This window comes from Streptomyces griseoloalbus, assembly GCA_014650015.1.
GTDB classification, from domain to species: Bacteria; Actinomycetota; Actinomycetes; order Streptomycetales; family Streptomycetaceae; genus Streptomyces; species Streptomyces griseoloalbus.
In genome coordinates this window covers 166,197-281,539 of record BMUD01000001.1, presented here as the reverse complement: position 1 = coordinate 281,539, position 115,343 = coordinate 166,197, and the positions used below count along the sequence as shown (strand labels likewise).

General features: G+C 72.4%; 94 protein-coding genes, 4 tRNA genes and 3 pseudogenes. 63 read left to right on the top strand and 38 right to left on the bottom strand.

The genetic code is table 11. From position 1 onward, the window contains the following. Positions 1-126: 126 nt before the first annotated feature. From IE178_RS01270 to IE178_RS01245, 6 genes are all read left to right on the top strand, one after another. On the top strand, positions 127-816 hold the full coding sequence (locus IE178_RS01270; protein ID WP_318279770.1) for an immunity 49 family protein: 690 nt from the start codon (positions 127-129) through the stop codon (positions 814-816). A gap of 9 nt (positions 817-825) precedes the next feature. Beyond that, positions 826-1,092: a hypothetical protein gene (locus IE178_RS01265; protein WP_193510973.1), complete on the top strand. Its 267-nt coding sequence runs from the start codon at positions 826-828 to the stop codon at positions 1,090-1,092. Between the two features lie 16 nt (positions 1,093-1,108). Further along, positions 1,109-2,494 carry a type VII secretion integral membrane protein EccD gene (eccD, locus tag IE178_RS01260; RefSeq protein WP_193510972.1) on the top strand — a complete coding sequence of 462 codons (1,386 nt, stop codon included), beginning with the start codon at positions 1,109-1,111 and terminating at the stop codon, positions 2,492-2,494. A 13-nt stretch (positions 2,495-2,507) separates the two neighbouring features. Then, positions 2,508-3,824, top strand: coding sequence for a hypothetical protein (locus IE178_RS01255; protein WP_193510971.1), 1,317 nt, complete (start codon positions 2,508-2,510; stop codon positions 3,822-3,824). Between the two features lie 97 nt (positions 3,825-3,921). Next, positions 3,922-7,935 (top strand): type VII secretion protein EccCa, encoded by a 4,014-nt coding sequence (gene eccCa, locus IE178_RS01250; RefSeq protein WP_193510970.1) that lies wholly within the window; start codon positions 3,922-3,924, stop codon positions 7,933-7,935. Continuing rightward, on the top strand, positions 7,932-9,341 hold the full coding sequence (locus IE178_RS01245; protein WP_193510969.1) for a DUF6177 family protein: 1,410 nt from the start codon (positions 7,932-7,934) through the stop codon (positions 9,339-9,341). Before eccCa ends, IE178_RS01245 begins: the two co-directional genes overlap by 4 nt. Positions 9,342-9,425: 84 nt before the next feature. Here IE178_RS01245 and IE178_RS01240 read toward each other — a convergent pair whose 3' ends face one another. The 3 genes from IE178_RS01240 to IE178_RS01230 are packed head-to-tail and all read right to left on the bottom strand — an operon-like array spanning position 9,426 to position 12,552. Further along, complete coding sequence (locus IE178_RS01240; RefSeq protein ID WP_193510968.1) at positions 9,426-10,256, bottom strand: sugar phosphate isomerase/epimerase family protein; 831 nt, start codon at positions 10,254-10,256, stop codon at positions 9,426-9,428. Beyond that, positions 10,253-11,404 carry a dihydrodipicolinate synthase family protein gene (locus IE178_RS01235; protein WP_193510967.1) on the bottom strand — a complete coding sequence of 384 codons (1,152 nt, stop codon included), beginning with the start codon at positions 11,402-11,404 and terminating at the stop codon, positions 10,253-10,255. The genes IE178_RS01240 and IE178_RS01235 overlap by 4 nt, the downstream gene beginning before the upstream one ends. Then, entirely contained in the window at positions 11,401-12,552 is a 1,152-nt protein-coding gene (locus tag IE178_RS01230; protein WP_184760503.1) for a Gfo/Idh/MocA family protein, read from the bottom strand. Before IE178_RS01230 ends, IE178_RS01235 begins: the two co-directional genes overlap by 4 nt. Positions 12,553-12,832: 280 nt before the next feature. Here IE178_RS01230 and IE178_RS01225 point away from each other — a divergent pair, with 280 nt between their 5' ends. The 3 genes and pseudogenes from IE178_RS01225 to IE178_RS01215 all read left to right on the top strand — a co-directional run bounded on the left by IE178_RS01225 (position 12,833) and on the right by IE178_RS01215 (position 15,434). Next, on the top strand, positions 12,833-13,879 hold the full coding sequence (locus tag IE178_RS01225; protein WP_193510966.1) for a LacI family DNA-binding transcriptional regulator: 1,047 nt from the start codon (positions 12,833-12,835) through the stop codon (positions 13,877-13,879). 140 nt (positions 13,880-14,019) lie between these two features. Beyond that, positions 14,020-14,622: pseudogene (locus IE178_RS01220) on the top strand (GNAT family N-acetyltransferase); the annotation flags it as partial. 11 nt (positions 14,623-14,633) lie between these two features. After that, positions 14,634-15,434 carry a sugar phosphate isomerase/epimerase family protein gene (locus IE178_RS01215; RefSeq protein ID WP_193510965.1) on the top strand — a complete coding sequence of 267 codons (801 nt, stop codon included), beginning with the start codon at positions 14,634-14,636 and terminating at the stop codon, positions 15,432-15,434. Between the two features lie 183 nt (positions 15,435-15,617). Here IE178_RS01215 and IE178_RS01210 read toward each other — a convergent pair whose 3' ends face one another. After that, complete coding sequence (locus tag IE178_RS01210; RefSeq protein ID WP_193510964.1) at positions 15,618-16,535, bottom strand: EamA family transporter; 918 nt, start codon at positions 16,533-16,535, stop codon at positions 15,618-15,620. 89 nt (positions 16,536-16,624) lie between these two features. Between IE178_RS01210 and IE178_RS01205 the strand changes: the two genes are divergently transcribed. The 3 genes from IE178_RS01205 to IE178_RS01195 all read left to right on the top strand — a co-directional run bounded on the left by IE178_RS01205 (position 16,625) and on the right by IE178_RS01195 (position 20,707). Beyond that, positions 16,625-17,542: a LysR family transcriptional regulator gene (locus IE178_RS01205; RefSeq protein WP_184760499.1), complete on the top strand. Its 918-nt coding sequence runs from the start codon at positions 16,625-16,627 to the stop codon at positions 17,540-17,542. 339 nt (positions 17,543-17,881) lie between these two features. Then, positions 17,882-19,726, top strand: a complete 1,845-nt coding sequence (locus tag IE178_RS01200) for a glycoside hydrolase family 3 protein (protein ID WP_193510963.1) — start codon at positions 17,882-17,884, stop codon at positions 19,724-19,726. Between the two features lie 330 nt (positions 19,727-20,056). Then, positions 20,057-20,707 carry a hypothetical protein gene (locus IE178_RS01195; protein WP_193511170.1) on the top strand — a complete coding sequence of 217 codons (651 nt, stop codon included), beginning with the start codon at positions 20,057-20,059 and terminating at the stop codon, positions 20,705-20,707. A 19-nt stretch (positions 20,708-20,726) separates the two neighbouring features. Here IE178_RS01195 and IE178_RS01190 read toward each other — a convergent pair whose 3' ends face one another. The 4 genes from IE178_RS01190 to IE178_RS01175 all read right to left on the bottom strand — a co-directional run bounded on the left by IE178_RS01190 (position 20,727) and on the right by IE178_RS01175 (position 27,593). Next, entirely contained in the window at positions 20,727-22,160 is a 1,434-nt protein-coding gene (locus tag IE178_RS01190; RefSeq protein ID WP_193510962.1) for a S28 family serine protease, read from the bottom strand. A gap of 96 nt (positions 22,161-22,256) precedes the next feature. Further along, the gene (locus IE178_RS01185) at positions 22,257-22,643 is read right to left on the bottom strand and encodes a hypothetical protein (protein ID WP_184760495.1); all 387 of its coding nucleotides are present in this window, start codon (positions 22,641-22,643) and stop codon (positions 22,257-22,259) included. A gap of 103 nt (positions 22,644-22,746) precedes the next feature. Further along, a complete protein-coding gene (locus IE178_RS01180; protein WP_193510961.1) occupies positions 22,747-26,454 on the bottom strand; it encodes an ABC transporter ATP-binding protein in 3,708 nt (1,235 codons plus the stop codon). Positions 26,455-26,531: 77 nt separating this feature from the next. Next, the gene (locus tag IE178_RS01175) at positions 26,532-27,593 is read right to left on the bottom strand and encodes an esterase-like activity of phytase family protein (protein ID WP_193510960.1); all 1,062 of its coding nucleotides are present in this window, start codon (positions 27,591-27,593) and stop codon (positions 26,532-26,534) included. Between the two features lie 141 nt (positions 27,594-27,734). Here IE178_RS01175 and IE178_RS01170 point away from each other — a divergent pair, with 141 nt between their 5' ends. Next, positions 27,735-28,577: an endonuclease I family protein gene (locus tag IE178_RS01170; RefSeq protein ID WP_193510959.1), complete on the top strand. Its 843-nt coding sequence runs from the start codon at positions 27,735-27,737 to the stop codon at positions 28,575-28,577. Here IE178_RS01170 and IE178_RS01165 read toward each other — a convergent pair. After that, positions 28,540-28,863 (bottom strand): hypothetical protein, encoded by a 324-nt coding sequence (locus IE178_RS01165; RefSeq protein WP_193510958.1) that lies wholly within the window; start codon positions 28,861-28,863, stop codon positions 28,540-28,542. The two genes, IE178_RS01170 and IE178_RS01165, sit on opposite strands and share 38 nt — an antisense overlap. After that, positions 28,860-29,069: a hypothetical protein gene (locus IE178_RS01160; protein ID WP_193510957.1), complete on the bottom strand. Its 210-nt coding sequence runs from the start codon at positions 29,067-29,069 to the stop codon at positions 28,860-28,862. Before IE178_RS01160 ends, IE178_RS01165 begins: the two co-directional genes overlap by 4 nt. A gap of 666 nt (positions 29,070-29,735) precedes the next feature. Between IE178_RS01160 and IE178_RS01155 the strand changes: the two genes are divergently transcribed. The 3 genes from IE178_RS01155 (at position 29,736) to IE178_RS01145 (ending at position 31,455) form a co-directional block, all read left to right on the top strand. Next, positions 29,736-30,530, top strand: a complete 795-nt coding sequence (locus IE178_RS01155; protein WP_193510956.1) for a helix-turn-helix domain-containing protein — start codon at positions 29,736-29,738, stop codon at positions 30,528-30,530. Then, on the top strand, positions 30,523-30,726 hold the full coding sequence (locus IE178_RS01150; RefSeq protein WP_184760490.1) for a DUF397 domain-containing protein: 204 nt from the start codon (positions 30,523-30,525) through the stop codon (positions 30,724-30,726). Before IE178_RS01155 ends, IE178_RS01150 begins: the two co-directional genes overlap by 8 nt. 117 nt (positions 30,727-30,843) lie before the next feature. Next, the gene (locus IE178_RS01145; RefSeq protein ID WP_184760489.1) at positions 30,844-31,455 is read left to right on the top strand and encodes a TetR/AcrR family transcriptional regulator; all 612 of its coding nucleotides are present in this window, start codon (positions 30,844-30,846) and stop codon (positions 31,453-31,455) included. On the opposite strand, the gene IE178_RS01140 is transcribed toward IE178_RS01145, so the two are convergent. Then, positions 31,427-31,936 (bottom strand): GNAT family N-acetyltransferase, encoded by a 510-nt coding sequence (locus IE178_RS01140; protein ID WP_193510955.1) that lies wholly within the window; start codon positions 31,934-31,936, stop codon positions 31,427-31,429. The two genes, IE178_RS01145 and IE178_RS01140, sit on opposite strands and share 29 nt — an antisense overlap. Before the next feature lie 294 nt (positions 31,937-32,230). Between IE178_RS01140 and IE178_RS01135 the strand changes: the two genes are divergently transcribed. Then, complete coding sequence (locus tag IE178_RS01135) at positions 32,231-32,587, top strand: peptidase inhibitor family I36 protein (RefSeq protein ID WP_184760487.1); 357 nt, start codon at positions 32,231-32,233, stop codon at positions 32,585-32,587. 280 nt (positions 32,588-32,867) lie between these two features. Here IE178_RS01135 and IE178_RS01130 read toward each other — a convergent pair whose 3' ends face one another. Genes IE178_RS01130 through IE178_RS01120 form a run of 3 tightly spaced genes read right to left on the bottom strand, consistent with a single transcriptional unit; the run spans position 32,868 to position 37,054 of the window. Further along, positions 32,868-34,553, bottom strand: coding sequence for a thiamine pyrophosphate-binding protein (locus IE178_RS01130; RefSeq protein ID WP_193510954.1), 1,686 nt, complete (start codon positions 34,551-34,553; stop codon positions 32,868-32,870). Then, positions 34,550-35,518 carry an agmatinase gene (speB, locus tag IE178_RS01125; protein WP_193510953.1) on the bottom strand — a complete coding sequence of 323 codons (969 nt, stop codon included), beginning with the start codon at positions 35,516-35,518 and terminating at the stop codon, positions 34,550-34,552. The genes IE178_RS01130 and speB overlap by 4 nt, the downstream gene beginning before the upstream one ends. A gap of 57 nt (positions 35,519-35,575) precedes the next feature. Then, a complete protein-coding gene (locus IE178_RS01120; RefSeq protein WP_193510952.1) occupies positions 35,576-37,054 on the bottom strand; it encodes a sodium:solute symporter family protein in 1,479 nt (492 codons plus the stop codon). 188 nt (positions 37,055-37,242) lie between these two features. Between IE178_RS01120 and IE178_RS01115 the strand changes: the two genes are divergently transcribed. Both IE178_RS01115 and IE178_RS01110 read left to right on the top strand, forming a co-directional pair. Continuing rightward, positions 37,243-38,715 carry a PucR family transcriptional regulator gene (locus tag IE178_RS01115; RefSeq protein ID WP_193510951.1) on the top strand — a complete coding sequence of 491 codons (1,473 nt, stop codon included), beginning with the start codon at positions 37,243-37,245 and terminating at the stop codon, positions 38,713-38,715. A 100-nt stretch (positions 38,716-38,815) separates the two neighbouring features. Further along, complete coding sequence (locus IE178_RS01110) at positions 38,816-39,604, top strand: phosphatase (RefSeq protein ID WP_193510950.1); 789 nt, start codon at positions 38,816-38,818, stop codon at positions 39,602-39,604. 65 nt (positions 39,605-39,669) lie between these two features. On the opposite strand, the gene IE178_RS01105 is transcribed toward IE178_RS01110, so the two are convergent. The 3 genes from IE178_RS01105 to IE178_RS01095 all read right to left on the bottom strand — a co-directional run bounded on the left by IE178_RS01105 (position 39,670) and on the right by IE178_RS01095 (position 42,494). Beyond that, positions 39,670-40,542: an acyl-CoA thioesterase gene (locus IE178_RS01105; RefSeq protein ID WP_193510949.1), complete on the bottom strand. Its 873-nt coding sequence runs from the start codon at positions 40,540-40,542 to the stop codon at positions 39,670-39,672. Positions 40,543-40,577: 35 nt separating this feature from the next. Continuing rightward, on the bottom strand, positions 40,578-41,735 hold the full coding sequence (locus tag IE178_RS01100) for an acyl-CoA dehydrogenase family protein (protein WP_184760480.1): 1,158 nt from the start codon (positions 41,733-41,735) through the stop codon (positions 40,578-40,580). A gap of 162 nt (positions 41,736-41,897) precedes the next feature. After that, a complete protein-coding gene (locus tag IE178_RS01095) occupies positions 41,898-42,494 on the bottom strand; it encodes an SACE_7040 family transcriptional regulator (protein ID WP_193510948.1) in 597 nt (198 codons plus the stop codon). 87 nt (positions 42,495-42,581) lie between these two features. On the opposite strand from IE178_RS01095, the gene IE178_RS01090 reads away from it, so the two are divergent. The 10 genes from IE178_RS01090 to IE178_RS01045 all read left to right on the top strand — a co-directional run bounded on the left by IE178_RS01090 (position 42,582) and on the right by IE178_RS01045 (position 55,782). Continuing rightward, a complete protein-coding gene (locus IE178_RS01090) occupies positions 42,582-44,198 on the top strand; it encodes a carboxyl transferase domain-containing protein (RefSeq protein WP_193510947.1) in 1,617 nt (538 codons plus the stop codon). Between the two features lie 14 nt (positions 44,199-44,212). Next, positions 44,213-46,249 (top strand): acetyl/propionyl/methylcrotonyl-CoA carboxylase subunit alpha, encoded by a 2,037-nt coding sequence (locus IE178_RS01085; RefSeq protein WP_193510946.1) that lies wholly within the window; start codon positions 44,213-44,215, stop codon positions 46,247-46,249. Continuing rightward, positions 46,246-47,193, top strand: coding sequence for a hydroxymethylglutaryl-CoA lyase (locus tag IE178_RS01080; RefSeq protein ID WP_193510945.1), 948 nt, complete (start codon positions 46,246-46,248; stop codon positions 47,191-47,193). The genes IE178_RS01085 and IE178_RS01080 overlap by 4 nt, the downstream gene beginning before the upstream one ends. Before the next feature lie 6 nt (positions 47,194-47,199). After that, entirely contained in the window at positions 47,200-48,360 is a 1,161-nt protein-coding gene (locus IE178_RS01075) for an acyl-CoA dehydrogenase family protein (protein WP_184760475.1), read from the top strand. A gap of 226 nt (positions 48,361-48,586) precedes the next feature. After that, complete coding sequence (locus tag IE178_RS01070; RefSeq protein WP_193510944.1) at positions 48,587-49,636, top strand: ABC transporter substrate-binding protein; 1,050 nt, start codon at positions 48,587-48,589, stop codon at positions 49,634-49,636. 30 nt (positions 49,637-49,666) lie between these two features. Next, entirely contained in the window at positions 49,667-50,584 is a 918-nt protein-coding gene (locus IE178_RS01065) for a siderophore-interacting protein (protein ID WP_193510943.1), read from the top strand. A 159-nt stretch (positions 50,585-50,743) separates the two neighbouring features. Next, positions 50,744-52,186, top strand: coding sequence for a lysine decarboxylase DesA (desA, locus tag IE178_RS01060; RefSeq protein WP_193510942.1), 1,443 nt, complete (start codon positions 50,744-50,746; stop codon positions 52,184-52,186). Beyond that, positions 52,170-53,462 carry a lysine N(6)-hydroxylase/L-ornithine N(5)-oxygenase family protein gene (locus tag IE178_RS01055; RefSeq protein WP_193510941.1) on the top strand — a complete coding sequence of 431 codons (1,293 nt, stop codon included), beginning with the start codon at positions 52,170-52,172 and terminating at the stop codon, positions 53,460-53,462. Before desA ends, IE178_RS01055 begins: the two co-directional genes overlap by 17 nt. After that, positions 53,459-54,013: a GNAT family N-acetyltransferase gene (locus IE178_RS01050; protein WP_193510940.1), complete on the top strand. Its 555-nt coding sequence runs from the start codon at positions 53,459-53,461 to the stop codon at positions 54,011-54,013. The genes IE178_RS01055 and IE178_RS01050 overlap by 4 nt, the downstream gene beginning before the upstream one ends. Further along, on the top strand, positions 54,010-55,782 hold the full coding sequence (locus IE178_RS01045; protein WP_184760469.1) for an IucA/IucC family protein: 1,773 nt from the start codon (positions 54,010-54,012) through the stop codon (positions 55,780-55,782). Before IE178_RS01050 ends, IE178_RS01045 begins: the two co-directional genes overlap by 4 nt. Positions 55,783-55,918: 136 nt before the next feature. Here the strand turns inward: IE178_RS01045 and IE178_RS01040 are convergent, their stop codons facing one another. After that, the gene (locus tag IE178_RS01040) at positions 55,919-57,526 is read right to left on the bottom strand and encodes a beta-N-acetylhexosaminidase (protein WP_193510939.1); all 1,608 of its coding nucleotides are present in this window, start codon (positions 57,524-57,526) and stop codon (positions 55,919-55,921) included. A gap of 97 nt (positions 57,527-57,623) precedes the next feature. Between IE178_RS01040 and IE178_RS01035 the strand changes: the two genes are divergently transcribed. The 3 genes from IE178_RS01035 (at position 57,624) to glmS (ending at position 60,721) form a co-directional block, all read left to right on the top strand. Next, positions 57,624-58,520 carry a DUF4429 domain-containing protein gene (locus IE178_RS01035; RefSeq protein WP_193510938.1) on the top strand — a complete coding sequence of 299 codons (897 nt, stop codon included), beginning with the start codon at positions 57,624-57,626 and terminating at the stop codon, positions 58,518-58,520. Positions 58,521-58,605: 85 nt separating this feature from the next. Next, on the top strand, positions 58,606-58,863 hold the full coding sequence (locus tag IE178_RS01030) for a hypothetical protein (RefSeq protein WP_030869322.1): 258 nt from the start codon (positions 58,606-58,608) through the stop codon (positions 58,861-58,863). Between the two features lie 40 nt (positions 58,864-58,903). Then, entirely contained in the window at positions 58,904-60,721 is a 1,818-nt protein-coding gene (gene glmS, locus IE178_RS01025) for a glutamine--fructose-6-phosphate transaminase (isomerizing) (protein WP_193510937.1), read from the top strand. Positions 60,722-60,835: 114 nt separating this feature from the next. Here glmS and IE178_RS01020 read toward each other — a convergent pair whose 3' ends face one another. Further along, positions 60,836-61,363 carry a universal stress protein gene (locus tag IE178_RS01020; RefSeq protein WP_184760466.1) on the bottom strand — a complete coding sequence of 176 codons (528 nt, stop codon included), beginning with the start codon at positions 61,361-61,363 and terminating at the stop codon, positions 60,836-60,838. Positions 61,364-62,323: 960 nt separating this feature from the next. On the opposite strand from IE178_RS01020, the gene IE178_RS01015 reads away from it, so the two are divergent. The 3 genes from IE178_RS01015 to IE178_RS01005 all read left to right on the top strand — a co-directional run bounded on the left by IE178_RS01015 (position 62,324) and on the right by IE178_RS01005 (position 64,627). Beyond that, positions 62,324-63,556 (top strand): helix-turn-helix domain-containing protein, encoded by a 1,233-nt coding sequence (locus IE178_RS01015; RefSeq protein ID WP_184760465.1) that lies wholly within the window; start codon positions 62,324-62,326, stop codon positions 63,554-63,556. A gap of 275 nt (positions 63,557-63,831) precedes the next feature. After that, a complete protein-coding gene (gene orn / locus IE178_RS01010; protein ID WP_184760464.1) occupies positions 63,832-64,434 on the top strand; it encodes an oligoribonuclease in 603 nt (200 codons plus the stop codon). A 120-nt stretch (positions 64,435-64,554) separates the two neighbouring features. Beyond that, positions 64,555-64,627: transfer RNA gene (locus IE178_RS01005), tRNA-His, on the top strand. A 111-nt stretch (positions 64,628-64,738) separates the two neighbouring features. Here IE178_RS01005 and IE178_RS01000 read toward each other — a convergent pair. Further along, positions 64,739-65,794, bottom strand: coding sequence for a LacI family DNA-binding transcriptional regulator (locus IE178_RS01000; RefSeq protein WP_193510936.1), 1,056 nt, complete (start codon positions 65,792-65,794; stop codon positions 64,739-64,741). Positions 65,795-66,137: 343 nt separating this feature from the next. Between IE178_RS01000 and IE178_RS00995 the strand changes: the two genes are divergently transcribed. The 4 genes from IE178_RS00995 (at position 66,138) to IE178_RS00980 (ending at position 71,003) form a co-directional block, all read left to right on the top strand. Beyond that, the gene (locus IE178_RS00995) at positions 66,138-67,496 is read left to right on the top strand and encodes an ABC transporter substrate-binding protein (protein WP_193510935.1); all 1,359 of its coding nucleotides are present in this window, start codon (positions 66,138-66,140) and stop codon (positions 67,494-67,496) included. Positions 67,497-67,501: 5 nt separating this feature from the next. Further along, positions 67,502-68,515, top strand: a complete 1,014-nt coding sequence (locus IE178_RS00990; protein ID WP_184760794.1) for a carbohydrate ABC transporter permease — start codon at positions 67,502-67,504, stop codon at positions 68,513-68,515. Positions 68,516-68,527: 12 nt separating this feature from the next. Beyond that, positions 68,528-69,433 carry a carbohydrate ABC transporter permease gene (locus IE178_RS00985; RefSeq protein ID WP_184760461.1) on the top strand — a complete coding sequence of 302 codons (906 nt, stop codon included), beginning with the start codon at positions 68,528-68,530 and terminating at the stop codon, positions 69,431-69,433. A gap of 130 nt (positions 69,434-69,563) precedes the next feature. Further along, on the top strand, positions 69,564-71,003 hold the full coding sequence (locus IE178_RS00980) for a GH1 family beta-glucosidase (RefSeq protein ID WP_184760460.1): 1,440 nt from the start codon (positions 69,564-69,566) through the stop codon (positions 71,001-71,003). A 408-nt stretch (positions 71,004-71,411) separates the two neighbouring features. On the opposite strand, the gene IE178_RS00975 is transcribed toward IE178_RS00980, so the two are convergent. Together IE178_RS00975 and IE178_RS00970 are read right to left on the bottom strand one after the other, a co-directional pair. Next, a complete protein-coding gene (locus tag IE178_RS00975) occupies positions 71,412-72,821 on the bottom strand; it encodes a sensor histidine kinase (RefSeq protein ID WP_193510934.1) in 1,410 nt (469 codons plus the stop codon). Next, positions 72,818-73,534, bottom strand: coding sequence for a response regulator transcription factor (locus IE178_RS00970; protein WP_193510933.1), 717 nt, complete (start codon positions 73,532-73,534; stop codon positions 72,818-72,820). Before IE178_RS00970 ends, IE178_RS00975 begins: the two co-directional genes overlap by 4 nt. Before the next feature lie 110 nt (positions 73,535-73,644). Here IE178_RS00970 and IE178_RS00965 point away from each other — a divergent pair, with 110 nt between their 5' ends. Beyond that, the gene (locus tag IE178_RS00965; RefSeq protein ID WP_193510932.1) at positions 73,645-74,208 is read left to right on the top strand and encodes a hypothetical protein; all 564 of its coding nucleotides are present in this window, start codon (positions 73,645-73,647) and stop codon (positions 74,206-74,208) included. Between the two features lie 90 nt (positions 74,209-74,298). Here the strand turns inward: IE178_RS00965 and IE178_RS00960 are convergent, their stop codons facing one another. Together IE178_RS00960 and IE178_RS00955 are read right to left on the bottom strand one after the other, a co-directional pair. Further along, the gene (locus IE178_RS00960) at positions 74,299-75,168 is read right to left on the bottom strand and encodes a spermidine synthase (RefSeq protein WP_193510931.1); all 870 of its coding nucleotides are present in this window, start codon (positions 75,166-75,168) and stop codon (positions 74,299-74,301) included. A gap of 370 nt (positions 75,169-75,538) precedes the next feature. Next, positions 75,539-75,940 carry a hypothetical protein gene (locus IE178_RS00955; RefSeq protein WP_184760455.1) on the bottom strand — a complete coding sequence of 134 codons (402 nt, stop codon included), beginning with the start codon at positions 75,938-75,940 and terminating at the stop codon, positions 75,539-75,541. A 269-nt stretch (positions 75,941-76,209) separates the two neighbouring features. Between IE178_RS00955 and IE178_RS00950 the strand changes: the two genes are divergently transcribed. Further along, positions 76,210-77,661 carry an NsdA family TPR-like regulatory protein gene (locus tag IE178_RS00950; protein ID WP_184760454.1) on the top strand — a complete coding sequence of 484 codons (1,452 nt, stop codon included), beginning with the start codon at positions 76,210-76,212 and terminating at the stop codon, positions 77,659-77,661. Positions 77,662-77,719: 58 nt separating this feature from the next. On the opposite strand, the gene IE178_RS00945 is transcribed toward IE178_RS00950, so the two are convergent. Continuing rightward, positions 77,720-78,316: a histidine phosphatase family protein gene (locus tag IE178_RS00945; RefSeq protein WP_193510930.1), complete on the bottom strand. Its 597-nt coding sequence runs from the start codon at positions 78,314-78,316 to the stop codon at positions 77,720-77,722. Between the two features lie 191 nt (positions 78,317-78,507). On the opposite strand from IE178_RS00945, the gene IE178_RS00940 reads away from it, so the two are divergent. From IE178_RS00940 to IE178_RS00910, 7 genes are all read left to right on the top strand, one after another. Next, positions 78,508-79,458 carry a phosphatase PAP2 family protein gene (locus IE178_RS00940; RefSeq protein WP_184760452.1) on the top strand — a complete coding sequence of 317 codons (951 nt, stop codon included), beginning with the start codon at positions 78,508-78,510 and terminating at the stop codon, positions 79,456-79,458. Then, a complete protein-coding gene (locus tag IE178_RS00935; protein ID WP_184760451.1) occupies positions 79,409-80,581 on the top strand; it encodes a hypothetical protein in 1,173 nt (390 codons plus the stop codon). Before IE178_RS00940 ends, IE178_RS00935 begins: the two co-directional genes overlap by 50 nt. Continuing rightward, on the top strand, positions 80,572-82,185 hold the full coding sequence (locus IE178_RS00930; protein WP_193510929.1) for an amino acid adenylation domain-containing protein: 1,614 nt from the start codon (positions 80,572-80,574) through the stop codon (positions 82,183-82,185). Before IE178_RS00935 ends, IE178_RS00930 begins: the two co-directional genes overlap by 10 nt. Beyond that, on the top strand, positions 82,182-83,537 hold the full coding sequence (locus tag IE178_RS00925) for an AAA domain-containing protein (RefSeq protein ID WP_193510928.1): 1,356 nt from the start codon (positions 82,182-82,184) through the stop codon (positions 83,535-83,537). The genes IE178_RS00930 and IE178_RS00925 overlap by 4 nt, the downstream gene beginning before the upstream one ends. A 266-nt stretch (positions 83,538-83,803) precedes the next feature. Continuing rightward, positions 83,804-84,169, top strand: coding sequence for a DUF8844 domain-containing protein (locus IE178_RS00920; protein WP_184760448.1), 366 nt, complete (start codon positions 83,804-83,806; stop codon positions 84,167-84,169). A 133-nt stretch (positions 84,170-84,302) separates the two neighbouring features. Continuing rightward, positions 84,303-84,920: a bifunctional DNA primase/polymerase gene (locus tag IE178_RS00915; RefSeq protein ID WP_184760447.1), complete on the top strand. Its 618-nt coding sequence runs from the start codon at positions 84,303-84,305 to the stop codon at positions 84,918-84,920. Further along, positions 84,911-84,984: transfer RNA gene (locus IE178_RS00910), tRNA-Lys, on the top strand. Before IE178_RS00915 ends, IE178_RS00910 begins: the two co-directional genes overlap by 10 nt. 62 nt (positions 84,985-85,046) lie before the next feature. On the opposite strand, the gene IE178_RS00905 is transcribed toward IE178_RS00910, so the two are convergent. Next, on the bottom strand, positions 85,047-86,264 hold the full coding sequence (locus tag IE178_RS00905; RefSeq protein WP_318279768.1) for a M6 family metalloprotease domain-containing protein: 1,218 nt from the start codon (positions 86,262-86,264) through the stop codon (positions 85,047-85,049). A 421-nt stretch (positions 86,265-86,685) separates the two neighbouring features. Between IE178_RS00905 and IE178_RS00900 the strand changes: the two genes are divergently transcribed. After that, positions 86,686-88,548, top strand: coding sequence for a putative bifunctional diguanylate cyclase/phosphodiesterase (locus IE178_RS00900; protein WP_193510926.1), 1,863 nt, complete (start codon positions 86,686-86,688; stop codon positions 88,546-88,548). Here IE178_RS00900 and IE178_RS00895 read toward each other — a convergent pair. From IE178_RS00895 to IE178_RS00885, 3 genes and pseudogenes are all read right to left on the bottom strand, one after another. Then, the gene (locus IE178_RS00895) at positions 88,524-89,630 is read right to left on the bottom strand and encodes an LLM class flavin-dependent oxidoreductase (RefSeq protein WP_184760444.1); all 1,107 of its coding nucleotides are present in this window, start codon (positions 89,628-89,630) and stop codon (positions 88,524-88,526) included. The genes IE178_RS00900 and IE178_RS00895 overlap by 25 nt on opposite strands. A gap of 458 nt (positions 89,631-90,088) precedes the next feature. After that, positions 90,089-90,820 (bottom strand): maleate cis-trans isomerase family protein, encoded by a 732-nt coding sequence (locus IE178_RS00890; protein ID WP_193510925.1) that lies wholly within the window; start codon positions 90,818-90,820, stop codon positions 90,089-90,091. After that, positions 90,817-91,196 (bottom strand): annotated as a pseudogene (locus IE178_RS00885) (aspartate racemase/maleate isomerase family protein); the annotation flags it as partial. The pseudogene IE178_RS00885 and the gene IE178_RS00890, both read right to left, overlap by 4 nt. A 173-nt stretch (positions 91,197-91,369) precedes the next feature. Between IE178_RS00885 and IE178_RS00880 the strand changes: the two are divergent. Continuing rightward, on the top strand, positions 91,370-92,317 hold the full coding sequence (locus tag IE178_RS00880) for a D-2-hydroxyacid dehydrogenase (RefSeq protein WP_193510924.1): 948 nt from the start codon (positions 91,370-91,372) through the stop codon (positions 92,315-92,317). A gap of 17 nt (positions 92,318-92,334) precedes the next feature. After that, the gene (locus tag IE178_RS00875) at positions 92,335-93,738 is read left to right on the top strand and encodes an amidase (protein WP_193510923.1); all 1,404 of its coding nucleotides are present in this window, start codon (positions 92,335-92,337) and stop codon (positions 93,736-93,738) included. Here the strand turns inward: IE178_RS00875 and IE178_RS00870 are convergent. Further along, a pseudogene (locus tag IE178_RS00870) lies at positions 93,719-94,213 on the bottom strand (DUF3830 family protein). The gene IE178_RS00875 and the pseudogene IE178_RS00870 sit on opposite strands and share 20 nt — an antisense overlap. Before the next feature lie 97 nt (positions 94,214-94,310). Between IE178_RS00870 and ehuB the strand changes: the two are divergent. From ehuB to IE178_RS00840, 6 genes are all read left to right on the top strand, one after another. Continuing rightward, positions 94,311-95,225 (top strand): ectoine/hydroxyectoine ABC transporter substrate-binding protein EhuB, encoded by a 915-nt coding sequence (ehuB, locus tag IE178_RS00865; RefSeq protein WP_184760440.1) that lies wholly within the window; start codon positions 94,311-94,313, stop codon positions 95,223-95,225. Next, positions 95,222-95,920: an ectoine/hydroxyectoine ABC transporter permease subunit EhuC gene (gene ehuC / locus IE178_RS00860; RefSeq protein ID WP_184760439.1), complete on the top strand. Its 699-nt coding sequence runs from the start codon at positions 95,222-95,224 to the stop codon at positions 95,918-95,920. The genes ehuB and ehuC overlap by 4 nt, the downstream gene beginning before the upstream one ends. Beyond that, positions 95,917-96,567, top strand: a complete 651-nt coding sequence (ehuD, locus tag IE178_RS00855; protein WP_193510922.1) for an ectoine/hydroxyectoine ABC transporter permease subunit EhuD — start codon at positions 95,917-95,919, stop codon at positions 96,565-96,567. The genes ehuC and ehuD overlap by 4 nt, the downstream gene beginning before the upstream one ends. Further along, positions 96,557-97,348: an ectoine/hydroxyectoine ABC transporter ATP-binding protein EhuA gene (ehuA, locus tag IE178_RS00850; RefSeq protein WP_318279767.1), complete on the top strand. Its 792-nt coding sequence runs from the start codon at positions 96,557-96,559 to the stop codon at positions 97,346-97,348. The genes ehuD and ehuA overlap by 11 nt, the downstream gene beginning before the upstream one ends. 195 nt (positions 97,349-97,543) lie before the next feature. Next, positions 97,544-98,302, top strand: a complete 759-nt coding sequence (locus IE178_RS00845) for an IclR family transcriptional regulator (RefSeq protein WP_193510921.1) — start codon at positions 97,544-97,546, stop codon at positions 98,300-98,302. 106 nt (positions 98,303-98,408) lie between these two features. Further along, a tRNA-Lys gene (locus tag IE178_RS00840) sits at positions 98,409-98,482 on the top strand. 71 nt (positions 98,483-98,553) lie between these two features. On the opposite strand, the gene IE178_RS00835 is transcribed toward IE178_RS00840, so the two are convergent. The 3 genes from IE178_RS00835 to IE178_RS00825 form a co-directional block, all read right to left on the bottom strand. Further along, positions 98,554-99,159 carry a lytic polysaccharide monooxygenase auxiliary activity family 9 protein gene (locus IE178_RS00835; RefSeq protein WP_193510920.1) on the bottom strand — a complete coding sequence of 202 codons (606 nt, stop codon included), beginning with the start codon at positions 99,157-99,159 and terminating at the stop codon, positions 98,554-98,556. Between the two features lie 149 nt (positions 99,160-99,308). Then, entirely contained in the window at positions 99,309-100,460 is a 1,152-nt protein-coding gene (locus IE178_RS00830; RefSeq protein ID WP_184760435.1) for an SPFH domain-containing protein, read from the bottom strand. 133 nt (positions 100,461-100,593) lie between these two features. Next, positions 100,594-101,994 carry a peptidoglycan-binding protein gene (locus IE178_RS00825; RefSeq protein ID WP_193510919.1) on the bottom strand — a complete coding sequence of 467 codons (1,401 nt, stop codon included), beginning with the start codon at positions 101,992-101,994 and terminating at the stop codon, positions 100,594-100,596. Between the two features lie 194 nt (positions 101,995-102,188). On the opposite strand from IE178_RS00825, the gene IE178_RS00820 reads away from it, so the two are divergent. From IE178_RS00820 to glxA, 3 genes are all read left to right on the top strand, one after another. Continuing rightward, a tRNA-Lys gene (locus IE178_RS00820) sits at positions 102,189-102,262 on the top strand. Between the two features lie 463 nt (positions 102,263-102,725). Further along, positions 102,726-104,738: a glycosyltransferase family 2 protein gene (locus IE178_RS00815; RefSeq protein ID WP_193510918.1), complete on the top strand. Its 2,013-nt coding sequence runs from the start codon at positions 102,726-102,728 to the stop codon at positions 104,736-104,738. Beyond that, complete coding sequence (gene glxA / locus IE178_RS00810) at positions 104,735-106,675, top strand: radical copper oxidase GlxA (protein ID WP_193510917.1); 1,941 nt, start codon at positions 104,735-104,737, stop codon at positions 106,673-106,675. Before IE178_RS00815 ends, glxA begins: the two co-directional genes overlap by 4 nt. 132 nt (positions 106,676-106,807) lie before the next feature. Here glxA and IE178_RS00805 read toward each other — a convergent pair whose 3' ends face one another. The 5 genes from IE178_RS00805 to IE178_RS00785 form a co-directional block, all read right to left on the bottom strand. Then, positions 106,808-107,848, bottom strand: coding sequence for a glycoside hydrolase family 6 protein (locus tag IE178_RS00805; RefSeq protein ID WP_193510916.1), 1,041 nt, complete (start codon positions 107,846-107,848; stop codon positions 106,808-106,810). 621 nt (positions 107,849-108,469) lie between these two features. Continuing rightward, a complete protein-coding gene (locus IE178_RS00800; protein ID WP_193510915.1) occupies positions 108,470-109,198 on the bottom strand; it encodes a sortase domain-containing protein in 729 nt (242 codons plus the stop codon). 129 nt (positions 109,199-109,327) lie between these two features. Then, complete coding sequence (locus IE178_RS00795; RefSeq protein ID WP_184760429.1) at positions 109,328-110,107, bottom strand: HAD-IIA family hydrolase; 780 nt, start codon at positions 110,105-110,107, stop codon at positions 109,328-109,330. Between the two features lie 100 nt (positions 110,108-110,207). Beyond that, positions 110,208-111,104: a hypothetical protein gene (locus tag IE178_RS00790; protein WP_438874337.1), complete on the bottom strand. Its 897-nt coding sequence runs from the start codon at positions 111,102-111,104 to the stop codon at positions 110,208-110,210. A gap of 274 nt (positions 111,105-111,378) precedes the next feature. After that, entirely contained in the window at positions 111,379-112,512 is a 1,134-nt protein-coding gene (locus tag IE178_RS00785; protein WP_318279766.1) for an ROK family transcriptional regulator, read from the bottom strand. A 55-nt stretch (positions 112,513-112,567) separates the two neighbouring features. Between IE178_RS00785 and IE178_RS00780 the strand changes: the two genes are divergently transcribed. The 3 genes from IE178_RS00780 to IE178_RS00770 all read left to right on the top strand — a co-directional run bounded on the left by IE178_RS00780 (position 112,568) and on the right by IE178_RS00770 (position 115,122). Then, positions 112,568-113,644: a Gfo/Idh/MocA family protein gene (locus tag IE178_RS00780; RefSeq protein WP_193510912.1), complete on the top strand. Its 1,077-nt coding sequence runs from the start codon at positions 112,568-112,570 to the stop codon at positions 113,642-113,644. Then, positions 113,641-114,138, top strand: a complete 498-nt coding sequence (locus tag IE178_RS00775) for a heme-degrading domain-containing protein (protein WP_193510911.1) — start codon at positions 113,641-113,643, stop codon at positions 114,136-114,138. Before IE178_RS00780 ends, IE178_RS00775 begins: the two co-directional genes overlap by 4 nt. A 108-nt stretch (positions 114,139-114,246) precedes the next feature. Beyond that, complete coding sequence (locus IE178_RS00770; protein ID WP_193510910.1) at positions 114,247-115,122, top strand: LLM class F420-dependent oxidoreductase; 876 nt, start codon at positions 114,247-114,249, stop codon at positions 115,120-115,122. Positions 115,123-115,343: the final 221 nt, after the last annotated feature.

Here is a 115,343-nt window from a genome sequence, read left to right as displayed (position 1 = left end):
CCTCCGCTGGAAGGTAGTCACCCCGATCCGGACACGCTCCGGGAAGAATGGAACGAGGACACGCTCAAGGACGTGGAACAGCTCCAGGAGTGGCCTCAGGGTTTTGGCATAACCTTCAGCAGCGCCTTGCCCACCGCCAAGCTCCAGTGCTCCCTCGACCCCACCGCCGACAAGCTGGAGACGTGGGAAGCCTGGGTCATGGCGATGCAGGTCGGGTCCGCCCTGTTCGCCTCGGCGACCGCTCCCGAGGGCTCCACCGTCGAGTGCGTGATCGGCCACGAGGTGCGGACGATCCCCGCCGTGGGGATCACGCATTTCGTGGATGCGGGTACCTGGCTGGAGGCCTTCTGGCTGGCGGTCGTCTGCCGGGACCAGGCGCGGATGACCCAGTTGTGCGAGGTGCCGGTCGAGACGCTGCGGGCCTCCGGCGCCGTCTTCGAGGAGTACATCTACCACTGGGTCGACGCCCTCCAGACGTACTGGCTGGAGCGGCCGGGACTCGGGGACAAGCTCGTCGCCGCGTTCGAGGGGACCGACCCGGACCGGCTGCGTTTCCTCGACCGCGAGACCATGCTCAAGGTCCTGTATCCGCCGATCAATCTGTGCTACCGCTTCCTCGGCCGGGACCCGGACCAGTTCAACGAGGCCCTGGTACAGGCGCTCGAGCTGCACAAGGAGTACTGGACGGCGAACGAGGAGCGCCAGGAGACGAGCGACGGAGACATCCCCCTCGCCGTCCTCGCCCTCACCTGCCTCGCCCACGACGCCGGACGGCCCGTCGAGGTCGAGTCGGAGTCCCCACGTGACACGAGGTGAGCGAGCGGCATGACCGCCCAGGACTACGACAGCCAGCTCCTGGAGTCCGTTTCCGTGCGGCGACGGCGGTTGCGGGACGCCCTGTTGTTCGGGGCGCGGCGGCAACGGCGTGCCGCGGACGAGCGGATGGGCAAGGTACTCGCCGGCATGGTGATCGCGGCCGTGCTGTGCGCGGGGTGTGTGGGGTGGTCGTTCGTGTCCCACCGGCTGATCGGGCAGAGCAGCCCGTACTCTCCCGGCGTTTCTACGCCTTCCGGTAGTCCTACAAGCCGGTGATAGGTTCGCGAACGTGATGTCTACGGGGGCCTTGAGCAGGGAAACGGCCGGGGGGCCGAAGGTGTTGAGCCGGGTCACGCTCGTCGGTGAGCGGCGCCGCGTCGACCTCGTGCTTCCGGCGCGGGAGCCGGTCGGGCTGCTGCTGCCCGAGATCATGCGGTTGCTGGACGACCGCGCGGAGGGGCGGCCCGCCTCGCGTCAGCTCGTCACGGTGGACGGCTCCGCGCTCGATCACGACAGCACACTGGAAACGGCGGGCGTCCGCGACGGCGCCGTGCTGCGTCTCGTCCGCGCGGAGGACGCCCCGCCCGCCCCCGTCGTGCACGACGTCACCGACGTGGTGGCGGAGGACCTCGGTCATCGGGCAGGGGTGTGGGGGCCGGCCGCCCGGCGGGTCACGTCGGGTGTCGCGAGCGTGGGTTGGGTGATCGTCGCCGCCCTGTTCGCGCGTGCGCGGTACGACGACTCGGTGGTCGCCGGCGCGCTGCTCAGCGCCGCCGGTGCGGCCGCGGTCGCCGGCGCGGTCCTGGGGCGGGTGCGCAGGCACGGGCTCGCCGCGACCCTGCTGTGTGCCGCCGGCGGGCTCGGTGTGCCGGGCGTGTGGAGCCTGGTCGACGTCGTCGGCGGGTCCTCGGCGGGCGCTCTGCGGCTCGCCGGGGTGGCCGCCGTCGGCGTGCTGGTCCTCGCGCTGCTCGGGCTGTTCACGCCGCTGGGGCGGGGCGGGGTCGTGGGCGCCGGTGCCGTGGCCGTGACCGCCGTCGGCTGGGAGGCCCTCGTCGCCCTGCAGTCCGGCGCCGGGACGGCGGAGCAGCAGGCGCGGGTCGGGGCCGTTCTCGGCGTCGTCTGCGTGGTGGTGCTCGGGGTGCTGCCCCGGCTCGCGCTGATGGCGTCCGGGCTCTCGGGGCTCGACGACCGCCGGGCCGGGGGTGTCTCCGTCAGTCGCCACCAGGTGTCGGCCGCCCTTGCCGCCGCCCATCGCGGTCTGGTGCTCGCCACGGTCACCGTGGCCGGGTCGGCCGCCGTGGCCGCCGTACTGGCGCTGCGGGACCCTTCCGTGTGGACGGTGCCGCTGGCCGCGCTCGTCGCGGTGGTGCTGGCCCTGCGGGCCCGGGCGTTCCCGCTGGTCGCCGAGGTGGTCGTCCTGCTGGCCGCCGCGGCGGGCGTCGTCGTGCGGTTGCTGACGGTGTGGGCGGAGCGGTCGTCGGCCGCGGCACCGCTGGCCGTCTTCGCCGTGCTCGCGGTCCTGCCGCTCGTCGTGCTCGCCGTGCAGCCGGCCGAACATGTACGGGTTCGGCTGCGGCGGGCCGGTGACCTGCTCGAATCGGTGGGGGTCATCGCGCTGCTGCCCCTGCTCGTCGGCGTGTTCGGTGTGTACGGGCGACTGCTCGACACCTTCGCTTAGGAGGCACGGCCGCATGACGCAGGGGGAGCAGAGGCGCGAGCAGCCGCCGGCGGGCGGCGGGGACTGGCAGCGGGACGTGCTGCGGGAGCTGGGCGGCGGCGCCGGGGGAAACGGCCGTGCGCGGACCGGTACCGGTGACGGCAGCGGGGCGCCCCCGGTGCGGCCCGGCGAGCCCACGCTGCGGCTCGTGCACCCCGCGCCCTCACGGCCCCCGGTCACGACGGCGACAGCGGCAGAGACAGCGGGCGGGGACGGTGACGCGTCCGGCCCGCAGGGCCGGCACCACCGCGACGAGCGCGGTCCCGCGGCCCCGGAGCCCGTGTCCGGTACCCGGGCCGCCGACGAGCCGGCCCCCGAGCGGCCCGCGACACCCGCCGTCCCCGCCCGTGACCCCCGCCTCCCCGCGTCCCCCGCCCCCGAGTCCTCCCCCACCCTCGACCCCCGTCTCCTCCTCGCCCTGGGACGCCCCCTGCACGGCGACTCCGTGACCCGGCGCACGGGCAGGGCCCTGCGTAAGCTCACCTCGTCCGTGACCCAGGACGTCGCCGAACGGACGCGGATCGCCCGCGAGTTGCAGCAGCCCGTGACCACGGGCCGGGTGGTGGCGGTCACCTCCATCCGTGGCGGCGTCGGCAAGTCCACCGTCTCCGCGTTGCTCGGGCGCACCCTCAACCACTACCGGCACGACCCGGTGCTGACCCTGGAGGCGGACACCGCGCTGGGCACCCTGCCGGTGCGCATGGGTGCGGAGGCGGTGCGCTGGACGTGCGCCGATCTCGCTCCGATCCTCCACCCGTCCATGCAACTGACCGACGTCACCGGCTATTTGGTGCCGGTGTCGGACGGCGGCTGGCTGCTGCCCGCGAGCCGGGGGCAGGTCGGTCCCCCGCTCGACATGACGTCGTACCGGAAGGTGACGCTGGCGCTGCGCCGCTACTTCGCCGTGACCGTGGCCGACTGCGAGACGCTGCCCGGCGAGGTGGCCCGTACGGCCATGGACACCGCGCACGCCCGGGTGGTGGTCGCGCCGACCACCGCGGAGGGCGTCGGCGCCACCCGTCAGGTGCTGGACTGGCTGGCACGGCTGCCGCATTCCGCGCTGGCCACGACGGTCGTGGCGCTGGTGTCGAACACCCCCGACACGCTCCTCGACGACAAGACGGCCGCGGGGCATCTCAAGGAGGCCGGTGTCACCGTCGTCACCGTGCCGTACGACCGTCATCTGGCCGGCGGCGGCCCCATCCGCACCGATCTCCTGGCGCATGCCACGCAGCAGGCCGTCCTGCGGCTGGCCGCCGAGGTGATGGGGCGCGCGGTGAGGGTGCGATGAGCATCCGGCCGGTGCGCCCCGGCCCGTGCCCGCCCCTCCTCCGCCATCCCCCGTCCCGCCCCTCCTCCGTCACGACCCGCTCCGGAGTAGCCCGCCCGTGACCCTGAGAATCGTCCACCGGCCCGCCCGCAGCACCCGCCCCCTGGAACCCGCCCGGCCCCGTACGGTCGAGGCGCCGCCCAACCTGCCCGAGGGGAAGACCGGCAACGCGGCCACCGCCCTGCTGCCGATGGCCGGCGTCATGGGGTCCGTGGTCATGATGACCGTGATCCGCAACAGCCGGTTCGCGGTGGTGGGCGCGATCGTGCTGGTCTTCGCGCTGCTGGGCGCGGTGGCGCTGTTCCTGTCGCAGCGCGGCAAGGCGCAGCGCACCCGGCGCACCCAGCGTGAGCGCTACCTGGAGTACCTGGAGGAACTGCGGGAGGAACTCGGCGCCGCGGAGCGGCGGCTGCGGGACGCGGAGCGTGAGCTGAACCCGCCGCCGGAGGCGCTGTACGACCTGGTGCGGGACCCCGCCCGGCTGTGGGAGCGGCGCCGCCGGGACGCCGACTTCCTGCGGGTGCGGGCCGGTCTCGGTGACGTGCCGGTGCAGGAGCCGGCGATCCAGCAGAGCGGCGCCGGCGGGGTGCTGACGCCGCCGGACCCGTTCATGCTCAACGAGGCGCGCGCCCTGCAGCGCCGGTTCGCCACGGCCGCGGACGTGCCCTTGACCGTGCCGCTGGACCGCGCCGGGAACGTCAGCGTCGTCGGCGCCCGGGAGGACGTCCTGCGGGTCGCCCGCGCCCTGCTGGTGCAGACGGCGGTGACGCACGCTCCCGACGACGTCGCGCTCGCCCTGGCCGTGCCCGGCGAGCGGCTGGCCGAGTGGGAGTGGGCGAAGTGGCTGCCCCACGTGCTGGATCCGCAGGCGCACGACGGTCCCGTGGCCGCCCGTCGCATCGCGCCCGATCTCCGGCAGCTGGCCGGACTGCTCCGGCACGAGCTGGGCCGGCAGTCCGCGTACGCGGCGGAGGTGCGGCGCGGGCTCGCCGACCGGAACGCACTGCGGCTGGCGGGCCGGCTGCTGGTGGTCGTCGACGCCCACGGCGAGCCGGCCGCGGAACTCCCGCGCCCGGACTCGGCGGTCGGCCTGCCGGACATGGGGGTCACCGTGCTGCACCTCCTCCAGGAGCAGGTCCACGAGCCGGACGAGGTGAGCGTGCGCATCACCGTCCACGGCGAACGGATGGTCGTCGAGGACCTGCGGCGTACCGGCGCCGAGGGCACCACCGCACCGGTCACCGCCGCCGAGGGCACCGTCGACCCGGTCACCGCGGCCGGGGCGGAGGGCATCGCCCGGCTGCTGGCCCCGCTGCGGCTGTCGCCGGAGTCCGCCGCCGAGGGAAGCCCCGTCACCGGGCCGGTCGACTTCCCCGCGCTCCTCGGCATCGCCGATCCCGCCGACCCGGACCTGTCCACCCTGTGGAAGCCCCGCGGCGAACGCGACTTCCTCCGCGTGCCCATCGGCGTCACGGACCGTCATGAACCGGTCCTGCTGGACCTGAAGGAGTCCTCCCAGCTCGGCATGGGCCCGCACGGACTGTGCGTGGGCGCGACCGGTTCGGGCAAGAGCGAACTGCTGCGCACCCTCGTCCTCGCCCTGGCCGCCACCCATTCCCCCGAGCAGCTGGCGCTCGTCCTGGTCGACTACAAGGGCGGCGCCACGTTCGCCCCCTTCGCCGGACTCCCGCACACCGCCGGAATGATCACCAACCTGGAGAACCAGGCCGGTCTCGTCGAACGCGTCCACACCAGCCTCGCCGGCGAGGTCACACGCCGCCAGCAGGTCCTGAAGGACGCCGGCAACGTCGCCGACATCGGTCACTACGCCGAGCTGCGCGCGACGCGGAGGCCGGACCTCGAACCGCTGCCGCACCTGTTCGTCGTCATCGACGAGTTCGGTGAACTCCTCACCGCGAAGCCGGACTTCATCGACCTGTTCCTGTCCATCGGCCGCATCGGCCGCTCCATCGGCGTCCATCTGCTGCTGTCCAGCCAGCGCATCGAGGGCGGCAGGCTCAAGGGCCTGGACACCTATCTGTCGTACCGGCTGGGCCTGCGGACCTTCTCCGCCGACGAGTCCCGCACCGTCCTCGACACCACCGACGCCTTCCATCTGCCGCCCCTGCCCGGATTCGGCTACCTCAAGGTCGACACCTCCACCTACGAACGGTTCAAGGCCGGGTACGTCTCCGGCGCCCACCGCGGCCCGACGGTGCGCGAGCAGCGGGGCGAGGAGCCGCTCGCCCTGCCCTACCCGGCGTACAACACCGCGGAGCGGACCGAGGAGCCGGCGGAGGAACCCGCCGCCACCCGGCGGGAGACCGGCCCGACCGTCCTGTCCCTCATGGTCGGCCGGCTCACCGACGCCGCCCCCGCCGTGCGCCGTGTCTGGCTGCCCCCGCTGCCGGACGCCGTCACCCTGGACGCCGCCGCCGGACCGGCCCGGGTCTCCGAGCACGGACTGCACCTGGCGCGCGCCACCGGCGGGATGCGGGTGCCGCTCGGCGTGCTCGACGACCCGGCCCGTCAGTGGCAGGGCCAGTGGGTGCTGGACCTGACCACGGCCGGCGGCCACGTGGCCGTGATCGGCGGCCCCCAGTCCGGCAAGACCACGCTGCTGCGGACCCTCGTGCTGTCCCTGGCGGTCACCCACACGCCCCGCGACGTCGCCGTGTACGGCCTGGACCTGGTCGGTGGCGGCCTGTCGGCGACGGCCGCCCTGCCGCACGTCGGCGGGATCGCCGTCCGGGCCGACCGCGAGCGGGCGGCCCGGACGGTGGCCGAGGTGCGCGCCATGCTCGACCAACGGGAGACGGTGTTCCGGGAGCACGGCATCGACTCCGTCGACCAGCTCCGCCGGCTCCGCGCCCAGGGCCGGCTGCCGCAACTCGGCTCCACCGACGTCGTCCTCGTGATCGACGGCTTCGGCGCGCTGCGTGACGACTTCGCCGACCTCGACGAGCCGGTCGCCGACCTGCTGAAGCGGGGCGGCGGCTACGGCATCCACGTGGTGGCGGGCATGCTGCGCTGGAACGACGTACGCATCGCCGGCCAGTCGCTCTTCGGCACCCGCGTCGAGCTGCGCCTCAACGACCCCGCCGACTCCTCCGTCGACCGCAGGCTCTCCGAGACCCTCTCGCCGGACGTGCCCGGCCGGGTGCTCACCGACGGCAAGCTGTTCGCGCAGGCCGCCCTGCCCCGCATCGACGGCTCGCCCACGACCGGCGACCTGGGCCCGGCCCTCGACGAGGCGGTCCGGACCGTCCACGCCACCTGGCACGGCGAACCCGCCGCCCCGGTGCGGGTGCTGCCGGCCCGGCTGCCGGCGACCCGGCTGCCCTCGCCGGCCGCCGAGCCGCGGCGGATACCGGTCGGCCTCGACCAGGACGCGCTCGCCCCCGTGCTGCTCGACCTCTTCGGCGGCGACCAGCACCTGCTGGTCCTCGGCGACAACGAGTGCGGCAAGACGAACCTGCTGAAGCTGATCGTCGCCGGGCTCGTCGAGCGGTACTCCGACGACGAGCTGGTCTTCGGTGTCTTCGACCCGCGCCGCGGCCTGCGTGGCGTCGTCCCGGAGCCGTACCGGGGCGGCTACGCCCACAACGCCGCGCTCGCCGCCGCCCTCTCCACGGGCATCGCCGCCGAACTGCGGAAGAGGATGCCGGAGACCGCCGACCCGGACGCGCCCGAGACCGGCGAACCCGCTTTCCGGGGCCCGCGGATCGTCATCCTCGTCGACGACTACGACATCCTCACCACCGCCGGCCAGCAGCCCCTCGCACCCTTCCTGCCGTACGTCTCCTCCGCGCAGGACATCGGCCTGCACTTCGTCCTGGCGCGCCGCACCGCGGGAGCCTCCCGCGCGCTGTACGAGCCGCTCCTGACCACCCTGCGCGAGACGGGCACCACCGCCCTGGTGATGACCGGCGACCGCACCGAGGGACAGCTCTTCCCCGGCCTGTACGCCTCCGCGCAGCCGCCCGGGCGCGGCACCCTGGTCCGCCGCGGCCGGCAGCACCGCCTCGTCCAGACCGCGCTCGCCGGAGCCGAAGAGGAGGAGCAGTCGTGACCAAGGACGTCATCGCCCTCACCCCGAAGATGCCGGACACCTGGGCCCTGCTGGCCGGCCTGTACGCGGGCGGGCCCGAGGCGGCCGTGACCGCCGGGTCCGCGGGCGCGGTGCTGCGGCTGTGCGCCCCGGACGGCAGGCCTCTGGTGTCCGTGGAGGCCCCGCTGCTGGTCCAGGTCCCCGGGGAGGCCGAACGGCTGCTCGGGCAGGACGTGCCCGTGCCGTTCTGGTGGACCGAGGCCCGGGCCTCCGGCGCCGTGCCCGAGGCCGAGCGGCTGGCGGGATCGGTGTGCGGGCGGCTCGCCCTGCTGCTGGGCGGCAGCACCTGGCCCGAGTCGGCGGCGGGTACCGGGGTCGTGGACGTGCGTGCGGCCGTCGCGCCGGACGACGGACAGCCGGTCGTGGACGTCCTCACCGACAGCACGGCCGTCGTCCTGTCCGACCGGCCCGTGCTGGCCCTGACCACCTGGCTCTCCGAGGTGCTGCGCGACACCTCCGAGTCGGACCGTGCCCTGCAGATCGTCACCCCGCCGCACGTCCGGCTCAGTGCCCCGGCCCGCGCCACCCTCCTCCAGGTGCCCAACCGCTGGGTCGTCCAGGACCCGGCACAGGGCTACTACGACGGCCTGTCCGGGGCGGTGCTGCGCTGGCAGGACGGGACGTTCACGCCCGCGCTCGGGGAGGACGGCACGGCCTCGGTCGCCGAGGCGTTCGGCCGGACATCCCCGTCGAGTGACCGGCAGTTCGTCGTGGCGTTCCGTACGACGCTCCCCGCGCACGAGGACACCGTCCTGGGGGAAGCGCTCGAGACGGCCTGGCGTGCGCTCACCGGCTCGGCGCCGGCCGGCTGGGGCACCGCGGAACCGGTCAACCTGCCCTGGTCGCCACGTCGGCTGACCGGCCTGGCTCGTGACCGGGCCCCCGAGCCGACCCATCTGATCGTGACGGGACACCCCGACCGGCCCGCGCTGGCGTGGATCCGGGTCACGCGGACCACCGCCGGTGTCGAGCAGGACGTGACGCTCACCCTCGGGTACGGGGAGGGTGAGGAACCGCCCCTGGAGGCGATCGCACCCCTCGCCGGGAACCTCGTCGCGGAGCACGGCCTGACGACGATGCTGACCTCGGTACGGCGGGCCTCCCGCGACCTCACCACGGCGCCCGTGCTCCAGCCGCCGCCCGTCCCGGTCGCCTTCACCCTGGGTGCGCGGGACGTGCGGGCCATCGGCCTCACCCATGCCCGTCGCCCGCCCGTCGCGGTACGGCCGGTCGTCCTGGGGCCCGCCTCCGGGCCGGCCCTGCACTACCCGCTGGGCGACGGGTCGGACGCCGGTGCCCTCGTCGAGCTGCGCCGTCTGGCGGCGCATCTGCGGGCCGGTGTGCCGGGTTCGGGAGCGGAAGCCTGACGGCACGCTCCGCGCCCGGGGTACGTGCGCCCGGCCACACCGTGTCCGCACGCACGTACCCCGCGCCTCAGCGCGCGGCGGCCCTCACCCCGCGTGCTCCACGAAGCGCGCCGCCGTCTCGGCGAGCACCTCGCGCCCGTCCCGGGCCCACAGCGCGTCGTTGAAGAGCTCGACCTCGATGGCGCCGGTGTAACCGGCCGCCTCCACGTACCCCTTCCACTCCCGCATGTCGACCGCGCCGTCGCCGATCTGGCCCCGGCCGTTGAGGACGCCCTCGGGCAGCGGGGTGGTCCAGTCGGCGAGCTGGAAGGTGTGGATGCGGTTCTGGGCGCCGGCGCGGGCGATCTGCGCGGGCGCGGTGTCGTCCCACCAGATGTGGTAGGTGTCGACGGTGACGCCGACCTGGTGGGCGGGGAAGCGTTCGGCGAGGTCGAGGGCCTGGGCGAGGGTGGAGACCACGCACCGGTCGGAGGCGAACATCGGGTGCAGCGGCTCGATGGCCAGCTTCACCCCGTGCCGCTCCGCGTACGGGCCCAGCTCCGCCAGGGCGTCCGCGATGCGTTCCCGGGCGCCGCGCAGGTCCTTGGATCCGGCCGGCAGGCCGCCCGAGACCAGGACCAGGGTGTCGGTGCCCAGGGTGGCCGCCTCGTCGACGGCACGGCGGTTGTCGGCCAGCGCGGCGGCCCGCTCGCCGGCGTCGATCGCGGTGAGGAAGCCGCCCCGGCACAGCGTCGTGACCGCCAGGCCCGCGTCGCGCACGAGCTTCGCCGCCGCCTGAACGCCGTACGCCTGGACCGGCTCGCGCCACAGGCCCACGCCCGGCACGCCCAGGTCCCGGCAGACGTCGACGAGTTCCGGCAGGGACAGCTGCTTGACCGTCATCTGGTTGATGCTGAAGCGCGCGAGGCCGGTCACGGGGTCACTCCGTACAGGTGCAGCAGGGTCCTCATCCGTTCCTCGGCGAGCTTGGGGTCGGGGAACAGGCCGAGGCCGTCGGCGAGTTCGTAGGCGCGGGCGAAGTGCGGCAGGGAGCGGGCCGACTGCAGGCCGCCGACCATCGTGAAGTGGCTCTGGTGGCCCGCCAGCCAGGCCAGGAGGACCACGCCCGTCTTGTAGAAGCGGGTCGGGGCCTGGAAGAGGTGGCGGGAGAGTTCCACGGTGGGGTCGAGGAGGGCGCGGAAGCCTGCCGTGTTCCCCGTGTCGAGCACCCGGACCGCCTCGGCGGCCAGCGGGCCCAGCGGGTCGAAGATGCCGAGCAGGGCGTGGCTGAAGCCCTGGTCGTCGCCCGCGATCAGCTCGGGGTAGTTGAAGTCGTCGCCGGTATAGCAGCGCACCCCCTGCGGGAGGCGGCGGCGCAGGTCGATCTCGCGCTGGGCGTCCAGGAGCGAGACCTTGATGCCGTCGACCTTGTCGGGGTGGGCGGCGATGACCTCAAGGAAGGTGCCGGTGGCCGCGTCGAGGTCCGTGGAGCCCCAGTAGCCCTCGAGCGCCGGGTCGAACATCGGGCCGAGCCAGTGCAGGATCACCGGCTCGGCGGCCTGGCGCAGGAGGTGGCCGTAGACCTCCAGGTAGTCCTCGGGGCCGCGCGCGGTGGCGGCCAGGGCGCGGGACGCCATGAGGATGGCCTGCGCGCCCGACTCCTCGACCAGCGCGAGCTGTTCCTCGTAGGCGGCGCGCACCTCGGCGAGGGTGCCGCCGGTGATCTGGTCGGTGCCCACGCCGCAGGCGATCCGGCCGCCGACCGCCTGCGCCTCGGCGGCCGAGCGGCGGATCAGCTCGGCGGCGCCCGCCCAGTCCAGGCCCATGCCGCGCTGGGCGGTGTCCATGGCCTCGGCGACACCGAGCCCGTGGGACCACAGGTGGCGGCGGAAGGCGAGGGTGGCGTCCCAGTCGACGGCGGCGGGCGCGTCGGGGGTGGTGTCGGCGTACGGGTCGGCGACGACGTGCGCGGCGGAGAAGACCGTACGGGAGGTGAAGGGGGCTCCGGGGTTGACGGAGAGGGGCTCGGTGCGGGGCTCGTAGGCCCGCAGCATGCCGTTCGCGTCGGGCAGGTGCAGGGTCACAGCGCGATCTCCGGTACGTCGAGGCGGCGGCCCTCGGCGGAGGACTTCAGGCCCAGTTCGGCGAGCTGGACGCCGCGGGCGCCGGCCAGCAGGTCCCAGTGGTAGGGGGCGTCGGCGTAGACGTGCTTGAGGAACAGCTCCCACTGGGCCTTGAAGCCGTTGTCGAACTCGCCGTTGTCCGGCACCTCCTGCCACTGGTCGCGGAAGACCTCGGTGGCGGGGATGTCCGGGTTCCAGACCGGCTTCGGGGTGGCGGAGCGGTGCTGGACGCGGCAGTCGCGCAGGCCGGCGACGGCCGAGCCCTCGGTGCCGTCCACCTGGAACTCGACGAGTTCGTCGCGGTTGACGCGCACCGTCCAGGAGGAGTTGATCTGGGCGATCGCGCCGCCGTCCAGTTCGAAGATGCCGTAGGCGGCGTCGTCGGCGGTGGCGTCGTAGGGCTTGCCGTTCTCGTCCCAGCGCTGCGGGACGTGGGTGGCGGTGAGGGCCTGGACGGTCCTCACCCGGCCGAACAGCTCGTGCAGCACGTACTCCCAGTGCGGGAACATGTCGACGACGATGCCGCCGCCGTCCTCGGCGCGGTAGTTCCACGACGGGCGCTGGGCCTCCTGCCAGTCGCCCTCGAACACCCAGTAGCCGAACTCGCCGCGCACCGAGAGGATCCGGCCGAAGAAGCCGCCGTCGATGAGCCGCTTCAGCTTCAGCAGGCCCGGCAGGAACAGCTTGTCCTGGACGACGCCGTGCTTGATGCCGGCCGCGTTCGCCAGGCGGGCGAGTTCCAGGGCACCGTCGAGGCCGGTGGCGGTGGGCTTCTCGGTGTAGATGTGCTTGCCCGCGGCGATCGCCTTCCTGAGCGCCTCCTCGCGGGCCGAGGTCACCTGCGCGTCGAAGTAGATGTCGACGCTCTCGTCGGCGAGGACCGCGTCCACGTCCGTCGAGATGTGCTCGAGGCCGTGCCGCTCGGCCAGCGCCTTGAGCGCGTGCTCACGGCGGCCGACCAGGATCGGCTCCGGCCACAGCACGGTGCCGTCACCGAGGTCGAGGCCGCCCTGCTCGCGCAGGGCCAGGATGGAGCGGACCAGGTGCTGGCGGTAGCCCATGCGCCCGGTCACACCGTTCATGGCGATACGCACCGTCTTGCGTGTCACGTCATTCCCTTCGTACGCGGTCCGCGCGCCGCGTACGCCCCACCCGTCACGCGGCGACTGCCGACGCGTGACGGGTGACTGGTGAACGTCACAGCAAGCGCTTTCTATGTACAGAGAAGCTAGCCTCTGAACGGCGGTGTGGACAAGACCACGGCGGACCGGAGTTGTTCGAGCGGGCGAACAACCGCGCGGATGGCCGTAGGGTCTGCTCGGAACCACGGCCACGGGTGTGGGTGTGTACGACGGCGTACGGCGGGACGCGCGAGGCGGAGGACGAGACATGACGGTGACCCTGGCGGACGTGGCGGCTCGCGCACAGGTCTCCCCCGCGACGGTGTCGCGCGTGCTCAACGGGAACTATCCCGTGGCCGCGTCCACCCGTGAGCGGGTGCTGAAGGCCGTGGACGAACTGGACTACGTCCTCAACGGCCCCGCCAGCGCCCTGGCCGCCGCCACGTCCGACCTGGTGGGGATCCTGGTGAACGACATCGCCGACCCGTTCTTCGGGATCATGGCGAGCGCGATCCAGGGGGAGATCGGGGGTCCGGGCGGGCGCGCGGGCGGGGAGAGACTCGGGGTGGTGTGCAACACGGGCGGCTCGCCCGAGCGCGAACTGACCTACCTCACCCTGCTCCAGCGGCAGCGCGCGGCGGCGGTGGTGCTGACCGGCGGCGCGATCGAGAACGCGTCGCACAAGGCCGCCATGGACACGAAGCTGCGCAAACTGGGGGACGCCGGGACCCGGGTGGTGCTGTGCGGCCGGCCGCCGGCGCCGGAGACCGGGGCGGTCGCGCTGACCTTCGACAACCGCGGCGGGGGCCAGGAACTGACCGAGCATCTGATCGGCCTCGGGCACCGGCGGCTGGGGTACATCGCGGGCCCGCAGGAGCGCACGACGACGCGGCACCGGCTGGAGGGGCACCGGGCCGCGCTGGCCGCGCACGGCATCGAGGAGGATCCGCGGTGGACCGTCCACGGCCGCTACGACCGCCGGTCCGGTTACGAGGCCACGCTGGAACTCCTGCGCAGGGACCCGTCGTTGACGGCCGTCGTCGCCGCGAACGACTCCGTCGCGCTGGGCGCGTGCGCGGCGCTGCGGGACTCCGGGCTGCGGATCCCGGACGACGTGTCGGTGGCCGGCTTCGACGACCTGCCGTTCAGCATCGACGTGGTGCCCGCGCTGACGACGGTGCGGTTGCCGCTGACGGAGGCGGGGGCGCGGGCGGGGCGGATCGCGATGGGGCGGGAGGAGGCGCCGCCCGGGGGGATCGCGGCGGTGCGGGGGGAATTGATGGTGCGTGGGTCCGCGGCGGCGCCGCGGGAGTGATCGGACCTCGGGTCCGGGGCGATCACCGCCGGTGCGGGTTGTGGGGGCGGTCGCGCAGTTCCCCGCGCCCCTTCAGGGAGGTGCGGTCGGGTGGCCCCGTGCGGGCAGTCGAGGGCTGAGCGCGCGGTTCCCCGCGCCTCGGCTCCCTGCTGTCGCAGGTCCCGGCCGCCGACCGGGGCCGCCTCGCGGAGGCCATGCACACCATCCGCGACCTCCTCTCCGACGGCCGCCCGCCCGGCCCCGAGGACGTCGTCCCGCGCGAGCCCGGCCCCGGCGACCTGGGCTGGATCGTGCAGCGCAACGCCGCGCTGTACGCGGCCGAGTACGGCTGGAACGCCGACTGCGAGGGCCTGGTCGCCCGGATCGTCGCCGACTACGCGCAGGACCACGACCCGGCTCTGGAGCGCGTGTGGATCGCCGAGTCGGACGGCCGGCCCGTGGGCAGTGTGATGTGCGTACGGGACGAGGCACCCGCCACGGCCCGCCTGCGGCTGCTGCTGGTCGAGCCGGACGCGCGCGGACTCGGCATCGGCGACCGGCTCGTCACGGCCGTCGTCGGCTTCGCGCGCGGCGCCGGCTACCGCGACCTGGTCCTGTGGACCAACGACGTGCTGTCCGCCGCCCGCCGCGTCTACCGGCGCCACGGCTTCGACCTGGTCGCCGAGAAACCGCACCGCTCCTTCGGCCGGGACCTGGTCGGCCAGGACTGGCGCCTGAGTCTTGACTCCGGGGTCCCGGGGTAAGGTCCCTTGACATGAAGCTGGCGTTCTCCACCCTCGGTGTCCCCGGCCTGCCTCTCACCGACGTGCTGGCCCTCGCGACCGCGCACGGCTACCACGGCGTCGAACTGCGCGCCCACCCCGAGGAACCCGTCCACCCGAACCTCACCCCGGCGCAACGCGCGGACGTCGCGGCCGAGTTCAAGGCGGCCGGCGTCGGACTCCTGGGCCTCGCCGGATACGCCCGGGTCGCCGCCCCGGGCGAGGACGCTCCCGTCCTCGCCGAGATCCGCGCCCTGCTCGACCTGGCGCGCGACCTGGGCGCCCCGTACATCCGGGTCTTCCCCGGCGGCGGCACCGAGCAGAGCCCCGAGGAGGCGGACGCGACGGCCGCCCGCCGACTGGGCACCGCCGCCGAGTACGCGGCCGACCTGGGCGTGCGCATCCTGCTGGAGACCCACGACTCGCACCGCACCGGCGCCGACGCGATGCGCATCCTCGGCCTGGTCGGCCACCGCCACGTGGGCGCGCTGTGGGACGTGATGCACACCTGGCTCGGCGGCGAGCAGCCCGTGGAGAGCTTCGCGGCCCTCTCCCCCCACCTCGGCTACGTCCAGGTCAAGGACATCGCCTCCGCCGACGACATGACCCCGCTGCCGCTCGGCACCGGTGTGCTGCCGCTGACCGACTGCGTGGAGGTCCTCTCCCGCCACAGCTGGGACGGCTGGCTCTGCTGGGAGTACGAGAAGCGCTGGTACGCCGACGCCGCCCCGCTCCCCGGTCTGCTCACCCCCGGCCGCGAGCACCTGGCCCGGCTCCTCAACGAGTCGGCCTGACCGCAGGACTGCGGCGTTCGCGTGCACGTCCGTCCGAGTCCGTCCCGGCCGAGGCCGTGGAGGGGTGGGGCGCCGGTGGCGGTGACCGGAGGCGCCGGGCGGGCGGCGGCCGCCCGCGGGGCAGCCGGGCGGGCTCTCGCGCACGCTCCGGGTCGTCGGACGGGGTTCCCGCCGCGGCGGCGCTCATGAGCGGCCGACGGCCGCCCCGGGGGCCGGGACGCCCGCCGGCGGGACCTGAGCGGTGGGCCGCCGAAGCGACACCGACGCCAGGGCCACTCCGCCCACCAGCAGCGCCGCCGCGCACCACCGCAGCGGGGTCACCGACTCCCCCAGGAACAGCGCGGCCGACGACATGCCGAAGACCGGGACGAGCAGGGAGAACGGCGCGACGGTGGAGGCGGGGTGGCGGCGCAGCAGCCAGCCCCAGGCGCCGAAGCCGAACACGGTGGCGATCCAGGCGACGAAGAGCACCGTGCCCGCGCCCTGCCAGTCGAGGCCTCGCAGGGCGTCCAGGTCCCGCGACGGGCCCTCCAGCAGCAGCGACAGGGCCAGCAGCGGCAGCACCGGAACCGTGCTCACCCAGATCATGAAGTTCAGGGCGTCCGGGGGCGACGCCTTACGGGTCAGGATGTTGGAGACGCCCCAGCAGGCCGCCGCCGCGACGACCAGGGCGAAGCCGCCCAGCGGGCCCGAGGCGCCCTCGTCGACCGCCGCCACGCCGATCCCGGCCAGCGCCACCGCCATGCCCACCAGCCGTATCTTCGAGGGGCGTTCACCGAGCAGCGCGAAGGCGAACAGGGCGGTGAACACCGCCTGGACCTGGAGCACCAGCGAGGACAGTCCGCCCGGCATCCCCGCGTCCATGCCGACGAACAGCAGCCCGAACTTGGCCACCCCGAGCGCCAGTCCCACCCCGAGGATCCACTTCCACGCCACGTTGGGGCGCCCCACGAGGAAGACCGCGGGCAGCGCCGCCACGAGGAAACGCAGGGCGGAGAAGAGCAGCGGCGGGAAGTGGTCGAGCCCGATCTCGATGACGGTGAAGTTCACCCCCCAGACGGCGGCGACGAGGACGGCGAGGAACAGGTGGGAAGGTCGCATACGTAGAGGATCACCGCCCATCACCCTTCAGCACCAGCGATCATTCCTGCATGGTTGGATGAAGCATCACTAACCGATCGGGAGCCGTCATGCTCGACCTCCAGCGTCTGCGCGCCCTGCACGCCGTCTCCGTCCACGGCACCGTCGGCGCCGCCGCCGTGGCGCTCGGGTACACCTCCTCCGCCGTCTCCCAGCAGATCGCCAAGCTGGAGCGGGAGACCCGGACCGTGCTGCTGGAACGGGAGGGCCGGGGCGTCCGGCTGACCGACGAGGCGCATCAGCTGGTGCGCGCCGCCCGGGAGCTGATCGCCATCGTGGAGCGGGCGGAGACCGAGCTGGAGGAGCGGCGCGGGGTGCCGGCCGGACGGCTGACCATCGCCGCGTTCGCCTCGGCGGCGCGCGGGCTGATGCCGCCCGTGCTGGCCGACCTGGCCCGCCGGCACCCCGCGCTCGACACGCGGCTCACCGAGATCGACCCCCATCTCTCCGTGGACCTGGTGGCCAAGGGCGCCGTCGACCTCGTGGTCGCGCACGACTGGGACATCGCGCCGCTGCCCGCCCCGGCGGGCGTGGAGCAGGCGGTCGTCGGGAACGACCTGTGCGATCTGCTGGTGCCCCGCCACCATCCGTTCGCGGGACGTACGGCGGTCCGGCGGGAGGAGCTGGGCGGCGAGCGGTGGATCTGCCAGCCGCCGGGGCGGGTCTGCCACGAGTGGCTGGTGCGCACCCTGCGCGCGGCCGGGCACGAGCCGGAGATCGTCCACCAGGCCGACGAGAACCCGACCCTGGTCGCCCTGGTCGCGGCCGGGCTCGGCATCGCGCTGATCCCCCGGCTGGGGCGCGGCCCGCTGCCCGAGGGGGTGGTGGAGGTGCCGCTCGACCCGATGCCCGTACGACGGCTGTACGCGCTGTGGCGCGCCGGTGCGGCCCGCCGCCCGGCGATCGCGGAGACGGTGCGCACGCTGCGCGAGCACTGGCCCGAGGTGTCGGCGCACGCGCCCCGCTAACCCCGTCAGGACCGCCGGCCCCGACTTCGGGAAATACGGCCCGGCCGGGGAACCCGTCCCCGCCTCGGCCCGTCCCATGTGCAGGCTGCCGGATGAGTCTCCGTGGTGCGGTGTCGGCCTCGCTGCTGGCTGCGATCGCTGACCTACCCTCTCCGCCGTGCCGCGGCCGGCAGCACGCCGTCATCGGCGCGCCCCCTCCCACCGCGCCGATGACGGCCCCTGCCCGGTTGGTGCGCGCGCCCTTGACTGGCAGAAACTTCCCGGATATTGGTGGCGTCCTGGCAGTTTCCTTCAGCGGATCCCCGGTCCCCCGCGGATCACCTTCCAAAAGGAGCGCACGTGCCCGACAGCAGCACCGGAAGCACGGGAAACACCGCACGTCCGTCCAGACGGGCCGTCCTCGCCGCGACGGCGGGCGTCACCACCGCCCTCGCGGCCGGCGGCACCGTCCACGCCGCCACCGGCCCGTCCGCCCCCGACGACCGAAAGCTCCGCGCCCTCATCTCTCGCATGACGCTGGAGGAGAAGGTCGGCCAGCTGTTCGTGATGCGGGTCTACGGCCACTCCGCCACCGACCCCGACCAGGCGGACATCGACGCCAACCTGAAGGAGATCGGTGTCCGCACGGCCGCCGAACTGCTCGCCAAGTACCGGGTCGGCGGCATCATCTACTTCGCCTGGGCGCACAACACCCGCGCACCGCACCAGATCGCGGACCTGTCCAACGGCATCCAGGAGGCGTCCCTCGCGCTGGAGCGCGGGCTGCCCGTGCTCGTCTCCACCGACCAGGAGCACGGCATCGTGGCCCGCGTGGGCGAGCCGGCGACGCTGTTCCCGGGGGCGATGGCCATCGGCGCGGGCGGTTCCCGCGCCGACGCCCGCACCCTCGGCCGGATCGCGGGCAGCGAACTGCGCGCCCTGGGCATCCGCCAGAACTACTCCCCGGTGGCCGACGTCAACGTCAACCCGGCCAACCCCGTCATCGGCGTCCGCTCCCTCGGCTCCGACCCGCGGTCCGTCGCGGAGCTCGTCGTGGCGGAGGTCAAGGGCTACCAGTCGTCCCGCATCGCCTCGACGGCCAAACACTTCCCCGGGCACGGCGACACGGTCGACGACAGCCACGCCAAGCTCCCCTACATCCACCACACCCGCGAGCAGTGGGACCAGCTGGACGCGCCGCCGTTCCGGGCGGCGATCGCCGCGGGCATCGACTCGATCATGACCGCGCACATCGTCGTCCCCGCCCTCGACGCCTCCGAGGACCCGGCCACCCTCTCCCGCCCGATCCTCACCGGCATCCTGCGCGAGGAGCTGGGCTACGACGGGGTCGTCGTCACCGACTCCCTCGGCATGGAGGGCGTCCGCAGCAAGTACGGCGACGCCCGGGTGCCGGTGCTGGCGCTGAAGGCCGGCGTGGACCAGCTGCTCAACCCGCCCTCCCTCGACGTGGCCTGGAACGCGGTCCTGAACGCCGTGCGGGACGGCGAGCTGACCGAGGCCCGGCTCGACGAGTCGATCCTGCGCGTGCTGCGGCTGAAGGCGAAACTGGGCCTGTTCCAGGACCCGTACGTCACCCACGCCGGCGTCGACCGCACCGTCGGCACCCGCTCCCACCTGGCCACGGCCGACCGCATCGCCGAGCGGACCACCACCCTGCTGGTCAACGAGGGCGGCCTGCTGCCGCTGTCCCCCCGCAGCCGGCCGAAGCTGCTCGTGGTCGGCGCCGACCCCGCCTCCCCGTCCGGCACGACGGGACCGCCGACCGAGACCCTCGCGGGCGCGCTCACCGAGCTGGGGTTCACCGCCACCGCCCTGTCCACCGGCACGGCACCGTCGGCCGCGACCATCGCCAAGGCGGTGGCGGCGGCGCGGGACGCGGACGCGGTCGTCGTCGGGACGTACAACGTCACGGCGGCCGGCAGCCAGAAGACGCTGGTCGAACAGCTGCTGGCGACCGGCACGCCGGTGGTGGCGGTGGCGGTCCGCAACCCGTACGACGTGGCCCACCTGCCCGGCGTGGCCGCGTATGTGGCGTCGTACTCCTGGACCGACGTCGAACTGCGGGCGGCGGCACGGGTGATCGCGGGCAGGGCGGACCCGCGCGGGACGCTCCCGGTGCCGGTGCAGCGGGCGGACGACCCGGCGACGGTGCTGTATCCCGTCGGGCACGGGCTGACGTACTAGGACCCGTCTGACCATTCGCGTCGTCGCCCGCAGGACGGCCTCGCGGCGTCAGGTGCGTGCTCTCGGCGTGCCGGGCGCAGAGCCTCGTACGGGATGTACTCGGCTCCGCGCCCGGTGCGGCGAGAGTGCGTGCATGGCGTCGCGAGGCAGGCGGGAATCGTCAGACAGGCCCCAGCCGCCGCACGCGGGCCCCGCCCCTCCCCACTTGGACGTAGCACCCGTACGCCACACACCCGACACACCACACCCGAAGTGCGCAAAGCACCCCACATGTCTGGCGTGACCCGGCTCGCCGGGTCACGCTGGACAGGGGTGTCCGGGGGGATGACGATGCACGTGGGAAATGGGTGGGGGACGTTCGCCGCGCTCGCGGCGGCGGGCGCGGTGCTGCTCACCGGCTGCCAGAGCGCGCCGGGCGGCGGTGCCGAGGAGGACGGCCGAGTGGGCGGGCGGAGCACGGCGACGGTGTCGCCGGCACCGGCCCTGCCATCCGGGTACGGGGCGGTGTTCCTCGCGGTCGACGAGTGCAGCTCCTTCGGGCGCACGAGTTTCACCGAGGTGTCCTGTACCAGTGAACGGGCGGCGGCCCGGGTGGTCGCCCGCCACGACGGAACGGTGCGCGACGGGCCGCGCTGCCCTGCGACCACCGACTTCGTGCTGCACATCAGCGAGCAGCGCCCCTCCTCCGACGAGGACGGCGACGGGGCGGTGCCGCGCGGCTACGCCTGCATGCGCCACCTCCAGCCGCCGCACCCCGGGGACCCGGGCGGCGGGGGCGGGCCGCGCACCATCGTCGGCGACTGCGTCTACGACCTGGGCGACGGCAAGGTCCGCGAGACGGCGTGCGACGGCTCGGGCAAGCGGAAACCGCAGTTCGAGGTGACGAAGGCCGTGGACGACCGGTCCGAGTGCCCGGCGTCCACGGCCCTCTACGTCCGGCTCGGCGGGACCACACCGGTGGGCTGCGCCCGCCCGGTGTAGTCCCGTACCGGACGCGGTGTCACGGGCGCAGCGTCCGCTGCCGCTCGACGTCCCGCTGGTCGAGCTTGGCGTCGTACTTCGCCAGCGGCTTCGCCGCCGCCGGGTTCTCCTGGACCGCGCTCGGGGCGACGTCCGCCCAGTCGAGGATGCGGGCCGTGGCGAACGCCTTCTCCTCGGCGACCAGACCGGCCACGTTCGCGCCGTGGTTCATGCCGGGCGCGGTGAAGACGTACGCGTCACGCGCGCCGCGCCCGAGGCGGAACGGCTCGGCGCCCCACGGGTCGTTCTCGCCGTACACGAACAGCATCTGGTGCGCGTTGTCGCGGACCCAGCTGTCGACGTCCCGCATGACCCGCGGCTCGAACTTCATGTCGATCGAGCGGGGCACGAAGTGGCGCGGCGGCTGGTAGCCGTAGCGGACGTACTGCTTCTCGATGTGCGGGAAGTGGATGGTCGGCGCGCCCAGCTGCGTACCGGCCTGGTAGTAGTACGGCGTGTACGGGCTCAGGCCCTGGTCCGTGTAGAACGAGAACCCGGAGACGGTGTCGACCGAGGTCCAGATCTCGTCGTCGGTGGCGTTCTTCGCGTCCGCCGGGATCTGCTCGCAGTCCGCCGGGGTGCTGTACTGCCAGAAGCCCCACACGTAGTCCAGGACGACGGCCTCATACGCCCGGTCCAGGCTGCCGATGGTGTCGAAGGTGTAGCCGTTCTCGGCGGCGTACGCCTCGTACTTCTTCTCCAGCGGCTCGCGGCGCACCAGCGCCTCGCGCTGCACCCCGTTCAGCCGGTCGCGGCACTCCTTGGTGCCGACGTTCGCGAAGAAGCGGTCGTAGGCCGAGTCCTCCTTGTTCACCACGTCGTTGGGGGCGACGTAGGCGACCACGCCGTCCATGTCACGCGGGTAGAAACGCTCGTAGTAGGTGGCGGTCATGCCGCCCTTGGAGCCGCCGGTGGAGATCCAGTTCTCGGAGTAGATGCCCTTCAGCGCCTTGAAGATGCGGTGCTGGTCGCTGGCGGCCTGCCAGATGTCCAGCTTGGACCAGTCGGCCGGGTCGGGCCGGGACGGCGTGAAGAAGCGGTACTCCATGGAGACCTGGTTGCCGTCCACGATCTGGGTCGGCTCGCTGCGGCGGGGCGTCGTGGAGACGCTGTAGCCGCCGGTGTAGAAGACGGTCGGCCGCGCGGTGTCCTTGTGCAGCACGGTGATCCGCTGCTGGAACGTGCCCTCGGAGGGCCTGCGGTGGTCGACCGGCTGGGTGTAGTTGAGGACGAAGAAGCGGTACCCGGTGTACGGCTTCTCCTCGACCAGGCTCATGCCCGGAACGGAGAGCAGTCTCTCCTTGATGTCAGTGCTGCCGGTGACCTTCGGCTCGGCGGCGGTGGCCGCCCCGGCCGTACTCAGTGTGCCTATGAGCACCGTGAGCGCCAGCAGCCATCTGAGCGCCTTGCGCATGCGCACTCCCCTGTGAGACAGATGTGCGCCGGAAGCTAGCGGACCGACTCCCCACAGCACCAGGGGACATAGGGATAACCCTCGGTCACGCGCGGGTCAGCACAGGATCCAGCCGGAGCTGACGGACCCTCCGCCGACCCTGCCCTTCACCCACACGCAGCGCCGGCCCGCGTGCACGGTCACCGGGCCGGCGTGGTGCTTGTACGTGCCCTCGTCGACGACCGGGCGGCCCCCGCGCGCCCGCAGGCTCACCGACATCTTCCGTTTCGTCCCGGGCTTCGTGGCGTAGGTGACGGCACAGACGTAGCCGCCCCGCTTGTAAAGGACCACCGACCCGGTGGAGAACGGCAGGGTGCGCACCTTGCGCCCGGCACAGGACGCGGCGGCGTGCGCGTCACCGGGTGCGGCGACGGAGAGCACTCCCGAGGCGGTCAACACCGCCAGGCCCAGCGCGAGTCTCCGGCGTATCGCTCCACTGCCCACAGTCGTCCTCCCGTACCGCGCCTGCCGCGCCCAACGGCGTACGCGTGTACGGACGCGTGACGTAGGCCGGATGGTTGCGCGCGGGTCGCACGACGGGCGCCCCTCAGGCCGGAGCCGGGACGTCCTCCCCCACGAACGTCCGCCACAGCTCGGCGTACTTGCCGCCGAGCCGGAGCAGTTCCTCGTGCGTGCCGTCCTCCGCGACCCTGCCGTGGTCGATGACGACGACCCGGTCGGCGCGGGCGGCGGTGGTCAGGCGGTGGGCGACGACCAGTGTCGTACGACGGCCGGCCAGCCGGTCGGTGGCCTGGTTGACCTGGGCCTCGGTGGCCAGGTCGAGCGCGGCCGTGGCCTCGTCGAGCAACAGGATGTCCGGGTCGACGAGTTCGGCGCGGGCCAGCGCGATCAGCTGGCGCTGACCGGCGGAGAGGTTGCGGCCCCGCTCGGCGACCTCGTGGAGGTAGCCGCCCTCCAGCGTGGCGATCATCTCGTGCGCGCCGACCGCCCGGGCCGCCGCCTCGACCTCGGCGTCGGTGGCGTCCGGGCGCCCGTAGGCGATGGCGTCGCGGACGGTCCCCGGGAAGAGGTACGCCTCCTGCGGGACGACGCCCAGCCGGTGCCGGTACGCGGTGAGGTCCAGGTCCCTCAGGTCCGTGCCGTCGACGGTGACCCTGCCGCCCGTGGGGTCGTAGAACCGGGCGACCAGCTTGACCAGGGTGGACTTCCCGGCGCCGGTCTCGCCGACGAAGGCGACGGTCTGCCCGGCGGGGACGGTGATGTCGATGCCTTCGAGCGCCTCCTCGCCGTCGCCGTACGCGAAGCGCACGTCCTCGAAGGCGATCTCCCCGCGCAGGGAGGTGACGTCGAGCGGCTTCTTCGGGGCCCGGGTGGAGGTCGGCTCGCGCAGCAGCTCCTGGATGCGGCCCAGCGAGACGGACGCCTGCTGGTAGCCGTCGAAGACCTGGGACAGCTGCTGCACCGGCGCGAAGAACAGGTCGATGTAGAGCAGGTACGCCACCAGGGCGCCGGTCGTCAGCGTCCCGTCGTCGATCCGCGCACCGCCCGCGATCAGCACCGCCGCGGCCGCCGTCGAGGACAGGAACTGCACGAACGGGAAGTACACCGAGATCAGCCACTGGCCGCGGATGCGCGCGCTGCGGTAGTCGGCGCTGCGTGCGGCGAACCGGCGTCCGCCGTCCCGCTCGCGGCGGAAGGCCTGCACGATCCGCAGCCCGGACACCGACTCCTGCAGGTCGGCGTTGACCAACGACACCCGCTCGCGGGCCAGTTCGTACGCCTTCACACTGGCCCGGCGGAAGAAGTACGTCGCGACGATCAGCGGGGGCAGGGTGGCGAAGACGACCAGGGCGAGCTCGATGTCGATCACCAGCAGGGCGGCCATGATGCCGAAGAAGGTGACCACCGACACGAACGCCGTGACCAGGCCCGTCTGCAGGAACGTGGACAGCGCGTCGACGTCCGTCGTCATCCGGGTCATGATCCGGCCGGTCAGCTCGCGCTCGTAGTAGTCGAGGCCGAGCCGCTGGAGCTGGGCGAAGATCTTCAGCCGCAGCGCGTACAGGACGCGTTCACCGGTGCGGCCGGTCATCCGGGTCTCGCCGATCTGCGCCGACCACTGCACGACCACGGTGATCAGGGCGAGCAGCGAGGCCGCCCACACCGCGCCGATGGCTGCCTGGTTGACGCCCTGGTCGATGCCGTGCCGGATCAGCACCGGCAGCAGCAGTCCCATGCCGGCGTCCACGGCGACGAGGCCGAGGCTGATGAGGAGGGGCGTTCGGAAGCCGCGCAGCAGGCGGCGCAGGCCGTAGGAGTCCTCCGGGCGGACGGCCTGGGCCTCGTCGACGCCGGGGACGTCGTTCGCCGGGGGCAGCGCCTCCACCTGGGCGAGGAGTTCCGGGGTGGCCGGGGTGCCGGCCAGGGCGGTGTCCTTGGGCTCGCGGTCGCCGGTCCACAGCCGTGGGGTGACCCCCCGTTCGGCGTCGAACTCGGCGTCCAGCTCCGCGCGGACGGAGGTGTCCTCCTCCTGCGGTCCGGCGGGCGGGGTGTGGCCCGGGGAGACGGCGCCCAGCTCGTCGGGGTCGGTGAGCAGGCGGCGGTAGAGGGCGCAGCGCCGCTGGAGCTCCTCGTGGGTGCCGATGTCGGCGAGCCGGCCGCCGTCGAGGACGGCGATGCGGTCGGCGAGGTTGAGGGTGGAACGGCGGTGGGCGATCAGCAGGGTCGTACGGCCCCGCATGACCCCCTTGAGGGCCTCGTGGATCTCGTGCTCGACGCGGGCGTCCACGGCGGAGGTGGCGTCGTCCAGGACCAGCAGGCGCGGGTCGGTGAGGATCGCGCGGGCCAGGGCGACGCGCTGGCGCTGCCCGCCGGAGAGGGTCAGTCCGTGCTCGCCGACCGTGGTGTCGTAGCCGTCGGGCAGCTCGGAGATGAACCCGTCCGCCTGGGCCGCGCGGGCGGCGGCGGTGATCTGCTCGTCGGTGGCGTCCGGGCGGCCGTACGCGATGTTGTTGCGCACGGTGTCGGAGAAGAGGAACGAGTCCTCGGGGACCAGCCCGATCGCGGCGCGCAGGGACTCCTGCGTCAGCTCGCGCACATCGTGGCCCCCGACGAGGACGGCGCCGTGGGTGACGTCGTAGAAGCGCGGCAGGAGCAGGGAGACGGTGGACTTGCCGGAGCCGGAGGAGCCGACGACGGCGAGGGTCTCGCCGGGGCTGATCTCGAAGGAGAGGCCGTCCAGGACCGGGCGGTCGGAGTCGTAGCCGAAGGAGACGTCGTCGAACTCGACGGTCGCGGGGGCGTCGGCGGGCAGCGTCGTGGTGCCGTCGGCCAGTGACGGCTCGGTGTCGATCAGCTCCAGGACGCGTTCGGTGCCGGCGCGGGCCTGCTGGCCGACGGTGAGGACCATCGCGAGCATCCGGACGGGGCCGACGAGCTGGGCAAGGTAGGTGGAGAAGGCGACGAACGTGCCCAGCGTGATGTTCCCGCGTACGGCGAGCCAGCCGCCGAGCGCCAGCATCGCCACCTGGCCGAGGGCGGGGACGGCCTGGAGCGCCGGGGTGTACCGGGAGTTCAGCCGGACGGTGCGCAGCCGCCCGGCGTACAGCCGCCGGCCGACCTCGCGCAGCTTGCCCGCCTCCTGCTCCTCCTGCCCGAAGCCCTTCACCACGCGCACGCCGCTGATCGCGCCGTCGACCACCCCGGCCACGGCGCCGGCCTGCGCCTGCGCGTACCAGGTGGAGGGGTGCAGCCGGGTGCGGCTGTGCTTGGCGATCCACCACAGGGCGGGGGCCACGGCGAGGGCGACGAGGGTGAGCGGCAGCGACAGCGACGCCATGATCACCAGGGAGATCAGGAACAGCAGCAGGTTGCCGATGGTCATCGGCAGCATGAAGAGCAGGCCCTGGATGAGCTGGAGGTCGCTGGTGGCGCGTCCGATGACCTGCCCGGTGGACAGCTCGTCCTGGCGTCTGCCGTCCAGCCGGGTGATCGTCGTGTACATCTCGGTCCGCAGGTCGTGCTGGACGTCGAGGGCGAGCCGGCCGCCGTAGTAGCGGCGGACGTAGGTGAGGACGTAGACGACGAGCGCGGCGGCGATGAGCAGACCGGCCCAGGTGGCCATGTCCCTGGTCTTGTCGCCGATCACGTCGTCGATGATCACCTTGGTGATCAGCGGGACCAGCGCCATCACGGCCATGCCGCCGAGGGAGGAGCCCAGGGCGAGGACGACGTCCTTGCGATGCCGCCACGCGTACCCGGTCAGTCGCCGTGCCCATCCCCGTTGCGCTGTCACGCGGGTGCCCTCCGATCGTCCTGATCTACCGGAAGGCACCAACGCGGTCAGCGGCGGATTTCATCCCTCCGCGAGGGTCAGAGGCGTACGCGCAGAGCGTAGAAGCGGGTCGTCTGGTTCTCGCTCTGGTTGTCGTCGCTGACCAGCAGCACCTTCAGCCGGCCGTGGTGGCGTCCGGTGATCACCATGCCCTCGACGTTGTCGAGGAGCGGGTTGGGCTGGGGCTGCCGGGCGGTGGCGCCGAGGGTGGGGCAGTCGGCGAGGTCGGCGAGGAGGGTCTTGCGGACCGGCCGCACGCGGGTCTCCCGGTCCAGCCGCTCGATCGCGCGGGTGTCGGTCGCCCGGCGCGGGTCGGCCAGGTAGAGGCGGACGGTGTTGCCGACCCCGGCGGTGAAACCGCGCTCCAGGACGAGGAGGCGGCCGTCCGGGAGTGCGGTGACCTCCGGGACGCCGAGGCCGGCGTCGGCGCGGTACGCGTACTGCGGCCCGAGCCGGAACTCGCCCCGGTCGCGCTGCCAGGTCTGGAGGCGGACGGTGTCCGCGCCGTCCCCGGCCAGGGCGTACTCCATGGACGCCAGCAGGGTGCGGCCGCCGGGGAAGAGGGTCAGCCCCTCGAAGGTGCCGTTGGTGCGGGCGCGGCCGGCCGGGGCGACCCTCAGCGCGGCGGGCACGGGCAGCCGACCGAGCACACGGCCGTCGGCGGCGTGGCGACGGACGGCCGGCTCGGTCTCCGAACCGATCAGCCGGGTGCCGTCCCGGTCGACGACCAGCCCCTCGGAGTCGAGGGCGCCCCCGTCTTCGTCGGCGAGCGGTACGACCGCCTCGGGCTCGAGGGAGTCGGCGTCCAGACGGAACAGGGCGGACCGGTCGGACAGGGCGGCGAGCGAGCCGTCCCGGTCCACGGCGAGGGCGGAGAAGTTGCCGACGTGGGTGCCGTCGTACGTCGTCTTGTCGAGGGCGTCGGAGAAGCGGTCGATGGAGACGGACGGGGAGCAGGCGTGGTGCGGGCCGTCCGGCCGGGCGTGCGGCTGGGCGTGCGGCTGGGCGTGCGGCTGGGCGGTCGCGGGGCCGGTGGCGGTCAGGCAGCCGGCCGCCGTGAGGGCCGCGGTGGTGGTGGCGAGGAGGGTTCTCAGGCGCATGCCCGCACCGTAGGACGGCCGGGTGACGACCTCTCACCACGGACCGACACATGACCGACACCTCGTCTTCACCCTCATGAATACATGTCCATGTCACGCTTCCCATCGGCCAATCAACCCGCGTAGATCGGACGTCCCCACATGCCCGTGACACACATACGCCGCCGTTGGAAGACCCTCGCCCTGGCCACCTCGGCCATGCTGGTGGGTCTCGCCGTCCCCGCACTGACCGCGCCCTCCGCCGGGGCCGCGACCACCGCAGGGGCCGCGACCACCGCCGGGGCCATGACCACCGCGTACGACGACACGTACTACGCCGACGCCGTCGGCAAGTCCGGCACGGCGCTGAAGGACTCCCTGCACACGATCATCAGCGACCAGACGAAGATCTCGTACTCGGCCGTCTGGGACGCCCTGAAGGTCACCGACCAGGACCCGAACAACAGCAACAACGTGGTCCTGCTGTACTCGGGCCTCTCCCGCAGCAAGTCCCTCAACGGCGGTGACACGGGTGACTGGAACCGCGAGCACGTGTGGGCCAAGTCCCACGGCGACTTCGGCACGTCCACCGGGCCCGGCACCGACCTGCACCACCTGCGCCCCGAGGACGTCCAGGTCAACTCCATCCGCGGGAACAAGGACTTCGACAACGGCGGCAGCTCGTTCACCAACAGCGGCGGCAGCCTGACCGATTCGAACTCCTTCGAGCCCCGCGCCGCCGTCAAGGGCGACGTGGCCCGCATGATCCTCTACATGGCGGTCCGCTACGAGGGCACCGACGGCTGGCCCGACCTGGAGCCCAACGACTCCGTCACCAACGGCAGCGACCCGTACCACGGCCGCCTCTCGGTCCTGAAGCAGTGGCACCAGCAGGATCCGCCGAGCGCCTTCGAGGAGCGCCGCAACGAGGTCATCTACGACTCCTACCAGCACAACCGCAACCCGTTCATCGACCACCCGGAGTGGGTCGAGTCGATCTGGTAGCCGCCAGACGGGCGCCCCGGCTCTCGGCGATCCGGCACACGTCGGTGAGCGACTCGCGCATGCGTGCGAGCAGGAACCGGAGCTGGTCCTCGGTCACGCGGCGGTCGGCGAGCAGGTCCGCAGCGTGGCCGAGGAGCTCGTCGGCCATGGCGAGTTGGGTGTCCTCGACGGTGTCGGCGCGGCGCGAGAGGTATCCCGTTCCGTCCGTGACGAGGTAACAGGGCTTGCCGTCCGCCCCCGTCCAGGGCAGGAGGCGCGGTTCGCGGTCGCGGTCCGCGTGCGTCATGCCGTCACCTCCACGCCGTGGATGATCCGCGGCCCGACGCCGATGCCGTGCACGGCGCACCACAGCGCGCGACGCCGGGCGCGCGCCCGCCCGGCGTCTTCCCCGCGCTCGTGGGCGAGGACGCGGGGGCGGACGAGGGCGGAGTCCTCGCCGCGGAGGTGGCGGGCGCCCGCCCGCCCGGCGGCCGGCACCCGGGCGGCCGGCATCCCAGCACCCGGCATCCCGGCACCCGGCACCTCGCCATCCGGCACCCCGACGCCCGGCACCGCGACACCTCGACGCCCGGCACCTCGCCGTCCGGCACCCCGACACCCGGCCACCCCGACGCCCGGCACCGCGACACCTCGACGCCCGGCACCTCGACACCCGGCCACCCCGACGCCCGGCACCTCGACACCCGGCCACCCCGACGCCCGGCACCGCGACACCTGGCACCGCGACACCCGACACCTCACCGTCCGGCACCCCGACACCTCGACGCCCGGCACTCGACACCCGGCACCCCGACACCCAGCCACCCCGACACCCCGACACCCCGACACCCCGACACCCCGGCACGCCGACACCCCGGCACCCCGGCACCCCGGCACCCTGGCACCCTGGCACCCTGGCACGACCAACTGTGGGAGGGGCGCGGAGGCGGCGCGCCGGTGCCTGCCCATGTCGGGCGGCAGGGGCCCGGCAAGGCGGGCGAGGCGGTCGTTCATGTCGTCGGCTCCTGGGATTCGTTGATGAGCATGCCCCCGAACCGGTCCCACGACCACGGGGGCATCGCCTTGTGTAGTCATCTGCTCACAGTGTGAGACGGGTGCGGCTAGGCTCGCCAGAGGGGAACTGGTGACAAGGCCTTCGTCACAAGGGGTGTTGACGCGATGAGCAGCATCTACGGGGACTGGCTCAAGGAGCGGCGCGAGTCCGCGGGCCTGACCCAGCAGCAGTTGGCCGACACGGCGATCATGACGCGTTCGCACATCGCCCACATCGAGGCGGGCCGCCGGGTGCCGTCGCACGAGGACGCACGCCGGCTGGATGCGGCGCTGAACACGGGGAACGTCCTGAGCAGTTTCCTGCCGGAGCAGCACGCCGCCGTCGCCGACTACTTCGAGGCCGCGCGGCTGCTCGAACAGCAGGCGGTGATGATCAGGGAGTCCGCAGTGACGTTCGTCCCGGGAGTCCTGCAGACGGAGAGGTACGCGCGCGCTGTCCTCGGCACGACGTTCCCTCCCCTGAGTGACGGAGAGCGTGACAAGCGCCTCGTCACACGCCTTGAGCGGGCGAAGATCCTCGACGATCCCACCACACCCGTCTTTTGGGCCCTGCTGGACGAAGGCCTGCTGCACCGCCCGGTGGGCGGCCCCGATGTCATGACGGAGCAGCTCATGCACCTTGTGCAGCTGGTCGAGCGAGGCCGGATCCGCGTTCATGTCATGCCTCGTGGGACGGGTGCCTACCCCGTCATGCAGGGCATGCTGAGCCTGATGTGGTTCGAGGACCAACCCCCGGTGGCCTACTCCGAGGGTGTGCGGGTGGCCAAGATTCATGACGCCCCGGCAGTCGTCGAACAGTTGCAGGGCGCCTACCATCTCGCACTGAGCGACGCGCTCCCGCTACGCGAGTCGCTTGCCGTCATGAAGGCCACAGCGAAGGACTATGCGAACGATGACTGACCGGGCCATAGCCGACACCGCAACGCTCAGCGGTTGGCGTAAGTCGTCGTACAGCGGAAACGAAGCAGGGAGCTGCCTCGAAGTGGTCGACGACCGTACCGGTGTGGCCGTTCGGGATTCGAAGGTGGTGGACGGGCCGGCGGTGGTGTTCTCGGTCGTGGGCTGGACGTCGTTCATCGCCGCCCTCAAGGACTGACCCTCTCACCCGAAAAACGTGAACACCCCCACCCTCACCGTCCAGACGTCGCTCATCTGAGTGGCCCACGGGCGTTGGCCCGCCCCCTGCTCACCCTTTTCCAAGAGGGTGTCCCCCATGAGCTCCCGATTCGCCTACGACCACAACCCCTACAGCACGGGGCACGTGATCAGCACCGTGCGCACCCTCATGCGGACCGGCGGCCTGGACGTGTCCCTGACCGCCATCGCCCGTAGCTGCGGAATCACGCGCAACTTCCTGTACGCCAACTGGAAATCGGCCTCCGCCCTGCACCTGCGCGCGCTGCGGACGGAGCTGGCGCAGGCCTTCGACACGGCGGACCGCGCCTGCCCGAGTGATGGCACCGTCCCCGGAATCACCGCGCATCTGACGGAAGTCGTGCGGGTCGTTCGCCGTCACCCGACCACGGCCGCCGTCGCACGGACCTCCCCCAGGACCTTCTCGGCGGCGTACACGGCGACCGAGGGCCCGCTGCTGCAGACCGCCATGGAACGCATCAGCGACGTGCTGCACCCCCTCTGCCGGAACGGCGGCATCTGGGGCGACCCCCGGCTGGGCTCCCGTCCCTGGAAGATCCTGTGGATCGCCCGGCCCGCCGCCCTCTGCCCCGAAGCCGTCGGCGACGCAGCCCGGGAGGACACACTGGACAACGCCTTCGCCGAGCTGCTCCGCGACCTGCTCATCCCCTGGACTCCGCAAGGGTGTTGAACGAGATCCAGACATCGGGAGGCAGGTCCGGCCGGTTCGGCACCTCTCTGCGTTCCTCTGTCCACGCCTCGCCGGCGATCGCCGTGGCGGCGCGACGCCAGAAGCGCACCGCGACCGTATTGGCATCCTGGAAGGCGATGTCCCACGCACCCGGGTGCCTGGCCACGACCTCCCGAACAACACGCAGCCCGATCCCCGTCCGCCGCGCGCCGCGCACCACGAAGAAGCTGTTCATCACGCGGGCGGGGCCGTTGAGGCCACGGACGAACACGAAACCGACGGGACTGTCCCCCATCACGACGAGGTAAGGCGCCCAGCCGGGCTCGGTGAACGCCATGTGGAGCCGATCGGTGCGGAAGGTCCCGTCGGCGTGGGGCAGCACGTCCTGGAACTCCGACATGTCATGGCGGAACATCAGCCACAGCCGCTCCACCACGGGACGGTCGGCAGGGCCCGCGGGGCGTATGGACAGGTCTGGCACGAGACTCCTTCGTCACTTCCGTGAGCGTCGCAACAATGTCACTTACGTCGTCCGCAGGCCCGACCGCAACCCGTTGGCCGAGGCTCCGGGCGCCGGTGCTCCGGACCCGCACGCCCCGCGTGCGGCGCCCGCCGCTCGCGGGAAGCACCCCCGCCGAGCCTCCGGTTCGCTCCATCAGGTGGTGTGGACGGTGGGCCGCACCGATCGGCCCCGCCCCGCCGCAACCATGGAAAGCGCCCCGGCACGTCCGCCGGGGCGATTCCATGCCTCCACGCCGCCTTACTGGAGAGTGCCGTGAAGACTCGTTCCTGGTCCCTCGCCGCCGTCCTCGCCCTGACCGCGCTCGCGCTGCCCGCCCACACGGCGTCCGCCGCCCCGGCCGCACCCCCCGCCTGTCCCGACGGATCGGTGTGCTTCTGGAGCGGCGAGGGCTTCGACGGCGACTACTGGGAGTGGACCGCGCGCAGCGGCTACCGCGACATGCCGCCCCGCCTCCACGACCACGTCGGCTCGTTCGTGGCGAGCACCCGGGCCTGCTTCGTGAACTGGCAGCCGGTCGAGAAGCGGAACGTCTTCAACGGCGACTGGCGCTCCCGCTACCTCGGCGACTTCGGCGGGCGAATCGACGGAGTGGGCCCAGGCGGCTGCTGACCCACCGAACCCGCCCCACCGAAGCCCGGCCCGCGGAGCCCGGTCCACCGAAACCCGGCACGCGGAGGTCGGCCCGCGGAACCCGGCCCACCCAACCCGGCACACGGCAGTCGGCCCGCGGAGCCCGGTCCACCGAAACCCGGCACGCGGAGGTCGGCCCGCGGAACCCGGCCCACCCAACCCGGCACACGGAAGTCGGCACACGCAGCCCGGCCCACCCAACCCGGCACACGGAAGTCGGCACACGCAGCCCGGCCCCGGTGTGGTCGGGCCGGCGTCATCAGCCCAGGTGCGTCGGCGCGAACATCCGCAGCACCGCGGGGAGCACCACCACCCGGGGTCCGGGCGCCGACAGTGCCTCGGCGAGGTCGGCCTCCAGGGTCTCGGGCGTCGTACGGATCCCCGGCACGCCGAACGACTCGGCGAGCGCCACGAAGTCGGGGCGCGTCAGCTCCGTCGCCGTGGTCTCACCGAAGGCGTCGGTCATGTACTCGCGCAGGATGCCGTAACCGCCGTCGTCGACGATGAGCCAGGTGACGTCGAGGTCGTACTGGCGGGCCGTGGCCAGTTCGGCGACGGAGTACAGGGCACCGCCGTCCCCGGACACCGCGAGCACCGGGCGGGTGGGGTCGGCGACCGCCGCGCCGAGGGCGGCCGGGAAGCCGTAGCCGAGACCGCCCGCTCCCTGCGCGGAGTGCAGATGGTTGGGGCCCTTGGCGTCGAAGGCGGACCAGGCCCAGTAGGCCAGGATCGTCATGTCCCAGAAGGACGGCGAGTCCGTGGGGAGGGCCCTGCGGACCGCCGTCAGGACCTGCTGTTCCAGGGTGAGTTCCTGGGCGGCGATACGGCCGGCCACCTTCGCCAGCACCGTGCGCACGCGCTCCGCGGCCGTCGCGTCCGCGCGCGGCTCCACCGTCTCCAGCAGCGCCTGGAGGGCGAGGCGCGCGTCGGCGTGGATGCCCAGGCCCGGGTGGTTGGACTCCAGCTTGCCGAGGTCGGCCTCGATCTGGACGACCCGGCCGCGGGGCTTGAACGTGTGGTAGTTCGAGGAGAGTTCACCGAGACCGGAGCCGACGACCAGCAGGACGTCCGCGTCCTCCAGGAAGTCGGTCGTGTGGCGGTCCTCCAGCCAGGACTGGAGCGACAGCGGGTGCGTCCAGGGGAAGGCGCCCTTACCGCCCGGGGTGGTGACGACCGGCGCCTGGAGCCGTTCGGCGAGCTGCTTCAGCTTGCCGGAGGCGTCCGAGCGGACCACTCCCCCGCCGGCGATGATCGCCGGACGGACGGCATTCGACAGCAGGTGGGCGGCGAGCGCCGTCAGCTCGGGGCGCGGGGGCAGCTCGTCCGGGGTGGCGTCCATCGCCGTCACCACCGGCAGGACCGTCTCCGCGAGCAGCACGTCCTGCGGGATCTCCACCCAGACCGGTCCGTGCGGAACGGTCAGCGCCGACTTCCAGGCCGCCGCGATCGCCGACGGGATCTGGGACGCCGTGCGCACGGTGTGGACGGACTTCACCACACCACGGAACGCGGCCGACTGGTCGGGGAGTTCGTGGAGGTAGCCGTGGCGGCCGCCGCCCAGCCCGGCCGTCGGGACCTGGCTGCCGATCGCCAGCACGGGCGCCGAAGCCGCCGCCGCCTCCTGGAGCGCGGCCAGGGACGTCAGCGCTCCCGGGCCCGTCGACAGCAGCAGCGGGGCCGCCTCGCCGGTGATCCGGCCGTACGCGTCCGCCGCGAAGGCGGCGTTGTTCTCCACGCGCAGGCCGATGTACCTCAGGTCCGAGCGGCGCACGGCGTCGAACATGCCGAGGGCGTGCTGGCCGGGCAGGCCGAAGACGGTGGTCGCGCCGAGCCCGGCCAGGGTCTCCACGACCAGGTCTCCGCCGTTGCGGCCGGGAGGGGGATGCAGTGCGGCCTCCGTCTGGGCCGGCGTCGGGCTGAGCACCAGGTCGTGGTCGTGCGTCACTTCGCGCGGGCCTCCGCAATCCGACGGGACATGATCGTGGTCAGCTCGTACGCCGTGTGGGACGCGGCCACCGAGGTGATCTCGGCGTGATCGTACGCGGGGGCCACCTCGACGACGTCCGCCGAGACCAGGTTGCAGGAGGCCAGCCCGCGCAGGATCTCCAGCAGCTCGCGGGAGGTCATGCCGCCGGCCTCGGGGGTGCCGGTGCCGGGCGCGTGGGCCGGGTCCAGGCAGTCGATGTCGATGGAGATGTACAGCGGGCGGTCGCCGATGCGCTGACGCAGCTGGTCGGCGACCTCGTCGGCGCCCCGGCGGTAGACGTCCGCGGAGGTGACGATGCCGAAGCCCATCTTCTCGTCGTCGGTGAGGTCCTGCTTGCCGTACAGCGGGCCGCGGGTGCCGACGTGGGAGAGCGCGGAGGTGTCGAGGATGCCCTCCTCCACCGCCCGGCGGAACGGAGTGCCGTGGGTGTACTCGGCGCCGAAGTAGGTGTCCCAGGTGTCGAGGTGGGCGTCGAAGTGGAGCAGGGCGACCGGGCCGTGCTTCTTGGCGACCGAGCGCAGCAGCGGCAGCGCGATGGTGTGGTCGCCGCCGAGCGTCATGAGGCGGGCGCCGGTGCCGAGCAGGTCGTCGGCGGCGGCCTCGACCGTCTCCACGGCCTCGTTGATGTCGAACGGGTTCACGGCGATGTCGCCGCCGTCCGCGACCTGGGCGAGGGCGAACGGCGAGGCGTCCTGCGCCGGGTTGTAGGGGCGCAGCAGCCGGGACGCCTCACGGATGGCGTTGCCGCCGAAGCGGGCGCCCGGCCGGTAGGAGACGCCCGAGTCGAACGGCACGCCCACGACGGCGACATCGGCGCGGCCGACCTCGTCGAGGCGGGGCAGCCGGGCGAAGGTCGCGGGGCCGGCGTAGCGCGGGATGCGGGACGAGTCGACGGGGCCGCGGGGCGTCTCGTTGCTGCTCATGGGGAACTGCCTTCTTTCCTACGCTTCGTCGCGTATGTACTGCCTGCCCTGATGACTCTACTGGGCGTGGGGGACCGGTTCGGACACGGATTCGGACGCGGACGCGGACGCGGGGGCACGTCCGGCGAGACGGTCGCGCCAGGCGGCCAGTACGGCCTCGTCGGTGGGCCGGGTCGCCAGGGAGACCGCGACGTAGGCGGCGAGGGAGGCCGGAAGGCCGTAGTAGATCGGCTCGTTGGCGAGGATGCCGTAGGCGGCCATCAGGCCGACGACGGCCAGACCGCCGACGGCGACGGCGGCGAGCGCGCCCTGCGCGGTGCCCCGCTTCCACAGCAGCCCGCCGAGGATCGGCACGAGCAGCCCGCCGACCAGCAGGTTGTACGCCACGGTCAGCGCCTGGACGACGTCGTTCAGCGCGATGGCGGTACCGATCACGGCGAGGCCCATGAAGAGGATGAAAGCGCGGTTGCCCTTCACCTCGTCATGCTGCTCGCCGGAGGGGCGCACAATGCCGCGCAGCCGCGCCCAGATGTCGTTGTTGGCGACGGTGGCGCAGGCGATCAGCGCGCCGGAGGAGGTCGACATCACGGCGGCGAGCGCGGCGGCCAGCACGAGTCCGCGCACGCCGATCGGCAGTTCGTCCTTGACGATGGTGGCGAAGGCGTCGTCGGGGCTGCCGAGCTCCGGGTAGAGCACCTTGGCGGCGGTGCCGATGACGGCGCCGGCGAGGGCGTAGGCGAGACAGTAGGTGCCGGCGACGGTGCCGCCCCACCTGGCGGTGCGGTCGCCGCGCGCGGTGAACACCCGCTGCCAGATGTCCTGGCCGATCAGCATGCCGAACGTGTAGATCAGGACGTAGGTGAAGATCGTCTCGCCGCCGATGCCCAGCGGGTCGAAGTACTCGGCGGGCAGCCGGTCCCTCATCTCGCCGAAGCCGCCCGCCTTGACGACGGCGATGGGCAGCAGCAGGAGCAGCACGCCGATCGTCTTGACGACGAACTGCACCATGTCGGTCAGGGTGATGGACCACATGCCGCCGAGCGTGGAGTAGGCGACGACGATGGAGCCGCCGAGGACGATCGCGAGGGCGCGGTTGATGTCGAAGAGGACGTCGAAGATCGTGGCGTAGGCGATGGTCGAGGTGACCGCGAGCATCAGCGTGTACGCCCACATGACCACGCCGGAGATGACGCCCGCCCGGCCGCCGTAGCGCAGGTCGAGCATCTCGGAGACGGTGTAGACCTTCAGGCGGGCGATGCGGGCGGAGAAGAAGACGCTCAGGGCGAGCAGGCCGAGGCCGATGGTGAACACCATCCAGGCGCCGGAGAGGCCGTACTGGTAGCCGAGGCCGACACCGCCGATGGTGGAAGCGCCGCCGAGGACGATGGCGGCCATGGTGCCGGAGTACAGGGCGGGGCCGAGGCGACGGCCGGCCACCAGGAACTCGCTCTTGGACTTGGCGCGGCGCATGCCCCACCAGCCCATGGCCAGCATGCCGGCCAGATAGACGACGATGACCAGGTAGTCGACGGCCATGCGGGGCCTCCTTCGCGCACTGTCGGTGGCGTGTCGTGCAGGGGGAACGCGCTGTCCGGCGGCTCGTCACGGGGACATCCGCCCGTACCCGCCGACTGCCGGTCGACCCGACCCTAGGTGGCCGGAAAGCGACTGCGAAGTGTACGTTTCATCCATTCCAGCCGAACGGAATGGAGGAAACGTCCACCATGCCGGATCCCGCGGTCCCGCCCACACCGCCCGTGCCCCTGGACGCGCTCCTGGCACGCGCGGACCTCGGCCTGCGCCGGATCGCGGGGCCCGACGACCCCGGCGTCGTCGTCCACTGGGCGCACACCTCGGAGATGGCGGACCCCTACCCGTATCTGCTGGGCGGGGAACTGCTGCTGTCGGCGGGGGTGCACATTCCGCAGGGGGCGGGGCCGGGGTACTTCGACGCCTACGTCTCCCGGATCGTGGCGGCGGGCGGCGCGGCGCTCGGTTTCGGCGTGGCACCGGTGCACGACACGGTGCCGGCGGCGCTGGTGGAGGCGTGCGAGATGCACGGGCTGCCGCTGGTGGAGGTGCCGCCGCGGACCACGTTCTCGGGGGTGGCGCGCGCGGTCTGGCAGCTGATGGCGCAGGCCCGCCTGGCGGAGGTGCGCCACGTGTCGGAGGCCCAGCAGGGCCTCGCCACCGCCGCCGCCCGCCCGGACCCCGTCCCGTCCGTGCTGCACCAGCTCGCCCGCCGGCTGGGCGGCCGGGCGGTCCTGTACGGCCCGGAGGGCACGGAACTCGCCGGGGCGGGAGGGGACGGGGGCGAGGAGGTCCGGGCGGCCCTGGCGGAACTGGCGCGGGTGGTGCGCCCCGGCGCCGGCCGGCCCACCTCCGCCAGCGACACCGTCGCCGGTACCCGGCTGGTCGCCCACGCGCTCGGCAACGGGCGGGGCTTCGTGCTCGGGGTCGCCGCCCCGCAGCGGGATCCGGGGGACCACGCCATCACGTCCGTGGCCGCCGTGCTGCTCTCCCTGCTCACCGGTGAGCAGCCGAGCGGTGCGGGCGCGGCCCGCGCCTCCGCGCTCGTGCGGCTGCTGCTGGGCAGCCCGCCCGAGGAGGTGGCGCCGTTGCTCGGCGGGGAGCGGTGGCGGGTGGTGCACGGCACTCCGGACGGGCCGGCGCCGGACGGGCGGACACCGGACCCCGTGGCCGCCTCCGCGCTGGGCGCCGCGCTCGGGTCGGCGCTGGTGGATCCGGTCGGCGAGGCCGTACGGGTCCTGGTGCCGGCCGAGCGGGCCGTGGCGGCGCTGCGGGGCTGGACCCTCGGCGTCAGCGCGGCCGTCGCCCCGCACGACTGGCCGGCCGCCGACACCCAGGCCGCCCGCGCCCTGGCCCGGGCCCGCGCCACCCGCACCGCCCTGGTCCGGCACGGCGTCCGCCCCGCCCTCACCGACCTCGTCCCGCCGGACGACGCGGACGCCCACGCCCGGGCGCTGCTCGCGCCGATAGCGGCCACCCCCGCCCTCACCGACACCCTGCGCACCTGGCTCTCGCTGCACGGCAGCTGGGACCGCACGGCGGTGGCGCTGTCCGTGCACCGCAACACCGTGCGGCAGCGGATCGCGCGGTGCGCGGCGCTGCTGGCGGCGGACCTGGACGACCCGGACGTACGGATGGAGCTGTGGTTCGCGCTGCGACGCACGTGAGGGATGAGTATCCGTACGGAGGCGGCTTGAGTACGTGACGCACGTCCCAGGAGGCGATACGCCGGGGACGCGCACAGGGCGCTGCTCCACAATGGGGGGCATGCCGATATCCGGGACACCCAGCCGAGCCGAACTCGTCGAACACCTCGTCGCCACGCGCATCGCGGGCGACGTCGCCACGCCGCGCGAGAACAACCTCTCCCACTACCGCAAACTGGCGAACGGCGACCGCCACTACTGGCTCGGCCTGGAGCTCGGCGACCGCTGGACCGACGAGCAGGACGTGCTCGCGGTGATGGCGGAACGGGTCGGCGTCAACGACGATCCCGAGCACCGGTACGGGCAGGACACCATCGACCCCGAGCTGACGGTGAGCGGTCTGGAGCGCATGGCCGGGCGGCTGCGGAAGGCGGCGGACGGGCAGCAGCGGGTGCTGTTCGCCACCGGCCACCCCGGCGGACTGCTGGACGTGCACCGCGCGACGGCCGCCGCGCTGCGCGCCGCCGGCTGCGACATCGTGGTGATCCCGGACGGGCTGGTCACGGACGAGGGCTATGTGATGCAGTTCGCGGACGTGGCGATGCTCGAGCACGGCGCCACGCTGTGGCACACCCACTCCGGGGAGCCGATGAAGGCCATCCTGACCGCTCTGGAGCGCGAGGGCCGCCCGCTGCCCGACCTGGTCGTCGCCGACCACGGCTGGGCGGGATACGCGGGACAGCACGGCGTCGACTCCGTGGGCTACGCCGACTGCAACGACCCGGCCCTGTTCCTCGCGGAGGCGGAGGGCACCGTGCAGGTGACGGTCCCCCTCGACGACCATGTGACCAGCCCCCGCCACTACGACCCGATGACGGCGTTCCTGCTGGCGGAGGCGGGTCTGGTCTGAGGTGCTCGTCCCGGGCCGGGCCCGTGGGTCGGTCCGGACCTGTGACCCCTTCGCTCAGCGCCGTCTCATGCGTCGCGCGGGACGCGGACCACGCCCTCCTGGATGACCGACACCGCGAGGCGGCCGTCCTCGGTGTAGATGCGGGCCTGGCCGAGGCCCCGGCCGCCGTGGGCCGACGGGGACTGCTGGTCGTACAGCAGCCACTCGTCGGCGCGGAACGGGCGGTGGAACCACATCGCGTGGTCCAGGGAGGCGCCCACCACGTCGCCGACCGCCCAGCCGCCGCGCCCGTGCGCGAGCAGGACGGAGTCCAGCAGCGTCATGTCGGAGACATAGGTGGCGAGGACGACGTGCAGCAGCGGGTCGTCGGCCAGCTTGCCGTTGGTGCGGAACCACACCTGGGAGTGCGGTGGGCGCGGCTCGCCGAAGCGGCCGTAGGGCGGCTCGTCGACGTAACGCAGGTCGACCGCCGCGCGGGCCTCCAGGAAACGGTCCACGACCTCGGGGTCGAGGTGGCCGTAGCCGCGCAGCCGCTCCTCGGAGGTGGGCAGCGAGGCCGGGTCCGGGGCGGGCGGCATCGGGTCCTGGTGGTCCAGGCCGTCCTCGTACGTCTGGAAGGACGCGGAGAGGTGGAAGATCGGCTTCCCGTGCTGGACGGCGACCACCCGGCGGGTGGTGAAGGAGCGGCCGTCGCGGATCCGGTCGACGGTGTAGACGATCGGCGCGCCGGGGTCGCCGGGGCGCAGGAAGTACGCGTGCAGGGAGTGGGCGGGCCGGTCCTCGGGGACGGTGCGCCCGGCGGCGACCAGCGCCTGCGCCGCGACCTGCCCGCCGAAGACGCGGGGGACGACGGCGGTCCGGGAGTGGCCGCGGAAGATGTCCTCCTCGATCTGCTCGAGGTCGAGCAGATCGAGGAGGTCCTGTAGTGCCTGACTCATGAGGTCAGTTGTATACGGCAGGGATTTCGCGGCGCTTACAGGCCCATGTCCTTCGCGATGATCGTCTTCATGATCTCGCTGGTGCCGCCGTAGATGCGGTTGACGCGGTTGTCCGCGTACAGGCGGGCGATCGGGTACTCGTTCATGTAGCCGTAGCCGCCGTGCAGCTGGAGGCAGCGGTCGATGACGCGGTGCGCGACCTCGGTGCAGAAGAGCTTGGCGCTGGCGGCCTCGGCGGGGGTGAGCTCGCCGGCGTCCAGGGCCTCGGTGGCGCGGTCGGCGACGGCCTCGGCGGCGTCCACCTCGGCCTGGCAGGCGGCCAGTTCGAACTTGGTGTTCTGGAAGTGGGCGACCGGCTTGCCGAAGACGGTGCGCTCCTGCACGTACTGCTTGGCGAACCGGACGGCGGCCTTGGCCTGGGCGTAGGCGCCGAAGGCGATGCCCCAGCGCTCGGAGGCCAGGTTGTGGCCCAGGTAGGAGAAGCCCTTGTTCTCCTCGCCGAGCAGGTCCTCGACGGGGACCTTGACGTCGACGAACGCCAGCTCGGCGGTGTCGGAGGTCTTCAGGCCGAGCTTGTCGAGCTTGCGGCCGACGGAGTAGCCCTCGGACTTGGTGTCGACGGCGAACAGGGAGATGCCGTGGCGGCGGTCCTCGGCCGTCGGGGCGGCGGTGCGGGCGCAGACGATCACCTTGTCGGCGTGGACGCCGCCGGTGATGAAGGTCTTGGCGCCGTTGAGGACGTAGTGCGTGCCGTCCTCGCTCAGCTTGGCGGTGGTCTTCATGCCCGCGAGGTCGGAGCCGGTGCCCGGCTCGGTCATCGCGATGGCCCACATCTCCTCGCCGGTGACGAACTTCGGCAGGTAGCGCTTCTTCTGCTCGTCGGTGGCCAGCATCTTGAGGTAGGGCAGGGCGAGCAGCACGTGCACGCCGGAACCGCCGAACTGCACACCCGCGCGGGCGGTCTCCTCGTAGAGGACCGCCTCGAACTTGTGGGTGTCCATGCCCGCGCCGCCGTACTCCTCGGGCACGCTGATCCCGAAGATGCCCAGCTCACCGAGCTTGTAGTAGAAGTCGCGGGGCGCCTGGCCCGCCGCGAACCACTCGTCGTAGACGGGGACGACCTCGGCCTCGATGAAGGCGCGGATCGTCTCCCGGAACGCCTCGTGATCCTCGTTGAAAACCGTACGGCGCACGAACGCCCACCTCCACGTACCATTGGCATGTCTAAGCGCTTGCTCAGACCAAAGGTACCGGCGAGTATCCGCAGCCGTCCAGACCGGGCGTCCCGTAACGCTCGTCACTCCCCCGGGGTCACGGCGCGGCCACGGCGCGACGTTCCCGGGCTCATGGCGCGCTCACGCCGCACCCGCCGCCGCGAACGCCCCCCGGGCCATCCGGTGCAGCAGCTCGGCGGTGCCCGCCCGGCCCGGCAGGGAGCCGGGGCGGGCCAGGTGCGGGGTGGAGTTGAGCAGGCCGAACACCGAGTGCACCGCGGAGCGGGCGGCCGGTTCGGCCAGCTCCGGATACAGCTCCCGCACCACCTCCACCCACAGCTCGACGTACTGCCGCTGCAACTGGCGGACCAGCTTGCGGTCGCTGTCCCGGAGGCGGTCCAGCTCGCGGTCGTGCAGGGTGATGAGGGGACGGTCGTCGAGCGCGAAGTCGATGTGCCCCTCGATCAGCGAGTCGAGGACCGCCTCGGCGGCCACCGAGCCGGCCTCCTCCAGGCGCCGCCTGGCGCCGGTCAGCAGCGAGTCGCTGATCCCCACCAGCAACTCCGCGAGCATCGCGTCCTTGCCCGGGAAGTGCCGGTAGAGCCCCGGTCCGCTGATGCCGACCGCGGCGCCTATCTCGTCGACCCCGACACCGTGGAAGCCGCGCTCGGCGAAGAGCCGGGCGGCCTCCTTGAGGATCTGTTCACGGCGGGTGGGGGCGTCGGTTCTGGTGGCCATGGGAACGATTCTAGACAGCGGGGTTAGCGGTCGTTAACCTGGAGGAAATGCGTTAACGCTCATTAACAAGGTGAGGGGACCCGCAGGATGCATGAGGCACCGGAGCTTCACAGCGCGGCCGATCCCGCGTCGGAGGCCTTTCGGGCCAACGAGGAGGCGCACCGCGCGCTCGTCGAGGAGCTGCGCGGCAAGCTGGCCGCCGCTCGTCTCGGCGGCGGCGAGCGGGCGCGGGCGCGGCACACCGCGCGCGGGAAACTGCTCCCGCGCGACCGGGTGGGCACCCTCCTCGACCCCGGCTCGCCCTTCCTGGAGCTGGCACCGCTGGCGGCCGACGGGATGTACGAGGGGCAGGCCCCGGCGGCCGGCGTGATCGCCGGGATCGGCCGGGTCGGCGGCCGGGAGTGCGTGGTCGTGGCCAACGACGCCACCGTCAAGGGCGGCACCTACTACCCGATGACGGTGAAGAAGCACCTGCGCGCGCAGGAGGTGGCCCTGGACAACCGCCTGCCCTGCGTCTACCTGGTGGACTCCGGCGGCGCCTTCCTGCCGATGCAGGACGAGGTGTTCCCGGACCGGGACCACTTCGGGCGGATCTTCTACAACCAGGCCCGGATGTCCGGCGCCGGGATCCCGCAGATCGCGGCGGTCCTCGGCTCCTGCACGGCGGGCGGGGCGTACGTCCCGGCGATGAGCGACGAGGCGGTGATCGTCCGCAACCAGGGCACGATCTTCCTCGGCGGCCCGCCCCTGGTGAAGGCGGCCACCGGTGAGGTGGTCACGGCCGAGGAGCTGGGCGGCGGCGAGGTCCACTCGCGGGTGTCGGGCGTGACCGACCACCTCGCGGAGGACGACGCACACGCGCTGAGGATCGTCCGCACCATCGTCTCCACGCTCCCCGCGCGGGGTTCCCTGCCCTGGCGGGTCGAGCCGGCCGTCGAGCCCAAGGTCGATCCGAACGGCCTGTACGGCGCGGTGCCGGTCGACTCCCGCACCCCCTACGACGTACGGGAGATCATCGCGCGGATCGCCGACGGCTCCCGGTTCGCCGAGTTCAAGTCGGAGTTCGGGCAGACCCTGGTCACCGGTTTCGCCCGGATCCACGGCCACCCGGTGGGGATCGTCGCCAACAACGGCATCCTGTTCTCCGAGTCCGCCCAGAAGGGCGCCCACTTCATCGAGCTGTGCGACCAGCGCGGGATCCCGCTGGTGTTCCTGCAGAACATCTCGGGCTTCATGGTGGGCCGGGACTACGAGGCGGGCGGCATCGCCAAGCACGGCGCCAAGATGGTCACGGCGGTCGCCTGCACCCGCGTACCGAAGCTGACGGTGGTGGTCGGCGGGTCGTACGGCGCGGGCAACTACTCGATGTGCGGGCGGGCCTACTCCCCCCGCTTCCTGTGGATGTGGCCCAACGCCAAGATCTCGGTGATGGGCGGCGAGCAGGCCGCCTCGGTCCTCGCGACCGTCAAGCGGGACCAGCTCCAGGCGCGCGGCGAGGAGTGGCCGGCACAGGACGAGGACGCCTTCAAGGCCCCGATCCGCGCCCAGTACGAGCGCCAGGGGAACGCCTACTACGCGACGGCCCGCCTCTGGGACGACGGTGTGATCGACCCGCTGGAGACCCGGCAGGTCCTGGGCCTGGCCCTGACCGCGTGCGCCAACGCGCCACTGGGCGACCCCCAGTTCGGCGTCTTCCGGATGTGAGGGAACGGACGAAGATGTTCGAGACAGTGCTAGTGGCCAACCGGGGCGAGATCGCCGTCCGCGTCATCCGCACGTTGCGGTCGATGGGCGTGCGCTCGGTGGCCGTGTACTCCGACGCGGACGCCGGCGCCCGGCACGTCCGGGAGGCCGACACGGCGGTCCGGATCGGACCGGCGCCGGCCGCCGAGAGCTATCTGTCGGTGGAGCGGCTGCTCGACGCCGCCGCCCGCACCGGTGCGCAGGCGGTCCACCCCGGGTACGGCTTCCTCGCCGAGAACGCCGGTTTCGCGGCCGCGTGCGCCCGGGCGGGGCTGGTGTTCATCGGGCCCCCGGCGGACGCGATCTCCCTGATGGGCGACAAGATCCGTGCCAAGGAGACGGTGCAGGCGGCCGGGGTCCCGGTGGTCCCCGGCTCCAGCGGCAGCGGGCTGACGGACGGGCAGCTCGCCGAGGCGGCCCGCGGGATCGGCATGCCGGTGCTGCTGAAGCCGTCCGCGGGCGGCGGCGGCAAGGGCATGCGCCTGGTGCGGGACGCTTCGACGCTGGCCGACGAGATCGCCGCCGCCCGCCGCGAGGCCCGCGCCTCCTTCGGCGACGACACCCTGCTCGTCGAGCGGTGGATCGACCGCCCCCGGCACATCGAGATCCAGGTCCTGGCCGACGGTCACGGCACCGTCGTCCATCTGGGCGAGCGCGAGTGCTCCCTCCAGCGCCGCCACCAGAAGATCATCGAGGAGGCGCCCAGCGTCCTGCTGGACGAGGCGACCCGGGCCGCGATGGGCGAGGCGGCGGTCCAGGCGGCCCGCTCCTGCGGCTACCGGGGCGCGGGCACCGTGGAGTTCATCGTCCCCGGCGAGGACCCGTCCGCGTACTGCTTCATGGAGATGAACACCCGCCTCCAGGTGGAGCACCCGGTCACGGAGCTGATCACGGGGCTCGATCTGGTGGAGTGGCAGCTGCGGGTGGCGGCGGGCGAACCCCTGCCGTTCGCGCAGCAGGACATCACCCTCACCGGTCACGCCGTGGAGGCCCGCGTCTGCGCCGAGACCGTGTCCGTGAAAGAGGGCGCGCGCGGCTTCTTCCCCTCCGGCGGCACGGTGTTGCGGCTGCGCGAACCGCAGGGCGACGGCGTCCGCACCGATTCCGGGCTCAGCGAGGGCTCGGAGGTCGGCAGCCTCTACGACCCGATGCTCTCCAAGGTGATCGCCTACGGCCCCGACCGCGCGACCGCCCTGCGCAGACTCCGGGCGGCGCTCGCCGAGACGGTGACGCTGGGCGTGCAGACCAACGCCGGGTTCCTGCGGCGGCTGCTCGCGCACCCGGCGGTGGTGGCGGGCGAGCTGGACACGGGGCTGGTCGAGCGTGAGGTGGACGGGCTCGTGGCGGACGAGGTGCCGGCGGAGGCGTACGCGGCGGCGGCGCTGCTGCGCCAGGCCCGGCTCGCGCCCGCCGGCGGCGCCGCCGGCTGGGCCGACCCGTTCGCCGCCGCGGACGGCTGGCGCATGGGCGGCGAGCGGGCCTGGACGGCGCACCACCTGCGGGTGCCGGGCCACGACCCGGTGACCGTGCGCGTGCGCAGCACGCCGGACGGAGGGACGGAACTGCTGCTGCCGGGGGCCGACACGCCTGTGCGGGGGTCCGGGGGCGTGCCCCCGCGGCCGGGGGGCGAGCACCGGTTCACGTTCCTGCTCGACGGTGTCGCCCACGCCTTCGCCGCCCTGCCGGACGGCACCTGGCTCGGCCGTGACGGCGATGCCTGGCACGTGCGCGACCACGACCCGGTCGCCGCGTCCCTCACCCGCGCCGGCCAGGCGGGCGCCGACTCGCTGACCGCGCCGATGCCCGGCACGGTGACGGTGGTGAAGGTCGCCGTCGGCGACGAGGTGAGCGCCGGGCAGAGCCTGCTGGTGGTGGAGGCGATGAAGATGGAGCACGTCATCTCCGCCCCGCACGCCGGCACGGTCACCGAACTGGACGTGGCTCCCGGCACGACGGTCGCCATGGACCAGGTGCTGGCCGTCATCGCGGCCGTGGAGGAGGAGACGCGATGAACGCCACGGAACTGGGCCTGCCCATGGCCGTACCGGCCCAGGGCCTGCCCGCGCGGGTCCGCATCCACGAGGTCGGCGCGCGCGACGGCCTGCAGAACGAGAAGGCGACCGTCCCGACGGCCGTCAAGGCGGAGTTCATCCGCCGCCTGGCCGGCACGGGCCTGACCACGATCGAGGCGACGAGCTTCGTCCACCCCAGGTGGGTGCCCCAACTGGCGGACGCCGAGGACCTGTACCCGGCGGTCGCCGACCTGCCGGTGTCGCTGCCGGTCCTGGTGCCGAACGAACGCGGCCTGGAGCGCGCGCTGGCCCTCGGGGCCCGGCGGGTCGCGGTGTTCGCCAGCGCCACGGAGGCCTTCGCCAAGGCCAACCTCAGCCGCACGGTGGACGAGGCTTTGGCGATGTTCGAGCCGGTGGTGAGGCGGGCGAAGGCGGAGGGCGTCCATGTCCGGGGCTATCTGTCGATGTGCTTCGGCGACCCCTGGGAGGGCGCGGTCCCGATCTCCCGGGTGGTCGAGGTGTGCGGGGCCCTCCTCGCCATGGGCTGCGACGAGTTGAGCCTGGGCGACACCATCGGCGTGGCCACCCCGGGCCATGTGACCGCCCTGCTCACCGCCCTGACCGAGGCGGACGTGCCCGTGTCCGCCCTGGGCGTGCACTTCCACGACACCTACGGCCAGGCGCTGTCCAACACGCTGGCCGCGCTCCAGCGGGGTGTCACCACGGTCGACGCCTCCGCCGGCGGACTGGGCGGCTGCCCGTACGCGAAGTCCGCCACCGGCAATCTCGCCACCGAAGACCTCGTGTGGATGCTGCGCGGACTCGGCATCGACACCGGGGTCGATCTCGACCGTCTGGTCGCCACAAGCGTCTGGATGGCCGCCCACCTGGGCCGACCCAGCCCGTCCCGCACCGTCCGAGCCCTCTCCCACCAGGAGCAGTGAACGACCATGGACCACAAGCTCTCCCCCGAACTGGAAGAACTCCGCCGCACGGTGGAGGAGTTCGCGCACGACGTCGTGGCGCCGAAGATCGGTGACTTCTACGAGCGGCACGAGTTCCCGTACGAGATCGTCCGGGAGATGGGCCGCATGGGACTGTTCGGTCTGCCGTTCCCGGAGGAGTACGGCGGCATGGGCGGCGACTACTTCGCGCTGGGCGTGGCCCTGGAGGAACTGGCCCGCGTGGACTCGTCGGTGGCGATCACCCTGGAGGCCGGTGTCTCGCTCGGCGCGATGCCGATCCACCTGTTCGGCACCGAGGAGCAGAAGCGGGCCTGGCTCCCCCGCCTGTGCTCGGGCGAGATCCTGGGCGCGTTCGGCCTCACGGAGCCGGACGGCGGCAGCGACGCGGGCGCGACCCGTACGACGGCCCGCCTGGACGAGTCGACGGACGAGTGGGTCGTCAACGGCACCAAGTGCTTCATCACCAACTCGGGCACGGACATCACGGGTCTGGTCACGGTCACGGCAGTCACCGGACGCAAGCCGGACGGCAAGCCGCTGATCTCGTCGATCATCGTCCCGTCGGGCACCCCGGGCTTCACGGTGGCGGCCCCGTACTCGAAGGTCGGCTGGAACGCGTCGGACACGAGGGAGCTGTCCTTCCAGGACGTCCGCGTCCCGGCGTCGAACCTCCTGGGCGAAGTGGGCCGCGGCTACGCCCAGTTCCTGCGCATCCTGGACGAGGGCCGCATCGCCATCGCGGCGCTGGGCACCGGTCTGGCGCAGGGCTGTGTGGACGAGTCGGTGAAGTACGCCAAGGAGCGGCACGCCTTCGGGCGCCCGATCGGCGCCAACCAGGCGATCCAGTTCAAGATCGCCGACATGGAGATGAAGGCCCACACGGCCCGCCTCGCTTGGCGTGACGCGGCGAGCCGGCTGGTGGCCGGCGACTCCTTCAAGAAGGAGGCGGCGCTGGCCAAGCTGTACTCCTCCACGGTCGCCGTGGACAACGCGCGCGAGGCCACCCAGATCCACGGCGGTTACGGCTTCATGAACGAGTACCCGGTGGCCCGCATGTGGCGCGACTCCAAGATCCTGGAGATCGGCGAGGGCACGAGCGAGGTCCAGCGCATGCTGATCGCCCGGGAGTTGGGCCTGGCGGGCTGAACCGCCGTACCCCTTCGGGGACGGTCCGCGTCCGCCACGACGCGGGCCGTCCGTCTGCGCGCGTGACCCGAATCACGGTACGGGGCAGGCATTCCGGCCGGTCGCGAGGGGATGCATACCGAGCGCCCCCCTGGACAGATCATGAGGTTAGGCTAACCTAAGCCTGTTCTGACCCAAGCCTCTGTCAGTCACGGCCGGCTCCGTACGCACGAAAGCAGACCCTCCCATGTCGAACGCCACCACCGCCCGCTTCTCCCGCCGGGGACTGCTCGCCGCCGGCGGCGCCCTCGGACTCGGCGCCGTGCTCGCCGCCTGCGGGGACGACGACGCGAAAAGCGGCGGCTCGGACTCGGCGGGGGCCGGCGCGTCCACGTCCGGCCCGTGGTCCTTCAAGGACGACCGCGGCGAGACCGTCGAGCTCGACCACGTCCCCACCAGGATCGTCGCCTTCACGGGCGTGGCCGCCGCCCTCCACGACTACGGCGTCGAGGTCGAGGGCGTCTTCGGCCCGACCAGGACGACCGACGGCAAGGCCGACGTCCAGGCCGGCGACATGGACGTCAGCAAGCTGACGGTCTTCGGCAACAAGTTCGACAGCTTCAACGTCGAGCAGTACGCGGTCTTCCGGCCCGAGGTGCTCATCACCACGACGTTCGACGACGCCGGGACGCTCTGGTACGTCCCGGAGGTCTCCAAGGACAAGATCGCCCAGCTCGCCCCGAGCGTGGCCGTCTCCGTCTTCGACCGCCAACTGCCGCGGCCGCTGCAGCGCATGGCCGAGCTGGCCGAGTCGCTGGGCGCCGACATGAAGGCGCCGAACGTCGTCGAGGCGAAGAAGAGGTTCGAGGCCGCCGCCGAGCGGCTGCGCAAGGCCGCCAAGGCCCGGCCGGAGATCAAGGTGCTGGCGGGTTCCGCCGCGCCGGACGTCTTCTACGTCTCCGGCTCGAACTTCTCCGTCGACCTGGAGTACTTCAAGGCCCTCGGCGTGAACCTGGTCGAGCCCACCGAGGAGGCCAAGAAGGCGACCGACGGCTGGTTCGAGACCCTGAGCTGGGAGAACGTCGACAAGCACCCGGCCGACGTGATCATCATGGACGACCGCGCCTCGACGATCCAGCCCGCCGACATCACCGAGGCGACCTGGAAGAAGCTCCCCGCGGTCAAGGCCGGTCAGGTCATCTCCCGCTCCCCCGAGCCGATCCTCTCCTACGACAAGTGCACGCCCCTGCTCGACAACCTCGCCGAGGCCATCGAGAACGCGAAGAAGGTCAGCTGACCCCGACCGTCCCGACACGCAGGAGCCCCCGTGACGACGGCCGTAGCCTCCCCGTTCCGTTTCTTCTCCCTCCAGGTCGTGACGACGAGGCGGCTCGGCCCGTCCCTGGTCCGGGTCACCTTCGCGGGGCCCGATCTACGGGCCTTCCGCTCCGCCGGGTGCGACCAGTCCCTGTCGCTGTTCCTGCCGCATCCGGGGCAGAGCGAGCCGGTGGTGCCGCTCGAAGAGGGAGGGGGGTCCCCCCGCTCGGGCGAAGCCGGGAGTGGGGGGGACTGGTGGCAGCGCTGGCGCGAACTCCCCGACGACGTACGGGCGGTGATGCGCTCGTACACGCTCCGGGCGCTGCGCGCGGATGCCGAGGGGCACACCACCGAGGTCGACATCGACTTCGTGCTGCACGGCATCGGCCCGGACACCTCGCCGCAGGCCGGCCCGGCCTCCCGCTGGGCCGCCCGCGCCGCCGCCGGTGACCGGGTGCTGCTGCTCGGTCCCGCGGTCGCCGACAACCGTGCGATCCGCTTCCGTCCGCCCGAGGACACCGACCTGGTCCTCCTCTGGGCCGACGAGACCGCCCTGCCCGCCACCGCCGCCGTCCTCGAGTCCCTGCCGGCCGGCACCCGCGCCCGGATCTGGCTGGAGGTCCCGCGCTCCGGGGACATCCAGGACCTGACGACCGCGGCCGACACCGAGATCACCTGGTTCGTCCGGGACGAGGAGGGGGCCGGGGCCACGCGCGACCGGGGCGCCCCGATGGCCCTGGACAGCCTGCGCACCGCCCAACTCCCGCCCGCCGAGCGGCCGTACGTGTGGATCGCGGGCGAGTCGGGCCGCGTGAAGCAGGTGCGGCGGCACTTCGTGGGTGAGCGCGGGATCGACCGCCGGCGCGTGACGTTCGTGGGCTACTGGCGCCGCGGGATGACCGAGGAGCAGCTCCGTGAAGAGGGTTAGGGCCTGCACGTGACCCCGGCCCGCTCCCGACACCTAAGTGATCGCCGTCACGATCGAGGCACGAGGGTACACCTAGTTACTTAGGTTAGGCTAACCTAAGTAACGCATCCGGGGCCGCTCCCCGCCCCACACCGGACCGTCCCCACCGGAGGACCCCCCATGCGCTCGCACCTGCTCAACGACACCACCGCGGAGCGGTACCGCCGCTCGGTGACCGAAGGAGTCGAGCGGGTGGCCGCCAAACTCGCCACCACCGACCGGCCGTTCACCGGCGTCACGGTCGACGCCCTCGCCCCCCGCATCGACGCCATCGACCTCGACCAGCCGCTGCGCGACACCACCGCGGCGCTGGACGAGCTGGAGGAGGTCTACCTCCGGGACGCGATCTACTTCCACCACCCCCGCTACCTCGCCCACCTCAACTGCCCGGTCGTCATCCCGGCGGTGCTCGGCGAGGCGGTGCTCTCCGCCGTCAACTCCTCCCTGGACACCTGGGACCAGTCGGCCGGCGGCACCCTCATCGAGCGGAAACTTATCGACTGGACGGCGGCTCGGATCGGCCTCGGCGCCGCCGCCGACGGCGTGTTCACCTCCGGCGGCACCCAGTCCAACCTCCAGGCGCTGCTGCTCGCCCGCGAGGAGGCCAAGAGCGAGGACCTGGCGAGGCTGCGCGTCTTCGCCTCCGAGGCCGGCCACTTCAGCGTGAAGAAGTCCGCGAAACTGCTCGGCCTGGGACCGGACGCCGTCGTGGCGATACCCGTCGACCACGACAAGCGGCTGCAGACCATCGCCCTCGCCCACGAGCTGGAGCGCTGCGCCGAGGCCGGCCTGGTTCCCATGGCCGTCGTCGCCACCGCCGGCACCACCGACTTCGGCTCCATCGACCCGCTGCCGGAGATCGCCGAGCTGTGCGAGCGGTACGGCGCCTGGATGCACGTGGACGCCGCCTACGGCTGCGGTCTGCTCGCCTCGCTGAAGTACCGGGACCGCATCGACGGCATCGAGCGCGCCGACTCCGTCACCGTCGACTACCACAAGTCCTTCTTCCAGCCGGTCAGTTCGTCGGCCGTCCTGGTCCGCGACGCGACCACCCTGCGGCACGCCACCTACCACGCGGATTACCTCAACCCGCGCCGCATGGTGCAGGAGTGCATCCCCAACCAGGTCGACAAGTCCCTGCAGACCACCCGCCGCTTCGACGCGCTCAAGCTGTGGATGACGCTGCGCGTGATGGGCGCCGACGGCATCGGCAGCCTCTTCGACGAGGTCTGCGACCTGGCGGCCGAGGGCTGGAAGCTGCTGGCCGCCGACCCGCGCTTCGAGGTCGTGGTCGAGCCGAGCCTGTCCACCCTGGTCTTCCGCCACATCCCGGCCACCGTCACCGACCCGGCCGAGATCGACCGGGCCAACCTCTACGCCCGCAAGGCCCTGTTCGCCTCCGGTGACGCGGTGGTCGCGGGCACCAAGGTCGCCGGGCGACACTATCTCAAGTTCACCCTGCTGAACCCCGAGACCACGACGGCCGACATCGCCGCCGTCCTCGATCTGATCGCCGGCCACGCCGAGCAGTACTTGGGAGAGTCCCTTGACCGCGCTTCCTGACACCACGAGAACGACCTACGACTTCGTGGGCATCGGGCTCGGCCCCTTCAACCTCGGCCTCGCCTGCCTCACCGAGCCCATCGACGAACTGAACGGCGTCTTCCTGGAGTCCAAGCCGCACTTCGAGTGGCACGCCGGAATGTTCCTCGACGGCGCCCACCTCCAGACGCCGTTCATGTCGGACCTGGTCACCCTCGCCGACCCGACGTCCCCGTACTCCTTCCTCAACTACCTGAAGAAGAAGGGCCGGCTGTACTCGTTCTACATCCGGGAGAACTTCTACCCGCTGCGCGTCGAGTACGACGACTACTGCCGCTGGGCCGCCGAGCAGCTGAGCAGCATTCGCTTCGGCACGACGGTCACCGAGGTGACGTACGACGAGGGAGCCGGGCTGTACGTCGTGGCGACGGCCGCCGGTGAGACGTACCGGGCCCGGCACCTGGTCCTCGGCACCGGCACCGTCCCCTTCGTCCCGGAGCCGTGCCGCGGCCTGGACGGCGGCCTCTTCCACAACGCGCGCTACATGCACCGCAAGGCGGAGCTGCTGGAGAAGAAGTCGGTCACGATCGTCGGCAGCGGGCAGAGCGCCGCCGAGATCTACTACGAACTGCTCTCCGAGATCGACGTCCACGGCTACCAGCTCAACTGGGTCACCCGCTCCCCGCGGTTCTTCCCGCTGGAGTACACCAAGCTGACCCTGGAGATGACGTCCCCGGACTACATCGACTACTTCCGCGCGCTGCCCGAGGAGACCCGCTACCGGCTGGAGAAGCAGCAGAAGGGCCTGTTCAAGGGCATCAACTCGGAGCTGATCGACGCGATCTTCGACCTGCTGTACCAGAAGAACGTCGTGAGCGGCGACCGGCCGGTCCCCACCCGGCTGCTCACCAACTCCTCCCTCACCACCGCGCGGTACGAGGACGGCGGGTACACGCTCGGTTTCCGCCAGGACGAGCAGGGCAAGGACTTCGAGATCCGCACCGAGGGCCTGGTGCTGGCCACCGGCTACCACTACGAGCCGCCGGCCTTCCTCGACCCGGTCCGCGACCGGATCCGCCTCGACGGCCACGGCCGCTTCGACGTCGCCCGCAACTACGCCATCGACGTCACCGGCCGCGGCATCTTCCTGCAGAACGCGGGCGTCCACACGCACAGCATCACCAGCCCCGACCTGGGCATGGGCCCGTACCGCAACGCGTCCATCATCCGCGAGATGCTCGGCAACGAGTACTACCCGGTCGAGAAGTCCATCGCGTTCCAGGAGTTCGCCGTATGAGCATCGGTACGTTCACCGTCCGTCCCCTCGACCCGCTGAAGGACGCCGGGCTGCTGCACCGCTGGGTCACCGATCCCAAGGCGGCGTTCTGGATGATGCAGGACGCGGAACTCCAGGACGTCGAGCGCGAGTACACGCGGATCGCCGCCCACGAGCACCACCACGCGTATCTGGGCCTGCACGACGGCGAGCCGGCGTTCCTGATGGAGACGTACGACCCCCGGTACGTCGAGCTCGTCGGCCTGTACGAGCCCGAGCCCGGCGACGTCGGCATGCACTTCCTGGTCGCGCCCACCGACCGGCCGATCCACGGCTTCACCCGGGCCGTCATCACCGCCGTGATGGAGGAGCTGTTCGCCGACCCGCGCACCCGGCGGGTCGTGGTCGAGCCGGACGTGCGCAACAAGGCCGTGCACGCGCTCAACGAGGCCGTCGGCTTCGTGGCCGCCCAGGAGATCGACAAGCCGGAGAAGCGCGCGCTGCTGAGTTTCTGTACGCGTGATCGCTTCTTCGACAGGCACAGCCCGGCCGCCCGAGGAGTAGCCGTATGACCCCGTCCGACGCCGTAGCGCATCTGTCCCCCCACCGCTGGGCGCGGGCCAACCGCCTGCTGATCCGCAAGGCACTCGCCGAGTTCGCCCACGAGCGGCTCCTCACGCCGGAGGCCACCGGCGGCGGCGGGTACGTCGTCCGCAGCGACGACGGCCTGACGCGGTACTCCTTCACGGCCACGATCCGCGCCCTCGACCACTGGCAGGTCGACGCCGACTCGATCACCCGCCACCGCGACGAGACCGAACTTCCCCTCGCCGCGATGGACTTCCTCATCGAGCTGCAGAAGTCGCTGGGCCTGAGCGACGAGATCCTGCCGGTGTACCTGGAGGAGATCTCCTCCACCCTCTCCGGCACCTGCTACAAGCTCACCAAGCCGCAGATCACGGTCGCCGAGCTGGCGCGTGGCGACTTCCAGGCCATCGAGGCCGGCATGACCGAGGGCCACCCCTGCTTCGTCGCCAACAACGGGCGGCTCGGCTTCGGCGTCCACGAGTACCTGTCGTACGCGCCGGAGACGGCGAACCCCGTGAAGCTGGTGTGGCTGGCCGCGCACCGCTCACGGGCCGCGTTCACGGCGGGGGCGGGGATCGAGTACGAGTCCTTCCTGAGGGACGAGCTGGGAAGTGTGACGCTGAACCGGTTCCGCGACACACTTTCCGAGCAGGGCCTCGACCCCGCCGACTACCTCCTCATCCCCGTCCACCCCTGGCAGTGGTGGAACAAGCTCTCCGTCACCTTCGCCGCCGAAATCGCCCGCCGGCACCTGGTCTGCCTGGGCGAGGGCGACGACGAGTATCTGGCGCAGCAGTCCATCCGCACCTTCTTCAACCGGTCGCATCCGGAGAAGCACTATGTGAAGACGGCCCTGTCCGTCCTCAACATGGGTTTCATGCGCGGCCTGTCCGCCGCCTACATGGAGGCGACCCCGGCGATCAACGACTGGCTGGACCGGCTCATCGCCGGCGACCCGGTGCTGCGGTCGACGGGGCTGTCGATCATCCGGGAGCGGGCGGCGGTCGGCTACCGGCACCTGGAGTACGAGCGGGCCACGGACCGCTACTCGCCGTACCGCAAGATGCTCGCCGCGTTGTGGCGGGAGAGCCCCGTGCCGTCCCTGGAGGACGGCGAGTCCCTGGCCACCATGGCCTCCCTCGTCCACGTCGACCACGAGGGAAAGTCCTTCGCGGGCGCGCTGATCGAGCGGTCGGGGCTCGCCCCGGCCGAGTGGCTGCGGCACTACCTGCGGGCGTACTACGTCCCGCTGCTGCACAGTTTCTACGCCTACGACCTGGTGTACATGCCGCACGGCGAGAACGTGATCCTGGTCCTGGAGGACGGGGTGGTGCGGCGGGCGGTCTACAAGGACATCGCCGAGGAGATCGCGGTGATGGACCCGGACGCGGTGCTGCCGCCGGAGGTCTCCCGCATCCGCGTGGAGGTCCCGGAGGACAAGAAGCTGCTGTCGATCTTCACGGACGTGTTCGACTGCTTCTTCCGCTTCCTCGCCGCGAACCTCGCCGAGGAGGGCGTCCTGGACGAGGACGGCTTCTGGCGTACGGTCGCGGAGATCACCCGCGAGTACCAGGCGTCGGTGCCGGAACTGGCCGACAAGTTCGACCGGTACGACATGTTCGCGCCCGAGTTCGCGCTGTCCTGCCTGAACCGCCTCCAGCTGCGCGACAACCGGCAGATGGTCGACCTCACGGACCCGACCGGCGCGCTCCAGCTGGTCGGCACCCTGAAGAACCCCCTCGCGGGGCTCTGACCCACGAACGGACGGGCGTCCCGGAGTACGGTCCTCCGGGACGCCCGTCAGCGCGTGTCCCCCAGGGGCGAGCGCCCCGGGGACTGAGCGGCTCGGGCCCAATCGCGCGACGGGCCCCCACGGCGCGGCAGCCGCATCACGACCACGGCACCTGCGGCGACCGGTGGTAGTCCATCCCCAGCGCGTCCCAACGCGGCCCCTGCGCGGCCAGCCGCACCCGGTAGTCCTCCCAGTCGTGCGTGGCCGCCGGCGACCAGCCCAGCTCGGCGATCCCCGGCAGCCTCGGGAAGGCCATGTACTCCAGCTGACCGGAGTCCGACAGCGTCTCCGTCCACAGCGGCGCCTCGACACCCCTCACCGCGGACGCCGGCACGCCCGGCAGATACGCCCCCGGGTCCCAGTCGTAGGACCGCCGCACCTCGACATAGCCCGCCCAGGACAGCCCGAGCGGCGTGTCCTTGTCGTACTTCATGTCGAGGTACGCCCGGTCCGCCGGGGAGAGGACCAGCCCGGTGCCGTTGCGCGCGGCCTCGGCGACCAGTTCCTTCTCCGCGCCGCCGGTGCGGTCCAGGCCCCAGTACTGGGCGAGGGCGCCCTTGGCCGGGTTCGCGCCGGCCAGCTGGTGCCAGCCGATCACGGTCTTGCCGTACTTCGCGACGACCGGCTGCACCCGCTCCATGAACCTCACGAAGTCGTCGTGCGGGGTGGAGTGCGCCTCGTCGCCGCCGATGTGGAGGTAGCGGCCGGGCGTGAGCGCGGCGATCTCGCGCACCACGTCGTCCACGAAGTCGTACGTGATCTCCTTGCCGACGCACAGCGAGCTGAAGCCGACCGCGGTGCCGGTGTAGAGCGGGGGTGCCACGCCGTCGCAGTTCAGGTCGGCGTAGGAGGCGAGGGCCGCGTTGGTGTGGCCCGGCATGTCGATCTCGGGGACGACCTCCAGATGGCGGGAGGCGGCGTAACGGACGATCTCACGGTAGTCGGCCTTGGTGTAGTGGCCGCCGGGGCCGCCGCCGACCTCGCTGGAGCCGCCGTACGTGGCCAGGCGCGGCCAGGAGTCGATGGCGATGCGCCAGCCCTGGTCGTCGCTGAGGTGCAGATGCAGGGTGTTGAGCTTGTACAGGGCGAGCTGGTCGATGTACCGCTTGACCTCGTCGACGGAGAAGAAGTGCCGGGAGACGTCGAGCATGGCGCCGCGCCAGCCGTAGCGCGGGGTGTCCTCGATGGTGCCGCCCGCCACCGGCCACGGCCCGGGCTGCACGGAGTCCTTCTCGACGGCCGCGGGGAGCAGCTGACGCAGGGTCTGCACGCCGTGGAAGAGCCCGGCGGGGGCGGCGGCGGTGAGGGTGACGCCCGAGCGGCCGCTGTCGAGGCGGTAGCCCTCCGCGCCGTACGGGCCCCCGGCGAGCCGGAGCCGGATGCCTGAGCGGCCGTGCTCGGTGACCGGCAGAGGGTAGCCGGTGGAGGGCCGCAGCACGTCCGCGAGGTACTCGCCGGCCCGGCGGGCCTCGCGGGAGCCGTCGACCCGGATACGGGTGTCCTCGGTGATGCGGTACGGGGATCCGCCCGGGACCACCGACGCGGGGGCCGGGATCACCCGGTCCAGCGGGACGGGGGCGGCGGCCGTGCCGGGGGCGGGGCTCGCCCCCAGGGTGAAGGCCCCGGCCGCCATGACCAGCAGCAGGGACCCGAACAGCCGGGCGGTGCGGGGAGTCGTTCCGTGGTGCCGTCGTCGCCGTCTCACACGCGCTCCCTTCTCGACACTCAACTCCGTTGCTCCACAAGGGAATCCGGATGGGGTATAGACCACTCTCCCGCAGATCCGGTGAAACAATCCCCCCATGGCGGAAATCATCCAGAAGGACGGCACATGGGCCTTCGACGGGGACGCCCTGCGACTGACGCCCGGACGGGACAAGAATGTCGGCCTGCTCCGCAGGACCCTGGGTGAACTGGTGCTCCCCCTGACGGCGTTGGCGGGAATCTCCTTCGAGCAGGGCAAGAAGACGGGGCGGCTCAAGCTGCGGCTGCGCCACGGCGCCGACCCGCTGCTGCACGCGACGGGCGGCCGGCTCACCGAGCCGCACGACCCCTACCAGCTGATCGTCGAGTCCGACCGCTACGGCGTCGCGGAGTACTTCACGGAGGAGGTCCGCACCGCCCTGCTGCTGGACCGGATCCCCGCCGACCCGGTCACCGAGTATCTGCTGCCCGGCCCGTCCGTGCCGCTGTCCGTCTCCGCCGGGGACGGCACGGCGAGCTTCGACGGTGAGCGCGTCCGGCTGGAGTGGAACTGGAAGACCGAGGACGCCAAGGCCGCCGCCGGCACCCGCACCCTGGCGGTGACGGACCTGATCGCGGTGGAGTGGCAGCCGGCGGCCGGCCTGGACAACGGCCACCTCCGTTTCACCGTGCGCAACGCCCCCACCAAGGCACCGGCCAAGTACGACCCCCACTCGGTGGAGCTGTGGGGGTTCAAGAAGGACCCGCTGATGGCGCTCGTCGCCGCCGCCGTCCAGGCCCGGCTGCCGCACCCCGCGGCAGCCGTCGACCACCGTCCCGAGGTGCCCGCCGAGGCCGTACGCCCCCCTGCCCCGACCGCCGCTCCCGCGCCCGCCGAGGACAGCCACGACGCCCTGCTGCGCCGGCTGCGGGAGCTGGGCGAGCTGCACCGGACCGGGGTGCTGACCGACGAGGAGTTCACCCTGGCCAAACAGGCGATCCTGAAGCGCATGTAGACCTCATACAGCCCCCACCCGTCGCCCCTGCCCGAAATCGGGCACGTTTCTTGCGAAACCGCCGCCGGTACCCCAGGATCATCGGGTGCACGACGAACTTGTTGATCATCTGACGCGGTCCACGCCCCTCAGCCGGGGCGAGGCGCTGCGCGTGATCCAGGACGTGCTCGCCTACTTCGACGAGACGACCGAGGAGTACGTCCGTCGCCGCCACCGCGAGCTCCAGGCCCAGGGCCTGGTGAACGCGACGATCTTCGAACGGATCGAGGCGGACCTCAGGTACCGCGCGGTGGCCCCGCCCGAGCTCTCGCTCCGGCAGCTGCGCCGCATCGTCTACGGCTGATCCCCTACGGCCCACCGTCTACAGCTAGGAACACACCCACATGTGCGGAATCGTCGGATACATCGGCAGGCGTGAGGTCGCGCCCCTGCTGCTCGAGGGCCTGCAGCGCCTGGAGTACCGCGGCTACGACTCGGCGGGCATCGCCGTGACCTCCCCCAAGGCGGCGGGCCTGAAGATGGTCAAGGCCAAGGGCCGGGTGCGCGACCTGGAGGCCAAGGTCCCGGCGCGCTTCAAGGGCACCACCGGCATCGCCCACACCCGCTGGGCCACCCACGGCGCTCCCTCCGACGTGAACGCCCACCCGCACCTGGACGCCGAGGGCAAGGTCGCCGTCGTCCACAACGGCATCATCGACAACGCCTCCGACCTGCGCCGCAAGCTGGAGGCGGACGGCGTCGAGTTCCTCTCCGAGACGGACACCGAGGTCCTCACCCACCTCATCGCCCGCTCCCAGGCCGAGAAGCTGGAGGACAAGGTCCGCGAGACCGTGCGCCTCATCGAGGGCACCTACGGCATCGCCGTCCTGCACGCCGACTTCCCGGACCGCATCGTCGTGGCCCGCAACGGCTCGCCGGTCGTGCTCGGCATCGGCGAGAAGGAGATGTTCGTCGCCTCCGACATAGCCGCCCTGGTCGCCCACACCCGGCAGATCGTCACCCTCGACGACGGCGAGATGGCCACCCTGAAGGCCGACGACTTCCGCACCTACACCACCGAGGGCACCCGCACCACCGCCGAGCCGACCACCGTGGAGTGGGAGGCGGCCTCCTACGACATGGGCGGCCACGACACCTACATGCACAAGGAGATCCACGAGCAGGCCGAGGCCGTGGACCGCGTGCTGCGCGGCCGGATCGACGACCGCTTCTCCACCGTGCACCTGGGCGGCCTGAACCTGGACGCCCGCGAGGCGCGCCGGATCCGCCGCGTGAAGATCCTCGGCTGCGGCACCTCGTACCACGCCGGCATGATCGGCGCGCAGATGATCGAGGAGCTGGCCCGCATCCCCGCCGACGCCGAGCCGGCCTCCGAGTTCCGCTACCGCAACGCGGTCGTCGACCCCGACACCCTGTACGTCGCGGTCTCCCAGTCCGGTGAGACGTACGACGTGCTGGCGGCCGTGCAGGAGCTGAAGCGCAAGGGCGCCCGGGTGCTGGGCGTGGTCAACGTCGTCGGCTCCGCGATCGCCCGCGAGGCGGACGGCGGCGTCTACGTGCACGCCGGCCCCGAGGTCTGCGTGGTGTCCACCAAGTGCTTCACCAACACCACGGTCGCCTTCGCCCTGCTCGCCCTGCACCTGGGCCGCACCCGTGACCTGTCGGTGCGCGACGGCAAGCGGATCATCGAGGGCCTGCGCCGGCTCCCGGAGCAGATCGCCGAGATCATGGAGCAGGAGGAGGAGATCAAGAAGCTGGCCCTGGAGTACGCCGAGGCCCGCTCGATGCTCTTCATCGGCCGCGTCCGGGGCTACCCGGTGGCCCGCGAGGCCTCCCTGAAGCTCAAGGAGGTCTCCTACATCCACGCCGAGGCCTACCCGGCCTCCGAGCTGAAGCACGGCCCGCTGGCCCTGATCGAACCGGCCATGCCCACGGTCGCGATCGTCCCGGACGACGACCTGCTGGAGAAGAACCGCGCGGCCATGGAGGAGATCAAGGCCCGCAGCGGCCGGATCGTGGCCGTCGCCCACCAGGAGCAGGAAAAGGCCGACCACACCGTCATCGTCCCCAAGAACGAGGACGAACTGGACCCGATCCTCATGGGCATCCCCCTCCAACTCCTCGCCTACCACACGGCCTTGTCCCTGGGCCGGGACATCGACAAGCCCCGCAACCTGGCGAAGTCGGTAACGGTCGAGTAGCGCCCTGCCTTCAGGGCGCGGGGAACTGCGCGACAAGTCCCCATGCCCCCCGCGGAGGCCGAGTCACAGAACGGACCCCCATGTGTCGCCACTCGACACATGGGGTTCACCGCCTTACGGAATGACAACAACCGGCCGCTGCGCCCGCTTCGCCAGCCTCCCGGCAACGGACCCGAAGATCCGTCCCACGAGACCGTGGGTGGAACCCACGACGATCGCGTCCGCCGAGTACTCCCGCCCCACCTCTTCGAGTTCGTGGCAGATGTCCCCACCCCGCTCGACCAGGATCCACGGCACCTCGGCGAGATAGTCCGCACAGGCCAGCTCCAGACCGAGCACCTCCGTGCGGTGGTCCGGGACGTCGACGAAGACCGGGGGCTCGCAGCCCGCCCACACCGTGGTGGGCAGCCGGTTGGCGACGTGGACGATGATCAGACCCGAGCCGGAGCGCCGCGCCATGCCGATGGCGTACGCGAGGGCACGCTCACTGGAGGTGGAGCCGTCGAAGCCGACGACCACGCCGTGCCGGAACGCGGGGTCGCAGGCGTGGCGCGACTCCTCCGCCGCCAGGGGTTCGGCCGCCGTGGGATCGGCGACCGGCCGCTTGCGGTCCGCTGGTTCGAAGAATTCGTGACCGGCCATGGCTGTCTCGGGGTTGTGATCCTTTTGATGGGGACGACAGTGTGCGGCGGCTGTGTCCGGGAAATGGCTTCCCCACCCCATACCCTCCAGGGTACGGCGGCACGCCTCCTGAGCCCAGATCCCGCACCCGGTCGCCGACGGGTTCCCCGGAGCATGCACGAGGGGTCACCGGTCACGCAATGGTCGCTGCCCCGTACAGGCGGTTTGCACAGAATTCACTTGGCCGCGAGAGTGGTCCCCTCCGGGTCGTGCGCCCCGGACCCGCAGTGCCCGGCGGTCCGGCCGAGCGGTGAACCCGTGAGCCACGCCACAGGGAGCAGCTCATGTCCACCGGGCGGCGGCCGGCCGCCCGCTCGTCCCGCTGGTCCCGCCGCGGCGCGGGTCCTCCCCGGCCGGTGCCGCCGGTGTCGCGTTCGGCCTCGCCGCCGTCACGGGCGCCGGCCGGCCGCTGACGCGCCGCTCCAACGGGCCGCCGCACGGCCGCGGTCCGCGTCCCGGAAGCGCCGGCCGGGCCGGCATGGCGCACCGGAACCGGGGTACGGGGGGACCTCGACGCGATGGCGGGGGTACACCGGTCGGTTGACCGGTTTCCACGCACGCGCCCATATCTTTTCAGCCAACTTCTGGCTGGTGTGCATCCCCTGCCGCACCCCACCCCCGACCCCCGTTCGACCTGCACGGAAAGGGCCTCACGGGCCTTGCGCACCCTACGGGGATTGGCCACCGCGACAAGGCGCACTTCCCTGCACGGCCCACGAGTGCAACCCTTCGTGATCGAATGCTTCACGCCAAGTTGCCAAGTCGACAATGCACCGGGTGCCGAACTGGCCACCGGGGCGCGACGGGACACAGTAGATTCGATCTTGATGTCTTACGGCGGGGGACTCGTGCAGGACCGAGGGGAAACGTGCAGGAGCGACACAACCGAGGAGCCGCGACCACCGAGGGGGGCTTAGCAGGATGAGCCACGACTCCACTGCCGCGCCGGAAACCGCGGCCCGGAAACTCTCCGGGCGACGCCGCAAGGAGATCGTCGCGGTGCTGCTGTTCAGCGGCGGCCCCATCTTCGAGAGTTCCATACCGCTGTCGGTGTTCGGGGTTGACCGCCAGGACGCCGGCGTACCGCGCTACCGGCTGCTGGTGTGCGGCGGTGAGGAAGGCCCGCTGCGGACCACAGGAGGCCTGGAACTCACCGCGCCACACGGCCTGGAGGCGATAGCCCGGGCGGGCACCGTCGTGGTGCCGGCCTGGCGGTCGATCACCTCGCCACCGCCGGAGGAGGCGCTCGACGCACTGCGCCGGGCCCATGAGGAGGGCGCCCGCATCGTCGGGCTGTGCACCGGTGCCTTCGTCCTCGCGGCGGCGGGCCTGCTGGACGGCCGGCCCGCGACCACCCACTGGATGTACGCGCCGACGCTGGCGAAACGCTATCCGTCGGTGCACGTCGACCCACGGGAGCTCTTCGTGGACGACGGCGACGTGCTGACGTCGGCGGGTACGGCGGCCGGAATCGACCTGTGCCTGCACATCGTGCGCACGGATCACGGCAACGAGGCGGCCGGGGCACTCGCCCGGCGCCTGGTCGTCCCGCCGCGCCGCAGCGGCGGTCAGGAGCGCTACCTCGACCGGTCTTTACCGGAGGAGATCGGCGCCGACCCGCTCGCCGAGGTCGTCGCCTGGGCGCTGGAGCACCTCCACGAACAGTTCGACGTGGAGACGCTGGCGGCACGCGCGTACATGAGCCGTCGTACGTTCGACCGCCGCTTCCGCTCGCTGACCGGCAGCGCGCCGTTGCAGTGGCTGATCACGCAGCGGGTGCTCCAGGCGCAGCGCCTGCTGGAGACGTCGGACTACTCGGTGGACGAGGTCGCCGGCCGCTGCGGCTTCCGCTCGCCGGTCGCGCTGCGCGGCCACTTCCGGCGCCAGCTGGGTTCGTCCCCGGCCGCCTACCGGGCCGCGTACCGCGCGCGGCGCCCGCAGGCCGACCGGAGCCAGGACACCGAGGGCGGCCAGAGCAACCCGGGTGCCCTCCCGCCGGGCCAGCCGGGCCACGCGGGACACCAGGTCCCGCCGGCCCTGCACCCGGACAACCCGCTCCCGCACCAGTCCCGCCGCACCGCGGCGGCAAGCGCCCTGGGCCCGTCCCTGACGGCCTCGGCCCCGGGCGTCCCGGGCCAGCGCAGCGCGCCGTGAGGTGACCGACGAGCAGAAAAACCGAAGGGCCGGAGGCACCCGCCTCCGGCCCTTCGGCCGTCCCCGGCCCCCCGGCCCCTCGGCCCGAGTGGACGGAGTCCGGACCGGCCGGCCCGCACCTGGCGAGCCCGCCCGGGCCACAGCCAGCCCGTCCGGCGATGTGCGGACGGGGCCCGCGGGGGCCCGGGGGGCGGCAGCCCCTGTGACGTGCACACCCGCACCGCGGGGCACGCCGTCCGGTCCCGCCGAGCGCAGCGCCCCGTAAGGTTAGACACATGAACGATCGCATGGTGTGGATCGACTGCGAGATGACCGGCCTCTCGCTGTCGAACGACGCGCTCATCGAAGTGGCCGCCCTCGTCACCGACTCCGAGCTGAACGTGCTCGGCGAGGGCGTGGACATCGTCGTCCGCCCGCCGGAGCGGGCCCTGGAGACGATGCCGGAGGTGGTGCGTGAGATGCACACCGCGTCCGGTCTGCTCGCCGAGCTGCCGGACGGCACGACGCTCGAGGACGCCGAGCAGCGTGTCCTCGCGTATGTGAGGGAGCACGTCAAGGAGCCGGGCAAGGCACCCCTGTGCGGCAACTCCGTCGGCACGGACCGCGGTTTCCTGCTGCGGGACATGCCCACCCTGGAGGACTACCTGCACTACCGCATCGTGGACGTGTCCAGCATCAAGGAGCTGGCCCGCCGCTGGTACCCGAGGGCGTACTTCAACAGCCCCGAGAAGAACGGCAACCACCGCGCGCTCGCCGACATCCGCGAGTCCATCGCGGAACTGCGTTACTACCGCGAGGCCGTCTTCGTGGCGCAGCCGGGGCCCGACTCGGACACCGCGAAGAAGATCGCCGCCAGGCACGTCCTGCCCGGTCGGTAGGGAGCCCGAGGGGTTGTCGGGGGGCCACGCCAAAAGCCGTGCGCGAGCACCCCTTCGGACCCTGTACACTTTTTCTCGGCCGGTCGGGGAAGTCACTGACCTCCAACCGACAAGGCCATGGTGGGTGTAGCTCAGCTGGTAGAGCACCTGGTTGTGGTCCAGGATGCCGCGGGTTCGAGTCCCGTCACTCACCCTCAGTAGTCAGCCGGTGACCTTGCAACAAGGTCACCGGCTGAACTCGTTTCCAGGGCGTGCGGGCGTGCCCCCGCCTGCGCGGCGCGCCTCCTCGCGACGCCCGCCGGCGTCACGACGAGGCGCGCCCCACCAGCTCCGTGGCCAGCACCATCTGGCGCCGATCCAGTCCGCGGGACGCGAGCGGGCGGCGGTCGGCGACCTCGGCGAGCAGCAGGTCGATCATCGCGCGGCCCATCTCCTGGATCGGCTGGCGCACACTGGTCAGCGGCGGGTCCATGTGGCGGGCGATCGCGGAGTCGTCATAGCCGACCAGGGCCACGTCGTCGGGGATGCGGCGGCCCGCCTCGCGCAGGGCGTGCCGGGCACCGGCCGCGGTGACGTCCGAGGCGGCGAAGACCGCGTCCAGGTCCGGGCGGCGCTCCAGCAGCGCCTCCATGGCCCGCCGGCCGCCGCCCTCGGAGAAGTCACCCGGTTCGATCAGCAGCTCGTCCACCTCGTGGCCCGCGTCGCGCAGGGCCTCCCGGTAGCCGTCGATACGGCGCTGGGCGCCGTACACGTCGAGGCGGCCGGTGATGTGGGCGATGGTGCGCCGGCCCCGGCCGATCAGGTGCTCGACGGCCTGGCGGGCGCCGCCGTAGTTGTCCGAGTCCACCGAGGTGAGGGTCTCCGCGGCCGAGCGGGGGCCGCTGATCACCGCGGGGATCTCCAGCTGGGCCAGCATGTCGGGCAGCGGGTCGTCGGCGTGCACGGAGACCAGCAGCACGCCGTCCACGCGATGCGCGGCCAGGTACTGGGCGAGCCGCTGCCGCTCCCGGTCACTGCCCGCGAAGATCAGCAGCAGCTGCATCTCGGTGTCGGACAGGGCCGCGCCGACACCCCGGAGCATGTCCGAGAAGTACGGCTCGGCGAAGAACCGGGTCTCCGGCTCGGGCACGACGAGGGCGATGGCGTCCGTGCGGTTGGCGGCCAGTGCGCGGGCGGCCGTGTTCGGGACGTAACCGAGCTCGGCGACCGCGGCCTCCACGGCGGCGCGGGTGGCGTCGCTCACCCGGGGCGACCCGTTGATCACCCGGGAGACCGTGCCGCGGCCCACTCCGGCGCGCGCGGCCACCTCTTCGAGGGTGGGTCGGCCGCCGCCGCGGCCCCGCGCTCCGTGGCTTGCCATCGGCCCCGCCTTCCTTCGTGTGTCACGCTGGCCTGGAATGTAACAGCCCCGCAAGCGGCGGTGACCACCGCCGGGAGGGCGGCTCGCGGACCGGGGGCCTCCGGAGGCGGGTGCGCGGCGTCCAGTTAACAGGCAGATAACCGAAGGCACTTTGCCGCGTCTGTTCCCTTGACACCCTCGCCCGGACCCGCGACTCTTCAACACATCACTTGTGGGAGCGCTCCCACGGTACCTGACACATACACAACCCGCACGTTCCCCGCCCGAGCCGCAACGAGCAAGATACGGGCCCAACAACGCCGTTGGCCGGGGGGTCGGCACGTCAGGGCAACAGGAGGACGCAATGCGAGCACGTACCCTCCCCCTCTCTCGGCAGCGGTCGGGCGGGGGGAAGCCCATCGCCCACAAGGCACTGGCCATCGCGGCCGTGGTGTCGCTGGGCACCGGGCTGCTGGCCGGCTGTGCCGACGACGGCGGAGACGGCGACTCCGACTCCTCGTCGGGCGGCGAGGGCAAGACCACGATCACACTGGGTCTGTTCGGCACCATGGGCTTCAAGGAAGCCGGTCTCTACGCCGAGTACGAGAAGCTGAACCCGGACATCAAGATCGCCGAGAACGTGGTCGAGCGGAACGAGAACTACTACCCGGCTCTCGTCAACCACCTGACCACCAACAGCGGTCTGATGGACGTCCAGGCGATCGAGGTCGCCAACATCGCCGAGGTCGTCGGCACCCAGGCGGACAAGTTCACGGACATGTCCAAGGTCGGGGGCGTGAACAAGAACGGCTGGCTGGACTGGAAGTGGGAGCAGGCCACCACCAAGGACGGCCAGACCATCGGTCTCGGCACGGACGTCGGCCCGATGGCCATCTGTTACCGCAAGGACCTCTTCGAGAAGGCCGGTCTGCCGACCGACCGCGAGGAGGTCGGCAAGCTGTGGGCCGGTGACTGGAACAAGTTCATCGAGACCGGCGAGAAGTACAAGAAGGCGGCAGGCGACGACACCTTCTTCATGGACTCCCCCGGTGGCCTGATCAACGCCGTCCTCAGCAGTGAGGAGAAGAAGTTCTACGACGCCTCCGGCGAGGTCATCTACAAGTCCAACCCGGCCGTCAAGGACGCCTTCGACCTGACCGCCGAGGCCGCCGAGAAGGGCCTGGTCCAGTCGCAGACGCAGTTCCAGCCGGCCTGGGACACGACGATCGCCAACAGCAAGTTCGCCACCGTCGCCTGCCCGCCGTGGATGCTCGGCACCATCAAGGGCAAGTCCAAGCCGGAGGCCGCCGGCCAGTGGGACGTGGCCGTGGCGCCCAAGTCCGGCAACTGGGGCGGCTCCTTCCTGGGCGTGCCGAAGAGCGGCAAGAACGTCGAAGAGGCGCAGAAGCTGGTGGCCTGGCTCACCGCGCCGGAGCAGCAGGCGAAGCTGTTCAAGGTGCAGGGCAGCTTCCCGAGCACCCCGGGCGCGTACGACAGCCCGGAGGTGACCGGCGCGAAGAACGAGATGACCGGTGACGCCCCGATCGGCGAGATCTTCTCCGAGGCCGCCAAGCAGATCCCGGTCCAGGTGATCGGCCCGAAGGACCAGATCATCCAGCAGGGCCTGACGGACAACGGCGTCATCCTGGTGACCAAGGGCAAGTCCGCCGAGGAGGCCTGGGAGACGGCCACCAAGACCATCGACAACAACCTGGACAAGTGACCCCCATGGCCACCCGCCACGACACCGCCGCGCTCCCCTCCAAGGGGGGCGCGGCCCCGGGCCGTCCGCCCGGGGGCTCCGCACCCATGAACAAGGAACAGCGACGCCGGGCCAAACTGTCCCGGCGCTGGCAGCGGGACATGCGCTGGAGCCCGTACGCGTTCGTCGCCCCGTTCTTCCTGCTGTTCCTCGCCTTCGGCCTGTTCCCGCTGATCTACACCGGCTGGGCCTCGCTGCACCAGGTGGAGCTGACCGCCCCGACCGACATGAACTGGGTCGGGCTGAAGAACTACACCCGGATCTTCGACGACGACTTCTTCTGGAACGCCGCGAAGAACACCCTGACCATCGGCATCATCTCGACCGTTCCGCAGCTGCTGATGGCGATGGGCATCGCCCACATCCTGAACTACAAGCTGCGCGCCTCGACCTTCTACCGGGTCGCGATGCTCGCGCCGTACGCCACCTCGATCGCCGCCGCCTCCCTGGTGTTCGTGCTGCTCTTCGGCCGTGACTACGGCATGATCAACTGGGCGCTGGACTTCGTCGGGATCGACCCGGTCGACTGGCAGGGCGACAAGTGGCCCTCGCAGTTCGCCGTGTCGTCGATCATCATCTGGCGCTGGACCGGGTACAACGCGCTGATCTACCTGGCCGCGATGCAGGCGATCCCGCAGGACCTGTACGAGTCGGCGGCGCTGGACGGCGCCAACCGCTGGCAGCAGTTCATCCACGTGACCCTGCCGGCGCTGCGTCCGACCATCCTGTTCACGGTGGTGGTCTCCACGATCGGTGCCAGCCAGGTCTTCGGCGAGCCGCTGCTCTTCGACGCCAACAAGGGCGCGTCCGGGGGCGCGGAGCACCAGTTCCAGACGCTCGGCCTGTACCTGTACGAACAGGGCTGGGTGAACCAGCACCTGGGCCGTGCCTCGGCGATCGCCTGGACGATGTTCGCGATCCTGATCGTCATCGGCATCATCAACCAGCTCATCTCGCGCCGGCTGCGCGCCAGCAGTTAAGGAGTTGTGGCCGTGACGACGACTGTGACGCCCCCCGAGACATCGCCCGCCCAACAGCAGAAGCGACCGCGTCTGCCCAAGTCCGCGCGGGCCGGTGGCACGCTGCACGGCGGTCCGATCGCGTACGTGATCCTGATCGTGTTCACCATCGTGTCGCTGTTCCCGCTGATCTGGACCGCGATCGCCGCGTCCCGGGACAATCAGCGCCTGGCGGAGAACCCCCCGCCGTTCTGGTTCGGCTCCAATCTGTTCAAGAACCTGGAGATCGCCTGGAAGGACGCCAACCTCGGCGAGGCCTTCCTCAACACCACGATCGTGTCGGGCATCTCGGCGGCGACCATCGTCGTGCTGTCGACGATCGCCGGGTTCGCCTTCGCCAAGCTGCGCTTCAAGGGCCGCAACGCGCTGATGCTGATCGTGATCGGCACGATGATGGTGCCGCCGCAGCTCAGTGTGATCCCGCTGTACATGATGGTCGCGAAGCTGGACTGGACGGACCAGCTGCAGGCGGTCATCTTCCCGTCGCTGGTGAGCGCGTTCGGCGTGTTCTTCATGCGGCAGTACCTGCTGCAGGCGCTGCCCGACGAGGTCATCGAGGCCGCCCGGGTGGACGGCGCGAGCAGCTGGCGCGTGGTGTGGCACGTGGTGTTCCCGGCCGCGCGGCCGGCGATGGCCGTGCTCGGCATGCTGACGTTCGTGCAGACCTGGAACGACTTCCTGTGGCCGTTCCTGGTGCTGACCCAGACCGGCAACCCGACCGTGCAGGTGGCGGTCGCGGGCCTCGGCCGCGGGTACACCCCGGACCAGTCCCTGATCATGGCGGGTGCGCTGCTGGGTACGCTGCCCCTGCTCCTGGTCTTCGCGATCTTCGGCAAGCAGATCGTGGGCGGCATCATGCAGGGCGCCGTCAAGGGCTGATCCCCGATCCGTCCGCAGGACCCGGGGGGCCGGGTCACCGCCGCCTCGGCCCCCTCTTCCCTTCTTCCCTCCTCCTTCTCCCCTTCTTCTCACTCGTCGGTCTTCCACGACCTCCTATGGGAGCGCTTCCATGTCTGACTCCGCAACGCCGGCGACCCCGGTGACCTTTCCTCCCGCCTTCCTCTGGGGCGCCGCGACCTCCGCGTACCAGATCGAGGGGGCGGTGCGGGAGGACGGGCGCACGCCTTCCATCTGGGACACCTTCAGCCACACGCCGGGCAAGACGATCGGCGGCGACACCGGTGACATCGCCGTCGACCACTACCACCGCTACCGCGACGACGTGGCGCTGATGGCGGACCTGAACCTGAGCGCCTACCGCTTCTCCGTCTCCTGGTCGCGGGTGCAGCCGACCGGCCGCGGCCCGGCCGTGCAGCGCGGTCTGGACTTCTACCGCCGGCTGGTCGACGAGCTGCTGGCGAAGGGCATCAAGCCGGCCGTCACCCTCTACCACTGGGACCTGCCGCAGGAGCTGGAGGACGCGGGCGGCTGGCCGGAGCGCGACACCGCGTACCGGTTCGCGGAGTACGCGGGGATCGTCGGTGAGGCGCTCGGCGACCGGGTGGAGCAGTGGATCACGCTCAACGAGCCGTGGTGCAGCGCCTTCCTGGGCTACGCCTCCGGGGTGCACGCGCCCGGCCGTACCGACCCGGCGGCCTCGCTGAAGGCCGCCCACCACCTGAACCTGGCGCACGGCCTGGGCACCAAGGCGTTGCGCTCGGTGATGCCGGCCCGCAACCAGGTCGCGATCAGCCTCAACTCCTCGGTGGTGCGCCCGCTGTCGCCGAGCGACCCGGCGGACCAGGTGGCGGCGCGCAAGATCGACGACCTGTCCAGCGGCATCTTCCACGGCCCGATGCTGCACGGCGCCTACCCGGAGACCCTGCTGGAGGCGACCTCGTCGCTCACCGACTGGTCGTACGTCCTCGACGGTGACCTGGAGCTGATCCACCAGCCGCTGGACGCGCTCGGCCTCAACTACTACACGCCCACCCTGGTGTCGGCGGCGGACCCGGACGCGAAGGGGCCGCGGGCCGACGGTCACGGGAGCAGCGAGCACTCGCCGTGGCCCGCCGCGGACGACGTCGCCTTCCACCAGTCGCCGGGCGAGCAGACCGAGATGGGCTGGTCCGTCGACCCGACGGGGCTGCACGAGCTGATCATGCGCTACACCCGTGAGGCGCCCGGACTGCCGCTCTACATCACCGAGAACGGCGCGGCCTACGACGACAAGCCGGACGCCGACGGGAAGGTGCACGACCCGGAGCGCGTCGCCTACCTGCACGGGCACCTCTCCGAGGTGCGCCGGGCCATCACCGACGGCGCGGACGTGCGCGGCTACTTCCTGTGGTCCCTGTTGGACAACTTCGAGTGGGCGTACGGATACGACAAGCGCTTCGGCGCGGTGTACGTCGACTACGTCACCCAGCAGCGGACCCCGAAGTCCAGCGCCCTGTGGTACGCGCGGGCCGCGAAGTCGGGAGCGCTTCCCGAGCCGGAGCACATCTGACCGACTCCGGCTCCGGGAGACGGGGGGCGGGGCGCGGCACCCCAGACGAGTGCCGCGCCCCGTTCGCGTGCCCGCGCCTGCCAGTGGGCACGCGGGTGACGCGGCCGGGTGGGGGACCGGCCGGGCACCCTCCCGGTGATGCCGGAGGGACTGACCCGACTACGCCCCGCCATGGTGTACGCCGCGGCGACACCGGCCGCCTGGGCGGTGCGGGTGAACAGGAACGCGCCGCCGTCGGCCACGGCGACCACGCCGCCGATCGCCTTGTTCCTGCCGCTGCCCCTGCGCCGGTGCGTAGTCATCGCGTGCCTGACTTCGTTGCGTTCGGGGGTGTGCGGCAGCACGCCGGCGATCCGGCATCGGACGAACTTCCTGACCCGGGCGGCCGTCAGCGGTCTTGGGGTGCCCTCAAGGAAGGGATCGGGGCCGGTTGAAGGACGCGACCGGCCGGCCCGGCCGGCGTCGGCGCACGGTCCCCCGGTGCCCGCGCCGCCGGGGCGCCCGCCCGCGTCCGTCGAGCTGGATCCAGATCCGCACCTCGGTCCCGCCGAGCACCGACGAGCCGATCCGTACGTCCCCGCCGGTGGACTCCGCGAGCCGGCGCACGATGTCCAGGCCGAGCCCGGTCGAGCCGTCGCTGCCCGAGCCCCGGCCGCGGGCCATCGCCGCCTCGGGGTCGGGTATGCCGGGGCCCGCGTCGGAGACGAGCACGATCACCGCGTCCTCGCCGTTGTGCACGTCGACCGCGAAGGCGGTGCCCTCGGCGGTGTGCCGGAAGACGTTGCCGAGCAGCGCGTCGAGGGCGGCGGCCAGATCGGGGCGGGCCACGGGTATGCGCACCGGCCGGTCGGCACCGGCCACCCGCCATTTACGGCCCTCGTCCTCGGCGAGCGCCGACCAGAACGCCATCCGCTCGCGGACCACTTCGGCCGCGTCGCATCCGGCGCCGGGGCCGGCGGCGGCCGTCTGCGGCTTGGCGTCCCTGGCCGTGCGGATGATGGTGTCCACCTCGCGCTCCAGCTGCTCGACCGCCGCCCGGGTCTGCTCGGCGGCCGGCCCCTCACCGAGGGAGGCGGCGTTGAGCCGCAGCACGGTCAGCGGCGTACGCAGCCGGTGGGACAGGTCGGCGGCCAGCTCCCGCTCGTTGGCGAGCAGTTGGACGACCTGATCGGCCATGGAGTTGAACGCCACCGCCGCCAGCCGCAGTTCGGTCGGTCCCTCCTCCGGCACCCTGGCCCCCAGTTTGCCCTCCCCCAGTTCGTGCGCCCCCTCCACCAGTCGCCGGGCGGGCCGCACCATCCGTACGCCCAGCCGGTCGGCGACCGCGACCGAACCGAGGATCAGCGCGGCCCCCACGCCGGCCAGCACCGCCCAGGCCGTGCCGACCCCGTTGGTGACCTCGGACTCGGGGACGAACACCTCGACCACGGCGATCTCGCCGGTGCTGAGCGCCACCGGCTGGAGGAGCGCCGAGCCGCCGGACACGGTGGAGGTCGAGGCGCGCCCCAGTCTCCGTACCGCCGCGATGTCCTCGGCGGCGGCCCGCCGCTGCCCTGTGCGGAGGGCTTCGGCGCCGTCGCTCGCCGGGATGTGCACGGCCATCGCGGCGTTCGAGCCGGCGGAGGCGACGACGCGTTCGAGCTGGTCGCGGTCGGTGGTGATGGACAGGGCGGGGGCGACGGCCGCCGCCACCCGTTCGGCGTTGGAGAAGGCTCGGTCGCGGGCCATCTCCCGGATGACCAGACCGAGCGGCACCGCGAAGGCGATCACGACCATGGCGGTCACCGCCAGCGACACCTTCACCAGGGCCCACCTCATCGCGGCGGCTCCGCTCCGGGCGTGTGCGCGGGCGGCTCCAGCTTCACGCCGACGCCCCGCAGGGTGTGCAGGTAACGGGGCCGCGCGGCGGTCTCCCCCAGTTTCCGGCGCAGCCAGGACAGATGGACGTCGATGGTCTGGTCGTCGCCGTAGGACTGCTGCCACACCTCGGCGAGCAGTTCCTTGCGGGGGACGACCACGCCGGGCCGTCCGGCGAGGAAGGCGAGCAGGTCGAACTCGCGCCGGGTCAGGTCGAGTCGTACGCCGTCCAGTTCGGCCTGGCGGCGCAGCGGGTCGACGGTCAGTCCGCCGACCCGGATCACCGGAGAGGGCGCGGCCTCCCCTCCGCCGGACCGGGCGCGGCGCAGCACGGCCGCCATCCGGGCCGAGAGGTGCTCCACCGAGAAGGGCTTGGTCAGATAGTCGTCCGCGCCGGCGTTGAGCAGGCGCACGATCTCCGTCTCGTCGTCCCGGGCGGTGGCGATGATCACCGGTACGTCCGTGATGCCGCGCAGCATCTTCAGTGCCTCGGAGCCGTCGAGATCGGGCAGTCCGAGGTCCAGGACCACGACGTCGAAGCGGAAGTGGGCGACCTCGCGCAGCGCCTCCAGTGCCGTGCCCACGCTGCGCACGGTGTGTGAGGCGTCGGTCAACTGCCGGATCAGCGCCGAGCGTACGAACTGGTCGTCCTCGACCACGAGAACACTTGCCATGCGCCGCACCGTACGCCATGGCCGACGGACGGCGTGCGGGCCTGTGGACAACTCCGGATACCTCAGCGGGCGGGACACCCGTGGGGCGGGTGGGGCAGTATGGGCCGACGATGCGCAGAGGACTCGTACACGTACTGGCCTGGCTGCTCGCCACGGGCGCGGCGGTCACGCTGTCGTGGTGGGGTGTCAGCACGGTGATGACGGGCACCGCCTACGACCCGCCCCGCGCCCTGCCCGTCGCGGCGGCCGGCGCGGACGACTCGGCCGGGGAGCGGTCGTATCCGGTGTCGTCGTCGACGCGGCGGCCGTCCGGCGCGGAGCGTTCGAAGGACGCCGAGGAGTCGCGGAAGCCGTCGGCGAAGCCCGACGAGGCGTCCCGTGAGCCGGCCCCGGAGCCGTCCCGGACCGCCGCGCCCACGCACTCCCCCTCCCCGGCCGCTCCGGCCGCGACCGGCCAGGTCGAGGCGTACGACACCAAGGGCGGCCGGGCGGTCTTCGACCTCGGCGAAGCCTCCGCGTCACTGGTGTCGGCGACCCCGGGGGCCGGCTGGTCGATGCAGGTGTGGAAGACGCAGACGTGGATCCGGGTGGAGTTCGCCTCGGGCGCGGACCGGGTGTCGGTGTTCTGCACCTGGCACGACGGCCCGCCGCGTGTGGAGATCGGGACGTACTGACGGAAACATCCGCCGGTCCCGCCGCTGTTCGGCTCGCCGGAACGTGGTGGAGGGCCCGCCGGCCGTTCCCCGGTCCCGCCGCTGTTCGGCTCACTGGAAGACGGATGCGGGCGGCGCCGGTGACGCGACCGCCGCCAGGTCCGTCACCGGGGCGGCTCCGCCGGTGAAGTCGATGAGGTCGCGGCCGTGCTGGACCCGGGCCGGGTGCGGGTCGGAGGCGGCCCGGCGGGTCAGTTCGGCGATCGGCAGGGGCGCGTCGGAGGCGACCAGGACGGCGTTGCCGAAGCGTTTGCCGCGCAGGACCGCGGGGTCGGCGATCAGCGCGAGTTCGGCGAACCGGGCGGCGGCGGTGGCGATCTGGCCGCGCAGATGCGCGAGCGGCGGTCCGTCGGCGAGGTTGGCGGCGTAGATCCCGCCGGGGGCGAGGGCCCTGCGGACGTCGTCGAGGAATTCGGTGGAGGTCAGATGGGCCGGGGTGCGGGCCCCGCTGAAGACGTCGGCGACGACGAGTCCGGCCCCGCCGTCGGGCACCTTGGCGAGCCCTTCGCGGGCGTCCGCCGAGCGCACCCGGATCCGGGCCCTGGTGTCCAACGGGAGTTCCCGCCGGACCAGTCGCACCAGCGCCGCGTCCCGCTCGACGACCTGCTGGGTGGAGCGGGGGCGGGTGGCCGCGACGTACCGGGCGAGGGTGAAGGCGCCGCCGCCGAGGTGCACGGCCTGCAGGGGCTTGCCGGGCGGGGCGGCGAGATCGACGACATGGCCGAACCGGCGCTGGTACTCGAAGGAGAGGTGCGCCGGGTCGTCCAGGTCGACGTGCGACTGCGGGGCCCCGTCGATCAGCAGGGTCCAGGCCCGCGACCGGTCCGGGTCGGGGACGAGCCGGGCGAGCCCCCCGTCGACACGCTCGACGACGGCATCCGCGCCGCCCTGCCCACGCCCGCTGTTCCTGGACCGTCCCATCCCCCCATTGTCGCAAGCGCCCCGAGCGCCGACGGGCCCCCCGGTCGGCCGTCTCCCGCCCCGCCGGCGTGCGCTCAGCGAGCGCGCCGCCGGGTGGGTCCGCCGCGCCGGGTACGACTGTCCGCCGCGCCACGTGCGACAGTCCGCCGCGCCACGTGCGACAGTCCGCCGCGCCACGTGCGACAGTCCGCCGCGCCACGTGCGACAGTCCGCCGCGCCACGTGCGACAGTCCGCCGCGCCACGTACGACTGTCCGCCGCGCCACGTGCGACAGTCCGCCGCGCCACGTACGACAGTCCGCCGCGCCACGTGCGACAGCCGCCGCGCCACGTGCGACAGTCCGCCGCGCCACGTGCGACAGTCCGCCGCGTCAGGTGCGGCTGTCCGCCGCCTCGATCAGCCGCTGCGCCTCGCCCAGTGCCTCGCGCAGCACCGCGGGGTCCGTCGCCAGGTCCGCCTCGCCGGGCGGCAGCAGCCAGCCCGAGCCCTCGACCGGCGGCTCGGGGGCCGGTCCGAGCCCGCGGCCGTCGGTCCCCGTGCAGGTGCTGCCCGGTACGTCCCAGGCGGCGGCCGTGCCCGGTGGCACCAGGAAGCCGAGCGTGTCACCGCCGCCGTCGTGCAGCACCAGGCCCACCACGTCCCCGGCTCCGCGCCGCAGGATGTCGACCGCCTCCAGGCCCTGGCGGGCCGGGACCGTGACCACGTCGCAGTCCGCACGCGGCAGCTGTAAAGGATCGTCGTTCCGGCTGGTCATCATCCCGGCCTCCACCACACAAATCCCTGCTTGGACGAGCGGGTCGGGAGTCGGGGGGCTCCCGGTCCACAGGGTCCAACGAGCCGGCCCGTCAACGGCTACGGCGGAAGTCCGCCGCAAAGGATGGCAGTTCATGGCAGATCACGGACGACTTATCCGGTTTGTGGCCAAACTCGCGTAGTGACTCCGTCACAGCAGGTACGTTCATGCCCGCCGGAATCAGGGCAGCACACGGCAAGTCATCCCGATTCCGGCATGGTTCGACGGTTCGCAGAGAGGACCCGGCCATGGCGTCGTCAACGGTGCCCTCGTCCCAGCCCGACCGGCCCCCGCGGCCGAACCTCGTCTTCCGGCAGTTGCGCGGAGCGCGCTCGCCGGCCGAGTTCGCCGCGGCGGTCCGGCGGGCCGCCCGCGAGATCGGCGAGCGGGTCAGCTGTGACGCGCGCTATGTGCACCGGGTGGAAGCGGGCGAGATCCGCTGCCCCAACTATGCCTACGAACGGGTGTTCCTGCACATGTTTCCCGGCCGCACGCTGACCGACCTGGGCTTCGCGCCCCGCTCGTCGGTCCGCGGGCGCCGGGCGCGGGCCGCCGAGGACACACCCCCGGCGGCCCGCACGCAGAACCCGGCGAGCGCCACGAGTGAGAACAGCGGGGCACACGAGCCGTATGAGACGCAGGACCGGTACGACACGTACGACACGCACGACCACGAGGAGAGCGACGTGCTGCGTCGCGCATTCATGACCGGCGGAGGCGCCACGGTGGCCGCCGCCTCACTCGGCACTCACGGGCTCGCCCCGGACGCCTCGGCGGCGCAGCGCGCCGTGCGCCGTCCCGGTGCGAGCGACGCGGGCGCTCTCGAAGAAGCCGTCCGCCGGATCCGGCTGCTGGACGACCGGCACGGGGCGGACGGGCTCTACCGCCGCGCGGCGGCCCCGCTGCGGGCCGCCTACGCGCTGCTGGACGCCGGTGCGACCCGGCAGCGGACGGCGGACCGGCTGTACTCGGGCGCCGGTGAACTGGCCATCTCGGTGGGCTGGCTGGCGCACGACTCGGGCCGTTTCGACGACGCCCGCTCGCACTACGCGGAGGCCCTGGCGACCTCCCGGGTGACCGACGATCCGGGTCTGGAGGCGCACGCCTTCTGCAACACGGCGTTCCTCGCGCGGGACGCGGGCCGGCCCCGGGAAGCGGTGCGGGCGGCACAGGCCGCCCAGCGGGTGGCCCGGTCGCTGGGCTCACCCCGTCTGATGTCGCTGCTGGCGCTGCGCGAGGCGGGCGGCTGGGCCGGGCTCGCCGACCGCACGGGCTGCGAACAGGCGCTGGTCCGGGCACAGGCCTACTTCGAGCGGGGACCCTCGGAGGCGGACCCCGAGTGGATGAGCTTCTACGGGGAGGCGGAGCTGGAGGGCCTGGAGGCGCAGTGCTGGTCGACCCTGGGCGACTGGCCGCGCGCGGCCCGGCACGCGCGGCGGGCGGCGGAGCTCCAGGACCCGCACTTCACCCGCAACATCGCCCTGTACACGGCGGAGCTGGCGGACGACCTGGCCCGCGGCGGCCTCCCCGACGAGGCGGCCCAGGCCGGCCTGCGGGTCCTGGACCTGCTCTCGGACGTCCAGTCCTCCCGGGTCCGCACCATGCTGGCGGGCACGTCCCGCGTCCTGCTCCCCCACCGCCACGCCTCGGGCGTGTCGGACTTCCTGGACCGCCACGCGTCCCTCCCCCCCGCGGTGTGAAGGGACGGGCGCGGTGCGAGCGCCCGAGGACCGGGCGCGGTGCGAGCGCCCCGGCGCCTCAGGGCGTCAGATGGCCCTGGTCGTTCCAGGACTCGATGGCCGGTTCCCCGTAGGCCCAGCCCAGGACCGACAGGGAGGTCGGGTTGAGGCGGATACGGGCCGCGAAGTCGAGGGGGAGGCCCAGCCAGCGGGCGCCGATCGAGCGCAGGATGTGTCCGTGGGCGAAGACCAGCACGTCACGGTCGGCGGAGCGGGCCCAGGCCACCACCTCGTCCGCCCGGGCCGTCATCCCGGCCAGGGTCTCGCCCCCGGGAACGCCGTCGCGCCAGATCAGCCAGCCGGGGCGGGCCGCCTGTATCTCGGCCGGAGTCATGCCCTCGTACGCCCCGTAGTCCCACTCCATGAGCGTGTCCCAGGTCTGCGCCCGGTCGCCGAAGCCGGCGAGTTCGCAGGTCTCCCGCGCGCGTGACAGCGGACTGGTGCGCACCTCGACACCGGACAGCCCGTCGTACGGCGCCCGGTGCAGACGCTCGCCCAGCAGCTTGGCGCCCCGACGGCCCTCCTCCAGGAGCGGTACGTCGGTCCTGCCGGTGTGCTTGCCGGACAGCGACCACTGCGTCTGTCCGTGCCGGGCCAGCAGGATGCGCGGTGCCATGGGAGACCTCTTAGGTGGAATTCACAGGCGGAACTCCCCCATCATCGCGCACCCTGATCGTGGGCAACCCGGGGGGCGATCTCGACGTCTATCAGGGCCGAGGGCGTCCCACGGGGGGACGCACACCGTAGAGTGGCTGGCCGCCGACGGAGCGCCGCGCGAGGACACGAAGGACACAGGGGAGCGATCGGATGCCGCACACCGAGACACCGGGCATCGAGGCGGCCCGGCTGCGCTGGTGGTCCGAGCTGCCGATCATCCTCGTGGTGTACGCCTGCTACTCGGCGGGGCGGCTGGTCGTCCGGGGCGACGTCTCCGACGCCGTGGACCACGGTCTGGCGATCCTGCGCATCGAGAAGGCGTTGTTCCTCAACGCCGAGCATCCGCTGAACCGTCTCTTCACCCGTGAACCGTGGCTGGGCATACCCGCCGACTTCTGGTACGCGTCGCTGCACTACCTGGTGACCCCGGCGATCCTCGTCTGGCTGTTCCGCTCCCACGCGGTGCACTACCGCGCCGCCCGCACCTGGCTGATGACGTCCACCTTCATCGGCCTGATCGGCTTCACCCTGCTGCCCACCTGCCCGCCCCGGCTGCTCGACGCGGGCCACGGCTTCGTGGACACGATGGCCCACTACAGCGCGTACGGCTGGTGGGGCGGCGAGGCGAGCGCCCCGCGCGGGCTCGGCGGCATGACCAACCAGTACGCGGCGATGCCGAGCCTGCACGTCGGCTGGGCGCTGTGGTGCGGAGTGATCCTGTGGCGGTACGGGCGCACCCGTCTGACGAGGACGGCCGCCGTCGGCTACCCGCTGGTGACCACGATCGTGGTGATGGGCACCGCGAACCACTACTTCCTCGACGCCGTCGCGGGCGCCGCCGTCATGGGCGCAGGCCTGCTGCTGGCCCCGGTCGTGACGCGGTACGCGGACCGGGCGAAGGCCCGGTTCCTGCCCCGTCCCGCACCGGTCACGGCGGACTCCTCCGGCGCACGTTCCCCGATTGTCAGTGCCGGATGCCAGACTTCCGCGGGTGAGCGAATTCCACGGCAGCGGCACCCCGAGTCGCGGTACCGATCAGGAACCGAACCGGGTGCCTCCCCCTCGGACGCGGGAGAAGGCGCTCCGGCACCGGCTCGCTGAGCTGCGCGGTCCACAGGTGCCGGCCAAGGCGCTGGACGCGCGCGCCCTGGCCGCCCTCGCCGCCAACCCGGGCTGCAGACGGCGCGCGATCCTGGACGGCGCCGGGGTGAACAAGGCGGCGCTGGCGGGCGCGCTGGGCTCGCCGTCGGTCTTCGGCCAGTCGCAGTTCGCGTTCGTGCGGGGCAACGCGTTCGAGGCGAAGGTCAAGGCGGACGGCGGTACGGAGCTGCTGCGGCTCGCCCACGAGAAGCTGGACCGCGCGGCCGAACCGCCCGCCGGCGCGCGCGTGCCCGATCTCACCGCCCAGGGCCCCGAGGGCCGCACCGCGCGCACGGAACTGGCGCTGCGCGAGGCCGCGGAGGCCGCCACCGCCGCCCCGGGCACCTGGACGCTGCTCGACCACCCGATGCTCGCGCTCGACGTCGCGGGCTCCCCGGCCTTCCTGGAGCCGGACGCGGTGGTGGTGCACCCGGACGGCAGCTGGACGGTCGTGGAGATCAAGTCCTTCCCGATGCTGGACGGCGCCGCGGACCCGGCGAAGGTCGGCGCGGCGGCGCGTCAGGCCGCGGTGTACGTGCTGGCCCTGGAGCGGGTCGCCGCGCGGCTGGAGCCGTCCCCGCGCGTGCGGCACCGGATTCTGCTGGTGTGCCCCAAGGACTTCTCCAACCTGCCCACCGCGTCCGCCGTGGACGTGCGCAAGCAGCGCGCGGTGACCACCCGCCAGCTGGACCGGCTCACCCGCATCGAGGAGATCGCCGACACGCTCCCCGAGGGCACCTGCTTCTCGCCGGAGCTGCCCGCCGAGCGTCTGACGGAGGCCGTCGAGTCCGTCCCCGCGACCTATGCCCCGGAGTGCCTGTCCGCCTGCGAGCTCGCCTTCCACTGCCGGGACCGCTCCCGCGCGGCCGGTGCGGTGACCCGCCTGGGCCGTCCGGTCCGCGCGGAACTGGGCGGTCTGACGACGGTCGAGGACGTGCTGGCGGCGGCCCGCGGGGAGGCCGGTGACCCCGACGACCCGACGGTCGCGGCACTGCGCAGGGCGGCAGCGCTGCGCGCGGAGGCGCTGGCCGGCACCGGCAGGCCCGGTCCCGCCGCCGCGCGGGAGGTGGCCCCTTGTCGCTGATCGCCACCCTCGCCCGCCTCGAGGCCGTCAGCACGGGCCGCGCCCAGCCCGCCGCCACCGTCCGGCACCGGCATCTGTCCGAGCGGCCCCTGGTGTTCGTGCCGCTCACCACCGCCGGTGAGGCGGGCGCCCCGCTGGGCGCGCTGGTGGGTACCGACCGGGACGCGCCGCGGCTGCTGGTCGTGCCGCAGCCGCGCGACCGCGAGCTGCGGTTCGCGTTCCTGGCCGAGCTGGCCGACGTGGTCCTGCCGTACGTCGACGGGTTCGCCGACGCCGTGGAGGCCGCCGAGCGCTCCGAGACCGACCCGGAGACCGGCAAGCGGGTCAAGGTCGAGGTCGAGCTGTGCGCGGACGCGCCCCAGCTGATCGTGCCGTCCCGGGCCGGCATCGACCTCGTACGGCTGCTGGGGCGCTCCACGCGGTTCCGGCGCACGGCGGAGCAGGACCCGGAGGCCCCGTTCCCGGCGCCGCCCCGGGTGCCGTTGCTCGGGCGGTGGCTGACGCACTTCGGGGAGCGGGCCCGGGTGCCCGGCTCCTCGCTGCTGCTGGCCATGACGGACGTACTGGCCCGGCACTGGGCGACCGGGCAGTCCACGCTGGAGGACCAGCACCTGGGGGCGCTGATCGCCTGGATCGCCCCGCCCGCCGGGCGGTCGGGCGCCGAGGCCGCGCGGGAGGCCGAGCTCGCCCGGGACGCCGACGGCCAGTTGCTGTGCCCGCCCGCGGGCCCGGCGACCGACCCGGCGTTCGACAACAAGCTGCTCGCCCCGGCCATCGAGCGCTACGACCGTGCCCGCACCGCGCTGGCCGCCGCGGAGGACGGGCTTCAGGCCGACGACCGGCTGGGTGCGCTGACCGCCGCCGAGCGCGAGATCCGCGCGCTGGTGGAGAGCCGTACCCGGCCCACCTGGGACGCGGTGTGGCGGGGGCTCGACGTGTTGCGGGAGCTTCCGGAGGGGGCGCGCGTCGGGGAGCGGTGGACGCGCGACCGTTGGTCGTTCACCGGCCACCGGGACCGTGTGCTGGCCGGCGAGCCGCCGCAGCCGCGCCGCGACGACGCGGTCACCGCGGCGAACAAGCTCGCCACGCGTGAGCGGGAGCAGGCCCGGCTGGAGGCTCAGGAGGCCCTGGACGACCCGCTGGTGATGGCGGGCCGGCGGCTGGCCGGGGAGGCGTTCGCGGGCGAGGTCGTCGACGTCGTGATGGCGTACAGCGAGAGCAAGCGGCCCAGTCCCCGCCCGCTGGTCACCGTCCGCACGGACGACAGCCCGCATCTCGGCGAGCGGGCCAGGGCGTACCGCTCGCTGGGCGGGAAGCCGCAGACGGCGGAGTTCGCCGGCTACGAGGACGGGCCGGGTGGCGAGGGCGGGGGCACTCTGCTCGTCCTGCGGATCATGGACAGGATGGGGCGCGGCAAGGAGCCCGAGGAGGGGTCCGTGCCGGAGAAGGGCGACCCCGTGTGCTTCACGCTGTTCGAGCACGAACCGCGCGGCGGGGCGAAGCTGCCCGACCCGGAGGAGACCCCGTGGACCCATGGCGGGCCGCCCGGTGAGGAGGCCGTACCGGAGGCCGCCGACCCGGTGACCGAGGAGGACGTGCTGTGACCACCGAGGCCCTGGCCCCCGAGGCGGGATTCGACCCCGGTGCGGCGGCCGGGCGCGCCACCGACGCGATCCTGCGCGACACGCTGCACGGCACCGCGCGCGGTGTCGTCGTCGACTCCCCGCCCGGCGCCGGCAAGTCCACGCTGGTGGTGCGCGCGGCGCTGGAGCTGGCGGAGGCGGGGCGCCCGCTGATGGTGGTGGCGCAGACCAACGCGCAGGTCGACGACCTGGTGCTGCGGCTCGCCGAGAAGAACCCCGAGCTGCCGGTGGGCCGGCTGCACAGCAGCGACACCGACCCGTACGACAAGGCCCTCGACGCGCTGGACAACGTCCGCAAGTCGGCGAAGGCCGCCGATCTCGCCGGGCTCGACGTCGTCCTCTCGACGGCCGCGAAGTGGGCGCATGTGAAGGGGGTCGAGCCGTGGCGGCACGCGATCGTCGACGAGGCGTACCAGATGCGCTCGGACGCGCTGCTCGCCGTGGCCGGGCTGTTCGAGCGGGCGCTGTTCGTGGGCGACCCGGGGCAGCTGGACCCGTTCTCGATCGTGGGCAGCGAGCAGTGGGCGGGCCTGTCGTACGACCCGTCGGCGTCCGCCGTGACCACCCTGCTCGCCCACAACCCGGAGCTGCCGCAGCACCGGCTGCCGGTGTCGTGGCGGCTGCCCGCTTCGGCGGCGCCGCTGGTGTCGGACGCGTTCTACCCGTTCACGCCGTTCCGCAGCGGCACCGGTCACGGCGACCGGCGGCTCACGCTGGGGGTCGCGTCGGACGGTTCGGGCCCTGACCGGGTGATCGACGAGGCGGCCGAGTCCGGCTGGGGCCTGCTGGAGCTGCCCGCCCGGCACACCCCGCGCACGGACCCGGAGGCGGTGCGGGCGGTGGCGCTGGTGGTACGCCGCCTGCTGGACCGGGGCGGCGCGGCCGTCTCCGAACGCTCACCCGAACCCGTCCCCCTGACCGCCGACCGGATCGCCGTCGGCACCGCGCACCGCGACCAGGCGGCGGCGGTCCGGGCGGCACTCGCGGAGCTGGGCGTGGCGGACGTCACCGTCGACACGGCGAACCGGCTCCAGGGCCGGGAGTACGACGTCACGGTGGTCCTGCACCCGCTCTCCGGCCGCCCCGACGCCACCGCCTTCCACCTGGAGACGGGCCGCCTGTGCGTCCTCGCCTCCCGGCACCGGCACGCGTGCATCGTGGTGTGCCGCGCGGGAGTGGGCGACCTCCTGGACGACTATCCGTCCACGGAGCCGGTCCAGCTGGGCACCCTGGTGAAGTTCCCGGACGGCTGGGAGGCCAACCACGCCGTTCTCGCCCACCTCGCGGAACACCGGGTGCGCTGGCGGCCCTGACCGGCATGCGACCACACCCCCGGCTCCACGCCGGACGAAGTCCGGCACGCCGCCCCCGGCCGCCTGGGAGGCGAACCACGCGGTCCTCGCCCACCTCGCGGAACGCCGCCTGCGCCGGCGGCCCTGACGTGGGCCCGACGGCAGGAGGTACGGCGCCCGTGGTCCCCGGGTAGATGGCGGGTCGAGGCCCTCTTGCGGGGGCGCGGGACAATGGACGGTGGCCCACTTACCCGAGGGTCGATCGCGACGTACGTGAAGGAGAAGCCATGGCGGAGCACACGCCGCGCCAGGAGCAGCCGCGGCTACGCCCCGCGCCCCTGCTGTTCGAGCCCGCGGAGGCGGCCTCGGATCCCGAGCACTTCTTCGACCTGGAGTCGATCGAGGATCCCCGGGCGCTGCTGGAGCGGGCGACCGAGCTGACGCTCGCGTTCCGTGCCGCGGCGGACCGGGCGGCGGAGTTCCAGGCGATGGCGGCGGCCCAGCTGGCCGACCCCCGGCGCTTCGACCGGCTGACGCCGGCGGACATCGCCGAGCGCGCCGAGTGGACCGAGGACTACGCGAAGAAGATGGTCGAGTTCGGCCGGGACCTGATGCGCGGCGGTGAGGGCCGGGAACACGTCGACCCGGTGTGAGCCGGTCGCCCCGCCCGGTTCGCACGGGCGTGGCATATGCCGGGCGGGCAAGATACCCCCCTTTCCGCCCCCGCGTCACCGATTCGCGCAACTCTACGGAACCGTTCCTTCACGGCGGGTAGACCTGTCCGTCATGAGCAGCACACGGAATGCCTCCGACATCAGCGGCGTCACCCCGGACGGCGCCGCCTGGCTCGCCTCGGCCGGGACGTATCCGCGCAGCACGCTCTCGCACTGGGCGGAGCGTCCGGACGCCCCGGTCGTCCTGCCCTGCGGCGTGGTCTTCGACGTGGTGAGCGCGCCCGCGGTCTTCGGGCGCCGGATGCTGGACCGGATGTGGGAGGAGGGGCCGGGCTCGGGACCCGTGGCGGAGTTCCGGGGCCGGATGCTGCTCTTCGCCGCGCCGGGCACGGCACAACGGCTCCCCATGCTGATGGAGTGGGAGGAGTGGGCCGCGCACGGCCAGGACCCCGGGCGGACCGGCCGCACGGGCGCGGTCCCGCCGCTGCTGTGCCACGGCACCGGCGACGCGGTCACGGTCCCCTCCCCCACCGGCACCACGGCGCGCACCGGTGAGACCGCGCCCGCCGCCCGCTGGCTCGTCGCCCCGGACACCCGTCACCCCTGGCTGCCGGGGCCCGAGGTGCTGCTCTGGGCGGCCGTGCGGGCGGCCCGGGAAGCCGTGCGGATATCGATTTTTCCTCCCGCCGACCGTGGTGCTAATGTCTACGACGTCAGCAGGCGCCGCTAGCTCAGTTGGTTAGAGCAGCTGACTCTTAATCAGCGGGTCCGGGGTTCGAGTCCCTGGCGGCGCACGACACGGAAAGGGTCCCTCGCGAAAGCGAGGGGCCCTTTGCGCTGCCCGGCCGCGGGACACCTACCCGGTAGTGATCTTCACCGTCCACGCCCCCGACGCCGTACGCCCCTCCACCTCCACCCGTACGGACTCCCCCGGCACCGTGAAGCTCTCGCCGAGGGCGACCGGCGCGTCGGCGAGCGGCGGGTAGACCGAGTCCTCCCAGCAGGCCTCGGTGTGCGGGTGGGCGTCGACGACCTCGACGGGGCCGCGTCCGGACCGGGTGCCGCTGCTCACCCGGTAGACCAGCACCCCCTGCCGGCAGGCAGCCACGTCGTTGCCGACCGGGCCGCGCGCCTCGAAGGCGAGCACGCTGTCGGCGCCGGTGCGCACGACCGCCAGCTTGGTGCCCCGCCCCAGTCCGAAGGACGGCGCCCCGGCGGCACCCGTCACCGGCGTCCCCGGCCCCGCCCCCAGCGGCTCCAGCGTCAGCCGTACCGGCCCCGCGTCCTGCACGCACCGCACCTGCCGGGGGTCCAGCCAGCCCAGCTTCCACTTGTGCCAGCCGAAGAGATCGGGCGCGAGCGCGAACTGGCTGCCCATCAGGTCCCAGTCACCGACATGGGTGTCCCAGTCGCCCTTGCCGTCCACCGGCCGGCGGTAGAGGTCGGGCAGGTCGAAGACGTGGCCGGTCTCGTGGGCGAGGACGAGCCGGTCCGGGGGATGGTCCTCGAACACGGTGACGACCCGGCGAATGTCGGTGCCGTCGGCGCGCAGCGGGGTGTCCAGGTTGACGACCTTCGTGGCGTCGGAGTCCACGCCCGGCGCGTCCGGGTCGGCGACGAAGTACACGACGTCGTAGCGCGAGAAGTCGACGTGCCGGTCGGTCACGGCGAGCGCGTCGCGCAGATAGGCCGCGCGGTGGGCGACGGTCCAGTCGCGCCGTATGGCGTACGCGGTGGAGGGGCGCGGCATGCGGACCCAGTGCCGCAGGGCGTGCGGGCGCAGGGTGAACCTGCCGTAGGAGGCCCGCTGGAAGAAGTGGCTGGTGGCCGGGAAGTGGTCGGCGGCCAGTTCGCCGGGCGTGGTCAGGGGGTGCGAGTCGGGGAAGGACAGGAACACCATCACCGCGTCGAGCCGGCGGGCCGGGCGGGGATAGGAGGCGTTCCAGGTGTCCAGGCCCTCGGAGTGGTGGGCGTCGGTGCGGGTGAGGGCGCAGGGCGCGGCGGAGAAGGGCTCGGCGACGGAGGGGACGCTCACCAGGGAGGTCGCCACGAGCGCCGACATGGTGGTGCACATCGCCGCCGTGCTGCGCAGCCGGAGCCGTACACCCGATCGGCCCAGTCGTCCCCGCGGAGCCTCACGGCCGAGTCCTCTCGGGGTGAGCTGACGCGGCACGGGGACCTCCGGGAGACGGTTCACGGGACACCGCACCCAGATTCTGATGACTTGTCGTACTACGCCCTGTTCGACTGCATCGGACGGGTGAGAGAGGCGGAAATCCGGGCGGGGCCGACACCCCGTTCACTCACGGAACGTCACAACTGGTCGGAGGCCCGCAGAAGCCGTCCACCCTTGGGCAGAAACGATCTGGCAGAGATGCGGACCCGTCCTGGACACTGGACAGTGGCTGGCAGGCCCCGACACGGGCCTCTATGATCGGCACACTTTCCTGTTACTTCCCTGCACGAACAGATCGAGGGCACTGCGGGAGCGAGCGGTGAGCGGAACGTCCGAAGGGCCGGCGCCCGCAACGGAACTCGACCGGCCGATCGTCACAGAGAGTGAGATCGTCACGTCTCCCGGTACCGAGTCCCCGCCTCCACCGTCCCCGGCGTCCCCGGCGTCCCCGTCGTACCGCTCGGTCTTCGCGGCCGCGCCGGTCGCGATGGCCGTGGTCGACCGTGAGGGCATGGTGACCGGCGCCAACACCGCTCTCGCCACCCTGCTGGGCCGCGACCCCGACACCCTCACCGGTGCCGTCGCCGCCGACCTGGTGGACCTCTCCTGCGACGCCCGCACCTGGCACGCCTACCGGGAGCTGCTGCGCGGACGGCGGGCCAGGCTGCGCTGCACGCGCCGGCTGAAGCATCCGGAGGGACACGCGCTGTGGGTGCGGGTGACCGTGACCCCGCTGCCCGCCGAGGACGGGGGCGTGCTGCTGTCGGTCGACGACATCGGCGAGCACCGGGAACTGCGGGCGCAGCTCCGCCACCTGCGGATGCACGACCCGGTGACCCGGCTGCCCAACCGCGCGCTGTTTCTCGAGCGGCTGACGGCGGCGCTGGAGGCGGAGACGTACGAGGAGAGCGGCACCGGCCGGATCGGGCTGTGCTACCTCGACCTGGACGGGTTCAAGGCCGTCAACGACACCCTGGGCCACCGCGTCGGCGACCGGCTGCTGACCGCCGTCGCCGAGCGGCTGACGCGCTGCGCCCAGGAGGCGGGCCGGACCAGGGCGGGCACCCCGTTGGTGGCCCGGCTCGGCGGGGACGAGTTCGCGCTCCTGGTCGAGGACTCCACCGGCACCGAACAGCTCGCCGACCTCGCCGAGTCGCTGCTCGAAGCGATCCAGGCCCCCTTCGACCTCTCCGGCCGGCCGCTGTCCGTCTCCGCGTCGATCGGGGTGGTCGAGCGGCATGCCGCCGGGACCACGCCCACCGCGCTGATGCAGGCCGCCGACACCACGCTGTACTGGGCGAAGGCCGACGGCAAGGCCCGCTGGACGCTCTTCGACCCGGAGCGCAACGCCCACCGGGTGACCCGCCAGGCCCTGGCCTCCACGCTCCGCCCGGCCATCGACCGGGGCGAGTTCGCCCTGGAGTACCAGCCGCTGGTGGGCATGGAGGACGACCGGGTGCACGGCGTGGAGGCCCTGGTCCGCTGGAACCACCCGCGTTTCGGCACCTTGACGCCGAATCGGTTCATCGGACTGGCGGAGGAGGACGGCTCGATCGTGCCGCTCGGCCGCTGGGTGCTGCGCACCGCCTGCCGGCAGGCCCGCGAGTGGCAGGTGGAGCACCCGGACGAGCCGCCGATCTTCGTCAGCGTGAACGTGGCGGTCCGTCAGGTGTGGGACTCCGACCTGGTGGCGGACGTCGCCGAGACCCTCGCGGAGACCGGCCTCCCGCCGCGTCTGCTCCAGCTGGAGCTGACCGAGTCGGCGGTGATGGGCTCTGCGGGCCGGCCGCTGGAAGCCCTGAAGGCGCTCAGCGACATGGGCGTTCGCATCGCCATCGACGACTTCGGCACCGGCTACTCGAACCTGGCCTACCTCAGCCGGCTGCCGGTGTCGGTGCTGAAGCTGGACGGCTCCTTCGTCCGGGGCTTCCAGATCGAGGACCGTGCCGCCAAGCCGAGCCCGGCCGACGAGGTCATCGTCGAGGCGATGGTGCAGCTCGCCCACCGGCTCGGCCTCACGGTCACCGCCGAGTGCGTGGAGACCTCGGCGCAGGCCACCCGGCTGCGCCGGATCGGGTGCGACACCGGTCAGGGCTGGCTGTACTCCCGCCCGGTGTCGCCGGACCGCATCTCCGAACTGCTGGGCACGCCCGGGGTTCAGGCGGGCGTCGGCAACCCGTAGGCGTCCGCGATGAGTTCGTAGGAGCGCACGCGTACGTCACCGCTGTGCGCGTTGGCGGTGAGCATCAGCTCGTCGGCGCCGGTGCGCTTGTGCAAGTCGTCCAGGCCGGCGCGGACCTCGTCGGGGGTGCCGTGGATGACGTTGGCGTTCCAGGAGTCGACGAACTCCTGCTCCATCGGCGTGAAGGGGTACGCCTCCGCCTCCTCCGGGGTGGGGACGAGGCCGGGGCGGCCGGTGCGCAGCCGGACCATGTTGAGCGCGGCGGCCAGCACCTGGCGGCGTGCCTCCTTCTCGTCGTCCGCGGCGAGCGCCGAGACGCCGATCAGGGCGTAGGGCGCGTCCAGGACCTCGCTCGGCCGGAAGGTCTCGCGGTAGAGGTCCAGCGCGGGGACGGTGTTCTGGGCCGAGAAGTGGTGGGCGAAGGCGAAGGGCAGACCGAGCATGCCGGCCAGCCGGGCGCTGAAGCCGGAGGAGCCGAGCAGCCAGACCGGCGGGCGGTGCGGGGACTGCACGCCACCCGGCGAGGTCGCCTGGACCGGGCCGGGGACCGCGTGGATGCGGCGGTAGGGGTGGCCGTCGGGGAAGTCGTCGTCCAGGAAGCGGGTGAGTTCGGCGAGCTGCTGGGGGAAGTCGTCGGCGCCCTCGTTCAGCCGCTCGGAGCGGCGCAGGGCGGCCGCGGTGGCCCCGTCGGTGCCGGGGGCGCGGCCGAGGCCGAGGTCGACCCGGCCCGGGGCCATGGCCTCCAGGGTGCCGAACTGCTCGGCGATGACGAGCGGCGCGTGGTTGGGCAGCATGACGCCGCCGGAGCCGAGGCGGATGCGCTCGGTGTGGGCGGCGAGGTGGGCCAGGATCACCGCCGGGGAGGAGGAGGCCACGCCCGGCATGGAGTGGTGCTCGGCGACCCAGTAGCGGTGGAAACCGCGGGACTCCGCGAGGCGGGCGAGGGCGACGCCCGTCTTCAGGGCATCGGTGGCCGTGCGGCCGACGCCCACGGTGACCAGGTCAAGGACCGACAGCGGGACGGGGGCGGTGCCCTGGGCCGTGCCTCGGATCTCGTCGGCTGCGGTGTCGTCTGCGGCCACGGTGGGGTGCCTCCTGTGTGTCGCCGTGCGGTGTCCTCCGGCCGACAACAGGAGACAGCCCCCGCTTATTCCCCGGCGCTCACGCCGGACGGCGCGCCGACGCGCGCCGGAGGGCGTGCCGGGGGGCGTGCCAACGCGCGCCGGGGGGCGTGCCCGGGACACCGGCGGGCACGCCCACACGCCGTGGACACGCCCACACGCCGGACAGCGCGCCGACGCGCACCGGAGGGCACGCCGGAGGGCGTGCCAAGGCGCGCCGGGGGGGCGTGCCCGGGACACCGGCGGGCACGCCCACACGCCGTGGACACGCCCACACGCCGGACAGCGCGCCGACGCGCACCGGAGGGCACGCCCGGGACACCGGCGGGCACGCCCACACGCCGTGGACACGCCCACACGCCGGAGGGCGCGTGCGCACACCGCGAGGCGCGCCGGCACACCCGCCCTCACCCCCGCCCTCACACCTGGACGATCGGCTCCCGCGTGAACAGCGCGCCCAGCTCCGGGGCGTTCACCCGCCGGTCGGCCAGGCGCAGGGCCTCCCAGGCCGTGACCTGGTTGGCGGTGAGCACCGGCTTGCCCAGTTCCTTCTCCAGGGCGGGGATGTGGGCGACCGTGTGCAGGGCGGTGTTCGGCAGGAGCAGCGCCTCGGCGTCCGGGGTGTCGGCCGCGCGGGCCAGGGCGAACAGCTCCTCCTCGCCCCAGGTGCCGACCTCCGCCGCCGTGACGATCCCGGAGCCGCGCACCCCGGTCACCTCCACCCCGCCGGCCCGCAGGAACTCGGCGAAGAGCGCGGCCACGTCGTCCGGATAGGTCGCGCCGACGGCGACCCGCCGCACCTCGATCTCGCGCAGCGCGTGCACGAAGGCGAAGGAGGTGGACGACGCGGGCATGCCCGCCGCCCGGGCCAGGTTGCGCACCTGCTCGTGCGCGCCGTCCCAGCCGTGCACGAAGCTGCCGCTGGTGCAGGCCCACACCACCGCCTCGGCGCCCGAGAGCCGCAGCTGCTGGAGGCCGGCCGCCAGCCGCTCGGGCGAGCCCATGTCCAGCAGCGCGTCCACCCGGTGCGCGTCCTCACCGACGTCGGTGTGCACCAGGTCCACCCGGATGTCGCTGCCCAGCAACTGCTCGATACGCGGATAGTCGTCCTCGGCGGAGTGGCCCGGGTAGAGGAATCCCAGTGCGGTCATGTCCAGCCTTCCTGCTGCTTCTCTTCCGGCACTTCCGGCAGTACGGCCCGGACGTGCGGCCCGGCAGTACGGCCCCGGACGTCCGGCCCGGCAGTACGGTCCCGGAGCGCGCCGATGCGTCGATCAGCGCCTGATACGGTCCCACCGCTCGGGTACCCAATCGGCGCAGCGCCGCCCACATGGTCACCTGGTTGGCCGAGATGACCCGTATGCGAAGTTCCGCCTCCAGCTGGGGGATGACGTCGTACGTCGGCAGGTTGGGACAGGGGAGGAACAGCGCGTCCGCCGCGCCGAGCCGTCCGCGCACCGCCGCCCGCCTGGCCATGTCCACCACCTCCCGGCAGGTGACCTTCCCGATGTGCCGGGTCAGGTTCAGGACGTCCATGGAGCACCGGCCTTACGCTGGGAGACGAGCACACAACGGATCGCGAGATCGCCCGTGTTGACGACGGTAGGTTCGGGTGCGAGCGTGGTCAATCCGCACATCTCAGACTCCCGGCGTTTTCCCGTCCCGGACCCTCGGCCTCTTCCGGAGAGGAACGGCGGCTCATGACCACCCCCACGCTGCTCGTTCTGGGCACCGACCCGCTCCCCCGCCTCGGCCGGCTCACCGGGCGCGTGCGGGTCGAGTACGCGGACGAGTCGACGCTCGCCGCACGTCTGCCGTCCGCGGATGTGCTGCTGGTGTGGGACTTCACCTCGCACGCGGTGCGCGCGGCGTGGCCCGGCGGCGGCCCGCGGCCACGCTGGGTGCACACGGCGAGCGCGGGCGTGGACCATCTGCTCTGTCCGGAACTGGCCGCGTCCGACACCGTGGTCACCAACGCGCGCGGCGTCTTCGACGGGCCGATCGCCGAGTACGTCGCGGCCCTCGTCCTCGCCTTCGCCAAGGACCTGCCGCGGACGCTCACGTTCCAGCGGGAGCGGACCTGGCGTCACCGGGAGTCGCGCCGGCTCGCCGGGACGCGTGCCTGTGTGGTCGGCTCCGGGCCGATCGGCCGGGCGATCGCCGGCACGCTGGAGGCGCTCGGCGTCACGGCCGCGCTGGTCGGCCGCGCCCCGCGCGACGGCGTCCACGGCCCCGAGGACCTGGACCGGCTGCTCGCCCGCGCGGACTGGGTGATCGCCGCCGCACCGCTGACCGAGTCGACGCGCGGCATGTTCGACGCCCGCCGGTTCGGTGTGATGCAGCCGTCCGCGTACTTCGTCAACGTCGGCCGGGGGCAGCTGGTCGTGGAGGAGGCGCTGGCCGAGGCGGTGCGGAGGCGGTGGATCGCGGGTGCCGCACTGGACGTCTTCGAGACCGAGCCGCTCCCCCCGGACAGCCCGTTGTGGCGGCTCCCGGGGCTGGTCGTGTCGCCGCACATGAGTGGGGACACGGTCGGCTGGCGGGACGAACTCTGCGCGCAGTTCGTGGAGTTGTTCGAGCTGTGGGCGGCGGGCAGGCCGCTGGTGAACGTGGTCGACAAGCAGCGCGGGTATGTACCGGGTCACTGACGTTCCTGGGAGGCTGGATGTCCGAGCTCACCGAGCTGACCGCCGTACGGCTCCTCGAGGGGTACCGCAGGGGCGAGTTCTCTCCCGTGGAGGTGACCCGGGCGGCGCTGGAGCGGGCCGAGGAGATCCAGCCGGAGGTGAACGCGTTCGTCCGGCTGTTCGCCGAGGACGCGACGGCGCGGGCCGCCGCGTCCGAGGAGCGGTGGCGGCGCGGTGCGCCGTGCGGGCTGCTGGACGGGGTGCCGGTCACGGTGAAGGACATCCTGCTGCTGCGCGGCGCCCCGACCCTGAAGGGCTCGCGGACCATCGACCCGGCGGGCCCGTGGGACGAGGACGCTCCCTCGGTGGCCCGGCTGCGTGAGCACGGCGCCGTCTTCCTCGGCAAGACGACCACCCCCGAGTTCGGCTGGAAGGGGGTGACGGACTCCCCGCTCAGCGGCATCACGCGCAATCCGCACGACCCGACCCGTACGGCGGGCGGGTCCAGCGGGGGCGCCGCGGCGGCCGTGGCGCTGGGCGCGGGACCGCTGGCGCTCGGGACGGACGGCGGGGGCAGCGTCCGCATCCCGGCGGCGTTCTGCGGGATCTTCGCGCTGAAGCCGACGTACGGGAGGGTGCCGCTGTATCCGCCGAGCGCCTTCGGCACTCTCGCGCACGTCGGTCCGATGACCCGGGACGCGGCGGACGCGGCGCTGCTGATGGAGGTGATCGGCGCGCCGGACTCCCGCGACTGGTCGGCGCTCGCAGCGGCGTCCGGCTCGTTCCGGAGGGAACTCGCGGGCGGGGTGCGCGGGCTGCGGGTGGCGTACTCGCCGTCGCTGGGCGGGCAGGTGGCGGTGCGGCCGGAGGTCGCGGCGGCGGTGCGGCGGGCGGTGGAGCGGCTGGCCGGCCTAGGCGCGTACGTCGAGGAGACCGACCCCGATCTCGCCGAGCCGGTGGAGGCCTTCCACACCCTGTGGTTCGCCGGTGCGGCCCGGGCGGCCCAGCACCTCAGCCGCGACCAGCGGGAACGGCTCGATCCGGGGCTGCGGGAGATCTGCGGCGCCGGTGCCCGTCACTCGGCGCTGGACTACCTGGCCGCGGTGGACGTCCGGACGGACCTGGGCCGCCGCATGGGCCGCTTCCACGACACCTACGACCTGCTGGTCACCCCGACCCTCCCGATCACGGCGTTCGAGGCGGGCGCGGAGGTGCCGAAGGGGTCGGGCCACCGGCGCTGGACGGGCTGGACCCCGTTCACCTACCCCTTCAACATGACCCAGCAGCCCGCCGCGACGGTGCCCGTCGGCACCGACGCCGACGGGCTGCCCATCGGCCTGCAGCTGGTGGCCGCCCGGCACCGGGACGCCCTGGTCCTGCGGGCGGCCCACACGCTGTACGAGGCGGGGGTGACCGCGGCGGTCACGCCCGCCGGAAGCTGAGGTCTCCCCGGCCGCCCCCGTGCGCCACAGGTCGTTGCGGCCCTCCGCCATGGCCCCGAGCCCTTCCACCACCTGGTCCCGGACGATGCCGGGGACCCCGCCGACGTCGCCGTCGAGGAGGAGGTTGTGGCGCTCGCAGAAGAGGGCCAGGTCCACGACGGTGGTGCCGGGGCGGACCTCGCGGTCGTAGCCGTACGACGTGGTGCCCGGTTCGGCGCCCGCGAAGGTGAAACAGCCCAGGTCACCCGGAATGGGAGTGACAGTCGGGTTTATCAGGCGGTGGCCAGGATGCCGCGAAGGGTGGGAAGGGGACGTAGATCTCGTTACGTGCGTATGTGGCGTGGTACACGTCGCCGGACAGCGGGAGAGATTTCCAGACTGCTTCGCCGGTGATCGGGGCCCGGTCGTCGAGCAGTCGGGCTGTGCAGGTGATTCCGCGTTTCACCAGGGAGGTCGCGAGATATCGGTCTGCCATGTCCTCCATCGTCCCGCGCCGGTCAAGACCGCCGGACCGCCGAACGGGACCGAAACTGGCCGGAATAGTTCGCATCCGTTCGGGTAGCCGCGCCGCCATGGCTCCACCACTACCACCACTGAGACGACTCCAAGAGGCCTCCGGGCCCTCACGTCGATCGCTGCTCGCGGGGGTCGCGGCGCTCGGCGCACTGGGTGCCGCGGGCTGCTCACGGGTGCCCACCGCGTCCACCACGGGCGGCGGTGACCTGCTGGACCGGCTCAAGGCGGCGGGCGTCGTCCGCCTGGGCATCGCCGGTGAGATCCCGTTCGGTTACATCGACAGGAACGGCGAGCTGACCGGGGAGGCGCCGGAGCTCGCGAGAGTCATCTTCAAGCGGCTGGGTGTGGACCGGGTGCAGCCCGTGCCCACCGAGTTCGGCTCCCTGATCCCGGGGCTGAACTCCCAGCAGTTCGATGTCGTGGCCGCCGGGATGTACGTCAATCCCGAGCGCTGTGAGCAGGTCATCTTCTCCAATCCCGATTACCAGATGCTCGATTCGTTCATCGTGCGCAAGGGCAACCCGATGGGGCTGCACAGCTACCGGGACGTCGTGGGGAAGAAGGCGAGGTTCGCCACCGGTACCGGCTACGCGGAGATCGCGTACGCCGTCGAGGCGGGGTACAAGGAGAGCGACATACTGATCGTCCCCGATCAGGTCGCCGGCCTGAACGCCGTCGAGGCCGGACGCGTCGACGTCTTCGCCGGTACCGCGCTCACCACCCGCGAGGTGGTGAAGAAGTCGAACAAGGCGGAGGTCACGGAGCCCTTCAAGCCGATCCTCGACGGCAAGCCGCACGTCGACGGCGGCGCCTTCGCCTTCCGGCCGACCGAGACCGGGCTGCGGGACGCCTTCAACGTCGAGCTGGGCAAGCTCAAGGAGAGCGGCGAGCTGCTCCGCATCCTCAGGCCCTTCGGTTTCACCGAGGCCGAGATGACGGATCTGACCGCGAAGGAGTTGTGCGGCGGATGACCTCAGGACTCTGGGAACTCGTACTCAAGGGCGTCTGGGTCACGATCCAGCTGCTCGTCCTCAGCGGGCTGCTGGCGACGGTGGTCTCCTTCGTGGTCGGTGTCGCGCGCACCCACCGGCTACGGAGCGTCCGCTTCCTGGCCGGCCTCTACACCGAGGTGTTCCGCGGGACCTCGGCGCTGGTGATGATCTTCTGGGTGTTCTTCGTGCTGCCCCCGGCCTTCGGCTGGCAGCTGGTGCCGCTGTGGGCGGGCACGCTGGCGCTCGGGCTGACCTACGGGGCGTACGGTTCGGAGATCGTGCGCGGCGCGCTCGCCGCGGTCGACCCGGCCCAGCGTGAGGGCGGTATCGCGCTCAGCTTCACGCCCTGGCAGCGGATGAAGCTGATCCTGCTGCCCCAGGCGGTGCCGGAGATGATCCCGCCGTTCTCCAACCTGCTGATCGAGCTGCTCAAGGGCACCGCCCTGGTGTCGATCATGGGTATGGGCGACCTGGCGTTCAGCGGCAACCTGGTGCGCCTGGCGCTGCAGGAGAGCGCGGAGATCTACACGTACATCCTGCTGATCTACTTCGTGATCGCCTTCCTGATCACCCGGCTCATGCGCGGGCTGGAGAAGAAGCTGAAGGCGGGGGTCGGCAAGGCGCCGAAGAAGACGGCCGCCGTGCGGGTACCCGAGGGAAGTGGTGTCTCGTGACGTGGGAATGGAGCGCGGTCGCCGATTTCATGCCGCACTTCTGGGACGGGCTGATCGTCACCCTTCAGGCGCTCGTCCTCGGCTCGCTGATCTCGTTCGTCCTGGGTCTGGCGTGGGCGCTGCTGATGCGGCTGCCAACGCGCTGGGTGACCTGGCCGGTCGGGGCGGTGACGGAGTTCATCCGCAACACCCCGCTGCTGGTGCAGCTGTTCTTCCTGTTCTACGTGCTGCCCGAGTGGGGCCTGACCTTCTCGGCGCTGACCACCGGTGTCTTCGCGATCGGGCTGCACTACTCGACGTACACCATGCAGGTCTACCGGGCCGGTATCGAGGCCGTGCCGGTGGGCCAGTGGGAGGCGGCGACGGCGCTGAACCTGCCGCTGCGCCGGACGTGGACCGCGGTGATCCTGCCGCAGGCCGTGCGCAGGGTGGTGCCCGCGCTCGGCAACTACGTCATCTCGATGCTGAAGGACACGCCGATGCTGATGGCGATCACCGTGCTGGAGATGCTCGGCGAGGCACGGCTCTTCTCCCAGCAGCACTTCCAGTTCACCGAGCCCCTGACGGTGATCGGCTTCGCCTTCATCGTCATCTCCTACCTGGCCTCCCTTGCCCTGCGAGCCCTGGAGCGACGCCTTGTCCACTGACACCCACCCCCCGTTCGAGAAGAAGCCCGCCAGCGCGCGGAGCGACGGCGAGCTGATCCGGCTGGAGCAGGTCACCAAGCGGTTCGGGGACCACACGGTCCTCGACCACCTGGACTTCTCCGTGGACGCCGGCAAGCACGTCACCCTGATCGGGCCGTCCGGATCGGGCAAGACCACGATCCTGCGGCTGCTGATGACGCTGCTGAAGCCGGACGAGGGCACCATCACCGTCGCCGGTGAGCAGCTGTTCCCGGCACCCGACAAGCAGGTCCGCGAGGTCCGCAAGAAGATCGGGATGGTGTTCCAGCAGTTCAACCTGTTCCCGAACATGACGGTGCTCAGGAACATCACCGAGGCCCCGGTCACCGTGCTCGGCATGTCCAAGGACGCCGCCGAGGAGCGGGCGCGGGAGCTGCTGGAGATGGTCGGGCTGACCGAGCACCTCGACAAGCACCCCGGGCAGCTGTCCGGCGGGCAGCAGCAGCGGGTGGCGATCGCTCGGGCGCTGGCGATGCGGCCGCAGGTGCTGCTGCTGGACGAGGTGACCTCGGCGCTCGACCCGGAGCTGGTCGCGGGCGTGCTGGACGTGCTGCGGGACATCGCCCGCTCCACCGACATCACGATGCTCTGCGTGACCCACGAGATGAACTTCGCCCGGGACATCTCCGACCAGGTGCTGATGTTCGACTCGGGCCGGATCATCGAGGCCGGTTCGCCGGAGAAGATCTTCAGCGAGCCGGAGCACGACCGTACGCGGGAATTCCTCAGCGCCGTCCTGTAGCCACCGGGCGTGAACAGGGCAACGCCCGAGGTCCACGCCATGGGTCACGCCTGTGGCATGGGCCAGAGGATGGCCGCCGCAGTTGGGAGGGCCGCGATCTCGTCAACACCCGCTTCCCGGGAGCCGTTTGACGGCTATCGTGGAGGGGATTCGCTGACCGGATTGCGGCCCCAAGAGCGAGCGCAGGGGGAAACCGTGGCGCTGAGGCACGAGCCGACCGCGCCGTACCACTCGGTCCAGGACGCCCTGCGCGTCCTGGAGACGGTGGCGCGGCACACCACAGGAGTCACCGACACCGAGATCGCCCGCGAGACCGGCCTTCGTACGGAGCGACTGACCACGCTCCTGCGGATGCTGCGCCGCGAGGCCTACGTCGAGCAGATCGCCGACGGCGCGTATGTCACCGGAGCGGCCTTCGCCCGCCTCGGATCCGCCGAGGGGCGCAAGGAGGCGCTGCGCGAGAAGCTCCAGCACACCCTGGACCGGCTCCGCGACTGTGTGGGCGCCGCCGTCTACATCAGCCGGTACATCGACGGCGAGGTCAAGGTCACCCAGTACGCCGACAGCCCGGCCACCCCGAAGGTGAACGAGTGGGTGGACTTCCGCTGCTCGGCGCACGCCACCGCGGTGGGCAAGAGCCTGCTCACCCAGCTCGACCACGACGGCCGGCGCGACCACCTCGCCCGGCACAAGATGGCCCGGCTCACCTCGCGCACGATCACCAGTGACCGGCTGCTGCTCTCCCGGCTGGCGTCGCAGCCGCCGACCGTGCCGGTCCTGGACCTCCAGGAGTACGCGATCGGCACGGTCTGCGCGGCGGTCCCGATCACCGCCGGCTCCTCGGTCGGCTGCCTGGCCCTGTCCCTCCCGGTCGAGCACGCCCATCGCCTGCGCCGAGCCGCGGACGCCCTGAACCGCAGCGCGGCCCCGGTGCTGCTCTCGCTGACGATCTAGGATCCGCAGGGCCCCGCGGCCTCCCACGGGGGTGGTCGGAAGCACCCTCACGGACCGGGTAATATTTTCTCCGTCGCCGCCCGCGAAAGCGGACGGCGGGAGTCATGCGCCGCTAGCTCAGTTGGTTAGAGCAGCTGACTCTTAATCAGCGGGTCCGGGGTTCGAGTCCCTGGCGGCGCACACCGAAGGGCCTCTCGTGGGAGCGAGAGGCCCTTTTGCGTACTCCTGCGACGGGGCCCGGGGGCTCGGACTCAGAACGTGACGTCCGAGCAGGCGTAGAACGCGTTGCCCGTGTCGTGGACCGTCCAGACCGCGAGGATGACGTGGTGGCCGCTGAGGCCGGACGGCAGGCGACCGCTGTGCGAGAGGGTCTGCGGCGGGCGCTGGCCGTTGTAGGGCACCGTCAGGAACGGCGTGAGGTCGAGGTCGGACCGGGCCAGGTTGTGGTTCTGGTTCCAGCCCGGCTTGGTGACGTAGTACTTGAAGTCGGTGGTGGCGTGCATGGCCGTGAACTGCCACCGGAAGGTGTAGTCCTGGCCGCCCGACACCCGGGTGGTGGGCCAGGCCCCGCCCGACGGGGTCTTCGGGCTGTCGAGCTGGGCGAACTGCGTGTTGTTGGCCGAGCAGAGCCGGCCGTCGGCGGGACCGGAGGCGGGGAAGCCCTTCGGGCCCTCGACGCTCTGCGGCTCCCACTGGATGGCGCCGCAGTTGGTCACCGAGCCGTTCTGGCAGAGCTTCTGCCGGCTGACCGGCAGATCGGTGTAGCCGTGGCCGCTGGCACCACCGGAGGAGAGCACGAGCGCTCCGGTCGTGGCCAGTCCCACCGCGGCTGCGTACATCTTGGTCCGTGTGCGCATGCTGCCGCTCCTGGAGAACGTGGGGGAGTTTCAGTGAGCCGTGCAGGTAGGTCTAGACCAAGTCTGAGATTATGGGCAGAGGCTGAGCATGTCCATACCAATCGCAGGACCTGTTCCGCGACGACGAGCGGGACCCCTTCTCCGCCCGGTCACGGCCCCGCCTCCCCCCGCCCCGCGCAGAACGCCACCGTCAGGTCCTTCACCAGCACCTTGCGTTCGTAGTCGTCCAGTTCCACCAGCCCCCGCAGGGTCAGCCGGGTGACCGTGTCCTCCACCGAGTCCACGACGGAGCTGAGGACGCTCGCCCGGTGCTGGGCGTCCAGGGCCGCGATCCGGCGCCGGTGCATCGCGGCGGCCACCTCGGGCGCGTACTCCACCTGGACCGGCCGCACCACGAACACCTCCACACCCACCGGCGCGGTGTCCGCCACCACCAGCCGGGTCAGCGCGTCCTGCGCCGCCTCCGTCGCGTCCCGCGCCGCGCCCGGCCCCGCCATCGGCACCCGCAGCAGCGCCGCCTCCACGCAGGTACGCAGATACCCCTCGTGATCCTCCACGCCCAGCGTCGCCCGCGCGGTGTCCCGCACCCGCCACACCACCAGCACCGCCACCCGCAGCGCCACCCCGCTCCGGTCGGCCGCCTGCATCGGCTCACCCCGCCAGTGCCGCAGCCGCACATCGACCCGGCGGCGCAGCAGCAGCGGGTTGACCCACAGCAGCCCGGTCCGCCGCACGGTCCCCCGGTAGCGGCCGAACAGGCCGAGCACCCAGGCCCGCCCGGTCCGCCCGCGGGCCAGCCCGCCGAACCCGAACAGTCCGAGGGCCCCGGCACCCGCGTACGCCGCCCACTGCGCGGGGCCGGGCCCGCCGGCGCCGGCGCGCGCCGAGAGCCCGAGCGCCTCCGCCGCGAGCGGTGGCAGCGCGCCCGCCCACCACGAGGTGGCCAGGCAGCCGGCCGCCCCGCACACCCCGGCGAGCACCCCCGCGACACCGGGCAGCACCCGGGCGGGCCGCTCCACCAGGTCGGGGTCGACCCGGGGGACGACGGGGCGGGGCCGCTCCCTGGCGCCCGGCCGCCCCGCGCCCGGCCGGCGGGCGACGACCGCGGGCCGCAGCCGCACCGCCGCCGGCTCGGGGGCGTCACGGAACAGCAGATGGACCGGGATCTCGGTGGTGGACTCGGTGCGGATGAGCCGGACCGGCCGGACGGCCGCCGCACCGTCCGCGGGCCCCCCGGGCTCGGGATCGTGCTCGGGAACGTGTTCGGGAACTTCGGGAGTAGGGGACGTCGTCGTGGTCATGCGTGCCTCCAGCCTCCGCGCCAGATGCGTCACATCGAGGGACGCGGGCGTCGAGGAATGCCTCGCGCCCGGGGTGGGTCCGGGAGCCCGGGTGGGCCCGAGAACCCGAGTGGGTCATGAGAACCCGAGTGGGTCATGAGAAGAGCCGCCGCCAGGTCTCGGGGCCCGGATAGCCGTCCGCCGCGCCGCCGCGCCAGCCCTGGGCACGCTGGAAGGCCTCCACATTGCGGCGGTCCGCCTCGCTCCAGCGCGGCCCCGGCCCCTTCGTGTAGTGCCGGCCGAACCCCTTCTTCACCAACTGCCTCCCCAGCCGGGTGACGTGGTCGCCGTAGGCGCCGGGGCGGAACAGCGCCCTGCCCGGATAACCCGGCACCCCGTGCGAGGAGGGAGCGGGCGGGCCGGACGCGGGACCGGAGAGGCCGGCCGCGGGGCCGCGGACAGAGGAAGCGGAAGCTCCGGTTTGGATGTCCCGGCCCTCCCCCATCACCAGCAGCTCCCAGGTCAGCGGCCCCGGCAGCCCGTCCGCGGCGGCGCCCCGCCACCCCTGCGCCTCCTGGAACGCCCGGGTCGCCCTGCGGTCGGCCTCCGTCCAGCGCGGACCGGGCGAGACGGGATAGAAGCGCCCGGCACCGCGGCGGACGAGCATGCGGCCCAGCTCGGTGACGTACTTGTTGTGCGCGCCGGGGCCGAAATACGCCGCTCCGGGGAACGGCGTACGGACCGGTGCGGCGGACGTCCCGGCGACATCCGCCCCGGCGCCCGCCGTACCGTCGGTCACCTCGGTCACCCCCTGGTAGCGGTACGCCACATAGCGCGCGGAGTTGCTCCAATAGGCGTACGGAGTGGTGATCCGGCGGGTGTGCGGGCGCGTCTGCTCATAGGCCACGTAGTGGGAGCGCGCGGAGTTCGTCCAGCCGCCGAAAAGGACGACATGGGACCCGCCCTGAGGGTCGGACGCATTGTGGAACAGCAGCATGTCACCCGGCTGGAGTTCCTCCTTGGTGATTCTCTCCGCGTATTTTCCGAGGCTGCCGGTCCATTCGTTCCCGGGCAGATTCCAGGCCATCGACACATAGCCCGAACAGTCCTGCCGGTAGCCGTCGGCCCAGTACGACGTCACGCCGTACGGGACCTTCTGGGTGACCCAGCTCCGGGCCCGCTCGATGATGTCCGCGCGACTGATCGAGGGCGCCCGCGCGGAGCTCGCGGGCGGGGCCGCCCGGCTGCCGGGACCGTGCAGCGGGGCCCTCGGACCCTGCGGGGTACCGGGCCGGTCACCTGCGGGAACGTCCAAATCGGCGGGCCCCCGGGCATGCGGGGCGGCGGCGGCCGGGACCGCGTGGGACGCGACCGCGGGGGCGCCGATCGCGGCGGACGAGGTCACGGCGGCCACGACGAGGGCGGCCCGGCGTGCCGCCGGGTGGCCCGGGAAGCGGCCGGCCGGGGAATGCGGCAGCACGCGCCGCCAGTGCGCACAACCGGGGCAGCCGCAGTCGCCCGCCGGATCGAATTCCTCGAATACCGGAGACTCCATGCGATTCCCCTCACACTTCCGGTCCATTCCTCCGCACCTGTGCACGACGGTCAGTTTCGCAACTGTCGTTCCGGCGCGCATGTTGACGGTCCGAATGATGTAAGGCGGCGGGCCGGACGGGGCCGGTGGCGCGGGACGGACGGCGGGTGGTCGGAGGCACCGTCCGGGGTCCTGTAGAGTTGCTCCGTCAGCGCGCGCCGCTAGCTCAGTTGGTTAGAGCAGCTGACTCTTAATCAGCGGGTCCGGGGTTCGAGTCCCTGGCGGCGCACCGACAGGACGGGCTCCTCGTGCACACGAGGGGCCCGTCGGTTTTTGGCCGGATACCCTCTCGCGCCCGTTGAGCGCAATCCCCTCGCCGCACGTATGGAACTACGGCACCACCCGTCACCCCCGGCGGTCACAATGGGCGCGTATGACCGGTGAACACCGCGTTTCACACCTTGCGATCATGATGAACACCGGAGAACCTGGGTTCTTCACGTTGCCGCGGATTCGCGGCTGTTGGGGGGCAAGGAACCGGTTGCCGCCGGGCGGGACGAGGGGTCCCGCCCATGAAGCGATGCCGAGGGGGGCATCATGCAACCGGAAGGGCGCTGCGCCGTGTCTATAAGGTGTGGGTGACGTGGTGACAGCGGTCCATCACTGACACGTCCGTGAAGGTCGAGGGGGACCGACCCGGGCTGAAGGAAGCGACGAAACACGCGGCGGGGCCGCGTGTGGGGGGATGACTCATGACGTCGACGCCGACGGGCGCCGGGCAGGACAACGACCCGTCCCAGACCACCCAACTCAGGGTGCCTGCCCATCGGACAGGAAACACGGGGGCGTTCCGCCGGATCAAGAAGACGCTGCCGAGATACGACTACGAGCACTACAGTCGGCTCGCGGGTCCCCTCACCCAGCCCGATCCGAACAAACCGTACAAGGTGCAGTACCGCTCGCTGATCGGGCAGGAGCCGCACCGCATCCGCATCGCCCTGATGCTGGCCGCCGCTCCCGTGCTGTCGCTGGTGCTGCTGGTATGGCTGCTCCAGCCCTCGCACTGGACCGAGCGGGACTACGTGGAGTTCGCGTGGCTGCCGGCCCTCGACATCGTCATGCTCGTCTCGATCGGGCTGATCGAGTTCTTCCGCTGCATGAACGTGCTGTCGAACGCCCACGCGACGCTGGTCGCCCGGGACCCGGTCCCGGTGGTGCCCGAGACCGGCACCCGCGTGGCCTTCCTCACCTCCTTCGTGCCCGGCAAGGAGCCGCTGGAGATGGTGACGAAGACCCTGGAGGCGGCGGTCAAGATCCGCCACCGGGGCCTGATGCACGTCTGGCTGCTCGACGAGGGCGACGACCCCGAGGTGAAGGACGTCTGCGCGCGTCTGGGCGTGCACCACTTCTCCCGCAAGGGCGTCGCGAAGTGGAACCAGAAGAAGGGCCCGCACCGCGCCAAGACCAAGCACGGCAACTACAACGCCTGGCTGGACGCGCACGGCGACGACTACGACTTCTTCGCCTCCGTCGACACCGACCACGTGCCGCTGCCGAACTACCTGGAGCGGATGCTCGGCTTCTTCCGCGACCCGGACGTCGGCTTCGTCATCGGCCCCCAGGTCTACGGCAACTACGACAACTTCGTCACCAAGGCCGCCGAGTCCCAGCAGTTCCTCTTCCACGCGCTGATCCAGCGCGCCGGCAACCGCTACGGCTCACCGATGTTCGTGGGCACCTCCAACGCCGTACGCATCAAGGCGCTGAAGCAGATCGGCGGTCTGTACGACTCGATCACCGAGGACATGGCGACCGGCTTCGAGATGCACCGCGCCAAGAACCCGGCGACCGGGCGGAAGTGGCGCTCGGTCTACACCCCGGACGTGCTCGCGGTCGGTGAGGGGCCCAACGCCTGGACCGACTTCTTCACCCAGCAGATGCGCTGGTCGCGCGGTACGTACGAGACGATCCTCAAGCAGTACTGGAAGGGCTGGTACTCGCTTCCGCCGAGCAAGCTCTTCAACTACACGATGATGATCATCTTCTATCCGATGTCGGCCCTGAACTGGATCCTGGCGGCGCTGAGCTGTGCGCTGTTCCTGGGCCTGGGCGCCTCGGGTGTGAACATCGACCCCGCGGTGTGGCTGATGCTCTACGGCAACGCCTCCGCCCTGCAGATCGGCCTGTACGTCTGGAACCGCCGCCACAACGTCTCGCCGCACGAGCCGGAGGGCTCCGGCGGTGTGGCCGGCATGGTGATGTCCGCGCTGTCGGCGCCGCTCTACGCGAAGGCGCTGATCGACTCCGTCCTGCGCAAGAAGAGCAAGTTCGTGGTCACCCCCAAGGGTGACTCGGCCAGCCCGGACACCTGGTTCGGTACCTTCCGGTACCACTGGTACTTCATCCTGATCTTCGCCGGCTCCATCGCCGCGGGCTTCGTCTACGGGCACTCGCACCCGGCGATGGTGATCTGGGCGACCTTCGCCCTGCTGATCACCGCCGCACCGATGTTCGCCTGGCGGCACGGCATGCGGCAGGACAGGAAGAAGCCCGGCGCCCACGCCGGCGGCCGGGAGCCGGACGCCGCGCGGGAGGAACCCCGGACACAGCAGCTGCCGCAGATGCCGCAGCAGCAGCACGCCCCGCGGGACCGGCCCAGCTGGGCCGGCGCGCACGGCGGGCCCGCGGGCACCGGGGGCGGCACCCCCGGAGACGACCAGACCATGCAGATCGCCCTTGGTGGACTTGGGGGACGTAAGGAATGAAGGACCGTGCAGGCCGCCGTCGCGCCCGTCGGATCGCGATAGGCACGGCGGTGGTACTCGCGCTGGCCGGAATGAACGGGCCGTGGCTGTACCGCTTCGGGACCGAGAAATACCACCAGTACAAGATCAATCAGCCCGAGTACAAAGCAGCCAACGGCAAGTGGGAGATCGTCGAGTTCCCCGAGGAGTACCGGCAGAACACCATCCACGCGGCGCTGCTGCGCACCGGCAAGGTGCTGCTCGTCGCGGGGTCGGGCAACAACCAGGACAACTTCGACGCGAAGAAGTACGACACCCGGATCTGGGACCCGGTCAAGGAGACCATCAAGAAGGTCCCGACGCCCACCGACCTGTTCTGCACCGGCCACACCCAGCTGGCCAACGGCAATCTGCTGATCGCGGGCGGCACCAAGCGGTACGAGAAGCTCAAGGGTGACGTGAAGAAGGCCGGCGGCCTGATGATCGTCCACAACGAGAACCCGGACAAGCCGATCACCCTGCCCGCCGGCACCCGCTTCACGGGCAAGGAGAACGGCAAGACCTTCGTCTCGAAGGACCCGGTGCTCGTCCCGCGCGCCGAGAAGAACTTCGACCCGGCGACCGGCGAGTTCCTGGGCAACACCCCGGGCGTCGGCCGCATCTACGTCGAGGCGCAGAAGGAAGGCGCCAGGTACGAGACCGGCACGCAGGACAACTACCGCGTGCAGGGCCTCACCGGCGCCGACGCGCGCAACACGTACGGCATCGCCGAGAAACTCGCCCTGGACAAGAAGGACTTCCAGGGCATCCGGGATGCCTACGAGTTCGACCCGGTCGCCGAGAAGTACATCAAGGTCGACCCGATGAAGGAGGCCCGCTGGTACCCGACGCTCACCACCCTGAGCGACGGGAAGATCCTCAGCGTCTCCGGCCTCGACGACATCGGGCAGCTGGTCCCGGGCAAGAACGAGGTCTACGACCCGCGGACCAAGGAGTGGACCTACACCGGCAAGGTGCGTCAGTTCCCGACGTACCCGGCGCTGTTCCTGATGCAGAACGGCAAGGTCTTCTACTCGGGCTCGAACGCGGGCTACGGGCCGGACGACGTGGGCCGTGACCCGGGCGTCTGGGACGTGGAGACCAACAAGTTCACCAAGGTGCCCGGGCTGAGCGACCCGAACATGATGGAGACCTCCGGCACGGTGCTGCTGCCGCCGGCGCAGGACGAGAAGTACATGGTGATCGGCGGCGGCGGGGTCGGCGAGTCCCAGCTGTCCAGCGAGAAGACCCGGATCGTCGACCTCAAGGCGGACGACCCGAAGTTCGTGGACGGCCCCTCGCTTGGCAAGGGCACCCGCTACCCGCAGGCGTCGATCCTGCCCAACGACGACGTGCTGGTCTCCGGCGGCTCCGAGGACTACCGCGGCCGCAGCGACTCCAACATCCTCGAAGCGCGGATCTACGACACGGGGAAGAACGAGTTCAAGCGCGTCGCCGACCCACTGGTGGGCCGCAACTACCACTCGGGCTCGATCCTGCTGCCCGACGGCCGCCTGATGTTCTTCGGCTCCGACTCGCTCTACGCCGACAAGGCCAACACCAAGCCGGGCGAGTTCGAGCAGCGCATCGAGATCTACACCCCGCCGTACCTGTACGGCGACAATGAGCAGCCCGATCTGTCGGGCGGGCCGAAGACCGTCGCGCGCGGCGCGTCCGGCACGTTCACCTCGACGGACGCCGCGTCCGTCAAGAGCGTCCGGCTGATCCGGCCGAGTGCCTCGACCCATGTCACCGACGTGGACCAGCGGTCGATCGCGCTGGACTTCAAGGCCGACGGCGACAAGCTCACGGTGACGGTGCCGGAGAACAAGAACCTGGTGCAGTCGGGCTGGTACATGCTGTTCGTCAACGACGGTGACGGGACACCCAGCAAGGCGCAGTGGGTGCGGGTGCCGTAGCGCTCCCGCGGGTGTTCCTCGCGGGCGCGGGAGCGCTGTGGCGTGTCACGCGCAGTGCCCCGCGCCCCCGGTCTGTCCGCCCCTTCCCGCCTGCCTCGCGGGCGACGACGGGAAGGGGTGGACAGGCCCCAGTTAGGTCGTCGACCCCTGGGCCAGTTTCAGGGCGTACTCCGGCCACCATTCGCCCGCCTTGGGGCCGCCCTTGCACTCCCCGTCCGACTCCCCGGGCCGCTTCACCCACAGGTAGGCGTCGACCAGCGGGTCCGCCGTCTCCACCGTCGGGGTCTCGCCCAGCGCGCGGCCGGGCGGGTTGCACCAGCGCTCGTCCGCGGCGCCCTCGGTGTAGGGCCCGTTGCCGTTGCGGCTGGTGTCGATGACGAAGGGCTTGTCGCCGACCTTGGCGGAGAGCTGCTTGCCGTAGGCGATGGAGTCCTCGGTGGAGTAGAAGTTGGAGACGTTCACCGAGAAACCGTCGGCCTGGTCGATGCCCGCCCACGTGAGCGGCTCGTGGATCTGGTCGGGGTTGCCCCAGCCGGCGTTGCCCGCGTCCAGGTACACCTTGGTGTTCTTCAGGGCCTTCAGCTTGGCGATGGCGCCCTTGAGGAGGTCGTAGCGCTCCTCGTGGAACTGCTCCGGAGTGCAGCCGTCCACCAGGTGCAGCACCGCGTCGGGCTCCAGTATCACCGTCGCCGGCCGGTCCCCGATGCCCTTGGCCACCCCGTCGACGAAGGCGCGGTACGCGTTGCCGTCGGCGGCGCCGCCCTGCGAGTACTGGCCGCAGTCGCGGTGCGGGACGTTGTAGAGGACGAGCAGCGCGGTGCGGCCCGCCTTGTCGGCGGCCTCGGTGAAACCGCGCGCCTGTTCCTCCGGGTTCTCCGGGCTGATCCACTCGCCGACCGGCTGTTCGGCGATCTTGCGGATCTGCTCGGACTCCGTCTTCTTGCCGTCCTTGTGCAGTTCGGCGACCTTCCGCGCGGCGACGCCGTCGGGGTTGACCCAGAACGGGTCGGCCTCCTTCGGCTGCTGCGTGATCACCGCACCGGCCGCTTCCCCCTGGTCCTCCCCCTTGTCGTCGCCGGAGGAGGAACACCCCGTGATCAGCAGTGCCGCCCCCAGCACCGCTGCGGACGCCCGCCCCCCAGCGAACGCCCCGACCCCCCTACTGCCGTACATCCAACCCCCCTTGGGTGCACTTGTTCCAAGTGTTCCGAGCCCCAATCCTGACATACGTCCCGGGACGCCCACGAGGCCGAACGCGCCTTCCCCATCAGCTGTTACAGCCCGGTGTCACGCGCGGGCGCGCGGGTTGCGCGGACGCCGGCGGGCGGGGCCACCTGCGATGATCACCGGCCGCGATCGACCGGAGACTTGGCGTCAATCGTCCCTGCGCCCGGCCCGTCCTTCCCTCTAGAGTCGTGCCCACCGACCCCGGCCGGGGCACCCCGGCCGGTGCTCCTGCGCGCCCAGGGGCCATCGCGCCTCCCGCGCGGCTCGCCGGGTCACTCCCGCGGCCCGTGCCCGCGCGGTCGAGGACCTGGTCCGGTCGGCGGCCTCCGGGGAGCGGGTCGTCGACCGGGCCGGGCGAAGGGTCTCCCTCTGGCGGGCTCCGAGGGCAGGCCCGAGCTTCGGGCTCTGCGAAGGGCCGGGCTCCGGGGGCAGGCCCGGGCTCCGGGGGCTGCGAAGGGCCGAGCTTCGGGCTCTACGAAGGGCCGAGCTCCGGGGGCTGCGAAGGGCCGAGCTTCGGGCTCTGCGAAGGCCGCTTTCCGGGCTCTGCGCAGGCCGCTCTCCGGGCTGTCAGCGGCCCGTTCCGGTCAGGTACGCCGAGACGACCACGCCGGCCGTGCAGGTGCCGGTCGCCCGGTCGGCGTGCTCGCAGACGACCAGCCGGAGTCCGGCCCGGCCGGCGGGGCGCGGACCGTAGACCTGCCGGGCGGCGAGACGGTCCGGGGCGAGGACCTGGACGTCCTCGACGGTGAACTCGGTGACGCGCGCGTCCGCGCGGACCACCCGGATCTCCTGGCCGGGCCGGAGCGTACGCACCCGGGGGAAGACGCCGGGCCGGTTCCCGGCGCCGACGCGCCCCACCATCACCGCGGTGCCGGACCCTCCCGGCGCCACCCCGTCCGTGTACCACCCGACAGCGCCCGCCAGTTCGGACGGCGGCGCGTCGAGAGCCCCGCGCCCGGCCGGGTCACCGGCGACGGCGACCACCGGCGCCCGCACGCCGAGCCCGGGGATGTCGAGGCGCTGCGGCAGGGCGGAGTCCGGGGGGCGGTGCGCGGCGGACGGGTCCACCCGGGGCGGCCGTCCGGCCGCCGCCATGTCACCGGTGGCGGGCTGCCCGGCCGTCCCGGTGGGTACGCCGGCCGGCTCACGACCCCACAGCCACACCCCGAGCAGCAGCACCACCCATGCCACGCCGGCGAGCAGCCGCCCGGTACCGGACGGGAAGCGCTTCTCGTCCTCCTCGTGCCCCGCGCGGTCCTCGTGTGCCTCGCACTCCTCGTGTTCCTTGTCCGCCATGGTCAGCCCGTACAGAGAGTGTTTCGCAGGGGAGCCCATCGTGAACCTCCAGACATCTGGAGGGTCCCGCGCGGGGTCCGGCCCCGCATCCCCGCGCGCGCGGCGGCTACTCCGTACGGGTGAACGCCGTCAGATCAGGTCGACCAGGTCCGCGATGGAGTCGACGACCTGGGACGGCCGGTACGGGTAGTTCTCCACCTGCTCGGGCCTGGTCAGGCCGGTGAGCACCAGGAAGGTCTGCATCCCGGCCTCGATGCCGGCCAGGACGTCGGTGTCCATGCGGTCGCCGATCATCGCGCTGCTCTCGGAGTGCGCCCCGATGGTGTTGAGCCCGGTGCGCATCATCAGCGGGTTCGGCTTGCCCGCGAAGTACGGCTGCTTGCCGGTCGCCTTGGTGATCAGCGCGGCCACCGCGCCGGTCGCCGGGAGCGGTCCCTCGGCGGAGGGGCCGGTCTCGTCGGGGTTGGTGCAGATGAAACGGGCGCCGTCGTTGATCAGGCGGACCGCCTTCGTCATGGCCTCGAAGGAGTACGTGCGGGTCTCTCCGAGAACGACGTAGTCGGGCTCGTGGTCGGTGAGGATGTAGCCGATGTCGTGCAGGGCGGTGGTCAGGCCGGCCTCGCCGATGGCGTAGGCCGAGCCGTTCGGACGCTGGTCGTCCAGGAACTTGGCGGTGGCGAGCGCGGAGGTCCAGATGTTCTCGATCGGGACCTCCAGGCCCATCCGGCGCAGCCGGGCGTGCAGGTCGCGCGGGGTGTAGATCGAGTTGTTGGTCAGCACCAGGAAGGGCCTGCCGGACTCGCGGAGCTTCTTGATGAAGGCGTCGGCGCCAGGGATCGGTACGCCCTCGTGGATCAGCACCCCGTCCATGTCGGTGAGCCACGATTCGATGGGCTTGCGGTCTGCCATGTGCGGGATCTCCTGCCGTACGCGGTCCTGCGTGCGCCTCAGCCTAAACAGACCCGGATCTTGAGGGAATGGCCGATACCCCGTGGCGTGCGGCGGGCGGTCAGGGGCGCCGGCGGGACAGCAGCAGGGCCAGGACGCCGGTGAGCAGCGCCGCCGCGGCAACGGCGAGGAGTTGGGCGCCGGTTCCGGTGGGGGCGAGCTCCTCGGGGAAGGGGAACGCGCCGCTGTCGCGTCGCGACTCCGGCTGCGACTCGGCCTCCGACTGCGGCTGCGACTGCGACTGCGGCTCGGCCTCCGACTGCGGCTGCGACTGCGACTGCGACTGCGACTCCGTTTCCGACTGCGGTTGCGGCTCCGACTCCGGCTGAGACTCCGCTTCCGACTCCCGCTGTGACTCCGGCTTGGGCTCGGGTTCGGGGCCTGGGCCGGTGTCGTGGTCGATCCGGAACCGGTAGTCGTTCGACTGGCCGACCCAGTCGCCGTCGTCGTCACGGCGCTGCACTACTGCGGCGTTGACGGTGACCTCGTTGGGCACGGTGTCCGAGGTGAGGGCGAGGCGGATCTTCACGGTGAGGGTCTTGCCGGGGCCGATGCCGAACCCGGGGAACCCGGCGTCCTCGTCGGCGAAGGCTCCGACGAGTTCGTCCCGGTCGGTCGCCTCGAAGCGGACGGGGTGGGGCCGCCCGCCGGCGTCGTAGAACTCCAGCTGCGGCTGTGCGGGCTTCAGCGCCCGTTTCTCGTCGACGAGTACGACGACGGGGTGGACGCCGGTGCAGGGGCGCCCGGTGGTGTTGGTCAGCGCCAGCCGCCAGGTGCCGAAGCCGCCGCCGGCCGTGTAGGAGGCGGGGCCGCCGTGGATCCGGGCGGTGAGGGGGAAGCTGTGGTCCTCCTCGGGCGTGCAGGCGGGCAGCGGGGTCGCGGCGTACGCCGGTGCCACGCCGGGAAGGACGGCCACCGCCGCCGCCAGACAGAGGAACGCGCGCGTGCAGAGTCGCATGATCACATGACCTTGCCGCACGGGCGGCGACCGCGCCCCCCGACACCGGGCCGCGCCCGCCCGTCCGGGTCACACATCCGCCCGTTCGGCCGACGCCGGCCGGCTCTCTCGGGGTCGGAACTCCGCCGGGCGGCCGGCAGGGGGCGGGGTCACCGCGGGCGTCCCTGTCCGTCCCTGCCTCCGGCTCTCCTCCGCCTCCGCCTCTGTCCCTGTCCCTGCTCCTGCTCCTGCTCCTGCTCCTGCTCCTGCTCCTGCTCCTGCTCCTGCGTGCGTCTTACCCGTCCCCCCGTCCGAACACCGGCGCCAGCACCAGTTGGGCCGCGCCCTCCGCGACCCCGAGCCCGGGGCCGGAGGCGATCCGTACCGGTACCGCCGTGTCGCCGGTGCGCCGGGACCGGGCGTCCAGTACGGCCCGTACGCCCCGTACGAAGGTCTCCGGGGCCGTCTCGATCGTGCGGCCGCCGAGCAGGACGCGGTCGATGTCCAGCAGGCCCACGAGGTTCGCCGCGCCGGCGCCCAGCACCCGCGCCGCCTCGTCCACATCATCCCGCGCCACCGCGCCAAGGCAGAGCGCCTCGACACAGCCGCGGTCACCGCATCCGCACGGCGGCCCGTCCAGCTGCACCACCTGGTGCCCGAACTCCCCCGCCCCGGTCCGCGGCCCCCGGTGCACGCTCCCCCCGATCACCAGCCCCGCCCCGAGCCCCGTACCGAGGTGCAGATAGGCGAAGGAGCCGCCCTCGCCGCCGACCGCCAGGCCCAGCGCCGCCGCGTTGGTGTCCTTGTCGACGACCACCGGCACCCCCAGCCGCCCCGCCAGCGCGTCCCGCAGCGGGAAACCGTCCCACTCGGGAAACCCCGTCACCCGGTGCAGCACGCCCCGCCCGTGATCGAGCGGTCCGGGCAGGGCGACCCCCACGCCCAGCGGGGAGCGGGTCGCCCCGGCCGTCTCCGGTCGCAGCGCCTCGACGACCCCGGCCACCCGTGCCAGTACCGCCTCCGCTCCCGCGCCCAGGTCCAGCGAAGCGTTCCGCTCCGCCACCACCGTCCCGTCGAGGTCGACCAGCACCGCCCGCATCTCGTCCCGGTCCAGATGCACGCCCGCCGCGTGCCCCGCCTCCGGTACCAGCCGCAGCACCGTGCGCGGTTTGCCTCCCGTGGACGCCCGGCGCCCCGCCTCCGCCGCGAGCCCGTCCTCCCGCAGCCGGGCCGTGATCTTGCTGACCGCCTGGGGGGTGAGCCCGGTCCGCTCGGCGAGTTCCAGCCGGCTGATGCCCTCGGCTCCCGCGGTCCGCAGCAGGTCGAGCACGAGCGCGGTGTTGTGGCTGCGCAGGGCGGGCAGGTTCACTCCCAAGTGCGCCCCGTGCGCCCCGTGCGCCCCGCCGATGCCGTCGTCCGTCCTGTTCACGCGCCCATTGTCTCCCCTGCTTGCACTTTGGCAACAGCGTTGCCAAAGTAGGGGCATGACTGGCACTCCCCTCCGCGTCGGCCTCGTCGGCTACGGCCTCGCGGGCTCCGTGTTCCACGCCCCGCTGATCGCCGCGACCGAGGGCCTCGCGCTCGACACGGTGGTCACCTCCAACCCCGAGCGGCAGCGGCAGGCCCGCGCCGAGTTCCCGGACGTACGCCTCGCCGCCACCCCGGACGAGCTGTTCGACCGCGCGGGCGAACTGGACCTGATCGTCATCGCGTCCCCGAACAAGACCCACGTCCCGCTCGCCACGGCCGCGCTCGAGGCCGGTCTGCCGGTCGTCGTGGACAAGCCCGTCGCCGGCACGGCGGCCGAGGCGCGTCAGCTGGCGGCGCTCGCCGAGGAGCGCGGTCTGCTCCTCTCCGTCTTCCAGAACCGCCGCTGGGACAACGACTTCCTCACCCTGCGCGGCCTCATGGCCGAGGGCGGGCTCGGCGACGTCCACCGGTTCGAGTCGCGCTTCGAGCGCTGGCGGCCGCAGCTCAAGGGCGGCTGGCGGGAGTCCGGCGACCCCGCAGAGATCGGAGGTCTGCTCTACGACCTCGGCAGCCATGTCGTCGACCAGGCGCTGGTCCTCTTCGGCCCGGTGACCTCCGTGTACGCCGAGACGGACGTCCGCCGCGAGGGCGCGCGGGCGGACGACGACACGTTCATCGCGCTCACGCACGCGAGCGGTGTCCGCTCCCACCTCTACGTCTCCGCGACCACGGCCCAGCTCGGCCCGCGGTTCCGCGTCCTGGGCTCGAAGGCCGGCTACGTCAAGCACGGCCTCGACCCGCAGGAGGCCGCCCTGCGCGACGGTCTGCGCCCCGGCGCCACCACCGCCGGCTGGGGTACGGAGCCGGAGGAGCTGTGGGGCCGTGTCGGCGCCGGCGAGTCCCCGGTGACCGGTGGCGGGAGCCCCGTACCGACCCTCCCGGGCGACTACCCCGCCTACTACGCCGCCGTGGCGAACGCCCTGCTGGCCGGCGGCCCCAACCCGGTGACCGCGCTGGAGGCGGCCGCCGCCCTCGACGTCCTGGAGGCGGCCCGCCGGTCCGCCGACGAGAAGGTGACGGTGACCCTGTGACCACGTCCGACCGTTCCGCGGAACTCACCCCGGGCGTGGAGGAGCTGGAGGCGCAGGAACGCCGCCTGGTCTTCCGCCGGTTCACCCACGACGACGCCTGGGCGCTGGGCTCGCTGCTGGTGGAGATGGCCCGGGAGCGGCAGGCCCCGGTCGCCGTCGACATCCACCGCGCGGGCCAGCAGCTCTTCCACGCCGCGCTGCCCGGCTCCAGCCCCGACAACGACGCCTGGATCGCCCGCAAGCGCCGGGTGGTGGAGCGCTACGGCTCCGCGTCCTACCTGGTGGGCGCCCGTCACCGCGCCAAGGGCACGACGTTCGAGGAGTCCTCCCGCCTCGACCCCGACACCTACGCGGCGCACGGCGGCTCGTTCCCGGTCACCGTGGCCGACGTCGGTGTGATCGGCGCGGTGACGGTGTCGGGGCTGCCGCAGCTGGAGGACCACCGGCTCGTGGTGGAGGCGCTGGAACGGTTCCTGGGCGAGCGGACCGAGTAGGGCGGGACCCGTACGGCGGCGTTTCCCGGGAATCACTTCCCGGGCCCTCCGGTTGGCACGCGGTGGACGAAGAACGATCACCACGCCCCACCGGAGGGATCGCAGCCGATGAACGACGCAACCACTTCTTTGCGGGAATCGGTCGGACGGTACGGCATCTGGAGCACGCAGCTGCGTTCCGAGGACCCCGAACGCGCCGGCGAACGGGCGGCGGCCGTCGCGGAGTTGGAGCAGCTCGGGTACGGCGCCGTGTGGCTGGGCGGCAACAGCGCCGCCCGGCACGCCGCCCCGCTGATCGAGGCGACCTCGCGCATCGTCGTCGCCACCAGCATCCAGAGCATCTGGGAGCACGAGGCCGCCGCCGCCGCGGCGGACTTCGCCGAGCTGGAGGCGGCCCACCCCGGCCGGTTCGTGCTCGGCCTCGGCGTGAGCCACGGCCCGATGGTGGGCGGGTACCGCCGCCCGTACTCCACGATGGTCGGCTACCTCGACGACCTGGACGGGGCGGGGATGCGCGCCGGCCACCGGGTGCTGGCCGCGCTCGGCCCGAAGATGCTGAAGCTGTCCCGGGACCGGGCGGCGGGCGCGATCCCGTACCTGGTCACCCCGGAGCACACCGCGCAGGCCCGCGAGACCCTCGGTGAGGGCCCGCTGCTGGCCCCGGAGTTCAAGGTCGTCCTCGAGTCCGACCCGTCCCGCGCCCGCGCGACGGCCCGCGCCTACCTCGCCCGGTACCTGGAGTTCCCGAACTACACCGAGAACTTCCTCCGTCTCGGCTTCACCGACGCCGACCTCGCCGACGGCGGCAGCGACCGCCTGATCGACGCCGTCTTCGCCTGGGGCGACGAGGACACGATCCGTGCCCGTGTCACCGCCTTCCTCGACGCGGGCGCCGACCATGTGGCCCTCCAGGTGGTGGAGGACGCCCCGGCGGACACCCTCCCGAGGGAGGCCTGGCGCCGGCTGGCTTCGCTGCTGGGGTGAGCCGCGAGGGTACGTCGCGGGGGTACGTCCCGGGGTGAGCGCGGGGGTACGTCGCTGGGGTGAGCCGCGGGGGTACGTCGCGATGGTGAGCCGCGGGGGTGCGTCGCCGGGGTGAGCCCCGAGGGCCGGGGCGCGCCGCCGACGTCGCCCGCGCGGCCCGTGCACGGCGCGGATCCCGTGGGCGGCGGGGACGCCCGCGCTCTCGCCGGTGCGGCCCGCGG

Coding starts and splice junctions, on each gene's coding strand:
- ehuB (WP_184760440.1), top strand. CDS start 94,311: ATGGCTCCACCACTACCACCACTGAGACGACTCCAAGAGGCCTCCGGG.
- glmS (WP_193510937.1), top strand. CDS start 58,904: ATGTGCGGAATCGTCGGATACATCGGCAGGCGTGAGGTCGCGCCCCTG.
- IE178_RS01105 (WP_193510949.1), bottom strand. CDS start 40,542: ATGAGTCAGGCACTACAGGACCTCCTCGATCTGCTCGACCTCGAGCAG.
- glxA (WP_193510917.1), top strand. CDS start 104,735: ATGAAGGACCGTGCAGGCCGCCGTCGCGCCCGTCGGATCGCGATAGGC.
- IE178_RS01205 (WP_184760499.1), top strand. CDS start 16,625: ATGCTCGACCTCCAGCGTCTGCGCGCCCTGCACGCCGTCTCCGTCCAC.
- IE178_RS00890 (WP_193510925.1), bottom strand. CDS start 90,820: ATGACCGCACTGGGATTCCTCTACCCGGGCCACTCCGCCGAGGACGAC.
- IE178_RS00780 (WP_193510912.1), top strand. CDS start 112,568: ATGACTGGCACTCCCCTCCGCGTCGGCCTCGTCGGCTACGGCCTCGCG.
- IE178_RS00830 (WP_184760435.1), bottom strand. CDS start 100,460: ATGACCACGACGACGTCCCCTACTCCCGAAGTTCCCGAACACGTTCCC.
- orn (WP_184760464.1), top strand. CDS start 63,832: ATGAACGATCGCATGGTGTGGATCGACTGCGAGATGACCGGCCTCTCG.
- IE178_RS01035 (WP_193510938.1), top strand. CDS start 57,624: ATGGCGGAAATCATCCAGAAGGACGGCACATGGGCCTTCGACGGGGAC.
- IE178_RS01150 (WP_184760490.1), top strand. CDS start 30,523: ATGACTGACCGGGCCATAGCCGACACCGCAACGCTCAGCGGTTGGCGT.
- IE178_RS01215 (WP_193510965.1), top strand. CDS start 14,634: ATGAAGCTGGCGTTCTCCACCCTCGGTGTCCCCGGCCTGCCTCTCACC.
- IE178_RS00975 (WP_193510934.1), bottom strand. CDS start 72,821: ATGAGGTGGGCCCTGGTGAAGGTGTCGCTGGCGGTGACCGCCATGGTC.
- IE178_RS01265 (WP_193510973.1), top strand. CDS start 826: ATGACCGCCCAGGACTACGACAGCCAGCTCCTGGAGTCCGTTTCCGTG.
- IE178_RS00950 (WP_184760454.1), top strand. CDS start 76,210: ATGGCGTCGTCAACGGTGCCCTCGTCCCAGCCCGACCGGCCCCCGCGG.
- IE178_RS01075 (WP_184760475.1), top strand. CDS start 47,200: ATGGACCACAAGCTCTCCCCCGAACTGGAAGAACTCCGCCGCACGGTG.
- IE178_RS01160 (WP_193510957.1), bottom strand. CDS start 29,069: ATGCCGGCCGCCCGGGTGCCGGCCGCCGGGCGGGCGGGCGCCCGCCAC.
- IE178_RS00795 (WP_184760429.1), bottom strand. CDS start 110,107: ATGGCAGACCGCAAGCCCATCGAATCGTGGCTCACCGACATGGACGGG.
- IE178_RS01115 (WP_193510951.1), top strand. CDS start 37,243: ATGCCGGATCCCGCGGTCCCGCCCACACCGCCCGTGCCCCTGGACGCG.
- IE178_RS00980 (WP_184760460.1), top strand. CDS start 69,564: ATGTCTGACTCCGCAACGCCGGCGACCCCGGTGACCTTTCCTCCCGCC.
- IE178_RS01000 (WP_193510936.1), bottom strand. CDS start 65,794: ATGGCAAGCCACGGAGCGCGGGGCCGCGGCGGCGGCCGACCCACCCTC.
- IE178_RS01070 (WP_193510944.1), top strand. CDS start 48,587: ATGTCGAACGCCACCACCGCCCGCTTCTCCCGCCGGGGACTGCTCGCC.
- IE178_RS01210 (WP_193510964.1), bottom strand. CDS start 16,535: ATGCGACCTTCCCACCTGTTCCTCGCCGTCCTCGTCGCCGCCGTCTGG.
- IE178_RS00905 (WP_318279768.1), bottom strand. CDS start 86,264: ATGTGCACCACCATGTCGGCGCTCGTGGCGACCTCCCTGGTGAGCGTC.
- IE178_RS00915 (WP_184760447.1), top strand. CDS start 84,303: ATGAGCAGCACACGGAATGCCTCCGACATCAGCGGCGTCACCCCGGAC.
- IE178_RS00945 (WP_193510930.1), bottom strand. CDS start 78,316: ATGGCACCGCGCATCCTGCTGGCCCGGCACGGACAGACGCAGTGGTCG.
- IE178_RS00825 (WP_193510919.1), bottom strand. CDS start 101,994: ATGGAGTCTCCGGTATTCGAGGAATTCGATCCGGCGGGCGACTGCGGC.
- IE178_RS01050 (WP_193510940.1), top strand. CDS start 53,459: ATGAGCATCGGTACGTTCACCGTCCGTCCCCTCGACCCGCTGAAGGAC.
- IE178_RS01175 (WP_193510960.1), bottom strand. CDS start 27,593: ATGCGCCTGAGAACCCTCCTCGCCACCACCACCGCGGCCCTCACGGCG.
- IE178_RS00940 (WP_184760452.1), top strand. CDS start 78,508: ATGCCGCACACCGAGACACCGGGCATCGAGGCGGCCCGGCTGCGCTGG.
- IE178_RS01085 (WP_193510946.1), top strand. CDS start 44,213: ATGTTCGAGACAGTGCTAGTGGCCAACCGGGGCGAGATCGCCGTCCGC.
- IE178_RS00835 (WP_193510920.1), bottom strand. CDS start 99,159: ATGCGCACACGGACCAAGATGTACGCAGCCGCGGTGGGACTGGCCACG.
- ehuC (WP_184760439.1), top strand. CDS start 95,222: ATGACCTCAGGACTCTGGGAACTCGTACTCAAGGGCGTCTGGGTCACG.
- eccD (WP_193510972.1), top strand. CDS start 1,109: ATGTCTACGGGGGCCTTGAGCAGGGAAACGGCCGGGGGGCCGAAGGTG.
- IE178_RS00995 (WP_193510935.1), top strand. CDS start 66,138: ATGCGAGCACGTACCCTCCCCCTCTCTCGGCAGCGGTCGGGCGGGGGG.
- IE178_RS00790 (WP_438874337.1), bottom strand. CDS start 111,104: ATGCGACTCTGCACGCGCGCGTTCCTCTGTCTGGCGGCGGCGGTGGCC.
- IE178_RS01190 (WP_193510962.1), bottom strand. CDS start 22,160: ATGCGCAAGGCGCTCAGATGGCTGCTGGCGCTCACGGTGCTCATAGGC.
- IE178_RS00960 (WP_193510931.1), bottom strand. CDS start 75,168: ATGGGACGGTCCAGGAACAGCGGGCGTGGGCAGGGCGGCGCGGATGCC.
- IE178_RS01255 (WP_193510971.1), top strand. CDS start 2,508: ATGACGCAGGGGGAGCAGAGGCGCGAGCAGCCGCCGGCGGGCGGCGGG.
- IE178_RS01095 (WP_193510948.1), bottom strand. CDS start 42,494: ATGGCCACCAGAACCGACGCCCCCACCCGCCGTGAACAGATCCTCAAG.
- IE178_RS00990 (WP_184760794.1), top strand. CDS start 67,502: ATGGCCACCCGCCACGACACCGCCGCGCTCCCCTCCAAGGGGGGCGCG.
- IE178_RS00815 (WP_193510918.1), top strand. CDS start 102,726: ATGACGTCGACGCCGACGGGCGCCGGGCAGGACAACGACCCGTCCCAG.
- speB (WP_193510953.1), bottom strand. CDS start 35,518: ATGAGCAGCAACGAGACGCCCCGCGGCCCCGTCGACTCGTCCCGCATC.
- IE178_RS00970 (WP_193510933.1), bottom strand. CDS start 73,534: ATGGCAAGTGTTCTCGTGGTCGAGGACGACCAGTTCGTACGCTCGGCG.
- IE178_RS01015 (WP_184760465.1), top strand. CDS start 62,324: ATGAGCCACGACTCCACTGCCGCGCCGGAAACCGCGGCCCGGAAACTC.
- IE178_RS01110 (WP_193510950.1), top strand. CDS start 38,816: ATGCCGATATCCGGGACACCCAGCCGAGCCGAACTCGTCGAACACCTC.
- IE178_RS01045 (WP_184760469.1), top strand. CDS start 54,010: ATGACCCCGTCCGACGCCGTAGCGCATCTGTCCCCCCACCGCTGGGCG.
- IE178_RS01020 (WP_184760466.1), bottom strand. CDS start 61,363: ATGGCCGGTCACGAATTCTTCGAACCAGCGGACCGCAAGCGGCCGGTC.
- IE178_RS01145 (WP_184760489.1), top strand. CDS start 30,844: ATGAGCTCCCGATTCGCCTACGACCACAACCCCTACAGCACGGGGCAC.
- IE178_RS01090 (WP_193510947.1), top strand. CDS start 42,582: ATGCATGAGGCACCGGAGCTTCACAGCGCGGCCGATCCCGCGTCGGAG.
- IE178_RS01120 (WP_193510952.1), bottom strand. CDS start 37,054: ATGGCCGTCGACTACCTGGTCATCGTCGTCTATCTGGCCGGCATGCTG.
- IE178_RS00800 (WP_193510915.1), bottom strand. CDS start 109,198: ATGGCGGACAAGGAACACGAGGAGTGCGAGGCACACGAGGACCGCGCG.
- IE178_RS01080 (WP_193510945.1), top strand. CDS start 46,246: ATGAACGCCACGGAACTGGGCCTGCCCATGGCCGTACCGGCCCAGGGC.
- IE178_RS01195 (WP_193511170.1), top strand. CDS start 20,057: ATGCACGTGGGAAATGGGTGGGGGACGTTCGCCGCGCTCGCGGCGGCG.
- desA (WP_193510942.1), top strand. CDS start 50,744: ATGCGCTCGCACCTGCTCAACGACACCACCGCGGAGCGGTACCGCCGC.
- IE178_RS00770 (WP_193510910.1), top strand. CDS start 114,247: ATGAACGACGCAACCACTTCTTTGCGGGAATCGGTCGGACGGTACGGC.
- IE178_RS00880 (WP_193510924.1), top strand. CDS start 91,370: ATGACCACCCCCACGCTGCTCGTTCTGGGCACCGACCCGCTCCCCCGC.
- IE178_RS01165 (WP_193510958.1), bottom strand. CDS start 28,863: ATGACGCACGCGGACCGCGACCGCGAACCGCGCCTCCTGCCCTGGACG.
- IE178_RS01225 (WP_193510966.1), top strand. CDS start 12,833: ATGACGGTGACCCTGGCGGACGTGGCGGCTCGCGCACAGGTCTCCCCC.
- IE178_RS00965 (WP_193510932.1), top strand. CDS start 73,645: ATGCGCAGAGGACTCGTACACGTACTGGCCTGGCTGCTCGCCACGGGC.
- IE178_RS01170 (WP_193510959.1), top strand. CDS start 27,735: ATGCCCGTGACACACATACGCCGCCGTTGGAAGACCCTCGCCCTGGCC.
- IE178_RS00920 (WP_184760448.1), top strand. CDS start 83,804: ATGGCGGAGCACACGCCGCGCCAGGAGCAGCCGCGGCTACGCCCCGCG.
- IE178_RS00805 (WP_193510916.1), bottom strand. CDS start 107,848: ATGTACGGCAGTAGGGGGGTCGGGGCGTTCGCTGGGGGGCGGGCGTCC.
- IE178_RS00875 (WP_193510923.1), top strand. CDS start 92,335: ATGTCCGAGCTCACCGAGCTGACCGCCGTACGGCTCCTCGAGGGGTAC.
- IE178_RS01155 (WP_193510956.1), top strand. CDS start 29,736: ATGAGCAGCATCTACGGGGACTGGCTCAAGGAGCGGCGCGAGTCCGCG.